Here is a 111,914-nt window from a genome sequence, read left to right as displayed (position 1 = left end):
ATCAGGACGACCCGGCCACGTGGGTCCGTGACGTGATGTACCTGTGCAAGCTCCTTTCCATGAGGGTGGAGATCTGAATGTCCCCGACCATCTCAGCGGCCGACGTCGTGCCCCGGCTCGGCCTGGCGGCACGCTTCCGCAGGTTCCCTGACAAGACGCTCATCGCCGTCGGGCCGAACGCCATGGAGCTGTCCGACTCCGCGGCCTTCATCCTGGCCTGCGTGGACGGGCAGCGCTCGGTGGCCGGCATCGGTGCCCTGCTCGCCGAGGAGTACGGCATCGACGTCGACGAGGCGGTCGCGGACACCGCGGACCTGGTCGGCCAGCTCGCCGACGTCAGGGTCCTGGACCTGCCGAACGCCTGACCCCTCCACCACCTTCACCAACGATTGGGAACCATGCGATGTGCGGGATTGTCGGGCTTTTCGTGGGGTGCTCCGCGCTGGCCTACTGCCCCCGCAAGGCACTCGCCCCGGCCGGCGCGCCGCCGGCCGCCGGTGCCGAACCCGTCGCCGGTGCCGGGCCGATCACCGGTGCCGGGCCCGCGTCCGGTTTCGCGCCCGGGGCCGGGACGGACGGGGAGCAGGCCGACGTCTCGTACAGCTCTCCCTTCGGCCGTTGGTCGGAGCGGGCGACCGTCCGCCGGTCGCCCCGGCGTGAGCTGAGCGCGCCGTCCTCCGACGCCTCCCGCTACTTCTCCCCGGAGCTGGTGCCGGTCGCGCGCCACCCGCTCATCGCCGAGCTGCGCCCCGAGCTGTTCGACACGGTGCTCGTCCAGCACCTCTACCGCTACCTGGACTTCACCGCCAAGCTGGAGACGCTGGTGGTCAACCGCACCGCGCTCGGCATCGCGCAGGGCAGCGTCGGCGTCGAACTCCCCGAGGAGATGCGCTTCGACGCCTACAAGATCTACTGCGACGAGGCCTACCACGCCCTGTTCTCGGTGGACTTGATGCGCCAGGTCCGCGACACCACCGGCATCGCCCCGGTGCTGCCGGAGCAGCCCTACTTCCTGCGGCGGCTGGAGGAGATCCAGCAGGAGCTGCCGCCGCACACCCGGGCCCTGGCCGAACTGCTCTTCGTGACCGTCTCGGAGACCCTGATATCGGCCAGCCTCGCCGAACTGCCGGTCGACGGTGAGATCGTGCCGGCCGTGCGGGAGACGATCCGCGACCACGCCGCGGACGAGGGACGCCACCACGTGTACTTCGCCGCCTTCCTGCGCTACCTGTGGGCCGCCCTGGACCCCGCGGCCCGGCGGGAGGCGGCACTGCTGGTGCCCCGGCTGATCGCGGCCTTCCTGCAGCCCGACACCGACGCCGTGCGCACCGAGCTGCTGGGCTACGGGCTCACGCGCGACGACGCCGAGCAGGTCCTCGCCGAGGTGTACGACGAGACGACCGTCGCCGCGCACACCCGGGCGACGGCCAAGCGGACGATCTCCTACTTCGTGGCGCTGGACGTGCTGGACGACCCGATGGTGGAGCACGAGTTCCGCGCGTACGGACTGCTCTGACCCCCGTACGGCCCTACGCGGCCCGGCGGTTGAGCCGTCCCGGCCTCCCGGTGCCTCGCGCCGCCACACGCGGGAGCGGGCCCCGGTGGTTCAGGCATCCAGGTCGCCGGTCATCAGCCGGGTGCCGAGCGTTCCCTCCAGCCGGCCCAGCAGTTCCTCGGCCCTGCCCACCGCGGCCCGGCGGTTCCCGGCGCGCAGGATGAAGCGGGCGACGGCCTGGCCGGGGGCGACCGTCTCGCCCGGTCCGGTCCGGTAGGCGTCGAACCCGATGACCTCCACGACGTCGGCCTGCCCGTCGAGCGGCGTGAGGCAGGCCGTCGCGGACAGCCGTCCGCCGTCCCGGGGGACGACCGCGAACACGGCGGTGCAGCCGATGATCCCGCCGGGGACGTCGACCGGCTCCCCGGTCATGAGCTGCAGCCACGAGGCGTAGATGTCCTGCCCGGTGGCGTGCCGGTAGGCGTGCGGCAGGCCGCCGCCCATGATCCGCGGGTTGAACTCGACCAGGACCGGCCCGCGTTCGGTCACCATCACCTCCAGGTGGAAGATCCCCTGGTCGGCTCCGATGGCCCGGCAGACCTCCTCGGCGTAGGCGACGCAGTCGGCGCTCTCCCGCGGCGTCAGCCCGGCGGGGACGCACGAGCCCAGTTCGACCACCTCGTTCTCCGGTGCGCGGAACCGGCCGGTGACGCAGAACGGGAAGAACTCGCCCCGCCGGGCGCCGATCTCCACCGAGACCAGCCTGCCCGTCAGCTTCTCCTCCACCAGGACGCCCCGCGCGAACTGGGTCCGCCAGTGCGCCGGGACCCCGTCGGTGCCGGTCAGCACGTTCCGGCAGGCGGCCGCCGCCTCCTGCGGGTCGTCGGCCACGTGCGAGAGCAGGCTGGCGCTGCCGGACGGCGGCTTGATCACGACGGGGTAGCCGATCCGCCCGGCCGCGGCCAGTGCCTCGTCCACGTCGAGCGCGAGCGCCCAGCGGGCGGACGCGAGCCCCGCTTCCTCGAGCGCCGCCCGGCAGCGGTCCTTGCGCCGGGCGGTGAACACCGCGTCGGGTGCCGTGCCGCACAGCCCGAGGCTCCGGCAGGCGGCGGCCACCGCCTCGGCGGCCAGCTCCTGGAACGTCACCGCCACGTCGATCGGCGACTCGGCGTGGCATTTCTCCAGCGCTGCGAGCACGGCGGCGGTGTCCGTCGTGTCGATCCCGTCGATCAGCCGGTCCACCGCCCGTACGGCCTTCAGGGTCTCGCCCGTGAGCGCGTACTGCGTCAGCGCGGGCTGCAGGAACGTCACCCGGTGGCCCGCCTCCTTGGCGAGCCGTACGGCCTGCACCGCGGGCGGATTGACGTCGACGATGGCGATGTGCACGAGCGGTGTCCCTACGGTCGGTCCCGGGCCGGGGCGGGAGGGGCGGGTGGCGAGGCGGACGGGGAGCGGGCGGCCGAGGCTCAGCGGTAGTGGACCTCGCCGGCGCGCACCCGGTACGGGTCGCGGTGGAAGACCTCGAAGGACACCGCCGGCCGGCCGCCGAACCGCGCTCCGGCGGCGGCGAGATTGCGGCCCAGGAACCCCCGGACGTAAGCCTCCGGCTCCTCGTCGGTCAGCGTCTGAAGGTAGGTGGCGTGCTCCAGCACCGCCCGGACGCCGCGCTCCACCGCCCAGGTGACGTCCACGGCGTGCGTGGGGTACGGGGATCCGGCCACCGCCTGCCAGCGCACCCCCTCCCAGGGCTCAAGACCCTCCTCGGGGAACAGATACCGGTTGGCGGCGTCGGCCGCCGCGTCGAGGGCGGCCCGGCCGACGTTGCGGTGGTCCGGGGTGTTCCACGAGACGCCGCGCCAGTGGTCGTGGTGATTGAGCGTGAAGACCAGCTCCGGGCGGTGCCGGCGCACCGCGTGCGTGAGGTCCCGGCGCAGCGCGGCGCCGTACTCGATCAGCCCGTCGGGGTGGTCGAGGAACTCCACCTGCTGCACGCCGGCGACCGCGGCGCTCGCGCGCTGCTCCCGCTCCCTGATCGGCGCCGCCTTCTCGGGGTCCAGGCCGTCGATCCCGCACTCGCCCCGGCTCGCCATCAGGTACACGACCTCCTTGCCCTCGTCGACCCAGGTCGCGACGGCGGCGGCGGCCGAGTACTCGACGTCGTCGGGGTGCGCGACGATGGCCAGGGCACGCGTCCAGTCGGTGGGAAACTCCTGGAGCTGTTCAGTCATGGGTCAGTTCCTCGTCGGTCGGTCGCGGTTCCGCAAGGCGGTCGGTGCCTTGGGGTGAGGGGTGGAAGAGCAGGGCGGGCAGCAGGGCGCCCGCGGCCAGGGCCAGCGCGCCCCCGGACAGGAACACCGCGGCGGTGCCGAACCACTGCGCGACGAGACCGCCGAGCAGCGCTCCGACGGGCGAGACGCCGAGGATGATCCACCGGTAGACGGAGTTGACCCGTGCGAACAGCGCGGTCGGGATGGTCGACTGCCGGTGGGACATGCTCATCACGTTCAGCTGCACCATCAGTCCTCCGCACACGGCCAGCGCGGCGAACGCGGCCGGCGGGGTCGGCAGGGCGATCGCTGCCAGGCACAACCCCACGGCGGGGGCGCAGAAGCCGAGCACCGCCCGCCCGCCGAAGCGGTTCAGCAGCCGCGCGGCCACCAGGCCCGCCAGCACGCCACCCACGGCGGGGGCGGCGGCGATGACGCCCATGGCCGAACCCGACAGTCCGAGCCGCCCCGGGGAGACCACCCACACCGGCAGCATGGTCATGGTGGCGGCGAACGCGATGTTGCCGGTGGCGGCGACGGCGGCGAGACCGATCAGGTCGTGGCGCCGTCTGAAGTAGGCGGCGCCCTCGCGCAGGTCCCGCCACATCGACGCGATCCCGCGGCCGGCGGGCCCGGGTTCCCGGGGCGCGGCCGGGAGGGCGTGCGCCCCGAACGGGCCCGGCCGGCGGTGCAGCAGGGCGAGGCCGATCAGCCCTCCCGCGTAGAGCACGGCCGCGACGGTGAAGCCCACGCCGTGCATCGAGGCGAGGACGCCGCCGAGGGCCGGACCCGCGAACTGCGCCGCGAGGGTCTGGCCGGACTGCAGATTGGCGTTGGCCCTGGGCAGCAGCTCCGGGGTGACCAGACGCGGCAGGAGTGACTGGGCGGCGAGGTCCACGAAGGTTCCCATCGCCGCGATCAGGAACGCGCCGGCCACCAGCGCCCACACCGGCAGCATCCCCGCCCAGGCGAGCAGGCCGAGCACGGCGACCAGCGGGAAGCGGCATTTCGACGCCCAGTTCATGACGGCCATCGGCGCGCAGCGGTCCACGACCACTCCCGCGGGCAGGATCAGCAGCAGCCACGGCGCGCGCAGGGCGACGCCCACGGCGCTGACCACCAGCGCCGAGCCGCTCAGGGAGAGGGCCAGCAGCGGCAGCGTGACCAGGTAGACGCCGTCCGCCAGGTTCGAGCCCAGGACGGACGCCTGGAAGATCCGGAACGGGGCGCCGAGTTTCCGGTCCGCCGGTGCGGACGCGGCGGACCGCTTCGGGAAGGCACGCACGGGCCGTCTCACGCCCCCACCAGCAGGACGCTGTTCATGACGGCGCCCGCGCCGGCGTTGAGCACGGGCCCCGCCGAGGGGGTGCCGTGCCGCACCAGCATCCCGGACGCGCGCAGTCCGTACAGGAAGGGGCCGAGGACGTAGGGGACCTCGGCGTGGGTGACCTCGCCGCTGGGGGTGTGGACGAAGCCGAGGCGCACCCGGTCCGGTTCGACGTGCTCCTGGAGGACGTGGCCGCCCTGGCGCGCCGCCCGCTCCACCTCGGCGTGCCAGGTGTCGTCGGACACCGCGGCCCCGACGACGACGCCGCGGCCCCCGAAGCCGTCCGCGGGCTTGAGGACGAGACGGGAGCGGCCGGTCAGGGCCTCGTGCGGGGCGGCTCCGCCCGCGGTCGGCTCCAGCCGGACCGTCCTCGGGATGTGCGCGGTGACGAACTCGCCCTCCCGAGACGGCAGTCGGTCCAGGTCCTCCCAGAGCCAGGCCAGGGTCTTCTTGTTGGTGAGCAGCATGGTGGCCTCCGGCGTGAACATCCCCACGGCGCCCGTGGACACGGCACGGGCCAGCGCCGTGAGGCCCGGGCTCGCGCCCTGGCCGTGGCTGACGAACGAGCGGAACACGCCGTCCACCGGGCGGCCACCGGCCCTGAGGCGGCCGTCCCGGTCGGTGGTGAGGTCCTCCAGCGGGTGGCTGAACAGCTCGATGCCGTGGCGCCGGGCGCTGCGGAAGACGGGTTCGAGCCATGCGGCGAACCGGGCGGGGTCCTCGGCCAGCCCCGGAAGGTTGCCCACCCGGTAGTGCGGGAGGAGGACGGCGGCGCCCGCGGGCAGCGCGAGGAAGGACCGCAGGGCCTCAGCCCGGGCCTCGACAGCCGACGGCGGCGCGGTGAGCGCGGGCCCGCCGGGCAGCGGTGCACGACGGTAGCGCCGCAGGAAGCGGTCCGGGACCAGGTCGGCCTGGAGCACGCCGCCCAGGGCGCTGTCGACGTTGAGTTCGACGAACCGGGGCGTGCCGCGCTCCATCAGGATGTCGGGGCGGATCGCGGCCAGCAGGTGTCCGCCGAGCGGGGCGTCGTGGTCGAGCAGGGGGAACGCCTCGGGCCGGGAGCCGAGCGCCGCCAGCAGCTCGCCGGCGGTACGGGCCCGGCGCAGGGCGGCGTCCAGTACCAGCCGGGCGGCGCGGGCGGACAGGTCCGCCGCCCTGTGGTAGTCGTCGGCGGGCAGCAGCAGGGGACGCACCGGCCGCCACGGGCCGTCGGCGCCGTGGATACCGTCGAACAGCGCGGCGGCCGCGCGGGCGTCCTCCGCGTCGCCGGCCGGCTCCGTTGCCAGGGCCTCGGCCTCGTCCGGGCCGGCCGTGTCCGTCCGGCAGGCCCTTCCCACGGCTCCCATCAGCCGCTCCGGTCGTCGAGCAGCGCACCGAGCCGGCCCAGGCCCTCGCGCAGCACGGACTCCTCGCGCGCGAAGGTGACCCTCAGGCCCTGTTCGCTGTCGAAGACCTCGGCGGGCATGAGCAGGACGCGGCCCCGGTGCAGGACGCGCCGGCACAGCGAGAGGGACGTCTCGCCGGTGTGCAGCGAGAGCCAGGCGAACGGCGTCCCCTCGGGTTCCATGACGCGCACCGCGCCCTCGTGCCCGGCCGCCCAGTCGCGCAGGGCCCGGTATCCGTCCGAGGTCAGCCTCCGGTACCGCTCCAGATAGTGCTCCCGGCGCTCCAGCACCTCGGCGGCCAGCCGCTCGGTGAGCACCGAGTTGGAGATGGTGGTGAGGTGCTTGAGGTCCATCGCGGCGCGCACCAGCTCCGGGGGACCGCACATCCAGCCCGTCCGCAGCCCGGGGAAGCCGTAGACCTTGGAGAGGCTGGAGACGGACACCGCCCGCTCGTAGCGGCCGAGCAGGGAGTCGGCGGCGAGGTCGGCCACGTACTCCTCGTCCAGCAGCAGGTGGCCGCCGTGTCGGCGCAGCGCGGCGAGCAGTGGTTCCGTCTCGTCTTCGGCGAGTCGTCGTCCGCTCGGATTGCAGGGCGAGTTGAGCACGACCGCCCTGGTCCGTGGTCCGATCAGCTCGGTGGCGGCGGCCACGTCGGGGCGTCCGCCGGCCGTCAGGCCCACGCACGAGACCTCGCACCCGAGCGCCTCCGGCACCGCGCGGGCCTGCTGCCAGCCCGGGGTGAAGACCACGACGTGGTCACCGGGCCGCAGCAGCGCCTGGTAGAGGAGATATAGGGCCTCCTGGGCCCCGTGGGTGATGGCCACGTGGTCGACGCCCCGGCCGTAGCCGTCCGCGACCAGCGAGCGGAGCCGGTCGCCGCCCGCGTCGGTGCCGTAGTCCAGGACCAGGTCGGCCGGCCACGGCAGGTCGCCGACCGTGGAGCAGTCCACGTGGCTGTCGCCGAGGTCGATGTCGTAGCGGCCCCTGGCATCCTCGAAGACCCAGCGGCGCATCGGGTACCCGGCGCCCGGGCGGGCCCGCCTCATGCGAGCGTCTTCTCGGCCAGCCGCTGTCCGATGCCCGCCGCCCAGCGGCCGCGCAGCACCGGGCGGACCACGCCGGTGAGGGTGACCGTGCCGTCCTCGCCGATGCCGACCTCGACCTCTCCCCCGGGCATGCGGACCGTGACCCGTGAGCCGGTGAGGCCCAGGGCGTGCGCGGCGACGGCGGCCGCACAGGCGCTGCTTCCGGAGGCGAGGGTGTACCCGGCGCCCCGCTCGAAGATCTCGATCCGGAGGGTCTCCCGGTCGATCACGTCGAGGAGTTCGACGTTGATCCGGTCCGGGAACATCGCGTGGTCGCGCACGGCCGCGCCGACCGTACGGGCCAGGGCCTCGTCGGCGTTCCGGTCGGGTACGGGGATCACGCAGTGCGGGCTGCCGAGCTGCACGCAGGTGACCTCCCACGGTTCACCGGCGGCGAGCAGGGGCTCGCGCAGCAGGGTGCGGGCGGGGCCGACCGCACCGACGGCGCGGCTGTCCAGCGAGGCCGTGCCGAGGTCGGCGCTCACCGTGCCGGAGTCGAGGTCGAGGACACGGACCGTGGCGGGACCGGCGGACGAGTGCAGCGTGAAGGTGTCCGCGTCCGTGTGCCCGGACTCGCGCAGGTACCGGGCGAAGATCCGCAGGCCGTTGCCGCTCTGCGGGCACTCGGAGCCGTCCGCGTTGAAGGTGAGCAGCCGGAAGCCCTCCTCGGCCGGCAACGGTCCGTACAGCAGACCGTCCCCGCCGAGGCCGTGGTGGCGGTCGCACGCCAGCCGGACGTGCTCGGGCAGCGGCACGAAGCCCGTGCCGCTCGGGTCGATGACGATGTAGTCGTTGCCCAGCGCCTCGTACTTGGCGAAGTCCGTGGCCGGAAAGGCTCCCCCGTTCACCGGCGCCCTCTCAGACGCCGGTCGGGACCGGGGCGTCGGCACGCATGCGTTCCAGCAGCGTGTCGAGGTAGTCCCGGGAGGTGTTGAGCCGGATCATCGCGCCGAGGGCGATGTCGCGTCCCGCTGCCGGGTCGGCGCCCACCAGCGGGCCGATCACGTTCTTGAACCAGCCGGCGGCGTGCCCGGCGTCCACCCCGATGTGCAGGTCGTGGTAGACGATGCCGACCTCGTCCAGGTCGTGGCGCCGCCAGGCGTCGACCACGCAGCGAAACCGGCGCGGCGCCAGGTACTCGGTGACGCCGAAGTAGCCGACGGCCTTGTGATAGTGGCGGCGGGAGAGGGCCAGGCAGGCCGAGATGTTGCCGGAGATCCCCGCTTCCAGCAGGAACTCACGGCGTATGTACTCGGGGTCGGCGCCGATCGCCTCCAGCGCCTGCGAGAAGAGGGTGGTGTGCACCCCGGCGGGCTCGCCGTTGCCCATCTCGTCCCAGTAGTTGGCGGCGATCTCCATCTTCTCGACGCCGTGCCGGCCGATCTGGAGGAGGGCCAGGATGTCGTCGAAGCGCGGGTCGAGGCTGGTCTCCTGTGCGAGCAGCAGGCGCAGGTCCTCCGTGCTGCCGTGCTCGGCGAGATGCCGGTGGTAGAGGGGGTGCCAGCCGGCCGGGTGGTCGCTGATCACCGCCTTCAGCCAGCGGACGTACTCCGGGCCCGACTCGGGGTAGCCGGTGACGCTCGACTCCGGGATCCGCCGGAGCTCGTGGCCGAGCACGGCTCGCTCCAGGACGGCCGCCACGTCCCGCAGGATCGGCTCGCGTTCCTGGTCCGACTCCTGGACGGGGCGGGCGGAGAACTCGTGGTCGTAGATCAGGGACAGCGCGCCGTGGACCTCCTCCAGGGCCGCCCGGTCACCGTCGTCGTAGGCGCGGCTCGTCAGCGCGCGGCACGCCGCGGCGAGGTCACTCCGGAAGCCGTAGTCGTCGGACATCCGGAGCAACTCGTCGGCGGAGCGGTGCTCCAGGTCGCGCAGGACCTCCGGCACCCTCCCGGCGAGCACGTCTTTTCCGTCGGTACAGCTGTGCGGGGAAGCCGTGTACATGTGGAATGCCGTCCGTCCTGTCAGTTCTCGTCCGGTCGTTTCTCGTCGTCCGAGAGCGCCGCGGCGTCGTGCTCGTCGCCGTACCACTTCTCGCTCCAGCGCGAGAAGGCGACGATGAAGATGTCGCGGTGGCCGGGCTGCTCCCCGGTGGCCACGATGTCGGTCACGTCGTGGGCGAGCCGCCGGTCGTCGAGGAGCACGGCCTGGCCGGGCTTCAACGTGCCGTTCCAGAGGGGCTTCTCGTCCCCGGGGTGCCACAGCCGCGTCTCGCCGCCCGTGACCCCTTCCCGGCGCAGGACGCCGATCATGACGAACTCGTGCCCGTCGTGGTGCACCCCCTCCGGCGTGAGCGGACCGGGCCGGCCCCGCTCCGCACGGCTGCGGTTCTGGTGCACGTTGATCTGCCAGTCCTCACTCCGGTCCAGCCCGATCTCCCGGGCGCCCACGGCGATGAGGGGGGTGAAGTCCGCGTCGAGGGACGGGTACGTGCGGCGCATGCCGCCGCCGACCGGGTTGAACTTCTTGAACGCGGTGTAGTCCCGGTGCGGCAGCAGCCCGAAGCTCCACCCTCCGTCGGCCGACGCCGTCAGCCGGTACTGCGAGAACTTCTTGTACCGCGTTCCGTGCCCCATGTAGGGGTCGACCGGCAGCTCGTCGTACGTCGCCAGCAACTCCGGCGTGGCCGACGGCAGTTCGATCAGGGAGAAACCTTCAGCGCCGAGCGGCATGACACTCCTTCGCGTCGTCGGGGAGGTGGGTCACTTCTGCCACCGCTCGGTCTCCGCGAAGAACCCGTCGATGCCCGTCGTACGGCCCGACTCCACCGCGTTGCGGTAGACGAAGGAGCCCACGGCCAGGTCGAGCACGCCGAGGCCGAAGGGGGAGAAGATGCGCGGCTTGCCGTCGCCCGGCCGGACCTTCCCCTCGATCACCTGTGCCAGGGTCCCGTCGACGAACCCGCGGTGTCCGCAGCTCTGTTCCGCCAGGTGCACGGAGGTGTTGGCGGTCAGGCAGTGGTCGATGTCGTCGACCACGTTGTGCGCGTCCAGGATGATCTCGGGCGCGATGTCGCGCAGGGAGATGTTCAGCACCACCTGGCCCGGCTCGAAGAGGTGCGGGTCGGTGATGTAGGGAGTGCCGGCCGTCGTCGCCAGCACCACGAGGTCGGCGCCCTTCACGGCGGACTCCAGGCTGTCCGTGCGCTCCGCCTCGGTGCCCAGCGTCTCGCGGGCGTACGACACCAGCGCGTCGGCGTAGCCGGGCACCTGGTCGTAGAGGGCGAACTGCCCGATGTCCCAGCCGTCCGCGACGAAGAAGTCGAGGATGTTGCGGGCGATGACGCCCGCCCCGACGACGGCGATCCGGGCCGCGCGGGAGGAGCCGTGCAGCTGTGCGGCTCCGAGCACGCAGGACGCCGCGGTGCGCGCGGCGCTGATCTGGGACGCCTCCAGGCAGGCGAAGGGGTATCCCGTGGCGTAGTCGTTCAGCAGCAGGACGGCGGACGCCCTGGGCACGTTGCGCTCGACGTTCTCGGGGAAACTCGCGATCCATTTGATGCCGGCGACGTCGTAGCCGCCACCGAGGTAGGCGGGCAGCGCGATGATGCGCGCCGAGGGCTTCTCGGGAAAGCGCAGGAAATAGCTGTTCGGGTTCACCGAGTCCCCGCCCTCATGGGCCAGATAGGCGTCCCGGACGATACCGATCAGTTCTTTCCGCGATTCGGAGATCACCTCGCGAGCGACCGTACCGCTGACTACATCGAATCCGAACATGAGGTTCCCCCACGGAGTTGACGGAGTTTCATCGGCCCATCACGGCCGGGAGCTGGGAAACGGGGTCGATGCCGAATCTCGCGGCGACCCAGTCGTCGTCGTACACGGTGCCGAGGTAGCGCTCACCCATGTCGGGCGCTATGGCCACCACCCGGGAACCGGCGGGGATGTCGAGGGCCCGGCTCTGGACCGCCGAGAACACCGATCCGCTGGAGCCGCCCACCAGCAGGCCGTGCCGCCGGGCGAGCATCCGGCAGGCCTTCACCGCCTCCGCCTCCTCCACCAGCATGACCTCGTCGATCAGGTCGGAGCGGCTGATCTCCGGTACGCGGCTGGTGCCGAGACCGGGCAGATGGCGCGGGCCGGGCCGGGTGCCGAAGGTGACCGAGCCGACGCTGTCGACGGCGATGATCCGGGTGCGGGGCGAGGCCTCACGGAAGTGGGAGGCGCATCCGGTCAGGGTGCCCGTCGTGCCGGCGCCGACGAACAGGTAGTCCACCCTGCCGAGTTCGGCGAGGATGGACACGGCCGTGTGCGTGGCGTGGACACGCGGGTTGGCGGGGTTGGCGTACTGGTTGAGCCACACCAGCGCCGGATCCTCGGCCAGCATCCGCCGGATCAGCGCGATGCGCGTCCCGAGGAAGCCGCCGTTGGCGTCCCGCTCGTCGACCAGGACGACGTTCGCGTGCAGGGCCCGCATCAGCGCGACGCTGTGCGGTGAGGCGTTGACATCGGTGACGCAGGTGAAGTCGTAGCCCTTCGCGGCGCAGACCACCGCCAGGGCGACGCCGAGGTTGCCCGAAGAGGACTCCACCACCTGTCCCCCGGCACCGAGCAGCCCGCGCCGCTCGGCGTCCTGGATCAGCCCGACCGCGGTCTTGAGCTTCACCGAGCCCGCCGGGTTCAGCCCTTCCAGCTTCAGGAACAGCTCGCTGCCGGGCAGGACGTCGGGGAACCGCAGGAACACGTCGTCGGTGACGACGTCGTACACGCAGTCCTTGATCATGCGCTGCCCCGGCGCGCGGTCGCCAGCGACTCGAGAACGGCCATGGCGCTGGTCAGCTTCATCTCCGCCTGCGTCCAGGCGAGGGTGTGCTCGCCCTCCAGCACGCCCCCGGAGATCTCGTCACCCCGGTGCGCCGGCAGGTCGTGCATGAGGACGGCCCCGGGCCGGCGGCTCATGAACGCCTCGTCGATGTAGTAGGGACGGAAGAGCTCCCGCCAGTCGGCGTCCGGCTTCAAGGTGCCCGTCGTCTGCCAGCGCGTCGTGTACACCACGTCGACGGCGTCCGGCGCCTCGTCCGGGGAGTGCGTCTGGCGCAGTACGGAGCCGTTGGCCTCGGCTCTGCTCCGGGCCGCGGCCAGCTCGTGCCCGGGCACGCCGTAGCCGGACGGGGTGAGCAGGGTCAGCTCCGTCCCCGGGTAGTGCGCCAGGCCGTGCGCGAGCGCCACGGCACTGTTGTTGCCCTCGCCGACGTACAGCACCTTGACACCCTCGACGGCGCCGAAGTGCAGGTTGATGGTGGCCAGGTCGCAGACGCCCTGGGTGGGGTGCTCCTCCTGCCCCATGGCGTTGACCACGGGGATCCCGCCGTACCGGGACAGGGTGCGCAGCTGCTCGACGGGGCCCGCGGTCCGCGCGACCAGCAGGTCCAGCATCCGCCCGAAGACCCGGCCGGTGTCCTCCAGGGACTCACCGGTCTCCAGCTGGAGGTCGTGCGGGCCGTAGCTGATGACCTGGGCGCCCAGCCGGAGCGCGGCGGTCGTGAAGGCGGTGCGGGTCCGGGTGGAGGTCTTGGTGAACAGGATGCCCGCGATGGTGTCCCGCAACGGGCGGTCGTGGTCGGCGCGGTCGGCGAAGAAGTCGCAGGACCGGCGCACCAGGGCGTCGATGTGTTTGCCGTCCAGTTCGGACAGCGAGAAGACGCCCGTCTCGGGGACGCTCTCGGGCGTTCCCAGGAGGGAACGGGTCTCTGCAGTCATTTCCTTCTCCCGTGTCCGTCGTCAGAGCAACCCGGCGGACATGAAGGAGTCCCGTGCACCCGGCACGTCCAACACGCCTACGGATTCGAACAGTTGAAAGGTGTGCCGGGCACTGGCCCGGATGCCGTCCCGGGTCTTGTCCGGGGCGTAGACGTCGGCGAGGACCTCGCTCACCGCCGCCTCGTCCAGTCCCGCCAGCCGGAGGGAGCCGCGCACCGGCACCAGGTCGGGCGTGAGGCTGCGGCTGACCAGTTCCGGCAGGCAGCGCGAGGCCCGCTCCCGCAGGGCGGGGCTCAGGTCGTGCCAGAGTTCCTTGAAGAACGCCGCGAAGTACGCGTGGTGGCGTCCTTCGTCCTGGGCATGGTCCCGCACGACCTCCCGCACGGTGCCGACCACCATCTGGTCCTTGGGGATGTCCTTCAGGATCGAGGTGACCAGCGTCTCGAAGACGACCACCTGGAGCAGTTGGACGAGGGTCGTCTCACCGGGCATGACCGAGGCCCCGAGGCCGTCGAGACGGTCGAGGAACGGGGCGAAGTCGTAGTCGGGCACCCCGACCCCGGTCGCATCGCTCACCTGACCCACCACGTCCAGACTGCACAGGGCGTGGTAGGCCTCGTCGCAGTAGATCTTGTACGCGTCCAGCCGCGTCGCCGCCGGCAGCGGCAGGCCCGACGTGCCGTTCGCGATGCGCTCGGCCGCCCGGTTCACCACACTCGTCTCGAAGTGCATCGTGAACTGCATGTACTGGTACAGATGCCGTGCGGTGATCCGGTACCGCTCCTCGGGCTCCAGGGCGGCCACGAGGGGGTGGTCCAGGTACGGGATGAGCGTGTGCGGGAAGAGGGCCTTACCCTCCTCCAGTTCCCGTGCCATGATCCGCCGCGGGTCGGTCCGCACCCCGGCCTTGTCGTACCAGCCGTCCAGCGGCGACTTCATCTCAACTCTCCTATGTCTGGATTCCCGTGACTGCGGAGACCATCAGCCACAGTCCGACGGCGACCAGGGCCGCCCCCGCGACCGTCTCCAGGACGCGGCGCCATCCGTCCTTGCGGAACACGTCTCCCATGCGGGCGACGATCGCCGCGTACGCGAGCAGCGAAAGGAAACTCAGGGCGACGTGAATCGCCGCCAGCAGCAGCGAGGAGGAAAGGGACGACCCGTCCGCCGGAATGAACTGCGGCAGCAGGGAGGTGTAGAAGACACCGACCTTCGGGTTTCCCAGACTGGTCAGGGCGCCTTGGCGCCAGTCCTTTCCGGAGCGCGCGGGCGCCTCTGCCCGCCCGGTCTGACGGACCGCGTCCGGTGTCCCGGTCCGGCGTGCCGCCACGAGCGCCTGCACGCCCAGATACACCAGATAGGCGGCCCCGGCGGCTCGGAGCAGGTTGAACAGTGTCGGCGACGCGGCCAGGGCGGTCGCGAGCCCGATGGACGACATCAGGGCCCAGGCGACCAGCCCCGCGCACACACCGACGGTGGTGCGGACCGCGCTCCTGAAGTCACCGCTCAGCGTGTTGCGCACCACGACGAGCGTGTCGGCTCCAGGAATGATCACCAAGAGACCTGCGACTGCCACGTACCCTGAAATGTCAATCAATGGAATCCACTGCCAGGTAGGCCGAGTTCAGCAGGCAGGCCGGGAGGGAAATCAGTCCCAACGAATGTCGGGCGCCTGCCCGCAACGCTCGAGAGAGAACATGTCACGAATGAGCGAGGACATTTTCGGTCTCCTGCTTTCTGGGATTGCCAGTTGGTACGGGATTTCCGGGTAGTACAGGCTCGGTGGCCCGGTTTCGAGCATCACCTATCACCGTTCAACAACTCCAGCCCCGCGGCCTTCATCTCCCTGCAGTGCAGGGAGATGAGCCGGACCTGCCGTGGACGGGCCGCCCGGCGGGCTCCCAGAGTGGAGCGAGTCATGTCGCAACCGCCGCGAACCTCTTCGGGGCCCGAGAGAACAGAGACGGAGTGCTCTTGTCCGCACCCACTCCGGCCGGCGCCACCCTGCCACCCCTGGCCCGTCGTTCGGCGGCCGGGCCGCTGCGCATCGGCGTCCTGGTCTCCGCCACCGGCGCCAATCTCACCACGCTGCTGGACCTGCAACGGACACGGCCCGAGGAGTTCCGGGTCTGTCTCGTCGCCTCGCACGCCGAGCGGGTCAAGGCCCTGGACGTGGCGCGGCAGGCCGGGGTCGAGGCGTGGCCGGGCGACTTCGACCGCGTCTGCGGAACGGCGTCGGCCGCCGTCGGCCGGGCGGGCCGCGAGGCCTACCGGGACCGGGCCCGGCAGTGGCACGACGCGCTGGACGGACGGATCGCCGACTGGGAGCGGGACAACGGCGAGCTGGACCTGGTCGTCCTCGCCTACCACCGCTGGATCGACGGCCGGCTGCTCGAACGCTACCGGGGACGCATGATCAACCAGCACCCGGCCGACCTGTCGGTCCTGGACGAAGCGGGCCACCGGCGGTTCACGGGCAAGGACCCCGTCCGACTCGCGATGGCGGCGGGCCGCAAGACGACCCGCACCTCCTGCTTCCTCGTGGACGGCACCCGGGACGGCGGCGCGATCCTCGCGATGGGGCCGGAAGTGCCCGTCGAAGGACGACGGCCCACCGTCGAGGACGCCCGGGCACAGGAGATGAAGCAGAAGAGCCTCAGCGACCGGCCGTGTCTGCGGTGGTCGGTGGAGGCCTTCGCGGCGGGGCGGCTCGCCCTGTCGGACCAGCGACACCGCGACGGCAGCCGGGTCGTGGTGGTGGACGGAGAGCCGACCGAACTCGGCGGACGGCGACTGACCGGGGAGCCCCTGACATGACCGACCTCGCCGACGAGCGCATCCCCTCCTTCGCCGGGGCGGGCAACCTGGTCTACCGCGAACCCGACGTCCCCCGGTTCGTCTCCGGTTCGGGCAGCTGGCTGACCGCCCACGACGGGCGCCGGTACCTCGACGCGGAGGCCGCCAACGGCACCGTCGCCTTCGGCTACGACGCCACCCTGCTGCAGGAGGCGATGCGGCGCTGCGAACAGCTGCCCGCCCTGCCCTCCTTCGCCGAGTCCGAGCTGCGGCTCAAGGTGCTCTCCCGGCTGGAACCGCTCGTGTCCGACGTGCTGGGCACGCCCGGCCGGGTGGAGCTGGACCTCGGCGGAGCGCAGGCCATGGAGACGGCCCTGCGCATCGCCTTCGCCGCGAACGGCCCGGGCACGATCGTCGTCTTCGAGGGCGCCTTCCACGGCCGCTCCGGCGTGACCAGCATGCTCAGTTCCAGCCCGCGCTACCGGGAGTTGCTCGCCGCGTGGGGGCTGGAGGTGGTCCGGCTTCCGAGCCCGGACTCGCAGCGGTGCCCGCACGCCGTGGCGGGAGCCGGCTGCGGGCCGGGCTGCCGTGAGGCGGTCACCCGGTGGGGTTCCGAGCTGAGCGGCGTCGGGGGGCGAGACTTCGGCCGGAAGGTGTCGGCTTTCGTCTTCGAGTCCGTTCAGAACGTGGGCGGCATGGTGGAACCCGACCACGAACTGCTTCGCGCCGCCGTGGATCACGCCCGGGAGCAGGGGGCGGTGGTCATCGCGGACGAGATCTTCACCGGCATGCACCGGGTGGGTCCGCGCTGGGGGTTCCAGCGCTCCGGGGTGACTCCGGACATCGTCGTCACCAGCAAGGGCCTGGCCAACGGCGGTGCGGCGCTGAGCATGGTGTGGTCCCGCGAGCCGCTCGGAAGCCCCGAGCGGTACCGGCCCGGCAGCCACTCCTCCACGTACATCGGCATTCCGAGCGCCCTCGCCGTCGTGGACACGGTGCTGGACCGCTGGGAGCGGTGGACCACGGTCGACAAGGACGTCCTGCGGCTGGAGGAGGCCATGCGCGACCGGCTCACCGAGGTCGCCGCACGGCATCCGGACCTCGTACGGGGTGTGGACGCGATGGGCGGCACCGCGCGCATCGTCCTCACCGGACCGCACGCCGGCCGGATGCGGCACCTGTTCCGGTCCGGGCACCCGGACGCCGGTGTCCTCGTCGCGACGACCGGTATGGCGCCGGACGTCATCAACGTGCACCCCCCGCTCGTCATCGGGGAACGCGAACTGGACTTCTTCGCCGAGGTCTTCGAGACGGCGCTGAAGGGCATCGCCTGATGGGGGTGGAGACGGAGCGGAAGTTCCTCGTCGGCCGCGGCTGGCGCGAGACGGTGGTGCGGACCCGGGAGGTCCGCCAGGGGTACATGTCCTCCGAACCCGAGCGCGCGGTGCGCGTGCGGATCACCGACGGCGCCGAGGCGGTCCTCACCGTCAAGGGCCCCCGCGACGGGGCGCGCAGGGCCGAGTTCGAGTACCCGGTGCCGCTGGCGGAGGCCGAGGAGATCCTCGCGCGGCTGTGTCCGCAGCCGTTGGTGCAGAAGAAGCGGCACCATCTGGGCGGGCGCTTCGACGGCTGGACCGTGGACGAGTTCTACGGCTCCAACGCCGGTCTGGTGCTGGCGGAGCTGGAGGCCGAGGACGCGGCGGACGTAGTCGACCTGCCCGAGTGGGTCACCGAGGAGGTCACCACCGACCCGCGGTTCGACAACGCCTCCCTGCACGGCCGTCCGTACCCCACCTGGGCGGCGGAGACGGCACCCGCGCCCCGACCGCTGCGGGACCCCGCCGACGCGGATCTGGTGATCTTCGACAACGACGGCGTGCTCGTCGACTCCGAACCGATCGCCAACCGCGTGCTGGCGGCGCTGCTCACGGAGGCGGAGTTCCCCACCTCGTACGAGGACAGCGTGCGCCGCTACATGGGCGGCACCCTGGACCGCGTCCGGGCCATGCTCAGGGCCGAGACCGGGCGGGAGCTGCCGACGGGGTTCGCCGAGCACTACCGGGCCCGGCTGATCGAGGCCTTCGAGCGGGACCTGCGCCCGGTCGCCGGCATGGCGGAGGTCCTGCGGGCCCTGTCCCGGCGCGGCACCCCCTTTTGCGTCGCGTCGAGTTCGCCCCGGGACCGGCTCGCCCTCGGCCTGCGCGTCACGGGACTGGCGTCCTTCTTCGAGGGCCGGGTGTACTGCGCGGACGACGTCACCCGGGGCAAGCCGGCGCCGGATCTCTTCCTGCACGCGGCGGTCCTGACGGGGGTCGATCCCGCCCACGCGGTGGTGGTCGAGGACAGCGTGCCCGGAGTCGACGCCGCGAAGGCCGCGGGCATGACCAGCATCGGCTACGCGGCCCTGACCCCGGCCGACCGCCTGTCCGCCGCGACCCGCGTGGTGCGCGACACCGCGGGCCTGGCAGTGGAGTTGGGGCTGAAGATCCACGAGTGAGGGCGCCCGCGCGGGCAACCCTCCGGTACGGTCCCGCCGTGGCGAAGACGACGGTGGGCCGGAAAGCCGTAGATCACCGACGCCATCGCCAGCAGGAGGAGAGGTCCGGAGACCTCCGGGAGGTCAGCCATCCGCATCGGCAGGCAGCGGTACGACACCAGGAGCGCGGCGAACAGCGTCGTGCCGTAGGCAACCAGCCGGAAGCCCGCCCGGTCCCAGCCACGGTCGTCCCAGCGTCGCGGCGAGCGTGACCACCAGCCAGAACGTGCCCGCGAACCGCAGGAGCCGGGACCCGGCGGGTGTGCACGAAGATCGCGACGGCCCACACCGTGCGCAGACTGGGCATGCAGTCCGCGCTCAGAAGCAAGCCTGCCGCCACCTGGCCGACCCTGACGAAGAGAATCCGGAAACCGTCAACCGGTCGCCCGGCGATACTTCCGGACCGCGAGCGTGCGGAACACCAGGACGATCACGACCGACCAGATCAGCGAGGCCCAGACGGGGTGCTGCATGGGCCAGGCGTCGGGTGTCTGGAAGCCCGGGGGAAGGTTGCCGAACAATTCGCGGCATGCCTGCACCGTGGCGCTGAACGGGTTCCACTCCGCGATGTGCCGCAGGAAGGTGGGCATCTGGTTCGCGTCCACGAAGGCGTTCGAGATGAACGTCAGCGGGAACAGCCAGATCAGGCCGCCCGAGGTCGCTGCTTCAGGAGTCCGCACGGACAGGCCGATGAGTGCGCCGATCCAGGAGAACGCGTAACCGAGGAGCAGGAGCAGCCCGAAGCCGACGAGCACCTTGCCGATGTTCTCGTGCGTGCGCCAGCCGACGATCAGGGCGACGACCGCCAGGACGACGAGGGTGAGTGCCGTCTGCACCAGGTCGGCGAAGGTGCGTCCGGTCAGCACCGCACCACGTGCCATCGGCAGGGAGCGGAAGCGATCGATGAGGCCCTTGTGCATGTCGTCGGCGATGCCCGCACCCGCACCCGCCGTAGCGAAGGTGACGGTTTGAGCGAAGATGCCGGCCATCAAGAACTCGCGGTAGGCCTGGGTGGAGGTGGACGAGCCGACCTGGATGGAGCCACCGAACACGTAGGTGAACAGCACCACGAACATGATCGGCTGGATCAGCCCGAAAATGAGCATCTCGGGAATCCGGCCCATGCGAATCAAGTTCCTGCGGGCGATGACCGCGGAATCGTTGATGGCGCTCACTTCACCTGCTCCTTCCATGCAATGGTGTCGGCGACGGCGCTCACTGTGCGGCCTCCTTGTCGTTCTCCTGGTCCTTGATCTCGGCCACGTGTCCCGTCAGGGACAGGAAGACGTCGTCGAGGGTGGGCCTGCGCAGGCCGATGTCGTCGATCTCGATGCCCCGCGTGTCCAGTTCACGGATGACCTCGGCCAGGAGCTTGGCGCCACCGGTCACGGGCGCGGTGAGCTTGCGCATGTGCTCTTCGACCTTGGTCTCGCCCTTGCCGAAGCCGGCGAGGACCTCGGCGGCGGCCTGGATGTGCTCGCGCTCGTGGACGACGACCTCGACGCGCTCGCCGCCGGTGCGGGCCTTGAGCTGGTCGGAGGTGCCCTGGGCGATGACCTTGCCGTGGTCGACCACCGCGATGTCGTGGGCCAGGTGGTCGGCCTCCTCCAGGTACTGCGTGGTGAGCAGCAGCGTGGTGCCGCCCGAGACCAGTTGCTTGATGACCTCCCACAACTGCTGGCGGTTGCGGGGGTCGAGGCCGGTCGTCGGCTCGTCCATGAACATCACGGGGGGTGAGACGACCAGGGCCGCGGCGAGGTCGAGGCGGCGGCGCATGCCGCCCGAGTAGGTCTTGGTGGGGCGGTCGGCGGCGTCCGCGAGGTGGAACTGCTCCAGCAGTTCGGCCGCGCGCTCCTTCGCCGCCTTCGCCCGCATCTGGTAGAGCCGGCCGACCATCTGGAGGTTCTCCCGGCCGGTGAGGTATTCGTCGACGGCCGCGAACTGGCCGGACAGGCCGATGGAGCGGCGGACCGCGTCGGGCTCTTTGAGCACGTCGATGCCCGCGACGACCGCGCGTCCGCTGTCGGGCCGCAGCAGGGTGGTCAGGCAGCGGACGGTCGTCGTCTTTCCCGCGCCGTTCGGCCCGAGCAGTCCGAGGACCGTGCCTTCGGGCACGTCGAGGTCGACGCCGTCCAAGGCCTTGACGTCACCGAAGGTCTTGACCAGCCCTTCGGCGTAGATGGCGCCTGGCATATGAGTCTCCACGTCTTCGTAGATGACCGGACCGACGTCCGGCTAGGCTTTCCACCGACACACCATAACGCGATGTATCGCGTCTCACAACGAGTTTCAGCGCGTTGCCCTGCGTGAGACGAAAGGATCTTCGGCCGGCTCGGGGGCGCTCAGCCGATGACCGTGTAGCCCGCCTCGCGCAGCGCCTGCCCCACCTCGGCACAGTGCGTCGGTCCCTTCGTCTCCAGGTGCAGCTCGACCTCCGCCTCCGTGAGCCCGAGCCGTGGGTCGGTCCGCACATGGCTCACGTCGAGGACGTTAGCGTCGACCACTGACAACACGCCCAGGAGAGTGGCGAGAGCCCCGGGCCGGTCCGTCAGCCGCAGCCGGACCGCGAGATAGCGGCCCTGCGCGGCCATGCCGTGCCGCAGCACCCGCTCCATGAGCACCGGGTCGACGTTGCCGCCGGACAGCACCGCCACGACCGGGCCCTCGAAGGTGCCGGGATCGCTCAGCAGCGCCGCGACCGGGCTCGCCCCGGCCGGCTCCACCACCAGCTTGGCCCGTTCCAGGCACAGCAGCAGCGCGGCGGACAGCTCGTCCTCGCTGACCGTGCGCACCTCGTCGACCAGCTCGCCGACGATCCCGAACGGCACGTCGCCGGGCCGCCCGACCTTGATGCCGTCGGCCATCGTCGCCGGGTTCTCGACCGTCACCGGCCGCCCCGCCGCCAGCGAGGGCGGGTAGGCCGCCGCGCCCGCCGCCTGCACACCCACGATCCGCACGTCCGGCCGTACGGCCTTCACCGCCACCGCGATCCCGGCGGCCAGCCCGCCGCCGCCGATCCCGACCAGGATCGTGCGTGCCTCGGGGCACTGCTCCAGGATCTCCAGGCCGACCGTGCCCTGGCCGGCGATGACGTCGGGATGGTCGAAGGGGTGGATGAACACCGCACCCGTCTCCGCCGCGTACTCCTGGGCGGCGGCCAGCGTCTCGTCGACCACCTGGCCGTGCAGCCGCACCTCGGCCCCGTAGTCCCGGGTGGCGCTGACCTTGGGCAGCGGGGCGCCGTTCGGCATGAACACCGTGGAGCGCACGCCGAGCAGGGAGGACGCCAGGGCGACGCCCTGCGCGTGGTTGCCGGCGCTCGCGGCCACGACACCGGCGGCGCGCTCCTCGGGCAGGAGACCGGCGATCCGGACGTACGCGCCGCGCAGTTTGAACGAGCCCGTCCGCTGGAGGTTCTCGCACTTGAGGTGCACCGGCGAACCGACCATCTGGGACAGGTGCCTGCTGCCCTCCATCGCCGTCACCCGTGCCACACCCGAGAGCATCTTCTGCGCGCCGCGCACGTCGTCGAGGGTGACGGGCCGAAAGGAGTCAGCCGTGCTGTAGCTCATGACTCCAGCATCGCAGTTCACAGGCGGCTACTACCGTTGTGACCAACCTCCGAGACCCGCTTTGCGCAGCGCCGGTACGGCCCGCCTTCCGGCCGCGTACCCTGTCCCCCAATCTGCCAGCCCTCCACGAAGTGAGCCCCCGGCCATGCCCACAACACCTGAAATGTCGATGGACATGACGACCGTCGGTGACACCGGTCTTCTCGACACGCTGCAGCACGAGGTGGCGCTGTTCGCCCGCCGTGCCGAACAGACCCGGCTCGGCGGCGTCGGGCAGGTGCGCAATTCCATGGACCGCGCCGCGTATCTGCTGCTCAACCGCCTCGACAAGGAAGGGCCGATGGGCGTCAAGGCGCTCGCCGCGAGCATGGGGATCGACTCGTCGACGGTCACCCGGCAGGTGGCTCCGCTCGTCGACACCGGTCTGGTCAAGCGCACCTCCCATCCCGAGGACGGGCGCGCGGTGGTGCTGCAGCTGTCCCCGCGCGGGCAGGCCCGCCTGGAGGAAGTGCGCTCCTCACGGAGGCAGTTGATGGCCGAGCTCACCCACGACTGGCAGCCGGAGGAGCGCGAGGCGTTCTGCGACCTCCTCACGCGCTTCAACACCGCGCTGTCCTCCCGGATGGCGGCGCAGGGGATGCCGGGCCCGGAGGCGCAGCCGGCGACCTGAGTACCGCACGGCACTCACTCCGTACGGCTTCGGCACGACGGCCGGGGCACCACGCGCGCGTGGCGCCGCCCGAGCCGTGCGCGGCTCTTGACCCCAGGGCCCTCCCTGGCCTGATATGAGACCGGGTCCCCGTTCCTGTGCGACCGGGGGGGTCCGCATGCTCAGGTCGCCGTCAGGCGGGAGGCGCGGTGCTGGAGCGGCATGCGTCCCGGGCCGCCCGTCGCGCCCGGGAGTTCGAGGCGTTCGTCGCGGGCGCGGCCGGGCGGCTGCTGCACGCCGCCACGCTGCTCACCGCGGAGTCCCCTGACGACAATCCCCGCGCGCGGCGCCTGCTGACGCTGTCACTGGCTCACACGTACGCGCGCTGGGACCGGCTGCGCGGCGAGGACCCCTACGACCGCACCCGCTCGCACCTGGTCACCCGCTTCGCGCGCGGCGCGTGGCGCCACGTCGGCGGAGTCGGCCGCTCCCGGCCGCATCCCGCGAGCCCGCTGGCGCCGCTGACCCCGCAGGAACGGCTGATCCTGGTGCTCAGGGTCTACGAGGGCGTCGCCGAGGAGCAGACGGCGGCCCTGCTCGGTCTGTCCCCGCAGCGCGTACGCGCCATCTGCCATCGGGCGGCCTCGACCCTGCTGCACCGGCAGCGGGGCCCGGCGCCCGCGGTGACGGCCGCGAAGGCGGTGCCGTCATGAGAACGGCCGGCGACCGGAGGGCGCGATGAGGGAGAACGACCGCGACGCGGCCGTACGGCGGCTGCTGGAGCAGGCGCCGCGGCCCCTGCCGCCGGAGATCCACCCGGAGGCGGTACGCCGGGGCGCCCGCATCCTGCGGCGCAGGACACTCGCCCGCCGCGTGCTGTGGCTGCTGCTCTTCGCGTCCGCGGTGGCGTTCACCGTGTGGGCGCTGACGGCCCGACCGTGGGTGGAGCCGCCGTCCGACACGACTCCACCCCTCACCGGCTGGTGATCCCGCCGGGGGCCTGCCGGGGCCTGTCGTCCGGATCATCCCGGCGTCACGGGGCTCGGGCCGACTGACAACGGCCGAGCCTCACAGCCGGTCCGGACAGCAGGTCCTAGCCCAGCGCCTGCTGGAGGTCCTCCAGCAGGTCGTCGGCGTTCTCGATGCCCACCGACAGACGCACCAGGTCGGCCGGGACCTCCAGCGCCGAACCGGCCACGGAGGCGTGCGTCATGCGGCCGGGGTGCTCGATCAGGGACTCGACGCCGCCCAGGGACTCGCCCAGCGTGAAGATCCTGGCCCGGTTGCAGACCTCGACAGCCGCTTCCTCGCCGCCCTCGACGCGGAAGGAGACCATGCCGCCGAACGACTTCATCTGCTTGGCGGCGACCTCGTGCCCCGGGTGCTCCGGCAGGCCCGGGTACAGCACGCTGCTCACGCGCGCGTGCCGGGTGAGCATGTCGGCGACCTTGACCGCGTTCTCGCTGTGCCGGTCCATGCGCACGGAGAGGGTCTTGGTGCCGCGCAGCACCAGCCAGGAGTCGAACGGCCCGGCGACCGCGCCCATCGCGTTCTGGTGGAAGGCCAGCTCCTCGCCCAGGGCGGCGTCGGCGGTGATCAGGGCGCCGCCGACGACGTCGGAGTGACCGCCCATGTACTTCGTCAGCGAGTGCACGACGATGTCCGCGCCCAGCGACAGCGGCTGCTGGAGGTAGGGGGTGGCGAAGGTGTTGTCGACGACGAGGCGGGCGCCCGCGTCCCGGGCGACCTGGGCGACGGCGGCGATGTCGGTGATGCCGAGCAGCGGGTTGGAGGGGGTCTCCACCCAGACGACCTTGGTCTTCGGGGTGAGGGCGGCCCGGACGGCGGCCGGGTCGCTGGTGTCGGCGACCGACCACTCCACGCCCCAGCGGGCGACGACCTTGGCGAACAGGCGGAACGTGCCGCCGTACGCGTCGTTCGGGATGACCACGTGATCGCCCGGGGTGAGCAGCGTACGGAGCAGGCAGTCCTCGGCCGCCAGCCCGGACGCGAACGCGAGACCGCGGCGGCCGCCCTCCAGGGCGGCGAGGTTCTCCTCCAGCGCGGTCCTGGTGGGATTGGCGCTGCGACTGTACTCGTAGCCGCCGCGCAGCCCGCCGACACCGTCCTGCTTGTAGGTGGAGACCTGGTAGATCGGCGGGACGACCGCGCCCGTCAGGGGGTCGGCGGTGTTGCCCGCGTGGATCGCGAGCGTCTCGAAGTGCTGACTGCTGTGCCTGTCGCTCATGAGCACCGAGGGTAGTGCGCCGACGCGACAAGCGCCGGGGGGACGGGGTGAGCCGGGGTTTTCCACAGGTTCGGGGAGCAGGTTGGCCAATTGTCGGCGCCGTCTGGTTCGCTTGTCGTATGGAGATTCTCTGGGTCCTGATCGCGCTGGTCATGCTGGGCTTCGTGCTGCTCCCCTTCCTGCGGCGCAGGCGCGGTGCGGTAGGGCTGGTCTCGCCCGACCATCCGGACGCGGCGGACCCGGCGAACTACGGCTTCGTCCTGGAAGAGGAGCTCGACATCCGCATGCCCGGCCCCGACCAGGACCTGCTGGACGTCCTGGACGTGGTGCAGCGCACGCAGGACTACCGAGCGGCACAGCAGCTTCTGGCGGGCACCGAGACGGAGGGCGAGCGGCGCTGGCAGCGTGTGCAGGCCTTCGCGGGTGCGGCCTCGCTGGAGCTCGCCCGGCGTCCCGGCGGGGTGGGCGAGGCGCCCGGCGGGCAGTGGCTGCGGGTGTGGCGGGCCGAGGCGCCCAAGGACGCGGGCGGTGCGGCGGTGCACGCCGAGTTCCTGGTGCAGCAGGCGTGGCGGACGGCGACCCCGGGGACGGACGAGTTCCGGATCATCATGGAGGAGGCGAGGACGGCGTGCGGCGAGGCGGCGCTGCTCGCCCCCGGTGACCCGATCCCGTACATCGTCGAGCTGTCGGTGGCCCGCGGTCTCGGCGACTCCCAGAAGGACTTCGAGCAGATCTGGCTGAAGATCCTGGACCGCGCCCCGGCCCACATGGGAGCGCACCTGGCCGCGCTGCACTACTGGTGCGAGAAGTGGCACGGCTCGCGCGCCGCGGCCTACGCGTTCGCCGAGGCCGCGGCGGCCCGGTCCCCCCGGGGCTCCCTCCTGTCGGCGATGCCCCTCTTCGCGGTGTTCGAGCACCTCCCCGAGGTGACCCTCGTGGCGAACTTCTGGCAGAGCGAGGTCGTCACGAAGGCGGTCCACGGCGCGCTGCACGCGGTGCACTCGGCCCGCCCCGACGACCCGATGCTCGCCCACGTGCGGCACATGCTGGTGTTCTTCCTGGTCCGCGGTGAGCGCTGGTCGGAGGCCATGAACCAGCTGATACACATCGACGGCCATGTGGGCGCCCTGCCCTGGACGCTGTCCGCCGACCCGGCGGCGGAGTTCGCCGTGTACCGGGCGCTTGCGGTGGCGGGCTACGAGGCGAACGGCGGCAGCCCGGCGAGCCTGCCGCACTGAGCTCCGTCCGCGCCGGGACCCCACCGGAATTCCGGGGCGTCCCGGCGCGTTGACAGGGCCGTCGCCCCGATTGGAGACCGCATGTTCCCGCACAGCCGTACGCCCCAGCTGCCGACTCCCGAGCAGGCGCTGCCCGGCCGCCCGGAGCCGGTGTTCACGGTCCCCGACCGCCATACCGTCCTCGGCAACCCGCTGCTCGGCCCCTATCCCGAGGGCCTGCACACCGCCGACTTCGGTCTGGGCTGCTTCTGGGGCGCCGAGCGCACCTTCTGGCAGCTCCCGGCAGGTGTCTGGACGACCCTCGTCGGCTACCAGGGCGGCCACACCGAGAACCCCACGTACGAGGAGGTCTGCTCGGGCCTGACCGGTCACACGGAGGTCGTGCGCGTGGTCTTCGATCCGGAGCAGATCTCGTACGAGCGCCTGCTGAAAACGTTCTGGGAGTCCCACGACCCCACACAGGGCTACCGCCAGGGCAACGACCGGGGCACGCAGTACCGCTCGGCGATCTACACCCACACCCCCGAGCAGGAGGCCGCCGCCAAGGCGTCCCGCGAGGCGTATCAGAAGGTCCTCACCTCGTCCGGCCACGGCGGCATCACCACGGAGATCGTCACGGCACAGGGCCGCCCCTTCTACCCGGCCGAGGGCTACCACCAGCAGTATCTTTCGGACACCAAAAACCCGAACGGGTACTGCGGGCTGGGCGGCACAGGGGTGTCCTGCCCGATCGGTGTGGCCAGGGCGGGTGGCTGAGCCCTCGGGGTCCGCCGCGAACCCGGACAGAGGCCGGCTCTTCGCGGAGCATCCGCGGCCGTTCTGCGAGTCGGTCGCCAAGTTCTCCGGCTACGACCGGTCCTGTACGTCTTCAGCGCGTACACGGTCCGCCGACGGGCTCGTTCTTCGGGGGCCGGGCTGCCCCGGGCGGGCTGTCAGCCCATAGGGTGCCTGCGTGACTGCGTCCCTGAGTACCGACAAGTCCCGTGCCGCGTTGCGGATAACCGCGCGGGTCTCCGTCCAGTTGCTGCTGGTGTTGGCCATGGCGGCCGTGACGTTGTGGCTGCTGGGCCGCATGTGGTCGGTGGTGTGGCCGCTCGTGGTCGGGCTGCTGCTGACCACCCTGACCTGGCCGGCGGCCCGGTTCCTGCGCCGGCGCGGATGGCCGGCCGCGCTGGCGGCGTCGGTCGTGACCGTGCTGTTCCTGCTGGTCGCCGCCGGTGTCGTGGCGCTGATCGCCGTGCCGGTGGCCTCCCAGTCCGAGGAGCTGACCGACGGTGTCGTGGAGGGCATCGAGCGGCTGCGCGAGTGGGCCGCCGGGCCGCCGTTGAACATCGGGGACGCGCAGATCGACAGGGCCTTCGACAGCGCGGTCTCCCGCGCCCAGGAGGGCTTCGGCAGCATGGTGGGTGCCGTCGTCACCGGGGTGAGCACCGTGGTGAACGGCGTCGTCACCGCCGTCCTCGCGCTCTTCCTGATGTTCTTCTTCCTCAAGGACGGTCCCCGGTTCCTGCCGTGGCTGTCCCGTCAGCTGCCCGGCCGGCTCGCCACCGACGTGCCGACGGTGTGCGGCCGCGGCTGGGACACCCTGAGCTCCTTCGTGCGGTGCCAGGCGGCCGTCGGCCTGCTCGACGCCGTCCTGATCGGTCTGGGGCTGTGGGTCCTGGGCGTGCCGCTGGTGCTTCCGCTGGCGGTGCTGACCTTTGTCTCGGCGTTCGTGCCGATCATCGGCGCCCTGTTCGCCGGATTCGTCGCGGTGCTCATCGCGCTCGTCTCCAACGGCCTGACGGACGCGCTGATCGTGCTGGCGATCATCGTCGTGGTGCAGCAGTTGGAGGGCAACGTCTTCCAGCCCATGATCCAGAGCCGTGGCCTCGGCCTGCACGCGGCGGTCGTGCTGCTGGCGGTGACCCTGGGCGGCAACCTGGCCGGCATCGTGGGCAGCCTGCTCGCCGTGCCCGTGGCCGCGCTGATCGCGGTGGTGTGGAACTACACGCGCGAGCAGCTCGCCGTTCCGGCGGGCGAACCGAGAACCGGCGGACCGGAGACCGACGAACCGGAGTCCGGCGGCTCCGTCCCGTCGTGATGGCCTCCGAAGGCGTCTGACAGGCGACGGCCCCGCCCCGGTCGCGGGGCCGAAGGCGTCTGACACGCGAACGGCCCCGCCCCGCTCGCGGGACTCCTCCTCGCCTGCGAGGCTGCGGGCGAGGAGGAAGCCGCCCATGAATCCTGTCGCCGCGTCACCCGTGCGCTTGGAGGCGTCCGTCGATCCCCGCCTGTCCCGGTGGATGTGGCTGGTGAAGTGGCTGCTCGCTCTTCCGCACTACATCGTGCTGGTGTTCCTGTGGATCGCGTTCGCCGTCGTGACCGTGATCGCCTTCTTCGCCATCCTGTTCACCGCCCGCTACCCGCGGGCGCTCTTCGACTTCAACGTCGGTGTACTGCGCTGGAACTGGCGGGTCGGCTACTACGCGCACACCGCGCTCGGCACCGACCGGTACCCGCCGTTCACCCTGGCCGACGTGCCCGACTACCCGGCGCACTTCGACGTCGCCTACCCCGAGCGGCTGTCCCGCGGACTGGTCCTGGTGAAGTGGTGGCTGCTGGCGATCCCGCAGTACATCGTCGTCGCGCTGTTCACCGGGGGCGGCTGGGACAGCCATGACGGCTGGCGGGGCGGGCTGCTGCCCTTCCTCTCCCTGGTCGCCGTCGTCGTCCTGCTCTTCACCGCCCGTTACCCGCGGCACCTCTTCGACTTCCTGATCGGCCTGGCCCGCTGGGCGGCCCGGGTGACGGCCTACGCGGCGCTGCTGACGGATCAGTACCCGCCGTTCCGGCTCGACCAGGGCGGGCAGGAACCCCCGACGGCGTCTCCACCGACACCACCGGCCTCCCCGATGACCAAGGGCTGACCCCGCAAAGGGCGCGATCCGCAGCGGAAGCGTTTCCTCCCGCTCTACGCTCCCCCACATGGTTCTCAGACGAGCGTTACAGCTGATCATGGTCGTCGCGCTGGCCCTCGCGGGAGCGGTCCAGGGCGGGGTGAGCACGGCACGGGCCGAGGGGAACGGAACGTCGACGGGGCGGCAACTGCTGTTCTACAACCACGCCTACGGAGTGCTCGACCGGGCGACCGCGGACGCCGTCGAGCACTCCTCCTATCTGCGTGACTTCGCCGACTTCCAGGTCCGCACCACCACCGGTTCCGGCGGGCAGACGTGGACCGGCCGCTATCTGATGGGACGCGAGACCTACTTCGAGTTGTTCGGGGTGGGCGACGTGCCCGGCAAGGACGGCACCCTCGGCGCCGCCGGCCTGGGCGTGTCCACCGAGCGCGCCGGTGACTTGCCCACGGTCATCGAGCGGCTGCGGAAGGCCGGGATCAGCGACCCGGTCGAGTTCCGGCAGACGCGCGACTTCGGCGACGGCGTCCCCGTGCCCTGGTTCGACGCGGTCTTCACCACCGACCAGTACGACCTCTTCGGCGCCTGGGGGATGGAGTACCGGCCGGAGTACTTCGCCGACCCGCGCGGCAACACCGAGCCCGCCTCCCACCCCGGTGACGTGGGCCGGGAGCGGTATCTGTCCGACGCCTACCGCGACCACCTGATGCGGGACGTGACCGGCGTCCGGCTCGCGGTGACCGCACGCGATCTCGCCGGTACGGTGCCGCTGCTGAAGGCCGGCGGGTTCGCCGTCCGGTCCCTGCCGGGCGGGGCCGTCGTCGCGAAGGGCGGCGGCACCACGATCCGGTTCGACGCCGTGCCCCTGGACCAGGTGGGCCTCAAGCGGGTCGAGATGTCGCTGAACCGGTCGGTGCCCGACCGGCACGTGGAGCGGATCGGTCACTCGGCCCTCGTGGTCGGCCCGGGAACCCACGCGGTATGGACCTTCGAGGACCAGGACCGGCCGGGCGGAGGGACCATGTCCGACCGAACCAGCGGGGCCGGCCAGGGCTCTCACACCCCCGACCAGGGCGGCGAGGTCGTGGACGGGTGGCCCGGTCATGTCCGGGACCGGGCCGGTATGACGCGCGGCGACGCGACGATGTGACGAGCGGGGGCGCGCGGGCTCAGCCGCCGCTGCCGTAGGGCCGCGTGATGATCTCCAGGCGGTGGCCATCGGGGTCGTTGAAGTAGGCTCCGCGGCCGCCGTCGTTGTGGTTGATCTCGCCGGGCCGGCTGTGGAACGGGTCCGCCCAGTAGGTCAGGCCGGCCTTCTGGACGCGGCCCAGGATTTCGTCGAACTCGTCCTCCGAGACGAGGAAGGCGTAGTGCTGCGGCGAGATGGCTTCGGAGCTGTCCATGAAGTCGAGGGTCACGCCGTTGGGGATCTCGACCGGGAGGAACGGGCCGTAGGGCGGACTCACCTCGAGGCCCAGGAGATCGGCGAGGAAGCGGGCGGAAGCGCGCTTGTCGTGTGCGACGACGATGGTGTGGTTCAGCTGCACGGCCATGGTGGGCCTCCCCTGACGTACCTGGCGAACCCCTCTGGTGCACTCCCCCACGTGTACCCCGCGTGCGCCCCGTCGTGCACCGGGAATGCCCTGAGCGCCCCGGCACGTGGCCGGGGCACTCAAGGCTGCCCCACGGGGAGCAGGGCGCGCCCCGGCACGTGGCCGGGGCACTCAAGGCTGCCCCACGGGGAGCAGGGCGCGCCCCGGCACGTGGCCGGGGCACTCAAGGCTGCCCCACGGGGAGCAGGGCGCGCCCCGGCACGTGGCCGGGGCACTCAAGGCTGCCCCACGGGGAGCAGGGCGCGCCCCGGCACGTGGCCGGGGCACTCAGGACTGCCTCACGGAGGCCGGGCGCGCCCCGGCACGTGGCCGGGGCACTCAAGGCTGCCCCACGGGGAGCAGGGCGTCAGATCGTCGCCGTGTCGATCACGAACCGGTAGCGCACGTCGCTGGCCTGGACCCGCTCGTACGCCTCGTTGATCCGGTCACCGCTGATGACCTCGATCTCGGCGCCGAGGCCGTGCTCGGCGCAGAAGTCCAGCATCTCCTGGGTCTCGGCGATGCCGCCGATCATGGAGCCGGCGAGAGTCTTGCCGCCGCCGATCACCGAGAAGAGGTTGAGGGAGACGGGCTCCTCGGGGGCGCCGACGTTCGCCAGCGTGCCCTCGGTCCTCAGCAGCGACAGGTAGGCGTTGAAGTCCAGCGGCGCGGACACCGTGGACACGATGAGGTCGAACGTGCCGGCCAGCTCCTCGAAGGTCTTCGGGTCGCTGGTGGCGTAGTAGTGGTCGGCGCCCAGCCGCAGGCCGTCCTCCTGCTTGCGCAGGGACTGCGACAGCACGGTCACCTCGGCGCCCAGCGCGTGGGCGATCTTCACGCCCATGTGGCCGAGGCCGCCCAGGCCGACGATCGCGACCTTCTTGCCGGGTCCGGCGCCGAAGCGCTTGAGCGGGGAGTAGAGGGTGATGCCGGCGCACAGCAACGGGGCCGCGACGTCGAGCGACAGGCCGTCGGGGATGCGGACGACGAAGTTCTCGTCGACGACGACCTTCTCGGAGTAGCCGCCGTAGGTGGGCTCACCGTCCTTGCCGATGCCGTTGTACGTCGGGATGTTGCCCTGGACGCAGTACTGCTCACGGCCGGCCTTGCAGTTCTCGCACTCGCGGCAGGAGTCGACCATGCAGCCCACGCCCACGCGGTCGCCGACGGCGAACTTCGTGACGCCCTCGCCGACCGCGGAGACGACACCGGCGATCTCGTGGCCGGGGACCATCGGGAAGATCGCCTCACCCCAGCCCTCCTGGGCCTGGTGGATGTCGGAGTGACAGATGCCGGCGAACTTGATGTCGATCAGGACGTCGAACTCGCCGACCTCGCGGCGCTCGATGGTGGTGCGCTCCAGCGGAGCCTTGGGAGCGGGAGCGGCGTACGCAGTAACAGTGGTCATGCCGGGGTTCTCCTAGCGGGGGTCGTGCGCCCGGCCGCCTTCTGGATCTTCTGACCGGGCACGATCACCAGCCTGCCCGATCCGCGGATACTCACCCAGACCACGCTCTTGCGTACGCACACGGTGCGTACCACTGGCGGGGTCAGGCTCGTGTGCGTACGACCGTGAATACTGGACGGCATGGACGAACAGCCCGAACCCGCACAGACGCCCGGCGGCGGCCTGGACCGGCGTGCCGAGCTCAGTGAGTTCCTGCGCACCCGGCGGGCCCGGCTGAAGCCCGAGGAGGTGGGCCTGGCCGACTTCGGGCGGCGGCGCGTGCCCGGACTGCGCCGGGAGGAGCTGGCGCAGCTGGCCGGAGTGTCCGTGGCGTACTACACACGGCTGGAACAGGGCAACGGCCGCAACGTCTCGGCGGAGGTGCTGGACTCGATCGCGCGCGCTCTGCGGCTGAGTGACGCCGAGCACGCGCACCTGACGCATCTGGCGAAGCCGAAGCAGCACAAGAAGAAGGCGGTGGCGCGCAGCCCGCAGGTGCGGCCGGCGCTGCGGCATCTGCTGGACTCGATCGACGGCGTCCCGGCGTACATCGTCGGTCGCCGCTCGGACATCCTGGCCTGGAACCGGATGGCGTCGGCCCTCTTCGGCGACTGGGCGCAGATGCCGGCGCAGGAGCGGAACTGGGCGCGGATGGTGTTCCTCCGGCCGGAGTACCGCGAGCTGTACCTGGAGTGGGAGCAGAAGGCGGCCGACATGGTCGGCTACCTGCGCATGGACGCGGGCCGCCACCCGGAGGACCCGCGGCTGTCGGCCCTGGTGGGCGAGCTCTCCGTGAAGAGCGAGGAGTTCCGCCGCCTGTGGGCCGCCCACGACGTCGAGGAGAAGAGCTACGGCGTCAAGCGCATGCGCCACCCCCTGGTCGGCGACCTGACGCTGTCCTTCGAGACGTTCCGCCTGATCGACGACGCCGAACAGTCCCTGATCACGTACCACGCGGAGCCGGGCACACCGTCGGCGGACGCCCTGCGCCTGCTGGCGAGCTGGGGGGCGGACGCGGCCCGGGCGGGGACCGAGAGCCCGGCCCCGTAGACGCGGAACGGCCCGCCGGAAGCCGAGGCTCCCGGCGGGCCGCTCACAGACAGGCCCTACGGCCTACTTGCCGTAGTACGCGTTGTAGATCGAGATCGTCGACTTGTTGCCCTTCTTGTCGGCGATCTTGGCGTGGAAGGAGATGGCCTTCCCCTTCGCCGGGTTCTTGAAGGAGACCTTGCCCTTCTTGACGGCGAGCTTCTTCCAGGTCTTGCCGTAGTCGTACGACACGTACACCGACAGCGACTTCAGGTTGCTGCCCTTGGCCGCGCCCTCGACCGTGACCGGAACGGTGACCTTCTTGCCCGCCGGGACCTTGCTGTCCAGGCCGGTGGCCGCGTGGAAGCGGGCCGTGGAGGCGGGCAGCTGCTTGAGGTCGGTGGTCTTCTTCGAGCGGAACGTCCAGCTGGCGTCGACGCGGGTGGAGGCCGCGGCGACCTTGACGCTGCGCTTGACCGACGTCGTCAGCTTGTACTCGGCGTCACCGGCCGGGACCTTGAACTGCTTGTCGCCGAACAGCGGGTCGTCGTTGCTGCCGACCTTGGTGCCGTTGCGGTACAGCGTCGTGTTGACCGACGAGAAGGTCGAGTAGCCCACGTTGCCCTTGCCGTCGGCGAACAGCGGCAGGGAGCCGAAGATCTCGTTGCCCTCGCGGAAGACGCCGAAGTCGGCGGTGAGCCGCGGCCCGAAGACGGCCGTGTTGACGGTCTCGGAGTAGCTCTTGCCGGCCGCGTACTTCTGCTGGCCCATCGAGTAGGCGGCCTCGTCGATCGGGAAGCCGTCCGGGTCCACCCCGCCGTACTGGGAGAACTCCAGCTGCCACTGCACACCGCCCTGGGCGGACAGGTGCAGCTTCCGGGTGCCGGGCAGGGACTGCTGGATGCCGATCGAGGAGGCGCTGGTGCTCCACGGCATCCAGCCGACCGCGTTGACCGCGCCCTTCTTGCCGGACGTCGGGGCGCCGAGGCCGACCTTCACCGTGGCCAGCTCACCGGCCTTGTAGTGCTTGGTGAAACCGGTGGCGAGCTGCTTGACCGGGCCGCCGGCGACGGTGTTGTACTCCTCGTTGGCGCCCTTGCTCCAGTGGCCGTCCCACTGCTGGGTCACCGAACCGTCGGTGATCTTCGGGCCGACGTGGGCGCTGCGGATCTCGGCGAAGGATTCCAGCCACCAGCCGAAGCCGTAGCTGGAGTCACCGGCCGTCACCGTGTAGTCGGCCGAGGCGAACTCCGACTTGGTGCCGGTGGCCGGGACGGTGATGTCCACCTTCTTGGCCTTGCGGGCGTCCAGCGTGACCGTCGTGTTCTTGGTGACGTTCAGCTTGGGCTGCGCGAGCCAGTCGACGCCCGCGAACTCCTCGGGGTCGTCGCCCACGTAGACGTTGCCGTTGAGGACGTAGGTGCCCTTGGGCAGCCGCGTGGTGACCGTGCCGTCCGCGTCGTAGGGCATGACCCACTTGCCCTTGCCCAGGCCCGCGATGCCGCTCAGGTCGGCGCTGTAGTTCTTCGCCGGCCGGCCGTCGCGGTTCAGCACCTTCAGCGTGACGTCGTACGACTCGACCTCGCGCTGCACCGCCGCCGCCGTGCGCACCGTCTGGCCGCCGCCCGTCGCCGTCACGTACGAGGAGTACGCGCCGTCGAGCGTGCCGCCCAGCTTGGTGTTGACGGTGAAGGGGACGGAGGCCTTGCCGCCCGCCGGGACTGTCACCGAGGTGGCGCCGAGCTTGAAGAAGCCGGCCGGGGCGGCCTGGCCCTTCGGGTTGGTGGCGGTCGACGCCAGCTTCAGCGTGACGTCCTTGGTACCGAGGTTGCGGTACGTCAGCTGCTTGGTGACCGGCTTGTCGTCGGTGTGCGGCCACTGCTGGATGCCGAAGCTCACCGACACCGGCTCGGCGATGACGGTCTGCTTGACGGCCTTGTCGACCTGGACCCGGCCCGAACCCTGCTGGAGCGGCGTGTACGTGCCGCCCTTGGTGGAGCCGGTGAGAGCGCCCTTGAGCTCGGAGTACTTCCACTCGGGGTGCTGCTGCTTCAGGATCGCCGCCGCGCCCGCGACGTGCGGGGTCGCCATCGACGTACCGGAGATGGTCATGTAGCCGGCCGGCTTCTCGCCGACGTCCTGGCCTATCAGGTTGCCCGGGGCGGAGGCCGCGGTGATGTCCACACCGGGCGCGGTCACGTCGGGCTTGAGGGCGCCGTCCATGCCGGGGCCGCGGCTGGAGAAGTCGGCCAGCTTGTCCTCGTCGTCGACCGCGCCGACGGTCAGGGCCGCGGCGGCGCTGCCGGGGGAGCCGACGGTCTGCTCGCCGAAGCCGCCCTCGTTGCCGGCGGCGATGGCGAACAGGACGCCCTTCTCCTCGGAGAGCTTGTTCACCGCCGCTTCCATCGGGTCGATGGCAGGCGTGTCCAGGCCGCCCAGGCTCATGTTGACGACGTCGGCACCCTGCGCGGCGGCCCACTCCATACCGGCGACGATCTCTGAGTCGTTGCCGAACCCGGCGTCGTCGAGCACCTTGCCGTTGAGGATCTTGGCGCCGGGCGCGACACCCTTGTACTTGCCGCCGGACTTCGCGCCGGTGCCGGCCGCGATGGCGGCGACGTGGGTGCCGTGGCCGACCTTGTCGGTGGTGTCGGGCGCGGCGGAGAAGTTCTTGGCGTCGATGACCTGGCCCTTGAGGTCGGCGTGCGTGCCGTCGACACCGGTGTCCAGGACGGCGATCTTGACGCCCTTGCCGTCGTAGCCGGCCGACCACGCCTTGGGCGCGCCGATCTGCGCGACGGACTTGTCGAGGTTGGCCTGGCGGACGCCGTCGAGCCAGACGTGCGCGATACCGGAGGCGGTTTCGTCGCCGTTGGTGACGGCGTCCCACAGCTCGGGGGTGTCCCCCTGCGGCGTCTGGACCGCGTCGGCGTTCAGGGTCTTCAGCGTGTGGCTCAGGGTCCCCGCGTCACGTACGTCGGCCTTGGTGTCCGCGGCGTTGCCCCGGTAGCCGACGATGACCTTCAGGCCCTTCTTCTGGGCCTTGCGGGTCGTGGACTTGTTGAGCTCGGTGACGTCGAAGAGACGCTGGTCGAGCTTGCCGGTGGCGACCAGACGGGCCGCGTCGGCCGGGATCACGAGGGTGTGACCGTCGATCTTGCGGACCTGGACGGGTATGTCCTCACGGCCCTTGGCCCGCTCCAGGCCGACCACGCGGCCCTTGGCGTCCAAAGAGACCCGGTCGCCGGTGATCAGCGTGATGTGGTGCTTGGCGGTGAGCGAGGCCGGCTTGGAGGCGGCGGCCGTCCGCTCGCCGTCGGCCGACGCCGGGCTGGTCATGCCCGCCGCGAGGGCCACGGCTGCCGCTGTGGCGACCGTGGCCGCGCACGCCCTTTTCACTTGTCTGCGCAAGTTTCCCCCTTGCAGAAGAACCGGGTGAATTCCCTGTTCACCCGGCCGGGGGTGGTCTCGTACGCATGCCCGTACGCCCCCCGGAATACGCAGTATGCCGAGGGGTGATCAGGTGCTCAATAGATGAGAAGAAGGTAAGAACTCCGTCGGCCGACTGTTACACAGCCGCCGGAACTCCGTTACAGGGCAGAGGAGTTGCGCACGCGTGTTCCCCTTGACGCGGATCCGGCCCTTGCGGATCGCCGCCGGGCTCGGGGCCCAGGACGGTCTCCTGAGAAGAGACGAAAGGCCGCCGCCCACCCCCCGGCGGGGGTGGGCGGCGGCCTTACGTCAGTGGAACCGGCGAGTGGTCAGACCGCCGAACCGGCCTTCCAGTCGGCCCAGTTCATGTTCCAGCCGTTGAGGCCGTTGTCCGGCGCGATCGTCTTGTCGCCGGTGTTCTCGACGACCACGACGTCACCGATGAGCGAGTTGTTGTAGAACCACGCGCCCGGCGTGTTCGGGTCGTCGGCGCCCTTGGCGTCCTGCAGGCCCACGCAGCCGTGGCTGGTGTTCGCGCTGCCGAAGATGGACTTCGCGCCCCAGTAGTTGCCGTGGATGAACGTGCCGGAGCTGGAGAGGCGGATGGCGTGCGGCACGTCCTTGATGTCGTACTCACCCTTGCCGTCGTCGTCCGTGAAGCCCACGGTCGCGCCGTTCATGCGCGTCTCCTTGAACTTCTCGGACATCACCATGACGCCCTCGTAGGTCTTGTTCTCGGGCGAGCCGGCGGAGATCGGGATCGTGCGGACGACCTTGCCGTCCTGCGTGACCTTCATCTGCTTGGTCTTCGCGTCGACGTACGAGACCTGGTTGCGGCCGATCTTGAAGGTGACCGTCTTCTGCTGGACGCCGAAGACGCCCTTGGCTCCCTCGACGCCGTCGAGCGCGAGCTTCAACGTGACGGTGGAGCCTTCCTTCCAGTAGTCCTCGGGCCGGCAGTCCATGCGGTTGGCGTTGAACCAGTGGCAGGCGACCTCCTGGCCGCCGCTCGTGCTGACCTCGATGCCCTTCTGGACGGCCGCCTTGTTGGTGATCGCCTTGTCGAAGTTGATCGAGACCGGCATGCCGACGCCCACGGTGGTGCCGTCGTCCGGCGTGAAGTTGCCGATGAAGCTGTTGGCCGGGGAGACCGTGGTGAACGAGGCGTTCTCGTGGGCGACGCGGCCCTCGGAGTCCTTCGCCTCGGCCGCCAGCTTGTAGGTGGTGGACCGCTCCAGCTGGGCGGTGGGCTTCCAGCTGGTCTTGTCGGCGGATATCTGGCCGCTGACCTCGGTGCCCTCCGACGTCGTCATCTTCACGTTCGTGAGCGTGCCCTTGCTCACGGTGACGGCGGCGGAGTTGTTGATGGAGGCGTTGTCGGAACCGTCCTCGGGCGTGATCTTGATCTGGGCCTCGGAGGTCTTCTTCGCCGCCGCCTCGTCGACCTTCGACTGGGAGCCGTTGCCTCCGTCGCTCCCGGCGCCGTCGTCGCCTCCGGAACAGGCCGAGAGCATCAGCACTCCGCCGAGCAGTGCGGACGCGACCGTCAGGCCCTTGCGCCGCTTACTGACCGTCATCACACGCTTCTCCATCGTTGCCCAATTCCCCAAAACCCCGAGTGCGCCCGCCGCACCTGAGCGCCCCCGCCCACTCTGAGTGCCCCCGTCGGAACCCATGAGTCCTTCGTCCGGAAGGTTCAACGCTACGACCGGTTCGTCCGGTTCCCCAGGTCGCGCAGGTGTGGGGATCACCACGTCCGTGACGGACGGTGCCGGTCGATACGGGTGCGGTCGATGCGCCGCTTGAGACGCGAAGACCCCCGGCGGCGGTTGCCGCCCGGGGTCACGAGTTTCCCGAACAGCTCAGCCGTCGTCGCCGTCGCCATCATCCTCGTCGAGGTCCCACTCCGGCGAATCGGGGTCGTAGTCGATCCGCTCGCTGCTCCAGGAGGCCTGCTGGAGCTCCACCCCCGGCACCTGGCTGACCAGGTCGAACGGGTCCACGAGGTACGCCAGGGCCTCCGCGGTGTCTTCCGTCACAGCGCCCTCGGCGTGGGTCCGTTCCGCCGCCGGCATCTCTGCGTCGTCCGCGATCCGGCGCAGCGCGGCCTTGGTGACCGCGTCCGCGTCGCCGACCTCGAGAACGACTTCGACCCGAACCCGTACAAAACGTGATGTCTCTGGAGTGCTCATGTCGCGAGCGTACGTCCAGGTCCTCCCGTGACTTTCCCGTGACCCGCGACTTTCACTAACATCGCCCCACACGGCCAATTCGCCAGCGCCACAAGGGGATCGATATTCCGTGTCATCCGCTCGCCGTCCGTTGCTGACCGCCACCGCCGCGGCGTCCCTGCTGGGCGCCCTGTGGTTCGTCCCGTCCGCGAACGCGACGTCGGACTCGCCGGTGAGAGACGCGGTCTCGACGAGCCCGTCGCCGCAGGTCACGGAACAGGCCCGGATCGCGGCCACGACCGCGGACGCCTCCGTCACCGGCACCCGTCTCGCCGACACCGGCAGCTTCGACAGCACGCCGTACGTGATCGGCGGGACCTTCTGCCTGACCCTGGGCGCCGGATTCGTCGTGTACTCGGTCCGCCGGGAACGGCTCGGTCTCTGACGGTCGTTGACGCGGGGCCCCGCCGACGACAGGGCCCCTGCCGCCCTACTGGAGCGGCCCGGTGACCTTCTCCACGGCGGCCAGCAGCCGCCCGTCCCGCACGAACGCGTCCGCCGCGGCGAGGTCGGGGGCGAGGAACCGGTCCGGCCCGGCGCCCTGGACTCCCGCCTCCCGTACGGCGTCGATGACCGCCCGCGTCGCGGGTGCCGGGGTCAGCCCCTCGCGCAGCTCGACGGCGCGCGTGGCGGCGTAGAGCTCGATGGCGATGACGCGGGTCAGGTTGTCGACGGCCGTGCGCAGCTTGCGCGCCGCCGACCAGCCCATCGAGACGTGGTCCTCCTGCATGGCGGAGGACGGGATCGAGTCGGCCGACGCGGGTACGGCGAGCCGCTTCAGTTCGCTCACCAGCGCGGCCTGTGTGTACTGGGCGATCATCAGGCCCGAGTCCACACCGGGGTCGTCGGCGAGGAACGGCGGCAGGCCGTGGCTGCGGTTCTTGTCGAGCAACCGGTCGGTGCGCCGCTCGGCGATGGAGCCGAGGTCGGCGGCGGCGATGGCGAGGAAGTCCAGCACGTAGGCGACGGGCGCCCCGTGGAAGTTGCCGTTGGACTCGACCCGGCCGTCGGGCAGGACCACGGGGTTGTCCACGGCGGACGCCAGCTCGCGGTCGGCGACCAGCCGGGCGTGGGTCATGGTGTCCCGCCCGGCGCCGGCGACCTGCGGGGCGCAGCGCACCGAGTAGGCGTCCTGGACGCGCGGGGCGTCGTCCTGGTGGTGCCCGGTCAGGCCCGACCCCTTCAGCACCGCCAGCATGTTGGCGGCGCTGGCGGCCTGCCCCGGGTGCGGGCGGATGGCGTGCAGTTCGGGGGCGAGGACCTTGTCGGTGCCGAGCAGGGCCTCCAGGGACAGGGCGGCGGTGACGTCGGCGGACCGGTAGAGCGTCTCCAGGTCGGCCAGGGCCATCACCAGCATGCCGAGCATGCCGTCGGTGCCGTTGAGAAGGGCCAGGCCCTCCTTCTCGCGCAGTTCGACCGGTTGGATGCCGTGAGCGGCGAGGAGTTCGGCGGCCGGGCGCACGACACCGTCGGGGCCCTCGGCGTCGCCCTCACCCATGAGCGCCAGCGCGCAGTGGGACAGCGGCGCGAGGTCGCCGGAGCAGCCGAGGGAGCCGTACTCGTGCACGACCGGGGTGATCCGGGCGTTGAGGAGGTCGGCCATGGTCTGCGCGACCTCGGGCCGGACGCCGGTGTGTCCAGAGCAGACGGTCTTGAGCCGCAGGAACATCAGGGCGCGGACGACTTCGCGCTCCACGGCCGGGCCCATCCCGGCGGCGTGCGAGCGGACGATGTTGCGCTGGAGCCGAGCGCGCAGCTCCGGGCTGATGTGCCGGGTCGCCAGGGCACCGAAGCCGGTGCTCACGCCGTACACGGGGTCCGGCTTGGCCGCCAGCGCGTCCACGATCTCGCGGGCCGCGGCGAGGGCGGCCACGGCCTCCTCGGAGAGCTCGACGCGGGCACCGCCGCGTGCCACGGCGAGCACGTCGGACGCGGTCACCCCGGAAGCCCGCCCGTCGCCCACCACCACCCTTTCAAGGCCGCGCTTCGCGCCTTCCCCGCTCACCACAGTGTGCATATCCATATTCAGGAGCGTACGCAGTGAATTCAATGGTGTCACCACTGGGGGCGGCGTTCACCCCTTACCGAATGCGTCACACCATCCGGTCACCGCATGCGTCACACCGTCCGGCCCGCCGGAGTCAGGGCGCGTGCCGGCCCCTGAACCTCCGGCGCTCACCGCCCGCCTCCTGGGACGGCTGGTCCGCCAGCCGCACCACGGGATCGTCCGGCCCGGCCCGCCCGGCCACGACCGGTCTGTTCGCCCGCTCGGCCTTGGCCCGGTACTGGGCGGCGTCGGCCAGACGGAAGAGCCGCCGGGCGGAGCGCACGGGCCCGATCGGATCCTCCGTGGACGCGACCCCGCAGGCCACGCCGTCCCCGAGCTCCAACTCGGCGGCCCGGCGGCACAGTTCGCCGGCCGCTTTCACGACCTGGTCGGCGGGCGGCCCGACCGCGAGCAGACAGAACTCGTCCCCGCCGAGCCGCGCCGCCAGCGCCCCGGGCAACATGGCCCCGCACAGCGACAGCACCGAGCCGAACCGCTCCAGGAGCCGGTCACCGGCGGCGTGCCCGTGGGTGTCGTTGACCCGCTTGAGCCCGTTCAGATCGCAGACGACGAGACTGACGACGGCCCCGTCACCGCGATGCCGCTCGATCGCCTGCTCCAGGCGCACGTCCACGGCACGCCGGTTGGCGAGTCCGGTGAGGGAGTCGGTGAAGGCGAGCCGCCGGACCTCCTCCAGCCGCTCGGTCTGGGCGATACCGGCGGCCACGACGGAGGCCAGGACGGTGGCGAAGTCGGCGTCACCCCGGCCGAAGACGGCTTCACCGGCCGGCCGGGCGACGTACAGCTCGCCCCAGGCCCGCCCGTGCAGCACGATGGGCGCGACCACGCAGCAGCCGCGGCCCCGGCGCCGCAGGGCGGCCACCCGTTGATGGCAGTACCCGGGCCGCCGCCCGGCCGCGGGCCCCTCGGCGGTCTCCACCCACGCGTCGGGCTCCCCGCCACCGGCCCACTGCTCGTGCAGGAACTCGGTGATCTCCGCGAACTGGTGCACCGGATAGGCCTCGTCCTCGGGGAACTCCTCCTCCCCCGCGGCCAGCTCGCCGACGTTCACGAGGACCCTCAGCCGCCCGAGCTCCCGCTCCCACACCGACAGCGCGGCGAAGCTCCCGCCCAGGGCCCGGCACGCCCCGGTGGCCGCCGCACGCCACGCCTCACGCGACCCGTGCGCGGCCGCCATCCCCTGAGCCAATGCGACGACGGCCGCCAGCCGTCTGTCCTCACCCATCACTCCAGGCTAGGGAGTTTCCAGCCAGACTGACCTGTTTACGACGCGAACGGGGACGACCTGTTCGGCCCGGTCCGAGGCTCCGGCTCCCTACTCCCCCGGCCACTGCGGCGTGCGCCGCTCGTTGAAGGCCGCGACGCCCTCCGCCCGGTCCCCCGAGAACGCCGTGGCCCGCCACGCCGCGTCCTCGACCTCGAGCCCGGCCCGCAGATCCAGCCCCTGCCCGAGCCGCAGCGCCCGCTTCGCCGCGCGGAGCCCCACCGGCGAGTTCCCGGCGATCCGGGCCGCCAGCGCCAGCGCCTCCTCGCGGTCCCGTCTCTCCTCGACCACCTGGTCGACCAGCCCCAGCTCCCCCGCCTCCTCGGCCTCCACCCGCCGCGCGGAGAAGATCAGCTCGGCCGCCCGGGCCGCCCCGACCCGTCGCGGCAGCAACTGCGTCCCCCCGCCCCCGGGGATCACCCCCACCGAGACCTCCGGCAGCCCCACCACGGCCGTCCGGTCCGCCACGATCACGTCACACGCCAGGGCCAGCTCGAATCCGCCGCCGAGCGCGAACCCGTGCACCGCCGCCACCGTCGGCACCGGCAGCTCCAGCACCCCGGTGTACGCCCCCCGCGTCACCGGCCGCTGCCGCAGCAGATCCGCGTCGCTGAACGAGTTCCGCTCCTTCAGGTCGGCCCCCACACAGAAGGCCCGCTCGTGCGTCGAGGTGAGCACGACCGCCCGGACGTCCCGGTCCTCCCCCAGGACCGCGCAGGCCCCGGCGATGGACCGCGCCATCTGGGTCGACACCGCGTTCATGGCCTTGGGCCGGTCGAGGACGAGCTCCGCGACATGCCCCTGCTCGTGCCGCCGCACCAGCACGAACTCCCCGAACCGTTCCTCACTCATGACACCCTCCGGTTAACGCGGGTTAACAAGGTCGACGCCCCGATCATCGCAGCCGCGCCCCACCCGCGAAAGGCCGGACCCATCCGGTTCCCCCTCCACCCCCGCCCACCCGTTCGAGTGACATCACCCCAACTCCGGCCCAACCGCCCATGGGAGCGCATAGCGTGCGTCCGCCACGGCGCACAGGGGGCGCGGGTGCGTCGGGGAGGGACCGTTTCGGGGAGGGGCCGTGATGACGACGAACACGCAGGCGAGGCCGCGAGGAGACATCGGGAGCACCACGGCCTTCCATCGGCGTGAGCCGCCCGTGCCCGTCGAGCCGGACCCGGCCGAGAACGGGCCCTTCACCCCGCGCGTCCGGGGCCGGCACCGCAAGCCCCGTCCCCGCAAGGTCCTGCTCGCCGCCGGCGGCCTCGCCCTCGCCACCGGCGCCCTGAGCCTCCTGCGCCTGGCCTCCGGTCCGGACGCCGACGCCGGTCCGGTCGGGGCCGGGCCCCGCCCGGACCCGGTGTCCACCGCCCCCGATGACGCCACCCACAGCGCCGCGACCTTCCCGGCCGCACCCGAGGCGAGCCCCTCGTCGCCCACGCCCCTGGGCGACCTGACCCCGCCCCCGGCCACCGAGGGGCCCCAGCCTCCTGCCTCCACCCCGACCGGCGCCTCCGTGGGCGCCGCGGTCACCGGCCCCGCACCGACGACCATTCCCGACACGCCGAACACCCGGGGCCCGGCCCCGGCGCCGACGGCGTCGCGGGGCGATGCCCCGCGCCCGGCAGCGACCCCGTCCGTACGGCCGAGCCGGACCGCGCCCGCCCCGGCACCGCCGCCCGAGGCGCCCGCGCAGCCGCGGGACCCGGGCCTGTGCGTGCCGGTCATCGGCCTCTGCGTGGACTCGCCCCTCGGCCACCGGTGACGCCCACGGGCAAGCGGCTACGGCGCGCCGTCCCGCCGGGTGAGCAGCCATGGCTCCACGACGCCCAGCCCACGCACGGGCCGCTGCCACATCGGCTGGAGCCCGAACCGGTACACGGGGGGCTCCTCGCCCTCCTTCTCCGCCGCCGCGGCCTCCTCGGCCGCCTCCGCCTCCGAGGTCGGGGCGTCCTGCGTACGGATCAGCTCCTCGGCGAAGGCGGTGTCGACGAGGACGGCGTCCTTGGGAGCTATCGAGGTGAGGCGGGAGGCCAGGTTCACGGTCGTACCGAACACATCACCCATTCGGGTGGTCACCGTGCCGAACGCCATGCCGACCCGCAGTTCCGGCATCGTCTCGTCGTGCGCCATGGTCTCGATCAGCCGCAGGGCGATCTCGGCGGCCGTGCCCGCGTCGTCGGCGGCGTACAGCACCTCGTCACCGAGGGTCTTGATCAGCCGTCCGCCATTGGCGGCCACGAGGTCGGCGGCCGTGGTCTCGAAGGCCTCGACCAGCTCGCCGAGCTCCTCCTCCTCCATGCGGCGGGTCAGCCGCGTGAATCCGACCAGGTCGGCGAAGCCGACGGCGAGGCGCCGGTCGACCATCTCCTCGTCGTCGGCGGCCTGCACGACCCGTCCGGCCGACGCGGCGAGCTGCCGACGCCAGACGTAGACCAGGAACTCCTCCAGCTCGGGCAGGAGCAGCTCGACGATCGGGTAGGTCACCTCGGTGCGGGTCATGCCGGGCTCGGGTGGCTCGGTCAGCCCCTCCAGGAAGGAGTCGATCTGCCACTCGGCGAGCCGCGCGGTGGTCTGCCCCGTGGACCGGGCCACCTGCACGGCCATCGCCTCGCTCAGCAGCCCCGCCTCGACGAGACCGGCCAGACGCCGCAGCGCGAGGACGTCCGCCTCGGTCAGGGCCTTGGCCTGGCCGATGTCGGCGAAGCCCATGGCCCGCCAGAAGCGGGAGGCCAGCTCCATGGAGACGCCGGCGCTGCGGGCCGCCTGGAACGGGGTGTAGCGGCGCTCGGCGCCCAGGATGAGCCCTTCGAGGCGCAGGGCGAGCGGATCCTCGCCGGAGTCGGCGCCCTGCGCGTCCTCGCCGGAACCCGAGTCGTCGACGGTCACGCGTGTTGCCCTTCCGATCTGTCACGGTCATGTATCGACCGGCCTCAACTCTACGGCAGGTGTGCGCCAGCTCACTCCGTGAGGGCCGCCGGGGGGTGAGGTACCCGGCGTTGCGGGCAACTCGCAGTCTGTGCCGCTGCCCCCAGGGGAATCCGCCCCCTGGACACCCGATCGGCCTGAACGGCCTCGTCCTCAATCGCCGGACGGGCCGGAAGCACCTGGCCCGCGCCCAGCTCGGGCACACTCCCGCTGAGCTGCGAGGGTGCAGGCCGGTGGGGGTGGCCTGGCGGGCGCGGCGGCACTCCGTCCCGCCGTCGCGGGCCCACCCGCCCTCAGCTCACGCCGGTCTCAGGTGCACGATGTCCCCGGCGCCGACCGGCTCCTGCACGCCCTCCGCGGTGGCGAGCACCAACCGCCCGTCCCCGTCCACGGCCACCGCTTCCCCCACGACCGCCCGATCCCCCGGCAGCTCCGCTCGCACCACGCGCCCGAGCGTCGCGCAGCCGGCCGCATAGGCCTCGTGCAACCCGCAGACCCCCGCGTCGCCGTCGGCGGCACGCCACTTGCCGTACCAGTCCTCCAGCGAGCGCAGCGCGCCCCGCAGCAGCGGGTCCCGGTCCGTGCTCACCGCCCCGGCCAGCCCCAGCGACCCCGCCGTCGGCACGGGCAGCTCGTCGTCCTTCAGCGAGACGTTGACGCCGACCCCGATGACCACCCCGCCGTCACCGGCCCGCTCGGCCAGGATCCCGCCGGCCTTGCGTTCGGCTCCCCCCACCGTGACCAGCAGATCGTTCGGCCACTTCAGGGCCGTGTCGACGCCCGCCGCCCGGGACAGCCCCGTCGCCACCGCGACCCCGGTCAGCAGCGGCAACCACCCCCAGCGCGCCACCGGCACCTCGCTCGGCGTGAGCAGGACGGAGAAGAAGAGGCCGGAGCGGGGCGGTGCCGTCCACTGCCGGTCGAGGCGGCCGCGGCCCGCCGTCTGCTCCTCGGCGACCAGCACCGCGCCCTCGGCCACCTCGCCCTTCGCCGCCCGGGCCACCAGATCGGAGTTGGTGGAGCCGGTGCGCTGCACCACGTCCACCTCCGACCACAGCCCTCCCTGGCGTACCAGACCCCGGCGCAGGGCGGTGATGTTGAGGGGCGGACGGTCCAGGTCCGACCACCGGCTTCCGTTCGGCTCTGATGCATCTCGCGGCGTCATGCAAGCCACCCTAGGTGTGGTAAACGCCGCACTGCCGATGCGGAGGCACCCCACTACTCTACGGATGAGTAACCGTCCCCCCTTTTGAGCAGGCAGGGAGCCGCATCCCGATGTCCGAGCCGGAAGAGCAGCAGCAGCCCGACATTCACACGACCGCGGGCAAGCTCGCGGATCTGCAGCGACGCATCGAGGAAGCGACACACGCCGGCTCCGCACGCGCCGTCGAGAAGCAGCACGCCAAGGGCAAGCTGACAGCCCGTGAGCGGATCGAGCTCCTGCTCGACGAGGGCTCGTTCGTCGAACTCGACGAGTTCGCCCGGCACCGCTCCACCAACTTCGGCCTCGACCAGAACCGCCCGTACGGCGACGGGGTCGTCACCGGGTACGGCACCGTCGACGGCCGCCCGGTCGCCGTGTTCTCCCAGGACTTCACCGTCTTCGGCGGTGCCCTCGGCGAGGTGTACGGCCAGAAGATCGTCAAGGTCATGGACTTCGCCCTGAAGACCGGCTGCCCGGTCATCGGCATCAACGACTCCGGGGGCGCCCGCATCCAGGAGGGTGTGGCCTCGCTGGGCGCCTACGGCGAGATCTTCCGCCGCAACACCCACGCCTCCGGCGTGATCCCGCAGATCAGCCTGGTCGTCGGGCCGTGCGCGGGCGGCGCGGTCTACTCCCCGGCCATCACCGACTTCACGGTCATGGTCGACCAGACCTCGCACATGTTCATCACCGGCCCCGACGTCATCAAGACCGTCACCGGCGAGGACGTCGGCTTCGAGGAACTGGGCGGCGCCAGGACCCACAACGCGACCTCCGGAGTCGCCCACCACATGGCGGGCGACGAGAAGGACGCCATCGAGTACATCAAGCAGCTGCTGTCGTACCTGCCGTCCAACAACCTCTCCGAGGCCCCGGTCTTCGCGGAGGAGGCGGACCTGGAGGTCGGCGACGAGGACCGCGAGCTGGACGTGATCGTCCCGGACAGCGCGAACCAGCCGTACGACATGCACACGGTGATCGAGCACGTCCTGGACGACGCCGAGTTCTTCGAGACGCAGCCGCTGTACGCGCCGAACATCGTCACCGGGTTCGGCCGGGTCGAGGGCCACCCGGTGGGCATCGTCGCCAACCAGCCGATGCAGTTCGCCGGCTGCCTGGACATCAAGGCCAGCGAGAAGGCCGCCCGCTTCGTACGGACCTGCGACGCCTTCAACGTCCCGGTGCTCACCTTCGTCGACGTCCCCGGCTTCCTGCCCGGCGTCGACCAGGAGCACGACGGCATCATCCGCCGCGGCGCCAAACTGATCTACGCCTACGCCGAGGCGACCGTCCCGCTCATCACGATCATCACCCGCAAGGCCTTCGGCGGCGCCTACGACGTCATGGGCTCCAAGCACCTGGGCGCCGACCTCAACCTCGCCTGGCCCACCGCGCAGATCGCCGTCATGGGCGCCCAGGGCGCGGTCAACATCCTGCACCGCCGCACCATCGCCGAGGCCGAGGCGGCCGGGGAGGACCTGGAGGCGGTCCGGGCGCGGCTCATCCAGGAGTACGAGGACGCGCTCCTCAACCCCTACGTCGCGGCCGAGCGCGGTTACATCGACGCCGTGATCCTGCCGTCCGAGACCCGCCGGCACGTCGTACGGGGGCTGCGTCAACTGCGGACGAAGCGGGAATCCCTGCCTCCGAAGAAGCACGGCAACATCCCCCTCTAGCCCGCAGCGAGCCCAGGAGGCCCACATGACGATCAAGGTCGTACGGGGCAACCCGACCCCGGAGGAGCTGGCCGCCGCCCTGGCGGTGGTCAGGGCCCGCGCCGCGGCGGCAGCGGCGACGCCGCCCGGCGCGCCGGCCACCCGCGACTCCTGGTCCGACCCGTCCCGCATCGCGGCCCACCGCCTGCCCCAGCCGGGGCCGGCGGCGTGGGGCCGCACCTACTGGCCAGGGTGAGACCGGCCGGGTGAAGCAACGCGGGGCGCCGATTTGAGTACCCCTACTCAGGCGCCCCGCCGGGCCAGGCCGCACGCTGGACTCATGCTGTGGTCCGACCCCGAGAACGAGCCGCCCGAGGAACTGCGCGACACGCAGGACATGCTGCGGCGGCTGAGCGTTCTCCTGGCCCTGGCCATGGTCCTGGCGATGATCGTGATCGGCGTGAGGTGAGACGCCCGGGGTGACGCCGATACGCTGAACGCATGACAGATCAGCCGCGTCGCCGACTCGTCCTCGCCTCCCAGTCCCCCGCCCGGCTCGGACTGCTCCGTCAGGCCGGCCTCGCCCCCGAGGTGATCGTGAGCGGCGTCGACGAGGACGCCGTCACCGCCCCCACCCCCGCCGAGCTCGCGCTGGCCCTGGCCGAGGCGAAGGCCTCCGTCGTGGCGGCCCGGCCGCAGACCAAGGGCGCGCTCGTGATCGGCTGCGACTCGGTGCTCGACCTGGACGGCCAGGCTCTCGGCAAGCCCGCGGACGCCGAGGAGGCCACCGCCCGCTGGAAGGCGATGCGCGGCCGGGCCGGCACCCTGCAGACCGGCCACTGCGTCTACGACACGCTCACCGGCCGCTACGTGTCCGCCACCGCCTCCACGGTCGTCCACTTCGGCGAGCCCACCGACGAGGAGATCGCCGCCTACGTCGCCTCCGGCGAACCCCTCTACGTCGCCGGGGCGTTCACCCTGGACGGCCGCTCGGCCCCGTTCATCGACGGCATCGACGGCGACCACGGCAACGTCATCGGCATCAGCCTGCCCCTGGTCCGGCGGCTGCTGGCCGAACTGGGCGTCGGCATCACGGAGTTGTGGGCGCCGGCGGAGAAGTGACCGGGGACCCGTCGCCGCTCTTGCCGCCCCCGGGCGCGGCGTCGGCGGGCTCGGCCGGGCGGTCGTACGTCATCAGCAGCAGCACGACCAGGGCGAGCACCAGCATCATGGACAAGAAGGCGGGCCAGCCGACGAGGCCCCAGGTGAACGCGCCCAGCACCCCGTGCACGACGGCCGCGCTGATCAGCAGCACCCGCCCGAAGCCCGCCGGGGGCCGGTCCCGCAGCGCCACCAGAAGGGCGACCAGGCCGCACACCGCGAAGTAGAGGCCGAAGACGATCCCGCCGATCTTCGACGACACCGACATCATGTGGGGGTCCAGCCCGGCCAGCGACATGTCCTGACGGTCGACGACGACCCCCAGGAACCAGTTGAGCACCGCGACGCCGATCGCCTCGCAGAACAGCATCGCCGCCACGACCCACGCCACCGGCCTGCGTATCACCGGGCCCACCCTCTTCCCTCTGAAGACATCGCGAACGCTACTAACCGGTAAACCGGGGGACAAGGGTCCGGCAGCGCGCAAAGAATCATTGGGCCATTCGTAGGGACTCGACAAAGAAACCGAGTGGCCCGCAGCACGTGATGACAGAGACCTTGACCACAGGAGACGGCTAGGGTTTCCCGCAGGAGTACTGCGTACCGCGGTGCGACAAGGGATTTCGCGGGTCGAGCGAGCCACGCATCACGCTCCGTGTGGGCAAGCTCACCACTGGGGACGGGTCGTAGTGCCGTGTCGGCAGTCCCTAAACTCGGCTTGTTTCAAGGAGGGAGCCTCAATCGTGCGCAAGGTGCTCATCGCCAACCGTGGCGAAATCGCTGTCCGCGTGGCCCGGGCCTGCCGGGATGCCGGTATCGCGAGCGTGGCCGTCTACGCCGACCCGGACCGGGACGCTCTGCATGTCCGCGCGGCGGATGAGGCGTTCGCCCTGGGCGGTGACACCCCGGGCACCAGCTACCTCGACATCGAGAAGGTGCTCAACGCCGCCCGCGAGTCGGGCGCGGACGCGATCCATCCCGGCTACGGCTTCCTCTCGGAGAACGCCGAGTTCGCGCAGGCGGTCCTGGACGCGGGCCTGATCTGGATCGGCCCGCCGCCGCAGGCGATCCGCGACCTCGGCGACAAGGTCGCCGCCCGGCACATCGCGCAGCGCGCCGGTGCCCCGCTGGTGGCCGGCACGCCCGACCCGGTGTCCGGCGCCGACGAGGTCGTCGCGTTCGCCGAGGAGCACGGCCTGCCGATCGCCATCAAGGCCGCCTTCGGCGGTGGCGGTCGTGGTCTGAAGGTCGCCCGCACCCTCGAAGAGGTACCGGAGCTGTACGACTCGGCGGTCCGCGAGGCCGTCGCCGCGTTCGGCCGGGGCGAGTGCTTCGTCGAGCGGTACCTGGACAAGCCGCGGCACGTGGAGACTCAGTGCCTGGCCGACCAGCACGGCAACGTGGTGGTCGTCTCCACCCGTGACTGCTCCCTCCAGCGCCGGCACCAGAAGCTGGTGGAGGAGGCCCCGGCGCCCTTCCTGTCCGACGCGCAGGTGGAGCAGTTGTACTCGGCCTCCAAGGCGATCCTGAAGGAGGCCGGCTACGTCGGCGCCGGCACGGTCGAGTTCCTCGTCGGCCTCGACGGCACGATCTCCTTCCTGGAGGTCAACACCCGTCTGCAGGTGGAGCACCCGGTCACCGAGGAGGTCGCCGGTATCGACCTCGTGCGCGAGATGTTCCGTATCGCCGACGGCGAGGAGCTCGGCTACGGCGACCCGGAGCTGCGCGGTCACTCCTTCGAGTTCCGCATCAACGGCGAGGACCCGGGCCGCAACTTCCTCCCGGCTCCCGGCACGGTCACGACGTTCGCCCCGCCGTCCGGCCCGGGTGTCCGCCTGGACGCGGGCGTGGAGTCCGGCTCGGTCATCGGCCCGGCGTGGGACTCCCTGCTGGCCAAGCTGATCGTCACCGGCCGCACCCGCAAGGAGGCCCTCCAGCGGGCCGCCCGCGCGCTGGAGGAGTTCCAGGTCGAGGGCATGGCGACGGCGATCCCGTTCCACCGTGCGGTGGTGAGGGACCCGGCGTTCGCGCCCGAGCTCACGGACTCGACCGACCCGTTCACGGTGCACACGCGCTGGATCGAGACGGAGTTCGTCAACGAGATCAAGCCGTTCACCGCACCGGCCGACGCGGAGGCGGACGAGGAGCCGGGCCGCGAGACGGTCGTCGTCGAGGTCGGCGGCAAGCGCCTGGAGGTCTCCCTGCCGTCGTCGCTGGGCATGTCCCTGGCCCGTACGGGTCTCGCGGCGGGCGCCAAGCCGAAGCGCCGCGCGGCGAAGAAGTCGGGCCCCGTGGCGTCCGGTGACACCCTCACCTCCCCGATGCAGGGCACCATCGTCAAGGTCGCCGTGGAGGAGGGCCAGGAGGTCAAGGAGGGCGACCTGATCGTCGTCCTGGAGGCCATGAAGATGGAGCAGCCCCTGAACGCGCACAGGTCGGGCACCATCAAGGGCCTGAGCGCGGAGATCGGCGCGTCGGTGACGTCGGGCGCGGCGATCTGCGAGATCAAGGACTGACGTTCCACCCCTGGCGCGGCGCCCACCCCTCGGGGTGGGTCGGGGCCGCGCCAGGGGGTGTCCGTCCTCGGAACGGCGCGATGGGGTCGGACGCCGACTGACTGTCCGTCGACGCGCCGACCGCTGCGGGCGGACACCCCCCGACACGGCCCCTCGCGTCGTCCGGCGGGTGCGGATCGCCCGGGCTGCGGGCCATCGTGCCGCCAAGGGCAGCCGGACGGGGCCCAGGCGGCACCCCGGTCCCCGCAGCCTGCGGGCATGCGTACCGCCTGGGGTGGCGCGGGCGGCATCCCGTTCCGCTGGGCTGCGGAACCACCCGGCCCAGCGGCAGCGCAGGGGCCTGAAAAAGCAACCCGCGGCTCAATCCACCGTCGGCGTCAACGCCGCCGCATGTCAGCCACCCGTGCCCGCTCCGCCCCGGGCCCCTGTTCACCCAGTATCGAGGCGGACCGCAGCTGGCCCCCGGCTCCCGGCACCTGCCGTCGAGGCCCGGGCAACGGCACGTCCCGGCGCTGCTGGCGCGCCGGGAGGGAATCACCCCCCGGGCCCCCCGCCCCCGCTCCGGCAGAGCCCCCTTGCCCCCCGGCGACGGTGATCTGCACGCCCTGGTCGGCGAGCGCCTGGAGTTCCGTGGCGGCACGGTCGTCATGCGCGGGCGGCTCGTCCGTGACGAGGCGGGTGATGAGATCCGTCGGCACGGTCTGGAACATGGTGTCGGTGCCGAGCTTCGTGTGGTCGGCGAGCACGACGACCTCCGCCGCGGCCTGCACCAGCGCCCGGTCGACGGACGCCGACAGCATGTTGGACGTGGACAGCCCGCGTTCGGCGGTCAGCCCGCTTCCGGACAGGAACGCCCGGGACACCCGCAGCCCGTGCAGGGACTGCTCCGCACCACTCCCGACCAGGGCGTAGTTCGAACCGCGGAGCGTACCGCCGGTCATCACGACCTCGACCCGGTTGGCATGGGCCAACGCCTGGGCGACGAGGAGGGAGTTGGTGACGACGGTGAGCCCGGGCACCCGGGCGAGCCGGCGGGCCAGCTCCTGGGTCGTCGTACCCGCCCCGACCACGATCGCCTCCCCCTCTTCCACGAGATTCGCGGCGAGGTCGGCGATGGCGGTCTTCTCGGCGGTCGCGAGATGAGACTTCTGCGGAAAGCCGGACTCTCGCGTGAAACCGCCCGGCAGTACCGCACCGCCGTGCCGGCGGTCGAGGAGTCCTTCTGCCTCCAGCGCGCGCACGTCCCGCCGTACGGTCACTTCGGAGGTCTGGACGACGCGGGCGAGCTCACGGAGCGACACGGCCCCGTTCGCTCGCACCATTTCGAGGATCAATTGGCGACGTTCTGCAGCGAACACGAAACTGACAGTAACGCCAGCGACCGTCTGCTTTCAGCAGTTTGCGCTGAATAGCAGAAGATGTTCGCACCGAGCAGCGGGGAGTGGTATAGAGCCTTAGTCCCGCCGCCTATGCCGTACGCATGGTCGAACACTCCCCGTGACCAGGGAGGAGCCGGTTTCGGCCTCAGCCCTCGCCGCTCTCCTTGCGGGTGTGCAACTGCCGGGCCACCTCGGCGATCGAGCCCGACAGGGAGGGGTAGACGGTGAAGGCCTTCGCGATCTGTTCGACTGTCAGATTGTTGTCGACCGCGATCGAGATGGGGTGGATCAGTTCCGAGGCACGCGGCGCCACGACGACACCGCCCACCACGATGCCCGTGCCGGGCCGGCAGAAGATCTTGACGAAGCCGTCGCGGATGCCCTGCATCTTCGCGCGCGGGTTGCGCAGCAGCGGCAGCTTCACGGACCGGGCGTCGATCTTCCCGCCGTCGACGTCGGCCTGGGTGTAGCCGACGGTGGCGATCTCCGGGTCGGTGAAGACGTTCGACGACACCGTCTTGAGGTTCAGCGGGGCCACGGCGTCGCCCAGGAAGTGGTACATGGCGATGCGGCCCTGCATGGCGGCCACGGAGGCGAGGGCGAACACGCCGGTCACGTCACCGGCCGCGTACACGCCCGGAGCGGTCGTGCGCGAGACCTTGTCGGTCCAGATGTGACCGGACTCGCGCAGCCGGACCCCGGCCTCCTCCAGCCCCATGCCCGCGGTGTTGGGCACCGCTCCGACGGCCATGAGGCAGTGCGACCCGGTGATGACCCGCCCGTCGGAGAGGGTCACCTCGACCCGGTCCCCCACCCGCTTGGCGGACTGCGCCCGGGTGCGCCCCATGACGTTCATGCCACGCCGCCGGAAGACGTCCTCCAGCACGGCGGCGGCGTCCGGGTCCTCGCCCGGCAGCACGCGGTCGCGCGACGACACCAGCGTCACCCTCGACCCCAGCGCCTGGTAGGCACCGGCGAACTCGGCACCCGTCACACCCGACCCGACCACGATCAGCTCCTCCGGGAGCTCGTCGAGGTCGTACACCTGGGTCCAGTTCAGGATCCGCTCACCGTCGGGCAGGGCGTCGGGCAGCTCACGGGGGTGTCCGCCGGTGGCGATGAGCACGGCGTCAGCCGTCAGCGTCTCCTCGCTCCCGTCGGCGGTGCGCACCACGACCTTGCGCGACCCGTCGAGCGCCTGCATGCCCTCCAACCGCCCGCGCCCGCGCATGACACGCGCCCCCGCACGGGTCACGGAGGCGGTGATGTCGTGCGACTGGGCGAGCGCCAGCCGCTTCACACGCCGGTTGACCTTGCCCAGGTCCACGCCCACCACCCGGGCGGCCTGCTCGATGTGCGGGGTGTCGTCGGCCACGATGATCCCCAGCTCCTCGTAGGAGGAGTCGAAGGTGGTCATCACCTCGGCCGTGGCGATCAGGGTCTTCGACGGCACGCAGTCGGTGAGCACCGACGCCCCGCCCAGACCGTCGCAGTCCACGACGGTCACCTCCGCGCCGAGTTGAGCGGCCACCAGGGCCGCTTCGTATCCGCCGGGTCCGCCACCGATGATCACGATCCGAGTCACGTACTCCATTGTCCCGCACCGCTCGCGGTGCCACCGCCCCGGGGCCCCGCCGCTGCGCCGGTTGTTACGACAGTGACGCCGGGGTCGCCTGCCGTACCCTTCCCCCATGTCGCTCTACGCCGCGTACGCCGGCAACCTCGACGCGCGGCTGATGTCCCGCCGCGCCCCGCACTCGCCACTGCGCGCCACCGGCTGGCTGAACGGATGGCGGCTGACCTTCGGCGGCGAGCACATGGGCTGGGAGGGCGCGCTGCCCACGATCGTGGAGGACCCGTTCTCCCAGGTCTTCGTCTCCCTGTACGACATCGCCCCGATGGACGAGGAGTCCCTCGACCGCTGGGAGGGCGTGGGCCTCGACATCTACCGCCGTACGCGCGTACGGGTCCACACCCTGGACGGTGAGGAATCGGCCTGGGCCTTCACCCTGAACGCCTACGAGGGCGGCCTGCCCTCCGCCCGCTACCTGGGCGAGATCGCCGACGCCGCCGAGTCGGCCGGCGCCCCGCACGACTACGTGATGGAGCTCCGCAAGCGCCCCTGCTGACGGCCGCCCGTCCACTCCCCTTCGTCGGAAACGACAAGACAACGATCGCCACCCCGTGAGCTCTGCCATCTACGCGCGTAGGCTTTCACCGGCTACCCTCTTCGGCGTGAACGCATCTCTTCTTCCGGACGACATCCAGGGCGACCCCCACGCCGCCGCCGACGCCGCCGCGGCCCGCCTGCGCGAACTGACGGGCGCCGAGACCCACGACGTCGCCCTCGTGATGGGCTCCGGCTGGGCCCCGGCCGTGGACGCGCTGGGCGCCCCCGAGGCCGAGTTCCAGGTCACCGAGCTCCCCGGTTTCCCGCCGCCGGCGGTGGAGGGCCACGGTGGCAAGATCCGCTCGTACCGGATCGGCGACAAGCGCGCCCTGGTCTTCCTGGGCCGTACGCACTACTACGAGGGCCGCGGGGTGGCAGCGGTCGCCCACGGCGTCCGTACCGCGGTCTCGGCCGGCTGCAAGACGGTCGTCCTCACCAACGGCTGCGGCGGCCTGCGCGAGGGCATGCGCCCCGGCCAGCCGGTCCTCATCAGTGACCACATCAACCTCACCGCCACCTCCCCCATCATCGGCGCGAACTTCGTCGACCTGACCGACCTGTACTCCCCGCGCCTGCGGGCCCTGTGCAAGGAGGTCGACGCCACCCTGGAGGAGGGCGTCTACGCCCAGTTCCCCGGCCCGCACTACGAGACCCCGGCCGAGATCCGCATGGCCCGCGTCATCGGTGCGGACCTGGTGGGCATGTCGACGGTCCTGGAGGCGATCGCCGCGCGCGAGGCGGGCGCCGAGGTCCTGGGCATCTCCCTGGTCACGAACCTCGCCGCGGGCATGACGGGCGAGCCCCTGAACCACGAAGAGGTCCTCCAGGCGGGCCGCGACTCCGCGACGCGGATGGGTTCCCTGCTGACGCAGGTCCTGGGCCGCCTGTAAGCACCGGGCATCGCTGCTCAGGCGGGGTGCCGCTGCGCCCACCCTCCCCAGCGGCACGCATGCCCAGCGGGGGGCAGCCCGCAACGGGACGGGCGCACGCCACAACGCTCCCGCACGCGCCGTCGTACGCGAGGGGCCGTGTCGGGGGGTGTCCGCCCGCAGCGGTTGGCGCGTCAACGGACGGTTGGTCGGTATCCGACCCCATCGCGCCGTTCCGAGGACGGACACCCCCCGGCGCGGCCCCGACCCACCGAACCCGGGCAGGCGGCCCCGCGCACCCCCACGGCCCCGCACAGGCCGCCGCAGGCACCCCGGCACCACCCACAACCGAGAGGCTGACACCGACCGTGCACGACGAACTCATCGCACAGGCCCAGGCGTGGCTCACCGAGGACCCCGACGCGGAGACCCGCACCGAGCTCGCCCGCCTCATCGACGCCGGAGACCGCACGGAACTCGCCGCGCGCTTCGGCGGCACCCTCCAGTTCGGCACCGCCGGCCTGCGCGGTGAACTCGGCGCCGGCCCCATGCGCATGAACCGCTCGGTCGTCATCCGCGCCGCCGCGGGCCTCGCCGCCTACCTCAAGAAGCAGGGGCACGACAGCGGCCTCGTCGTCATCGGCTACGACGCCCGCCACAAGTCGCACGACTTCGCCCAGGACACCGCCGCCGTCATGACCGGCGCCGGCCTGCGCGCGGCGATCCTCCCCCGCCCCCTGCCCACCCCCGTCCTCGCCTTCGCGATAAGGCACCTCGGCGCGGTCGCGGGCGTGGAGGTCACGGCCAGCCACAACCCGCCCCGCGACAACGGCTACAAGGTCTACCTCGGCGACGGTTCCCAGATCGTCCCCCCGGCGGACGTCGAGATCGCACAAGAGATCGCCGCCGTCCCGTCCCTCACCACCGTCCGGCGCCCCACCGAAGGCTGGGACATCCTCGACGACAGCGTCCTCGACGCCTACCTCGCCCGCACGGACGCCGTCCTGTCCGAGGACTCCCCCCGCACCGCCCGCACGGTGTACACGGCGATGCACGGCGTCGGCAAGGACGTCCTCCTGGCCGCCTTCGCCCGCGCCGGCTTCCCGGAACCGGTCCTCGTCACCGAGCAGGCCGAGCCCGACCCGGACTTCCCGACCGTCGCGTTCCCCAACCCGGAGGAGCCCGGCGCGATGGACCTGGCCTTCGCCACGGCACGCGCCGCCGCAACCGCCCCGGACCTGATCATCGCCAACGACCCGGACGCGGACCGCTGCGCCGTCGCCGTGCGGGACGGCACCGACTGGCGCATGCTGCGCGGCGACGAGGTCGGCGCCCTGCTCGCCGCCCACCTGGTCCGCCGCGGAGCGACCGGCACGTTCGCGGAGTCGATCGTCTCGTCGTCCCTCCTCGGCCGGATCGCCGAGAAGGCGGGACTCCCCCACGTCGAGACCCTCACCGGCTTCAAGTGGATCGCCCGCGCCGAGGGCCTGCGCTTCGGCTACGAGGAGGCCCTCGGCTACTGCGTCGACCCCGACGGCGTGCGCGACAAGGACGGCATCACGGCCGCGCTGCTGATCACGGAACTGGCCTCCCGGCTCAAGGAGGAGGGCCGTACGCTCCTCGACCTGCTGGACGACCTGGCGGTGGAGCACGGCCTGCACGCGACGGACCAGCTCTCGGCCCGCGTGGAGGATCTCTCCCTCATCGCCGCCGCGATGCGCCGCCTGCGCGAACAGCCCCCGACGGAACTGGCCGGCCTGCCGGTCACCCGCACCGACGACCTCACCCGGGGCACGGCCGATCTCCCGCCCACGGACGGTCTGCGGTACACCCTCGACGGCGCCCGGGTGATCGTCCGCCCGAGCGGCACGGAGCCGAAGCTGAAGTGCTACCTGGAGGTCGTGATCCCGGTCGGGTCCCACGAGGATCTTCCCGCGGCCCGCGCGAAGGCGACGGCGCTGCTGGAGTCGATCAAGCGCGACCTGTCGGCGGCGGCGGGCATCTGAGGCCGAGGCCCCGCACCACCGCCCCCTGCCGACGACTCAGGAACTCTTCCGGGCGGCTTCCCGCCGCTGCCGCTTGCCGAGAGGCGCCTGGGAGAGGTCCTCGGCGGCCGACCTGAGATTCTTGTAGCCGTACCCGCGCTGCTCCAGCCACGCCCGCGCCGACTCCTCGGCCCGCTCGGTGGCCTCCAGGATGTCCTCCTCGGCCTCCCCGGAGTCCAGGAACCGGAAGGTGAAGGCGGGCCGCACGGCAACGTCGTACGTGAGGGTCCCCTCCGGGGTGAAGGCGGCGCGCAACACGTCGTGCTCCGCGGCCCGCTCCAGCAACTCGGTCCGCTGCTCGGCGCTCAGCCCGTCGAAGACGCCCCGGACGGTGACACGAAAGGTACGGCTGCTCATCCCCCGAACCTAGGCGCGCGCCCCCTCGAACAGCCACCGGATTTTCCGCCCCGCCCCGAGAGGCCGGGACCCGCACCCCGGACCGAGAAGCTGCGGCCCACCCGGACCGAGAGGCCGCAGCCCGCACCCGGACCAGAAAGCCGGAGCCCCACCCCAGACCCAGAGGCCGAAGCCACGGCCCACGGCGTCGGACCCCGCCCCAGGGCCTCGGCGTCGGCCCCCGCCCACGGCGACGGGCCCCGACCCAAGGCCCCCACCCAAGGCCCCCACCCAAGGCCTCGGGCCACGGCGTCGGTCCCCGGCCCCGTCAGCCCGCCGCCCCGTCAGCCCGCCGCCACCAGGATCAGCACCAGCACAGCCCCCACGACCGTCGGCGCCAGCACCTCGTAGGCCCACCGCACGGTCACCTCGCCCCGCGCCGACTCCGCCTCGTGCCGCGCCTCGCGCAGCGCCCGCAGTTCGTCCATGATCCGGTCGGTCTCCGCCCGGACGGGCCCGTCCGAGATCGGCTCCCGGCTCAGGCCCTGCCCGAGCCCCGCGGTCATCCCGAGCGCGCTGCCGCGGCTCTCGTCCCGCCCCGTCTCACGCCCCATCTCCCGCCGCGCCTGCGCCGTCGCGCGCATCTCGCGCCGCGCGGCCTTCTTGCGCGCACGCAGCGAGACCGGCACGGCCCACAGCTGGTACTTCGCACCGGACTCGGTGAGGACCTCGTTCGAGTACGACGAGCGCAGCGAGGCGACCTGCCCCCAGGGCAGGACGACGACGCGGAAGGGGTTGCGGATCCGCAGTCGGTCGTCGCCCGCGTACACCGCGGGCCGCAGGGTGAAGGCGACGACCAGCGGCACGACGAGCAGCAGCACGGCGAGCGCCAGCCACGGTGTGCGCCCGTCCCCGGAGAGCACCGCGTCGATACCGAGCCACCCGGCGATGGCGAGCAGCATCACACCGCCCGCGATGGCCGGGACAGACCGGTACACCCGGTCCGGGGACTCGGGCTCCGGAGGCTGCGGCGCGGGCGACTGGGGCTCGGGGCTCGTCATGTCTCGATTCTGCCGGACCGGTCCCGCCGGTCCGTCATCCGCCCGGACAAACCGGAGGGCTGTACAGCCGCTACGCGCGTAGATATGCTCGTCTGGTGACCATGCCCAGTTCTGCACTCACCGCAGCTCACCCCCTCAAGGACGTCGCCGCGTCCGACAGCGCGCTGCGCCGCTTCCTCCACGGGCTCCCCGGCGTCGACGCGGTCGGGCTCGAAGGCCGTGCGGCCTCCCTCGGCACGCGTTCGATCAAGACGACCGCGAAGGCGTTCGCCATCGACCTGGCCATCTCGATGGTCGACCTGACGACGCTGGAAGGCGCGGACACCCCGGGCAAGGTCCGGGCGCTCGGCGCGAAGGCGGTCAAGCCCGACCCGACGGACCGTACGGCACCCGCCACCGCGGCGGTGTGCGTCTACCCCGACATGGTGGCCGTGGCCAAGGAGGCCGTCGCCGGCTCCGGCGTGAAGGTCGCCTCGGTGGCCACGGCGTTCCCGGCGGGCCGCGCCGCGCTCGACGTCAAGCTGGCCGACGTGCGCGACGCCGTCGCCGCCGGCGCGGACGAGATCGACATGGTCATCGACCGCGGGGCGTTCCTCTCGGGTCGATACCTGAAGGTGTACGACGAGATCACCGCCGTGAAGGAGGCCTGCGGGACCTCCGCGCGCCTGAAGGTCATCTTCGAGACGGGCGAGCTCTCGACGTACGACAACATCCGCCGCGCGAGCTGGCTCGGGATGCTGGCGGGCGCGGACTTCATCAAGACGTCCACCGGCAAGGTCGCCGTCAACGCGACCCCGGCGAACACCCTGCTCATGCTGGAGGCGGTGCGCGACTTCCGTGCGCAGACCGGCATCCAGGTCGGTGTGAAGCCGGCCGGCGGCATCCGGACCTCCAAGGACGCCATCAAGTTCCTCGTGCTGGTCAACGAGACCGCCGGCGAGGACTGGCTGGACAACCACTGGTTCCGCTTCGGCGCCTCCTCGCTGCTGAACGACCTGCTGATGCAGCGCCAGAAGCTGGCCACCGGCCGCTACTCCGGCCCCGACTACGTGACGGTGGACTGATCACCATGGCACCCGTATTCGCATACGCCCCGGCCCCCGAGTCGCGCGCGATCGCCGACATCGCGCCCTCGTACGGCCTGTTCATCGACGGCGAGTTCGTCGAAGCGGCGGACGGCAAGGTCTTCAAGACCGTCTCCCCGTCCACCGAGGAGGTCCTCTCCGAGATCGCCCAGGCCGGTTCCGAGGACGTCGACCGCGCGGTGAAGGCCGCGCGCCGGGCCTTCGAGAAGTGGTCGGCCCTCCCAGGCGCGGAGCGCGCGAAGTACCTCTTCCGGATCGCCCGCATCATCCAGGAGCGCTCCCGCGAGCTCGCCGTCCTCGAAACCCTGGACAACGGCAAGCCGATCAGGGAGACGCGCGACGCCGACCTGCCCCTGGTCGCCGCGCACTTCTTCTACTACGCGGGCTGGGCCGACAAGCTCGACCACGCCGGTTTCGGCGCGAACCCCAGGCCGCTCGGCGTCGCGGGCCAGGTCATCCCCTGGAACTTCCCGCTGCTGATGCTGGCGTGGAAGATCGCCCCGGCCCTGGCGACCGGCAACACGGTCGTCCTGAAGCCGGCCGAGACGACCCCGCTCTCGGCGCTGTTCTTCGCGGACATCTGCCGCCAGGCGGGCCTGCCCAAGGGCGTCGTCAACATCCTCCCCGGCTACGGCGACGCGGGCGCCGCGCTGATCGCGCACCCGGACGTGAACAAGGTCGCCTTCACCGGCTCCACGGCCGTCGGCAAGGAGATCGCCCGCACGGTCGCCGGGACGCGCAAGAAGGTCACGCTCGAACTGGGCGGCAAGGGCGCCAACATCGTCTTCGACGACGCCCCGATCGACCAGGCCGTCGAGGGCATCGTCAACGGCATCTTCTTCAACCAGGGCCAGGTCTGCTGCGCCGGCAGCCGCCTGCTGGTCCAGGAGTCGATCCAGGACGAGCTTCTCGACTCCCTCAAGCGCCGCCTGTCGACGCTCCGCCTCGGCGACCCGCTGGACAAGAACACCGACATCGGCGCGATCAACTCCGAGGAGCAGCTCACCCGCATCACCTCGCTCGTCGAGCAGGGTGAGGCGGAGGGCGCCGAACGTTGGTCGCCGGCGTGCGAACTGCCGGAGAGCGGTTACTGGTTCGCCCCGACCCTGTTCACGAACGTCACCCAGGCGCACCGCATCGCCCGGGACGAGATCTTCGGCCCGGTGCTGTCGGTGCTGACCTTCCGCACGCCGGACGAGGCGGTCGCCAAGGCCAACAACACGCCGTACGGCCTGTCCGCCGGCATCTGGACGGAGAAGGGCTCGCGCATCCTGGCGGTCGCCGGCAAGCTCCGCGCGGGTGTCGTCTGGTCCAACACGTTCAACAAGTTCGACCCGACGTCGCCGTTCGGCGGTTACAAGGAGTCGGGCTTCGGCCGCGAGGGCGGCCGCCACGGCCTGGAGGCGTACCTCGATGTCTGATCGGCTCAACGTCCTGAAGACCTACAAGCTGTACGTCGGCGGGAAGTTCCCGCGTTCCGAGAGCGGCCGGGTGTACGAGGTGACCGACGCAAAGGGCAACTGGCTGGCGAACGCGCCCCTGTCCTCCCGCAAGGACGCCCGTGACGCGGTCGTCGCGGCCCGCAAGGCGTTCGGCGGCTGGTCCGGGGCGACGGCGTACAACCGTGGCCAGGTCCTCTACCGCGTCGCCGAGATGCTGGAGGGCCGCCGCGACCAGTTCACCCGCGAGGTGGCCGACGCGGAGGGGCTGTCGAAGTCCAAGGCGGCGGCGGTCGTGGACGCCACGATCGACCGCTGGGTCTGGTACGCGGGCTGGACCGACAAGATCGCCCAGGTGGTCGGCGGCGGCAACCCGGTCGCGGGCCCGTTCTTCAACCTCTCCTCCCCCGAGCCGACGGGCGTGGTCGCGGTCCTCGCGCCGCAGGAGTCGTCCTTCCTGGGCCTGGTGTCGGTGCTGGCCCCGGTGATCGCGACGGGCAACACGGCGATCGTGGTGGCGAGCGAGAAGGCCCCGCTGCCCGCCCTGTCCCTGGCCGAGGTGCTGGCCACCTCGGACGTCCCCGGCGGCGTCGTCAACGTCCTGTCGGGCCGTACGGCGGAGATCGCCACCCCGCTCGCCGCCCACCAGGACGTCAACGCGATCGACCTCGCGGGCGCCGACGAGGCCCTGGCGAAGGAGCTGGAGATCGCGGCGGCCGACAACCTCAAGCGCGTCCTGCGTCCACAGCCTGTGGATTACACGGAGACCCCCGGCATCGACCGGCTGACGGCATTCCTGGAGACCAAAACGGTCTGGCACCCCACCGGCTCACTGGGCGCGTCGGGTTCCTCGTACTAGCCCGCAGCCCCCTCGATACGGAAGCCCCGGCCCTTCTCCGTCCAGGAGGCCCGGGGCTTCTCCCCGCCTCGGATCCCGAGCCGCCGACCGATGCCGTCGAGGACGCGGTGAGGCCGAACGCGAACTTCCAGGCCCGGTCGTCCTTGCGGAGTGCTGACCGAAGGGAAGCCGGCCCCTGCGCCGCCGCGGGAACGCCGCGCTACCGCGAGAGCAGCCCGGCCGCCTGCCCCACCACCGGGATGCTCCCGATCGACTGCGCCTGCGCCACCGGCCCGGTCAGCGCCTGGGACGTCATCGGCTTGAAGTCGGCGAGGTCGGTGCCGATGCCGTTGTCGAGCGGGTCGACTCCGGTTGCCGGCGAGCGGGTTGGGCTTGAGGCCGGCCACCGGGCCGGTGACGTAGCCGAGGGCGCCGGTCGCGGCCTGGAGGCCGGACTGGGGGTCGATCTTGCCGAGGGAGGTGGGCCGGGTGTTGACCACGCCCAGCATCGACCCGGTGTCCGCCGCGGCCGTCGCCGTGCCCGCCCCGAGCGCCACGCCCGCGGTCGCGAGAACGGCCAGGGCACGCTGGGCGGTCGGCTTCTGGGGAGAGTCGTGTCGGGCCATGGGTGCCACCGCCTGATGCACTGGGTGATCGAATCGGGACCGAGGGTAGTTGAGGTGTGATGCGCGCATCAAAGCCGACCCTCAGGGCGTACGGCCCCTGGTGGATGCCTCACACTGGTGTCCCGTGAGTTCTCCACTGCCCATACCGACGCGAGTCGTGCTGCTCTGCGGCCCCTCAGGCTCCGGCAAGTCCCTCCTCGCGGCCCGCTCCGGCCTGCCGGTGCTGCGGCTCGACGACTTCTACAAGGAGGGCGACGACCCGACGCTGCCCCTGGTGGCGGAGAGCTCCGACATCGACTGGGACCACCCGGACTCGTGGGACGCGGACACGGCCGTCGCCGCGATCATGCGGCTGTGCCGCACGGGCCGTACGGACGTCCCCCTCTACGACATCTCGCTCAGCGCCCGCACCGGCGAGGAGACCGTCGACATCGGACGGACCCCTCTGTTCATCGCGGAGGGCATCTTCGCCGCGGAGATCGTCACGCGCTGCCGTGAACTCGGCGTCCTCGCCGACGCGCTGTGCCTGAGCCGCGGCCCGGTGAAGACCTTCCGCCGCCGCTTCCTGCGGGATCTGCGGGAGGGCCGCAAGTCGGTGCCGTTCCTGCTGCGGCGCGGCTGGCGCCTGATGCGGCAGGAGCGCACGATCGTCGCCCGCCAGACGGCACTGGGCGCGTACGCCTGCGACCGGGACGAGGCGCTGGGCCGGCTGGCGGCAGCGGCGGCCGGCCGGCGCGCGAGCCTCGACACAGTGGCCTAGACGGCCGGGCACAGGAAAAAGCGGGACTGGACGGACCCCCCGGCCCTCCAGCCCCGCTTCTGTGCTCCCCCGTTGTCCTCCCCCGAGCCCCCACTCTCCTGTGGAGACGCCCCCCAGCGCCTCTACAGTTCCCCCGTGGGCCCCCTTTGTTTCCCCCGTGACCCCTTGCGGGGCTCCCCCCCCGTACCTTCAGGCGACGAGCTCGCCGAAGGCGTCCTCCTCGTCACGGCCGAAGCTGAGGACCTCGTCCTCGCGCAGCCGGCGGAGCGACCGCCAGATGCTGGACTTCACCGTGCCGACACTGATGTCGAGGATCTCCGCGATCTCCGGGTCCGTGCGGCCCTCGTAGTAGCGCAGGACCAGCATGGTGCGCTGGAGTTCCGGCAGCCGGGCCAGCGCCTGCCACAGGACCGCGCGCAGCTCGGTGCCGCGCATCGCGTCCGTGTCGCCGGGCGTCTCCGGCAGTTCCTCGGTCGGGTATTCGTTGAGCTTGCGGCGCCGCCAGGCGCTGATGTGCAGGTTGGTCATGGTGCGGCGGAGGTATCCGCCGACCGCCGCCTTGTCACTGATCCGGTCCCACGCCCGGTAGGTCGAGAACAGCGCGCTCTGCAGCAGGTCCTCGGCCTCGAAGCGGTCACCGGTGAGGTGGTAGGCGGTCGCGTACAGGGAGGCGCGGCGCTCCTGGACGTAGGCGGTGAACTCCGCCTCCGTCAGCGAACGGCGCTCCCCCGAGCCCTCCCCGTACGCTGCTCCCCCGTCGGCGCCCGTGGCGACTGCCGCCGCGGACCCCTTGTTGATCTCCCCCGTGGATGCGTCGACCACCGTCATGAACACGGTGTGCTGACGCCCGGTGCCGCGAGCGCACCCCCGTCCCCCGAGCTCTCGGCTCCGCTCGAGCAGGGAGGTGCCCCCCTCGCCACCGGACTTCTCGCAACCCCGGTTCACGCCGTGCAGACGCGTGACAACTGCGCTGGTGCTGATGCCGTGCAGCGTGTTCATCTCGCGCCCCCCGTCGTGGACTTCCGGTGTGCGGCCCGCCTGCCGGCCGGGCTTCCTTGCCTGTGCCGAAAAGCTTGCCGCCGCACTTTCATGGCCGTGTCCGCCGACTGTCACAGGCCTGTCACAGGGGTCGGCGACAGCTCGTTCACAGGTCCCGCACACGCGTCGGCGGTACCGGCCACAACGACTGGGCCCCACCGGTCGAACCCCGACCCCTCCATGGGCCAGAATGAGCGCGTGCCTTCCCTGTTGCTGATCGAGGACGACGACGCCATCCGGACGGCCCTGGAGCTCTCACTGACGCGCCAGGGTCACCGCGTGGCGACCGCTGCCAGCGGTGAGGACGGTCTGAAGCTCTTGCGCGAGCAGCGGCCGGATCTGATCGTGCTGGACGTGATGCTGCCCGGCATCGACGGGTTCGAGGTGTGCCGGCGCATCCGGCGCACGGACCAGTTGCCGATCATCCTGCTGACCGCGCGCAGCGATGACATCGACGTGGTGGTCGGGCTGGAGTCCGGCGCCGACGACTATGTCGTCAAACCGGTGCAGGGCCGGGTGCTCGACGCCCGGATCCGGGCCGTGCTGCGGCGCGGCGAGCGGGAGTCGAACGACGCGGCGAGCTTCGGCAGCCTCGTCATCGACCGCTCGGCGATGACCGTGACGAAGAACGGCGAGGACCTCCAGCTGACGCCGACCGAGCTGCGGCTGCTGCTGGAGCTGAGCCGGCGGCCGGGCCAGGCACTGTCCCGGCAGCAACTGCTGCGGCTGGTGTGGGAGCACGACTACCTGGGCGACTCGCGGCTCGTGGACGCGTGCGTCCAGCGGCTGCGCGCCAAGGTCGAGGACGTGCCCTCGTCCCCGACGCTGATCCGTACCGTGCGGGGTGTCGGCTACCGGCTGGACGCGCCTCAGTGACCCAGGCGCACCAAGGGGGGGCCCGCGGCTGGACCGGGGCGCGCAAGGGAGTTCTGTCGGGGCTGCGCTTCACCAGCCTGCGGCTGCGACTGGTCGTGGTGTTCGGCCTGGTGGCCCTGACGGCCGCCGTGTCCGCGTCCGGGATCGCGTACTGGCTCAACCGCGAGGCGGTGCTCACCCGCACCCAGGACGCCGTGCTGCGCGACTTCGAGCAGGAGATGCAGAACCGGGCGGGCGCGCTGCCCCCGCGGCCGACGCAGGACGAGCTGCAGCACACCGCGGGCCAGATGGCGGGCAGCGACCAGCGCTTCAGCGTGCTGCTGGTCGGCCGTGACACCGATGGCCGCACCGTCTACGGCAGCTCCGGCGGGCTCAGCGGCTTCTCGCTGGGCGACGTGCCGGCCTCGCTGCGCACGGCGGTGAACCGGACGCAGAAGGTCGACGGGGCCGACAAGCACCCGTACCACCTGTACTGGCAGCGCATCGTCGACCACGACACCCCGTACCTGGTGGCGGGCACGCGCGTGATCGGCGGTGGCCCGACCGGCTACATGCTCAAGTCTCTGGAGCCGGAGGCCAAGGACCTCAACTCGCTGGCGTGGTCGCTGGGCATCGCCACGGGGCTCGCGCTGATCGGCTCGGCGCTGCTCGCGCAGGCCGCGGCGACGACGGTGCTGAAGCCGGTGCAGCGGCTCGGGGCGGCTGCCCGGCGGCTCGGCGAGGGCAAGCTGGACACCCGGCTGCGGGTGTCCGGGACCGACGAACTCGCCGATCTGTCCCGGACGTTCAACAACGCGGCCGAGGCGCTGGAGAAACGGGTCGCCGACATGGCCGCCCGCGACGAGGCGTCCCGGCGGTTCGTGGCGGACATGAGCCATGAGCTGCGGACGCCGCTCACCGCGATCACCGCCGTGACGGAGGTGCTCGAGGAGGAGCTGGAGGCTGAGACCGGCAGCATGGACCCGATGATCGAGCCCGCCGTGCGGCTGGTGGTCAGCGAGACGCGGCGGCTGAACGACCTGGTCGAGAACCTGATGGAGGTCACCCGCTTCGACGCGGGCACCGCCCGGCTCGTCCTGGACGACGTCGACCTCGCGGACCAGATCACCGCCTGCATCGACGCCCGCGCCTGGCTGGACGCGGTGGACCTGGACGCCGAGCGCGGCCTGCACGCCCGCCTGGACCCGCGGCGCCTGGACGTCATCCTGGCCAACCTCATCGGCAACGCGCTCAAGCATGGCGGCTCCCCGGTCCGGGTGTCCGTGCGGGAGGCGGACGACTCCATCGTCATCGAGGTGCGGGACCACGGGCCCGGCATCCCGGAGGACGTCCTGCCGCACGTCTTCGACCGCTTCTACAAGGCCAGCGCATCCCGGCCGCGTTCCGAGGGCAGCGGTCTGGGCCTGTCCATCGCGCTGGAGAACGCCCACATCCACGGCGGTGAGATCACGGCGGCCAACTCGACCGACTCGGGGGCGGTGTTCACGCTGCGGCTCCCGCGCGGCACGTCCCCGGCGGAGGAGCAGCCGGCCGAGGACGAGCTGGAGCCCGGGAGCGACACCGACCGGCCCCAGGGCGCGGACTCGAAGGGGGACGCCTGATGACCGCGCGTTTCGCGGCCGTGCCTCGGCTGCTCGCCGTTCCGGCGCTCGCCGTGCTGCTGGCCGGCTGCGGGATCCGGCCCACGGAGGTGCCGACCAACTTCGGGCCCGCGCCGTCGCGGGTGCGGTGCTCGCTCTCCGAGCCGGACGTGTCGACGCAGGCCGCCCGGGGACTGCCGGTGCAGGTGTTCCTGCTGTGCGGGTCCTCACTGGTGACCGTCGACCGGACCGTGCGGGTGCCGGACGGCGCGGCCGACTCCGAGCGGCGCATGCTCGTCGCGCAGGGCCTGCTGGACCAGCTCGCCACACCCCCGTCGACCGCCGAGAAGGAGGCCGGTTACAGCACGGCCGTCCGCGGCGGCATCTCCGTGGGCGGGCCGCGCCCCGGCGACCCGAAGGAGACACTGCGGCTGAGCACGGCACCGGCCGGACTCACCTCGTACGCCCTCGCCCAGATCGTGTGCACCTTCTCCGACTCGGCGGCGGCCCGGGGGGACGGCTCGGTGGTCCTGGGCGGACCCGGCGCCGAGGCTCCGCGCCGCTACGAGTGCACCGAGGAGGTGCGGGCCCGGCCGGGCAGCACGGAACCGCCGTCGAGGGGCGTGGCAGCGGAGTGACCGCCCGGCCCCGTGGCGCATGCCGCCGCCGGGGCTGTGGCGCATGCCTCACCGGCCTTCCGGTGCCCCGTGCGGAACCGATCCGGCCGGAGGCCGCGTCTTGGGGGGCGTGCAGCGTCAAGGCTCCGTCGGCGGCAGCGCCGCGTCCCGCATCCGTGTGACAGGAGGTGTCCTCCTCGTCGCCCACCTCGCGTTCGTCGCCTGGGTCACGCTGCGGCCGCTGGACGTGCCCTGGGTGATGCCCGCCAACCTGCGGCCGTTCGCCGGTATCCGGGCCGATCTCGCCCTGGGCTGGCCCGAGGCGGCCCGCCGGATCGGTGAGGGGCTGGCCCTGCTCGCCCCGCTGGGTGTGCTGCTGCCCGTGGTGGGCGGCAGGCTGGTCGTCTCGCCGCTGGCGTCCCTGCTGCGCACCGTCGCGGTCGGCGCCCTGCTGTCGTGGGGCATCGAACTGCTGCAGACCGGCGTGCCCGGTCAGGTCGTCGACGTCGACTCGCTGTTCCTGAACACCGCGGGCGTGGCCCTCGCGCATCTGGCACTGGTCCCGGCGGGCCGCTCCTGGCTGCGCCGCCGCACCACGACCACCCGCCTGCTGCGTGCGCCCCTGCCTCCCGAGGAGCCGGCTCAGGGTCGGACCCCGACGATTCCCAGGGTCGGGATCGCCCCGTGGAGCGACGCTTTGCCCCCTTCGTCTCCGTAGCGTGGTGTGCGGATGGGGTACTCGCATGAGAGGCCTCACACACCCTCACGAAGGAGTCGCACATGTCCCGCCTCGCCCGCCCCACCCACGGCCGCATGATCGCCGGCGTGTGCGCCGCGCTGGCCCGGCGCTTCGGCACCTCCGCCACCACGATGCGGGTGATCTTCCTGGTCTCGTGCCTGCTGCCCGGTCCGCAGTTCCTCCTCTACATCGCCCTGTGGATCCTGCTGCCCTCCGAGGACAAGACACGCGGCAAGGCCCAGACCGCCTGGTGACACCCGTACGCGAGAACGCCGATGGGGCGCACCCGTACGGGTGCGCCCCATCGGCGTGTGTCCGCCTCGACGAGGGTCAGCCGACCGGCACGCCGTTGACCGGCAGGCCGTGCGTGGGCGAGCCCTGCACCGGGAGACCGCCCAGCAGCTTGGCGGCGGGGCCCGTCGGGCCGTTGGCGAGCACCTGCTCGGCGACCGGCTGGGCGGCGGCCGGACCGGCACCGGCCGCCGTCTGCCCCTGGCCCAGCGCCTCGCCCGAGCCCGGCAGCGTCTGAGAGAGCTGCTCCGCCGGGAGGGCCGCGGTGACGGTCTCCAGCGTCTGGGCGGTGTCCGGAAGGTCGGAGGCCGCGTTGGCGGCACCCGCACCGGCGGCGGCGAAGGCGGCACCGAGAGCGGCGACACCGAGGGTCTTGGCAGCAGACTGCTTCATGAAATGCGTCCTCGTAACGGGATGACGGGGTGTGAGCGGTTCAGCGACCGTAATCACGCGACTCCGCCCGCCGCAAACATCGAAATGCGGACGGATTGTGAACACCGCCCGCATTCGCTGTGCGCCGAATACCCCCGAATCAGCCCTCCGAGGCCGCAGAATCGCCGGTGGAGGCGGTCTGACGGAACAGCCATTCGGATTTCAGCTCGGCATATCCGGGCTTGATCACGTCATTGATCATGGCCAGTCGTTCATCGAAAGGAATGAACGCTGATTTCATCGCATTGACGGAGAACCACTGCATGTCGTCGAGCGTGTATCCGAACGCCTCGACGAGGTGCTCGAATTCCCGGCTCATACTGGTGTGCGACATGAGACGGTTGTCCGTATTCACGGTGGCGCGGAAATGCAGTCGGCGCAGCAGCCCGATGGGGTGCTCGGCGTACGAGGACGCGGCCCCCGTCTGGAGGTTGGAGCTCGGGCACAGCTCCAGCGGGATGCGCTTGTCCCGGACATAGGAGGCGAGCCGCCCGAGCTCGACGCGGCCGTCCTCGTGCACCTGGATGTCGTCGATGATCCGCACGCCGTGCCCGAGCCGGTCGGCGCCGCACCACTGGAGGGCCTGCCAGATGGAGGGCAGGCCGAAGGCCTCGCCGGCGTGGATGGTGAAGTGGTTGTTCTCGCGCTTGAGGTACTCGAAGGCGTCGAGGTGCCGGGTGGGCGGGTAGCCGGCCTCGGCACCCGCGATGTCGAAGCCGACGACACCCAGATCGCGGTAGCGGTTGGCGAGTTCGGCGATCTCCAGGGCGCGTGCCGCGTGCCGCATGGCGGTGAGCAGCGCGCCGACCCTGATGCGCCGGCCGTTCTCCCGGGCGCGCCGCTCCCCTTCCCGGAAGCCCTCGTTGACGGCCTCGACGACCTCTTCGAGGCTGAGGCCGCCCTCCAGGTGCTGCTCGGGGGCGTAGCGCACCTCGGCATAGACGACGCCGTCCGCGGCCAGGTCCTCGGCGCACTCTGCGGCGACCCGGACCAGGGCGTCACGGGTCTGCATGACGGCGACGGTGTGGGAGAAGGTCTCCAGGTACCGTTCCAGGGAACCGGAGTCGGCGGCCTCGCGGAACCAGACGCCGAGCTTCTCCGGGTCGGTGTCGGGGAGCTGGGAGTAGCCGCCCTCGCGGGCGAGTTCGACGATCGTGCCGGGGCGCAGACCGCCGTCGAGGTGGTCGTGCAGCAGAACCTTGGGCGCCCGGCGGATCTGGTCCGGTGTCGGGGTGTTCGCGATGGTCTGGCTCGTCATTTCCGCACTCTAACTCCTACGCGCGTAGACGGCGCGTTCCCCGCCGCTGTACGTTTTCGTCGATACGTAACGGTGACCGCGAGGACGGGTCGAGTACACCCGCGCTTCTGACACTGTTCTGTCATGGCACACCAAGCGACGCCGGTTCGCAGGGCCCGGCTGGGCAGGGCACTGGGGCCGGAGCCGACAGCGGTGAGCGGCGCGGTGCTGCTGCTCCCGGGCGGCGACGAGGTCTCCGGCCGCAGACCGTCCCCCGTACTGGCGACCGCCTCGATGCGCGGCGTCGGACGCCGCCTGGCCCGCGCGGGCCGGGACGAGGGTCTCGCCGCGCACGTGGTGCACTACCGCTGCCGCGGTTGGAACGGCAGCGAGGCCAACCTCGCACAGGACGCGACCTGGGCGGCCGACGAGATCGTACGGCGGTACGGAGACGTCCCGGTCTGCCTCGTCGGCATCGGGATGGGCGGCCGGGCGGGGCTGCGGGCCGCCGGGCACGAAGCCGTCAACTCCGTGCTCGCGCTCGCCCCGTGGCTGCCGCAGGAGGACGTCGCGGCACCACCCGAACCGGTGAAGCAGCTGGTCGGGCGCCAGGTGCTGATCGTGCACGGCACGAACGACGGGCGGACGGATCCGGAGCTGTCGTTCCGGCTGGCGGCACGGGCGAAGAAGGCGAACCGGGACGTGTGCCGGTTCGAAGTGCACGCGGACGGACACGGGTTGAGCCAGTACCGGGACGAAGTGCTGGCCCTGGCCGAGGACTTCGTGATGGGGGCGCTGTTCGGGCGGGCCATGTCACGACCGGTGCGCGACGCGTTCGCCGCGCCGCCCCCGCTGGGGTTGCGGATGCCGTTGGCCGCGGGGTTCAGCCCTTCGAGGCGGTAGCGCCGCCGAGGTGCTCGCCCATGAGCCCGTGCGGGCCGTTCGCAGCGTGCCGCGCAGGTCCCCGCGACCCTGGCTAGGCCGGCAACAAGCTGCCTCTCCTTGAGAGAAGGAACTTCTTGAAAGCCGCCACCGGGGGTGTGTCGGGGTGGCCCTCCAGCCAGGCGACGCCGATCTCGCGGGCCGCCCGCGGGGCCGTGACCGTCAGTTCCACCACTCCGGGGCGGGGGACGGCCGGTGGGGGCAGGAGCGCCACTCCCAGGCCCGCCGCCACCAGGCCCCGCAGGGTTTCCGCCTCCTCGCCCTCGAAGGCGATACGTGGCTTGAAGCCGGCCTCCTTGCAGAGGTCGTCGGTGATACGGCGCAGGCCGTAGCCGGGCTCCAGGGTGACGAAGGTGTCGTCGGCCGCCTCGGCGAGGCGGATACGGCGGCGGCCGGCGAGGGGGTGGTCGGCGGGGACGACCAGGCGCAGCTTCTGCTCGTCCAGGCGGCGGGCCACCAGGTCGGGCGCGTCCGGCACCGGGGACGTCAGGCACAGGTCGAGCTCGCCGGCGCGCAGGCGCTCCAGCATGGCCTCGCCGTAGTTCTGGACGAGGCTGAAACGGACGCGCGGATGGTCGGCGCGGAAGGCGTGCAGCAGGCCCGGGACGGTCTCGGCGCCCATGGTGTGCAGGAAGCCGAAGGCGACCTTGCCGGTGGCCGGGTCGGCGTCCGCGCGCACCTCATCGACGGCGCGCTCGACCTCGGCCAGGGCGCGTTCGACGGAGGTGAGGAAGGTACGGCCGGCCGGGGTGAGGGAGACCGTGCGGCCGTGCCGGGCGAACAGGTCGACGCCCAGGTCCTGCTCCAGGCGGGCCATGGACCGCGAGAGCGTCGACTGCGGGACGTTCATCTCCTGGGCGGCGCGGGTGACGTGCTCGGTGCGGGCGACACCCGCGAAGTACGCGAGGCGAGGAGCCAGCACTCTGGACATCTCCGCCCTGTCTTCTGTGTCACTGCTCGGTGACAGGCGACCCTGTGAGCTCGTTTGATGCACCATGGGAACGATTATGACCGTTCCATGCATTGGACGGATGAGTACGGCGTCCGTACGTTCGAAGCATGTCTCCCGCCAGTACCGGGGCGTCCACCGTCGTGGGCGCCGATGCCTCTGTCCCTGCCGCCGACTCGCGTGTCTCCCCGGGTGGCCCCGGCTACCGCCGGATGAGCTTCGCCCTCTTCCTCGCGGGTGTCGCGACCTTCGCGCTGCTGTACTCCACCCAGGCCCTCCTCCCGCTGATCTCCGGCGAGTTCGGGGTGGCGGCGAGCGACGCGAGCTGGACCGTGGCTGCGGCGACCGGCGGGCTGGCGCTGTTCGTCCTGCCGATGAGCGCCCTGTCGGAGCGCTTCGGACGCCGTGCGGTCATGACGGGCTCGCTGGCCGTGGCCGTGACACTCGGGCTGCTGGTACCGCTGGCCCCCTCCCTCGGTGTGCTGATCGCGCTGCGGGCGTTGCAGGGCGCCGCCCTGGCCGGGCTGCCGGCGTCGGCGACCGCGTACCTCGCCGAGGAGGTCAGCCCCAAGGCGCTGGTCACCGCGATCGGCCTGTTCGTCGCGGGCAACAGCGTCGGCGGGATGAGCGGCCGCGTCATCACCGGCTGGGTCGCGCAGGAGTGGGGCTGGCGGGTCGCCGTCGGTGTCATCGGCGTGATCGCGGTGGCGTGTGCGGTGGCCTTCCGGCTGCTGCTGCCCGCCCCGCAGCACTTCAAGGCCGGTTCGCTGCGGCCGCGCGTCCTGGCCCGGACGGTCCGCGACCACCTGTCCAACCCGCTGCTGTGCCGGCTGTACGCGATCGGCGCGCTGTTCATGACCGTGTTCGGCGGCGTGTACACGGTCATCGGCTACCGGCTGACCGAGGCCCCGTTCTCGCTGCCGCAGGGCATCATCGGTTCGATCTTCCTGGTGTACCTGGTCGGTACGGTGTCGGCGTCCACGGCGGGCCGGCTGGTCGGCCGCATGGGCCGCCGGGGCGCGCTGTACGCGGGCGGCGGTACGACGGCGGCGGGTCTGCTGCTGTCCCTGGCCGGCTCGCTCCCGCTGGTCCTGCTGGGCCTGGTCCTGATCACGGCGGGCTTCTTCGCGGGGCACGCGGTCGCCTCCTCGGCGGTCAGCAAGACGGCCGCCCACGGCCGCGCCCAGGCCTCGGCGCTGTACCAGTCGGCGTACTACATCGGCTCCAGCGCGGGCAGCACCGTCGGCGCGATCGCCTTCCACGCGGGCGGCTGGGCCGGGACGGTGGGGGTCGGGCTGCTGGCGGTCCTGGGCGTCGTGACGATCACCGTCTTCGGTACCCGCGCGGCCCGGCTGCAACGCCGGCGACTGGCCCCGGCCGCCTGAGCACCGGTTCCCTTACCCCTGGTCGGGGCCGGGTGTCAGTGGGCGCGGATACCGTCCGCGTCGACTGACCACCGGACCGAGCAGGGGGATTTTCCATGGAGTTCCGGACCGACCGTACTCAGTTCGCCGACGCCGTGGGCCGGGCGGCACGGGCGCTGCCCGGGCGGACGCCGGTACCGGTGCTGGGCGGACTGCTGCTGGAGGCGGACAGCGGTCGGCTGACGGTGACGGGGTTCGACTTCGAGGCGACGGTACGCGTGGAGGCCGACGCGCAGGTCACGGCGCCCGGGCGGGTGCTTGTCCCGGGGCGGCGGCTGCTGGACGTATGCCGGGTGCTGCCGGACGGGCCGGTGAGCTGTGCGCTGGAAGCCTCGCGGTTCACGGTGGAGGCGGACGGCACGCTGTTCGGGCTGTCGACACTGCCGCTCGCCGAGTACCCGTCCCCGCCCGCCCCGCCCGCGCCCTACGGCACCGTGGACGCCGCCGCCTTCTGGACCGCCGTCGCCCAGGTCGCGGTCGCCGCCGGGCGCGACGACTCTCTGCCCCTGCTGACGGGCGTCCAACTGCGCCTCGACGGCGGGGAGATGACCCTGGCGGCCTCGGACCGCTACCGGTATGCGGTGCGGCGGCTGGAGTGGCGGCCACAGACCACGGACACCGGCGACGACACGGCCGTGGAGACCCTGCTGCCCGCGCGGCGGCCGCTCGACGTGGCCCGGTCCCTGGGGCGTGGCGGGGAGGTGCGGATCGGCTGGGAACCGGGCGGGGGCGGCGGACTGGTCGGATTCGAGGGAGGCCGGACGCGGACCGCGCTGCGGCTGCTGGACGGGCGGCTGCCTGCCTTCAGATCACTGTTCGACATGGCGGGGGCCGCGGTCGCCGAGGTGGAACGCGAGACGCTGACGGAGGCGGTGCGGCGGGTCGCGGTGGTGGCGGAGGCGAACAGTCCGGTGCGCCTCGGCTTCACGGCCGAGGGCTCCGTGCTGCTGCGCGCCGGCTACGGGGACGATGTGGCGGCCCAGCGGATCCCGGCCACGCTGAGCGGCGCCGACGAGGTGCCGGTGGCGTTCAACCCCGTCTACCTGCTGGACGCGCTGGCCTCCTTCGAGAGCCCGCGGGTACGGCTGGAGCTGCTCGGAGCCGGGCAGCGGGCGCTGCTGCACGCCGTGCCGGGCGACGGGGCGGCGGAGGCGGGCGCGGAGGCCGGGGAGCACCGGCATCTGCTGATGTCGGTCAAGGAGCTCGCCTGAAGGACCGCCGGCTGGTCGCAGCCGGGCTGGATCACCGGCTGTGACCTGCGCTTTCGTGTGCTCGGGGGGCCGTTGTCAGTGGGCTGCGGTAGCTTCCGAGGTGCTGGGGCGCAATGGCGCGTGAACAGAACGTCCACAGGGGTGGGTGGAGATGGCGAACGGCACGGCGACATCGACGGACCTGGACACCAGGCTGGAGGCACACCGCACTGAGCTGACGGGGTACTGCTACCGGATGCTCGGCTCCTCCTTCGAGGCCGAGGACGCGGTGCAGGACACGATGGTCCGCGCCTGGCGCAGCTACGACAAGTTCGAGGGCCGCTCCAGCCTGCGCTCCTGGCTCTACCGCATCGCGACCAACGTGTGCCTGGACATGCTGACCGCGGGCAACAAGCGCGCCCGGCCCATGGACCTGACCGAGTCCACCCCGCTCGCCCGGGCCGCCCTCTCCCCCCGACCGGACAACACCTGGCTGGAGCCCATGCCGGACGCCCGTGTGCTGCCCACGCCCGACGATCCGGCGGAGGCGGCGGTCGCCAAGGAGTCCGTGCGGCTCGCCTTCATGGCCGCCCTCCAGCAGCTCCCGGCCAAGCAGCGGGCCGTACTGATCCTGCGCGAGGTCCTGGCCTGGAAGGCCAGTGAGGTCGCCGAGCTGCTCGACACCTCGGTGGCGTCGGTGAACAGCGCCCTCCAGCGGGCCCGCGCCACCCTGGCCGAGCGGCAGGAGCCGGGCGCCGACGCGGCCGTCTCCGACCCGCTGGACGAGGACCAGCAGAAGCTGCTGGACCGCTATGTGGCGGCCTTCGAGGGCTACGACATGGCGGCGCTGACGGCCCTGCTGCACGAGGACGCGGTCATGACGATGCCGCCGTTCGACCTGTGGCTCACCGGCACGCAGGACATCACCGGCTTCATGACCACCCTCGGCGCCCCCTGCGCGGGTTCCCGGCTGGTGCCCGTGCAGGTCAACGGCCTGCCGGGATTCGCCCAGTACAAGCCGGACCCGGAGAAGGGCGGCTTCACGCCCTGGGCGGTCCAGGTGCTGGAGATCTCAGACGGCCGCATCACCGGGTTCCACTGCTTCCTCGACACCCAGCGCTGGTTCCCGCTCTTCGACCTCCCCCTCCACCTCGAAGCGGAGACCGACCAGGTCGAGCAGGGCGCGTAGGGCGGGGTCGGGGTCACGCAGCCGGATCCGGCCCCCGGCCCGGCGGGCGGCCAGCTGGAGCCTCGCCAACAGGTCGACGGCCGCGAGCCCCGGCGGCCCCAGACCCGCGACATCACACACCACGACCCGGGCACCGCTGCCGTGCAGCAGCGCCCGCACATCGTCGCTGAGCCCTCTCACCTCGTCCCGGGTGACGGGGCCGGGCAGGACGAGTACGGGCGGTGTCATGGCGTCCACGATCGGTAGACCGGGCGGACGGCCGTAACTCATCGGGGCTGTCCGCCCCGTCGGTGCCGCGCAGATCGCTCGACGCCCTGCAGATCAACCGACGCCGTGCGGATCACTCGATGCCGCGCGGATCGTTGGACGCCGCGCGGATCGTTGGACGCCGCGCAGATCGTTGGACGCCGCGCAGATCGTTCGACGCCGCGCAGATCGTCCGACGCCGCGCGAACCACTCGGCGCAGCGCGGAGCGCTCCCGCCGCGCAGCGCGTTCCGCGCCGAAAGGATCACATTGACCGGGCAGCGCCGCCCCCGGAGGGTTGGCTGCATGCCCCAACCATCTGCCCCTCCCGCGCTGCCCGATGCCCGCTTCGCCGGTGAGGAGGTGCCGTGCAGGGGGTGCTGAGCGGGTTCGCGGTCATCGCCGTGGTCATCGGCGTCGGCTATCTGATCGGACGCCGGGGGTATCTGGGCGACGGCGGCCGGGAGGTCCTGACCAAGCTCGCCTTCCATGTGGCGTCACCGGCGCTGCTCTTCACCACCCTCGCGCGGGCGGACCTGTCGGTGATCTTCTCCGACCGGCTGCTGGTCACGGCGTTGAGCACGGCAGCGGCGGCGGGTGTCTTCGTGGCGGTGGGTGTGGCGCGCGGCTGGGGCGTGGGCCGGACGACGATCGGAGCGTTGTGCTCCAGCTATGTCAACTCCGGGAACCTGGGCATCCCGATCGCCGTGTACGTGCTGGGCGACGCGTCCCTGGTCGCGCCGGTGCTGCTGTTCCAGCTGGTCGGTGTCACACCGGTGGCGCTGACGGTCCTGGACCTGGTGAGCGGCGGGGAGAAGCGGCCGCTGTGGCAGCGGCTGCTCACACCGCTGCGGAATCCGATAGCCCTGGGCTCCCTGGCCGGCGTGGCGGTCTCGGCGTCGGGCCTCACGGTGCCGGGCCCACTGATGGACCCCCTGACCCTGATCGGCCACATGTCGGTGCCCGCCGTGCTCCTGGCCTTCGGTATCTCCCTGCGGGGCAGCACCCTCCCTCTGCGGGGCGCCGAGCGGGCCCCCGTGCTCCTGGCCGTGACCCTCAAGTGCGTCTTCCAGCCCCTGGCCGCCTGGTCCCTCGCGGCGGGCGTCTTCGGCCTTCACGGGGCGTCCCTGCTCGACGTGGTGGTGACATCGGCACTCCCGGCGGCCCAGAACCTCTTCACTTACGCGAGCAGCTACCGGGTGGGCGAGGTGCTGGCCAGGGAGGCGATCCTGCTGTCGACGGTGCTGGCGGTGCCGGTCCTGGTGGTGGTGGCGGCGGTGCTGGGGTGACGGTCGGTCGACGGGAGACTCACTGGTGTCGACCGCCACGCCGAAGCACCCGGGCGCCCAGCGATCGGCGAGGAGGTGGAGCGGAGTCCCGGCGGTGGCGCAGGCGGCGGCTTGCTGACGCGGTCATGGGCGGGCGTGTCACCGGTCCCGGCATGCCGAACGGGACCGGTGGGGGCCACCGGTCCCGTTCATGCGACAGGGAACCGCCTGGTCAGGCGATGCGTTCCAGCACCACCGGCGACGGCGTGAAGCCCGTGCCGGGGGCCGCCACGTCGTAGGAGCCCTCGATCGACTGGAGGGCATACTCGAAGCGCTCGGGGGTGTCCGTGTGGAGGGTCAGCAGGGGCTGGCCCTCGGTCACCGTGTCGCCCGGCTTGGCGTGCATCTCGACACCCGCGCCCGCCTGGACCGGGTCCTCCTTGCGGGCGCGGCCCGCGCCGAGGCGCCAGGCGGCGACGCCGATGTCGTAGGCGTCGAGGCGGGTCAGGACGCCCGAGGCCGGGGCCTTGATCACGTGCTGTTCGCGGGCGACCGGCAGCGCCGCGTCCGGGTCGCCGCCCTGGGCCGCGATCATGCGGCGCCAGACGTCCATCGCCGAGCCGTCGGCCAGGGCCTTGGCCGGGTCGGCGTCCGTCACGCCGGCCGCGTCCAGCATCTCGCGGGCCAGGGCGATCGTCAGCTCGACCACGTCCGCGGGACCGCCGCCCGCCAGGACCTCCACCGACTCGCGGACCTCCAGGGCGTTTCCGGCGGTCAGGCCGAGGGGCGTGGCCATGTCCGTGAGGAGCGCGACCGTCTTCACGCCGTGGTCGGTGCCCAGGCCCACCATCGTGGAGGCCAGTTCGCGGGCATCTTCGAGCGTCCGCATGAAGGCGCCGGTGCCGACCTTCACGTCCAGGACCAGCGAGCCCGTGCCCTCCGCGATCTTCTTCGACATGATCGAGGAGGCGATCAGCGGGATCGCCTCGACCGTGCCGGTGACGTCCCGCAGCGCGTACAGCTTCTTGTCGGCGGGGGCCAGGCCGTCGCCCGCCGCGCAGATCACCGCGCCGGTGCCGTCCAGCACCGACAGCATCTCCTCGTTCGAGAGCAGCGCCCGCCAGCCCGGGATCGACTCCAGCTTGTCGAGGGTGCCGCCGGTGTGGCCGAGGCCACGGCCCGAAAGCTGGGGGACGGCCGCGCCGCAGGCGGCGACCAAGGGAGCCAGCGGGAGTGTGATCTTGTCGCCGACGCCGCCCGTGGAGTGCTTGTCGGCCGTCGGGCGGGACAGGGACGAGAAGTCCATGCGCTCACCGGAGGCGATCATCGCGGCCGTCCAGCGGGCGATCTCGCGGCGGTTCATGCCGTTCAGCAGGATCGCCATGGCGAGAGCGGACATCTGCTCGTCGGCGACCTCCCCGCGGGTGTACGCGTCGATGACCCAGTCGATCTGCTCGTCGCTGAGTTCGCCGCGATCCCGCTTGGTGCGGATGACGGAGATGACGTCCATGGCCATGGCTTGGCTTCCTTCCGAGGGTTCCAGAAGCCGTGCGGCCCCTCTGAGCCGGTCGCGTGAGCAACTCAGAGGGGCCGCACGGAAGTTACTTGCTGAGGTGGTCCGGGCCGAAGGCCTGGGGCAGCATCTCCGACAGCGGCAGGATGCCCGCCGGGGTCTCCAGCAGGAGGTCCGGGCCGCCGAACTCGTAGAGCAGCTGGCGGCAGCGGCCGCACGGGACGAGCGGGTCGCCGTCGCGGTCGACGCAGGTGAAGTGCGTCAGCCGGCCACCGCCGGTGTTGTGCAGCTCGGACACCAGGCCGCACTCGGCGCACAGGCCGATTCCGTACGAGGCGTTCTCGACGTTGCAGCCGGAGACGATCCGGCCGTCGTCGACCAGGGCGGCGACGCCGACCGGGTAACCGGAGTAGGGGGCGTACGCCCGGGACATGGCGTCCCGGGCCACCGCGCGCAGCTTGTCCCAGTCGACGTCCGGGCCGGCGCCGGTCACTTGCCCTGCCCCTTCCGGTACGGCATGCCGTTCGCCCTCGGCATCCGCAGCCGCTGGGCGGACAGCGCGAGCACCACCAGGGTGATGACGTACGGCGTGGCGGAGACGACCTGGTTCGGGACCTCGTCGGTGGTCGCGTACCAGACGAACACCAGGGCGGCCACGACCGCGGTGATCACCGAGGGGACGTACTTCTTGCGCACGGCCAGCCAGATGGCGCCGATGATCAGCAGGAGCGCGCCGAGCAGCAGCAGGGCGTGCACGTTGGCGGAGCCGCCGCGCAGGTTGAGGCTGTCGGTGTAGCCGAACAGGCCCGCGCCGAGGGCGAGACCGCCCGGCATCCAGTTGCCGAAGATCATCGCCGCGAGGCCGATGAAGCCGCGGCCGCTGACCTGACCCTCCAGGTAGAAGGGGTTGGCCACGATGGACAGGAAGACACCGCCGAGGCCGGCCAGACCGCCGGAGATGACGACGGCGATGTACTTGTACTTGTAGACGTTGACACCGAGGGACTCGGCGGCCACCGGGTTCTCTCCGCAGGAGCGCAGGCGCAGGCCGAACGCGGTGCGCCACAGGATCCACCAGGTGGCGGGGATCAGCGCGATGGCGATCAGGGTCAGCCAGGACACGCTGGTGACCAGGCCGCCGAGCAGACCGGCGATGTCGGAGATGAAGAACCAGCCCTGGTTGTTCAGGTCCCGCAGCGCGTCGGACAGCCCCGGCACGGTGAAGTGGCCGAGGGATTCCACCGCCGGCGACTGCTTGGCGGAGCCGCCCGTGTGGCCCTCGAAGGCGAGGGGCGCGAGGTAGCGGGTGGCGCCGAGGGCGAGGATGTTGATGGCCACACCGGAGACGATGTGGTTGACGTTGAACGTGACGGTCACGAAGGCGTGCAGCAGACCACCGATCGCGCCGCCGAGGATGCCGACCAGGACACCCGTCCACGGACCCCACTGGAAGCCGGCCCAGGCGCCGAACCAGGTGCCGAGGATCATCATGCCCTCGAGGCCGATGTTGACCACGCCCGCGCGTTCGGCCCACAGGCCGCCGAGACCGGCGAGGCCGATCGGCACGGCGAGCTGGAGCGCGGTGGACATCTGGCTGACGTTGGTGATGCCGTCGGCGCCGGTGATGAGGCGGACGATCGAGGTGAGCGCCAGGCCTCCGGCGATGACGAGCAGCAGGACGGGCCACGACAGGCGGCGGCCGGTCGGCGCCGCGGGCTGCAGCGTGGGCTGGTTGGCGTCGGTCGCGGTGGTCATCGGCCGGCCACCTCCTTCGTGTTCTGAGCGCCGAGGACGTGTCCGGCGGCGAGTTCGGCGCCGACGCGACGCTGCTGGCGGCGCAGGCCCCATTCGCGGACGGCCTCGTAGGAGACGACGACCGAGAGCACGATCAGGCCCTGCATGATGACCGCGATCTCCTTGTCGTAGCCGTGGAAGTCCAGCTCGGGCGAGGCCTTGTCGAGCCAGGCCCACAGCAGGGCGGCGAAGGCGATGCCGACGGGGCTGTTGCGGCCGAGCAGGGCGATGCCGATGCCGAGGAATCCGATGCCGGTGGGGAAGTTCAGGTCGTACGTGTGGGTGTCGCCGAGCAGGATCGGCAGGCCGGCGAGGCCCGCGATGCCGCCGGAGATCAGCATGGCGCTGAGCACCATGCGCTTGGGGTCCACGCCACTGGCCGCCGCGGCGGTCTGCGACGCGCCGGAGGCGCGCAGGTCGAAGCCGAAGCGGGTGCGGTTGAGGACGACCCAGTAGCCGATGCCGAGCAGCACGGCGAGGAGCACCAGGCCGTAGATCTCGCCGGCCGCACCCATGGGGATGCCGGGGATCCACCCGGACTCGTACATCTCGCCGGTGGTGTTGTTGTTGCCGACCTTCACACCGAAGACGTTCGGCAGCCACAGGTAGGCGATCACGGAGGTGGCGATCGCGTTGAGCATGATCGTGGAGACGACCTCGCTGACGCCGCGGGTGACCTTGAGGACACCGGCGATGCCGGCCCAGAAGGCGCCGGTGAGGACGGCGGTCAGGAGCAGCAGCGGGACCTGCATGGCGGCCGGCAGGTTCGCATGAGCGCCGACGACGGCGGCCATCATGGCGCCGAGCTGGTACTGGCCGTCGACGCCGATGTTGAACAGGTTCATCCGGAAGCCGATGGCCACCGCGAGGGCCGCGATGTAGTACATCGAGGCCTGATTGATGATCAGCACCTGGATGTCCGAGAAGCCGATCTGCTCAAACATCAGGGCGAACGGCTCGAAGGGGCTCTTGCCCGAGGCGAGCAGCACGATCGCGCTCAGGACGAAGGCCACGGCCAGCGCGATGACCGGTCCGGCCACCGCGAGGAGCACGCGCTCCTTGTCGAACTTCTTCATCAGCGGGCCTCGTCTTCCGGAGACTCGGGGGCGTCGGCCTTCGAGATCTCGGGGGTGTCGTCGTGCTCGAGGTGCCCGGTGGCCGCGCCGGTCATGGCCGAGCCGAGCTCCTCGGGAGTGATGGTGGCCGGGTCGGCGTCCGCGACCAGCTTGCCGTTGTAGATCACGCGCAGCGTGTCGGACAGGCCGATCAGCTCGTCCAGGTCCGCGGAGATCAGCAGCACGGCCAGGCCTTCGCGGCGCGCCTCGCGGATGTGGTCCCAGATCGCGGCCTGGGCGCCGACGTCCACGCCCCGGGTGGGGTGCGCGGCGATGAGGAAGCGCGGCTTGTGGCTCATCTCGCGGCCGACGATCAGCTTCTGCTGGTTGCCGCCGGACAGGGAGGCGGCGGTGACGTCGATGCCGGGCGTGCGGACGTCGTATTCCGTCACGATCCGGCGGGTGTCCTCCTGGGCCGCCTTCGGGTCCAGCCAGACGCCCTTGGCGAGGGGCTTCTCCGTGACGTGGCCGAGGATGCGGTTCTCCCAGAGGGGTGCCTCCAGCAGGAGACCGTGGCGGTGGCGGTCCTCGGGGATGTAGCCGATGCCCTGCTCGCGGCGCCGGCGCGTGGGCCAGGCGGTGATCTCCTCGTCGGCGAGCCGGATGGTGCCGGAGTCGGCGTGCTTGAGGCCGATGAGGGCGTCGACCAGTTCGGTCTGGCCGTTGCCCTCGACTCCGGCGATGCCGAGGACCTCGCCCGCGTGGATGGTGAAGCTGATGTCGTCCAGCAGGGCCTTGCCGCCGGGGGCCGCCAGGCGCAGCTTGTCGACGCTGATGACCGGGCGGTCGGTGACCGTGGACTCGGCCGTCTCGGGCGTGGGCAGCTCGCTGCCGACCATCATCTCCGCGAGCTGGCGCGGGGTGGTCTCGCTGGGGACGGCCGTGCCGACGGTGGTGCCGCGGCGGATGACGGTGATCTCGTCGGCGACGGAGAGCACCTCGCCGAGCTTGTGCGAGATGAAGATGACCGACAGGCCCTCGGAACGCAGTTCGCGCAGGTTGGCGAAGAGGGCGTCGACCTCCTGCGGCACGAGCACGGCGGTCGGCTCGTCGAGGATGAGGGTGGTGGCGCCGCGGTAGAGGACCTTGAGGATCTCCACGCGCTGGCGGGCGGCGACGCCGAGCTCCTCGACGAGGAGGTCGGGCTTGACGTCGAGGCCGTAGCGCTCGGAGAGCTCCTTGATCTTGCGGCGGGCCTTGGCGCCGATGCCGTAGAGCTTCTCGCTGCCGAGGACCACGTTCTCCAGGACCGTGAGGTTGTCGGCGAGCATGAAGTGCTGGTGGACCATGCCGATGCCGCGGGCGATGGCGTCGGCCGGCGAGGAGAAGCCGACCTGCTGCCCGTCGACGGCGATGGTGCCCTCGTCCGGCTTCTGCATGCCGTAGAGGATCTTCATCAGCGTGGACTTGCCGGCGCCGTTCTCACCGACGAGGGCGTGCACGGTGCCCTTGCGGACGCTGAGGTGGATGTCGTGGTTGGCCACGACTCCGGGGAAACGCTTGGTGATCCCGGCGAGTTCGACGGCGGTCACCGATTCGTTGACCGCCGCTCCGGCCGGAGGGCTGCTGGACGCGTTGATGGCGCACTCTCCTGGGGACGGGGGCCGTCTACGCGCGTAGCGCCCCTACGGCATACAAAGGGGCCGACGCCCCGCGGCAACGGGGCACGAGGAGCAGCTCCCCGCACCCCGTCGAGCGGACGTAACCCCGGGGTTACCGCCTGCTACGAGGCAGTCGCTCGTCAGCTGCTCTTGACCTTGATCTCGCCGCTGATGATCTTCTCCTTGGCCGTCTTGATGGCTGCCTGGAGCTCGGCGTCGTCCGCGAACTTCGGATTGGAGTTCGACAGGCTCACCTCGCCGGTCTTCAGATCGCCACGAACGATACCGGTCTCGGGCTTGCCGTCCTCGACCGACTTCGCCAGGTTGTACACCGCCTTGGCGACGTCCTTCATCGCCGAGGTCAGGATGGAGTCCTTGTACTTGGCGAGGGCTTCCTGCTGGTACTGGTCCGAGTCGACACCGATGGCCCACACCTTGTTGACGGCGGCGGCCTCGATGACACCCTGACCGGACAGACCGGCGGCCGCGTAGACGACGTCGGCCTTCTTCTCGATCTGGCCCTCGGCGGCCGTCTTGCCCTTGTCGGGGCTGGAGAAACCGCCCTCCTCGGCCGTCTGCGTCAGGTACTGGGAGAGCACCTTGACCTTCGGGTCGGTGTCCTTGACACCCTGCGCGAAGCCCGCCTGGAACTTGTGGATCAGCGGGATGTCCACACCGCCGACGAAGCCGACGACCTTCGACTTGGAGGTCTTGGCGGCGGCGACACCGGCCAGATAGGAGGCCTGCTCCTCGTTGAAGACCAGGTCGGCCACGTTCTTGGTGTTGATCGTGGCGTCGTCGACGATGCCGAAGGTGGTGTCGGGGAACTTCTCCGCGGCACCCTTCACGGCCGCGGCGTACGCGTAGCCGACGCCGATGACCGGGTTGTAGCCCTGCTTGGCCAGGGAGGCCAGGCGCTGCTCCTTGTCGGCGTTCGTCTCACCCTCGGTGGGCTCCACGTCGGCGGTCTGGTACCCGAACTCCTTCTTCGCCTGCTCCAGGCCGGCGTAGGCGGCGTCGTTGAAGGACTGGTCACCCTTGCCGCCGACGTCGTAGGCGATGGCGAGCCCCTTGTCGCCCTTCGAGTCGGACGACCCGGAGGTCGAGGTGCTGCCGCAGGCGGAGAGGGCGAGGGCCAGGGAGGCGGTCGCTGCGCCTGCGACCGTGATCCGGGAAATCCGGCGCATGTGTGGGTGCTCCTGTCGTACAACCGAGGTCGCACAGCGCCGGGACGGTTCAGCTTCAGCGCTGGCTTCGCCGCAGATTAACGCGCGTAGACCTGCCTGAAAACCCCTTCTGTCCACCTTGTTATGCGCCCGTGGCCTAGCCCTCACCGGGCCTTGGGCCCGGTGTTGCCGACCGCAAACGGGGGGTGGCGCTGGGTGATCCGACTTCCGGACAGCGCGAAGCGGGCGGGCACCCCTGGGTGCCCGCCCGCTTCGACTGGTCAGACCGGTCGGTTCACTCGGTGTCGACCTTGATCTCGCCGTCGATGATCTTCTGCTTGGCCTCGTTCACGGCCTCCTCGAGACCCGGGACCTTCGCGTACTCCGGGTTGGACTCGGAGAGCCCGACGCCGTTGACCTTCAGGTCGAAGGTCTGGGTGCCGGTCAGCGGCTTGTCGTCGTGGACCGACTTGGACAGCGCGTAGACCGCGCCGCCGACGTCCTTGAGCGCGGAGGTCAGGATGTAGTCCTTGTACGGGGCCAGGGCGGCCTGCTTGTACTGGTCGGAGTCGACACCGATCGCCCAGACCTTCGCCTTGGCGGCGGCCTCGATCACACCCTGACCGGACAGACCGGCGGCCGCGTAGAGCACGTCGGCCTTCTTCTCGATCTGGCCCTCGGCGGCGGCCTTGCCCTTGTCGGGACTGGAGAAGCCACCCTCCTCGGCCGTCTGGGTCAGGTACTGCGACAGGACCTTCACCTTGGGGTTGGTGTCCGTGACGCCCTGCTTGTAGCCGGCCTCGAACTTGTGGATCAGCGGGATGTCCACGCCGCCCACGAAGCCGACGACGTTGCTCTTCGTGGCCTTGGCGGCGGCGACACCGGCGAGGTACGAGGCCTGCTCCTCGGCGAAGACGAGGGAGGCGACGTTCTTGCCCTCGACCACGGAGTCCACGATGCCGAAGGTGGTGTCCGGGTACTTGGGGGCCACCGCCTCGATCGCCGGGCCGTAGGCGAAGCCGACGCCGATGACCGGGTTGTGGCCCTGCTTGGCCAGCGACGCCAGACGCTGCTCCTTGTCGGCGTTCGTCTCGCCCTCGGTGGGCTCGATGTCGGCCGTCTTGTAGCCGAACTCGTCCTTGGCCTTGGTCAGGCCGGAGTAGGCGGCGTCGTTGAAGGACTGGTCACCCTTGCCGCCGACGTCGTAGGCGATGGCGACGCCGCGGTCGCTGCTGTCGCTGCCGCCGCTGTCACTGCTGGTGCCGCCACATGCCGTGGCGACGAGCCCCAGCGACGCGACCCCCACCGCGACGCGGGTCAGTTTTGAAATCCGACGCATCTGAAGTTCCCCATTCTCCGAAGCTCCGCAGTGGGTGCTCAGTTCGGCGCACATTAACGCGCGTAGACACTCCTGGGAACGGGTCGCCGCGGGGCCGTTATCCATTCGTGCCGATGGCCGGTTACGCCCTTGTGAACCGCGGGATCGAACGGGGTCGAACGGGGTCGAAAGGTGTAGTCGGGAACATGGCGTGTGCCTACCTCGTGTCGCGCACCAGGCTGCCGTGCGGTTTGCCCGCTCGCAACCGGAGGCTCCGCCGGGGTTGGGGGGGTGGGGGGGCCGGGGTGACGCTCCCGGGCCTCCGGGGGGTGGGGGTGCTGGGTAGTCGTCCTCGTGCGGCGCCGTCGTGGGTCTTCGCGCAGTTCCCCGCGCCCCTGAACAGCCGTGCGGCGCCGTCGTGGACCTCGCGCGGTTCCCCGCGCCCCCAAGGGCACGTGCCGCGCCGTCGTGGGTCTTCGCGCAGTTCCCCGCGCCCCTGAACAGCCGTGCGGCGCCGTCGTGGACCTCGCGCGGTTCCCCGCGCCCCCAAGGGCACGTGCCGCGCCGTCGTGGGTCTTCGCGCAGTTCCCCGCGCCCCTGAACAGCCGTGCGGCGCCGTCGTGGACCTCGCGCGGTTCCCCGCGCCCCCAAGGGCACGTGCCGCGCCGTCGTGGGTCTTCGCGCAGTTCCCCGCGCCCCTGAACAGCCGTGCGGCGCCGTCGTGGACCTCGCGCGGTTCCCCGCGCCCCCAAGGGCACGTGCCGCGCCGTCGTGGGTCTTCGCGCAGTTCCCCGCGCCCCTGAACAGCCGTGCGGCGCCGTCGTGGACCTCGCGCGGTTCCCCGCGCCCCCAAGGGCACGTGCCGCGCCGTCGTGGGTTCTCGCGCAGTTCCCCGCGCCCCTGAACAGCCGTGCGGCACCGTCGTGGACCTCGCGCGGTTCCCCGCGCCCCCAAGGGCACGTGCCGCGCCGTCGTGGGTTCTCGCGCAGTTCCCCGCGCCCCTGAACAGCCGTGCGGCACCGTCGTGGACCTCGCGCGGTTCCCCGCGCCCCCAAGGGCACGTGCCGCGCCGTCGTGGGTTCTCGCGCAGTTCCCCGCGCCCCCGAGGGCACGTGCGGCGATGTCGTGATGGTCGTGCGGTTTGCGCGGTGTCAGGGTTGGGGTGCTAGCGGAGGCCGTTGACCAGGGCCGCGGCCGTGAAGAGTTCCACTCCGACCGTGATGGCCGACTCGTCGACGTCGAAGTCGCCCTGGTGGAGGTCGCGGATCTGTCGCTCGCCGGGGGTGCGGACGCCCAGGCGGGCCATGGCGCCGGGGACGTGCTCCAGGTACCAGGAGAAGTCCTCGCCGCCGAGGCTCTGCTCGGTGCCCTCGACGGATTCGACGCCGCGCCGGGCGATCATGGCGTCGCGCAGCAGTTCGGTGACGCCGGGCTCGTTGACGACGGGCGGGACGCCGCGCACGTAGTTGATCTCCGACTTGGCGCGGTGCAGGTTGGCGATCTCGTCGATGGCGGCGACGACGACGTCGGGGGCCTGCCGCCACGCCTCGATGTCGAGGCAGCGCACGGTGCCGGAGAGCTCGGCGTGCTGGGGGATCACGTTCGGCGCGTGGCCCGACTCCACGCGGCCCCAGGTGATGGCGAGTCCGCTGCGGCTGTCGAAGCGCCGGGCGACCAGCGCCGGCACGTCGGTGACGACGCGGGCGGCGGCCGTGACCAGGTCGGTCGTGAGGTGGGGGCGTGCGGTGTGACCGCCCGGGCCGTCGAGGCCGATCTCCAGCCGGTCGCACGCCGAGGTGATGGGCCCCTCGCGGAGACCGATCCTCCCCGCGTCCACCCGGGGGTCGCAGTGCACGGCGATGATCGCGCCGACGCCTTCCAGCGCCCCGCCCTTGATGGCGTCGGCGGCACCGCCGGGCAGCACTTCCTCGGCGGGCTGGAAGATCAGCCGGACGGGACGGGGCAGCGCGCCCTGGCGGTGCAGCTCGGCGAGGACCAGGCCGGCGCCGAGGACGACGGTGGTGTGCACGTCGTGACCGCAGGCGTGGGCCCGGTCGGGCACGGTCGAGCGGTACGGGCACTCCATCTTGGTGTCCGGGATGGGCAGGCCGTCGATGTCGGCCCGCAGCGCGAGCATGCTGGGACCGCCGTCCCACTGCTCCCCCTCCACGCCGATGTCACAGAGGAGTCCGGTCCCTACGGGGAGGACGCGTGGCTTGAGGCCGGCCCGCTCGAGCCGCTCCTTGATCGCGGCGGTCGTGCGGAACTCCTGGTTGCCGAGCTCCGGGTGCATGTGCATGTCGCGTCGGAACGCGATGAGCTCGGCCCGCAGAGCGTCGGGCAGGGCACCGGGAAGTACGGCTCCTCCGGGAAGATCGACCTCGGACTCCAGTGACATCAGTGGCTTCACCCTTTGAAGGGTAGGGCGCCGAGGCGGTCGACCGACCCTGGATCAACAAAACTTCAACCTGATAGGGGAAGAAAATATGACCGCCGGGCGCATAGCTGTCTAGTGAGATGGGTAAACTCGCCTGCATTTTGGGCTCGGCCGGGCCACCCATCTCCCGGAGTATGACTTCCATCACATCAATGTCACGACTCCGGCATCCATCCATCTTCTCCACGGATACCACGCCTGGCGCGGTGAACACCGGCTCGTTCATCTGCCGGACGCTCACCCACACTAGTGTGCGCCCGTGCACGCTCCCGAGTTCTTACAGTCCACGCAGTCCTCGTACGACGCCATCGCCGAGGCCTATACCGCCGAGCACCCGGACAGCCTGGCCGGGAGACCGCTGGAGCAGGCGCTGCTCGCGGCCTTCGTGGATCTGGCCCGGGCCTCCGGTGGTGTCCGGCGGCCACCGGTAGCGGACATCGGCAGCGGCCCCGGGTACGTGACGGCGCGGCTGCACGAGGCCGGGCTGCCGGCGTTCGGCGTCGACTCCTCGCCCCGCATGGTCGCCCTGGCCCGCAAGGCCCACCCGGAGCTGCGGTTCCACGTCGGTTCGATGACGGCCCTGGACCTGCCGGACGAGACGCTCGGCGGCATCGTCGCGCTCTACTCGATCATCCACGTGCCGGATGATCACCTGCCGTCCGTCTTCGCCGGGTTCCACCGCGTCCTGCTGCCGGGCGCGCCCGTCCTGCTCGGCTTCCAGTCCGGAGGGGAGGACGGACACCGGCGCCTGACCGAACGCTTCGGCCGGGAGATCTCGCTCGACTACTACTGGCGCACTCCGGACACCGTCGCCGGGCACCTCACGCGGGCGGGTCTGCACCTGTACGCGCGCGTCCTGCGCGAGCCCGAGCCCGGGGAGAAGATGCCCCGCGCGTTCCTGCTGGCGCGCAGGCCGGTGGCGGCCGGGGAGGCTGCCGCGGGCTAGGCAGCCGGTTGTGTTCGACGGGCCGTGCGGACCCGGTGCGTGCGGAGTCCGCCGACGGGCCTCGGCGCCCGCGGGGGCTCACGCCGGGGCGTCGTACGCGTTGCAGCGGCACGGGTCGGCGGGCCGGTGCGGCAGCGGAGGGGGCTGTGTGCCGAGCCCGCCGGCACCGGGCGCCGGGGCCCGGCGACGCGCCCGGCGCGACCAGCCGGGCACCTCTCACGTCCGCGCAGCCGTCTGGTCCGCCGTCCGCCGCCGCGGCGGCGGACGGCGCCCGCAGGGCCCTGTGGCCCGGCCGCCGGACACGCCTCAGCCGGCCGCCACCGCCCCGGCGGCCCCAGGTGGGGCCGTGAAACTCGCCCTGCCCGCCGACTCCGTGGGATCGGACGGGGCCGTCAACCTCGCCGAACCCGCCGTCTCCGTGGGGTCGGGCGGATTCGGCGGGTCCGGCCGCAGCGGCGCTGTCGGGTCGGCCGGATGCGGCGGATTCGGCGGATTCGGGTCCGGCCGCAGCGATGCCGTCGGGTCGGGCGCGGGCGTCGGAGGCAGCCGGTGGACGTCGCGGGCCGTGCCGGTGACCCCGGACAGGAAGCCCTGGGCTCGCGGGGAGGCGTTCTCGGTCAGCCAGGCCGGGTCGATGTCGCAGACCGCGACGCGGACCTCCGTGCCGGACAGGGCGAGGGGGAGGGTGTGGACGACCGTGGAGGGGAAGCTGAGGATCGTCCGGCCGATGGGGCCGCGGCGGGCGATCAGTTCGAGGGGAAGCTCGGGGCGGACGATCTCCAGGCCCGTCTCGACCGCGAGGCGGTGGAGCTTGTCCGTGCTCTCGCGGCGGTGGGCGAAGTAGCGGGTCGCGCCGTGGGCCCTGGCCAGGGCGCGGACGGCCTCCAGGTAGCGGCCGTCGTCCACGACACCGGTCTCCACCAGGGACGTGCCGACCATGTCGGCGCCCTTGGTGACGCGGGGCGGGCCGAAGCGGGACCGGGTCCAGGCGAAGGTGTTGGCGCCGACCGTGACGCCCGCCGGGGCCTCCTCCATCGGCATGGAGGAGAAGATCGCGATGCGGCGGCGGTCGCCGGGGGTCAGCCGGCGCCGCGCCGAGGACGACACCGGCGCGAAGAGCACGTCCCGCGGGCCCGGGCGGCCGCCCTTGCGGTGCCAGCGCACCAGTCGCTCGCCCCGGGCCAGCTGCCCGACGAACTCCATCGTCGCCGTGCCGTCGTCGACGACGACCAGGTCACGGGCGCGGGTGATCGTCAGCAGTAGTTGGACGTAGCGGGAGAAGGGGTCCCCCAGCACGACCCGGTCCGCTCTGCGGAGCAGGCCGCTCAGGCCGCCGATGGTCTGGAAGGGCGCCACGGGCCCGCCGCGTGCTTCCTCCCAGCGGACCTGGTGCCCCTCGTCGCGGGCCAGGTCGGACATCCGCCGCAACTGGCCGCGTGTCATCGGGTCGACGGGCGACAGCACCACGAGGGTGAGCCCCACGCCGGGGGCGTGCGCGTGCGCCCACTCCAGCACGTTCAGCAGCTGTACCGGACTCTCGACGAAGGCGAGAGTGTGGGGGCCGGCGTTCCCGGCGCGGGGGCTCATCGACGTACGACCGTCCCGTCGTAAGGGGGGTGGTGTGGGTGGTGCGTTCAGACGCCGACCGGCTCGCCCGCGGCCGTGGCGATCTCCGCCTCGGCGACCACACCGCTGACGCGGCGCAGCTTCTTCATCGGGCCCAGCTCGGACTCGTAGACCTTCTTGACGCCGTCGCCGAGGGAGGCCTCGATGGTGCGGATGTCGCGGACGAGGCGCGTGAGGCCCTGCGGCTCCACGGACGCGGCCTGGTCCGAGCCCCACATGGCGCGGTCGAGGGTGATGTGACGCTCGACGAAGGTGGCGCCCAGGGCGACCGCGGCGAGGGTGGTCTGCAGGCCGGTCTCGTGGCCGGAGTAGCCGATCGGGACGTTCGGGAACTCCTTCTCCAGCGTGTTGATCACACGGAGGTTGAGCTCCTCGGCCTTGGCCGGGTAGGTCGACGTGGCGTGGCACATCAGGATGTTGTCGGAGCCGAGGACCTCGACCGCGTGGCGGATCTGCTTCGGCGTCGACATGCCGGTGGAGAGGATCACCGCGCGGCCGGTGGCGCGCAGGGCGCGCAGCAGCTCGTCGTCCGTGAGAGAGGCGGAGGCGACCTTGTGGGCGGGGACGTCGAACTTCTCCAGGAAGGCGACGGCCTCGGTGTCCCACGGGGAGGCGAACCAGTCGATGCTCTTCGACTTGCAGTAGTCGTCGATCGCGCGGTACTCGTCCTCGCCGAACTCCACGCGGTGGCGGTAGTCGATGTAGGTCATCCGGCCCCAGGGGGTGTCGCGCTCGATGTCCCACTGGTCGCGCGGGGTGCAGATCTCCGGGGTGCGCTTCTGGAACTTGACGGCGTCGCAGCCGGCCTCGGCGGCGGCGTCGATCAGCTTGAAGGCGTTCTCGAGCTCGCCGTTGTGGTTGATGCCGATCTCACCACAGACGTAGACCGGGCGGCCCGGGCCGACCTCGCGCGAACCGAACCGGCGGATACGGGAGTTGGTGCTCATGGCAGAGATGTCCTTACTTGTTGGACTTGGCGGGGACTTCGAGAGAGGGACCGAGGATCCAGCCGGCGATCTCTCGGATCGCGCCGTCGCCACCGGGGACGGTGGTGACCGCGCGTGCGGCGCCGCGCACGACGTCGTGGGCGCTCGCGACCGCCACGGGCCAGCCCACGAAGGCGAAGCACGGGAGGTCATTGACGTCGTTGCCGACGTAGAGCACGCGCTCCGGCGCGATGCCCTGCTCCTCGCACCACTGCTTCAGCGCGAGGTCCTTGCGGTCGATGCCGTGCAGCACCGGGAGCTTGAGCTTCCGGGCCCGGGCGGCGACCACAGGGTTCTGTTCCGTGGACAGGATCAGCATCTTCAGGCCGCTCCTGCGGAGGGCCCCGATGCCGAGTCCGTCCCCGCGGTGCACGGAGACGAACTCCCGTCCGTCGGAGTCGATCAGCACCCGGTCGTCGGTCTGGGTGCCGTCGAAGTCGAGGACGACCGCGTCGATGTCGTCGGCGGTCGGGAGCGCGCCGGGCCGGTCCGCGTCGAAGAGCGGGGCGAGGGCCCGGGCGCGGGCGAGGTCGTGCGGGTCGTCGATCTCCAGCACGCGCGCGGGGTCCGTGCGGACCAGTTCGGTGCGGCCGAAGAAGCGGTGCTGGTGCTTGCGGAAGCCGGACGCCTCCATGGCGTAGGCGGCGCCGGTCTCCAGCAGGTCCTGGGGACGGTCCTGGCGGCGGGGCCGGAAGGACTTGTCGTGGTTGACGCCGTAACCGCCGCCGACCTCGGCGTCGGTCTCCGCGACGGTGCCGGCCGCGGCCTCGTCGTCGGCGTCCCGCCAGATGAACCCGTGGAAGGGCGCCACGGTCACCGCGGTGTCGGCGCCGTTCTCGGCGATCGCGCCCGCCACCCCGTCGATGTCCTCGCGGACGATGAAGGGGCTGGTGCACTGCACGAGCAGGACCACGTCCACCGGCGCGCCGTGCAGGGCCTCGTGGGCGTCCATGGCGTGCAGGACGGCGGCCTCGGAGGTGGCCGTGTCGCCGGCGATGGCGGCGGGACGCAGCACGACCTCGGCACCGGCCTGGCGGGCGGCGGCCGCGATGGCCTGGTCGTCGGTGGAGACCACGACGTCCGTCACGAGCCGCGCGGCCCGGCACTCGCGCACCGCCCGTGCCACCAGCGGGACGCCGCCGACGGGGAGGAGGTTCTTGGCGGGCACGCCCTTGGAGCCGCCGCGCGCGGGGATCACCGCGAGCACGCGGCGCACCGAGGCGCCTGGGCCCGCTTCCGGGTGGGACATGGGGTCTACTCCTTGGGCAGGGGTCTCGGGGCGGCTCACAGCTCGCCCATCCGCCGGATGACGGGCGCCACGCGCTGCACGCCGTGCCGGTAGGCGCCGCGCGCCGCCCGGCGCACGATCTGCCGGACCGGTCCGGGCTCCTTGTCGGCGGCGGGCGCGCCGGGCAGCGGGGTGCCGTCCGGGCCGAGGTGGTGGCGGGCGAGGATCCCGGGCAGGTAGCCGGGCGCGGTGACGGGGGTGTAGTACGGGGTCAGCGGGGGCATGCCGCCGGGCCGGTCGAGGAGCTTGGCGATGCGTTCGCGGGCCGTGTCGAAGGCCGAGTCGTAGCCACCGTCCGCGGCGACGCCCTGCCGGGCGACCCACTCCTCGTCGGGTACCGGACGGTGCCCGGCGTCGAGCTGGTCCCAGGAGGCGAGGCAGCCGGAGCCCACGAAGTGGTGGTTGCCGAGGGACTCGCGGATGCCGAGGTCGGTCAGTACGACGGTCGGGATGCGGCGGTGCAGCGACTCCAGGGCGGCCGTGGAGCTGACCGTCACCAGCAGGTCGGTGCGGTCGAGGACCTCGCCCATGTTGCCGTAGACGAGCCGGAAGTTGGCCGGCGGATCGAGGCGCTGCACCAGCTTCTGGTACGGCAGTTCCTCGATGTGGGTGGTGTGTTCGCCCGGCTTGGAGCGCAGCTTCAGCAGCACCTCGCGCTCGGGGTGCCTGCGGGCGTGCTGGACCAGCCGGTGCAGCAGGTACGTGCGGTCCTTGCGGCTGTCCGGGACGGAGGGCTGGGCGGCGAAGACGACCGTGTAGGGGTCGTGCTCCCCCGCGTAGGGCGCGCCGCCGAGGAACGGCAGGGCCACCTCGGTCACCGCGGCGGCGTCGGCGCCCACTCCTTCGTAGACCGCGCGGAAACGGTCCGCGTCCTGGCGGGAGTTGGCGAGGACCAGGTCCGCTCCGTGCCGCAGCAGGAGGCCGTCGGCGAGCTTCTCGTAGACGACGCCGACGTAGCCGGTGACGACGACGGGCCGCTCGGTGCGGTCCTCCCACACCCGCGCCAGGCCGTGCAGCATCGCCTGCACACCGCCGCCGACCAGGGAGAGGACCAGGACGTCGTAGGACCCCTCGGCCATGGCGCGCAGGAACTCGACGGCGGTGACCTCCCGCAGCGAGTCGGCGCGCACGCCCACTTCTTCCAACTGGCGCGGGGTGGGCGTGGCCCGGCCGCGCAGCAGGAATCCGTCGAGGAGGGGGCCGGCTTGCGCGCCCTCGCGCGGTGCGGCTTCCATGGACGGTCGCGGGGCGATGCGGTCCGCGGTCAGCGCACCCCATTTCCATCGGGTGTCGGAGTCCGCCAGGACCGCGATTCGCGGGCGCTTCGGTGTACTTACTGGCACACCGAGGACGCTAGGAAGCGAATGCTAGGTATGGCAGAACCGCGACTCAACGAAAAGTTAACAACAGCCCACCGAGAGCCGAACTGGCCTGCTGGAAGGCGGAAAGTACACGCGGTGCACCGTTCTGACACATTGAGTTCACCCGGTGTACCTTCACCGTCAATTTCCGCTGCCGGGCCGCCTCCTAACGTTTTGCGGGTGCCTAAGCTTTCCGTGATCGTGCCGTTCTACAACGTGCAGCAATATGCCCCGGACACCCTCAGAAGCCTGCGGTTGAACGCCGACCGCGATTTCGAGTTCATCCTGGTCGACGACCATTCGAAGGACGGAACTCCGGCCATTCTCGAACGAGCGGCCGAGGAGCTTTCGGATGTCGCCCGGGTGCGGTACATCCGCCACGAGCAGAACGGCGGGCTCGCCACCGCGCGCAACACCGGCCTGGACGCCGCGCAGGGCGAGTACCTGACGTTCCTGGACGGTGACGACTGGCTGGCCCCCGGCTACCTCACCGAACTGGTGTCCGCGATGGACGACTTGGGGTGCGACTTCGTGCGCACCGACCATGTGCAGGCCACCGCGCGCGCCCGTTCCGTGCACCGGGTCCCGGTCGGCCGCCGCTGGGAGACGTTCGACCCGCGGGAGGCGATCCTCCCCGCCCACCGCTCCACCTCCGTCGACTACGCCTACGCCTGGGCCGGCGCCTACCACCGGCGCCTCGTCGACAAGGGCGTGCTCCACTTCACCGACGGGCTGCGCACGGCCGAGGACCGGCCGTGGATCTGGAAGCTGCACCGTGAGGCGGAGTCGTTCGCCGTGGTGAGCCTGCTGGGCGTGTTCTACCGGCGCGGGGTCGCCTCGTCCCTGACGCAGATCGGCGATGTCCGCCAGCTCGACTTCATCCGTGCCTTCGACCAGGTGATCGAGGAGACGGCCGCGGACCGCGACGCCGACCGGCTGCTGCCCAAGGCGGTGCGCACCTACTGCGCCATCATCGCCCACCACCTCTCCAACGAAGACCGGTTCGAACCGGCCGTGGCCAGGCAGCTGCGGTCGATGAGCGCGGCGGCCATCAAGCGCATGCCGCAGGACGCACTCGCCGACGCACTGGAGGCCATGGACATGGACCGCTCGTCCAAGCTGCGGCGGCTGCGGCGCCGGGTGACCACGACGGGAGCGGCCGCCTGATGCCCGGGACCACTCAGATCTTCTGCGCCTCGACGCTGTACGGCGTCGCCACCCTGGCCGCCGCGATCGACTCCGACTTCTTCGAGGAGCCGGACCGCCGGGTGCTGCTGGTGTTCAACAACACCACCACCCCGGAGACGGCTCCGGCCCTCGACGAGATGCCGGGCTTCGCGCCGCTGCGCGAGCACTTCGACGAGGTGCTGTCCTGGAACGAGGCCATCCGCCCCTTCCACCCCGGGGCGTGGGCGCCGCGCGCCGACGACATCCCCCTCTTCGAGCGCTATCTGCGGCTGCTGTGGGGCCTCGGCGACGACCGGGTGAGCCTGGTGCTGGAGTCCCTCCAGGTGGCGCCGGCCCTGACGGTGGCGCAGTTGTTCACCGACGCGCCCATCGACGTCTACGCCGACGGGCTGATGAGCTACGGCCCCACCCGCAACAAGCTCGACCCGCTGGTGGGCACGCGCGTGCGGCGGCTGCTGCACCTCGACCTGGTGCCGGGGCTCACGCCGATGCTGCTGACCGAGTTCGGCGTGCCGGCACACCTGGTGCCGACGCCCGCCTTCCTGAAGGTACTCGGCGAGATCACCGAGACCGTGTCCGAGCTGCCCACCCTGCCCGGCGATACGGCGCTGCTGCTCGGCCAGTACCTGTCCGCGCTGAACATCCTCTCCCCCGAGGAGGAGGAGGACCTGCATGTGCGGATGATGCGGGGCGCCGTCGCCCGCGGCCACCGCACGGTCGTCTTCAAACCGCACCCGACCGCACCGGCCCGCTACAGCCGCGCCCTGGAGGCCGAGGCCGAGCAGCTCGGTGTGGACCTCACGGTCCTGGACACGCCGGTGCTCGCCGAGGCGCTGTTCGACCGGGCCCGGCCCGCACTGGTCGTCGGCTGCTTCTCGACCGCGCTGTTCACGGCGTCCGTGTTCTACGGCCTGCCGGTCGCCCGCATCGGCACCGAGTTGCTGCTGGAGCGGCTGACGCCGTACCAGAACAGCAACCGGGTGCCGACCATTCTGGCGGACGCGTTGCTGCCCGGCCTGGAGGACGGCGAGCAGGAGGACGCACTGCCGGCCGAGCGGCTGTCCGGGCTCCTCAGCGCCCTCGGGTTCGCCATGCAGCCGCAGATCTACCCGGATCTGCGCCCGCAGGCCGAGCAGTTCCTCGCCCGGCATCTCGGCCCGCGCACCCGGCGCTACTTCAAGAAGCGCCGTCTCACCGCGCTCGGGCTGCCCGGCGGCATTCCGCAGCGGCTGGCGTTCCTGCCGCGCAACTCCACGGCACGCCGGGTGGTCCGGCGGGCGCGGGCGCTGCGCAAGGCGGTACGCCGCTGAGCCGGTCCCGCCCGCCGGCGCCCCCGGCGACATCCAGATGAACCCATGGAGTCCGGCGGGCGAAGCCTGTCGCCATCGAACGAAATTGCGTCAACTCTCGTCCTAGGGTGGCAGGCGCCCGCCCACGGGCGGCGCAGCGAAGGACATACGAACCACACAGAGGTTTTCAGCGTGACCGAGACGGTCGTCAGCACCCGCAAGCCCCGGCCCGGCGTCGCCGTGCTGGTCGAACCACCGGGCGCCACGACCGTCCCACGGCGCGAAAAGGACTCCGGCGGGCGGCTGCGCGCCCTCGACGGGCTGCGGCTGCTGGCCGCGCTGATGGTGGCGCTGTACCACTACGGCGGGCGCGGCGGTGAGGTCGCCCAGGCCTGGGGCAGCTCGCCGAGGGACCAGTTCCCGACCCTGCACTCGCTGTTCGCCTACGGCTGCCTCGGCGTCCAGGTCTTCTTCGTGATCAGCGGGTTCGTGATCTGCATGAGCGGCTGGGGCCGGCCCCTGAAGTCGTTCTTCGCCTCCCGCGCCTCCCGGCTGCTGCCCGCCTACTGGGCGGCGGTGCTCATCGTCACGGCGGTGTTCGCGCTGCCGGTGGTGGCCTACAAGGCGGTCTCGCCCAGCGACGCCCTGGTCAACCTGACCATGCTGCAGATGCCGCTCGGCGTGGACCGGGTGCTCGGCGTGTGCTGGACCCTGTGGGCCGAGGTCCGCTTCTACGCCCTGTTCGCGCTGTGCGTGGTGCTGCCCGGGGCGAACCGCCGCCGGGTGATCACGTTCTGCGCGGGGTGGACGCTGGCGGCGGTGATCGCCGAGAACGCGAACATGCCGCTGCTCGACATCGTCCTGATGCCCGAGTACGCGCCCTTCTTCATCGGCGGCGTCGGCCTCTACCTCGTGCACCGCGACCGGCGGGACGTCTACGGGTGGGGCATCGTGGCCGTCAGCTGGCTGATCGGCCAGCACTACGCGGTGCAGGACCTCTGGCACGCCCCCGACCCGGAGGCCTTCTCCTACCGCTCCGCGTTCGGGATCATCGCCGTCGTGACGTTCGGCTTCGTGGCGGTCGCCGCGATCGCGCTGGGGCTGCTCAACCGGGTGAACTGGCGGTGGCTGACGGTCGCGGGGGCGCTGACGTACCCCTTCTACCTCGTCCACGAGCACCTCGGCTGGGTGGTGATCCACGCCCTGCACCGCGGTCTGGGACTGGCGTCCGGGGGGACGTTCGCGCTGACCGTGGCGTCAATGCTGCTGCTGGCGTGGTTGCTGAACAAATATGTGGAAAAGCCGCTGACGCCCCGGCTGCGGGCGGCGCTGGCGAAGGCCCGCTGATCCGTTCAGAGGACGTTCAACCGGTCGTCTGTTCGGGCAACGCTCACAGAGAGGGCTCGTCTCGTGACCAACGCACAAGCGACCGACAGGCACCCGGGTGAACTCGCCGACGTCCCCGGCTGGTTCCCGGCGCTGGACCAGCTGCTGTTCACCTGGTTCCTGGACCGGCAGAAGACGGCCGGGACGAAGGGGGACCTGCTGGAACTCGGCGTCTACATGGGCAAGAGCGCGATCCTCCTCGGCCACCACCTCGCGGACGGCGAGCGGTTCACCGTCTGCGACCTCTTCGAGGGCGACGCCCCGGACGGGGCCAACCAGGCGGAGGCGGCCAAGTCGTACGCCTCGCTGACCCAGCAGGCGTTCGAGCGGAACTACCTCTCCTTCCACGACACCCTGCCGACGGTGATCACCGGCCCCAGTTCCCTGGTGTCCGAGAGGGTGGCCCCCGGCACCTGCCGCTTCGTCCACATCGACGCCTCGCACCTGTACGAGCACGTGTACGGAGACATCGGCGCGGCCCACGACCTCCTGCTGCCCGAGGGCATCGTCGTCCTCGACGACTTCCGTTCCGAGCACACCCCGGGTGTCTCGGTCGCCGCCTGGGAGGCCGTCCTCAACCGCGGTCTGCGCCCGATCTGCCTCAGCACGCAGAAGATGTACGCCACCTGGGGTGATCCCGGGCCGCTCCAGGAGGAGCTGCTGGAGATGCTGCGGCAGCGCACGGACGTCGGGCTGAGCGTGCAGGAGGCGGCCGGGCACCGGCTGGTCCGGGTCCGTTCCCGGAAGATGGAGCCACCGTCCTTCCCTCGCTCACGGCACTACGTGGAGCCCGTGCCCGTGCAGGCCCGTCCCGAGGTCAGCGAGTCCCGTGCGGCACGCCCGGCCCGTCCCGCCCCGTCCCGGGCCCGTCGGCTCGCCAAAGACCTGCTGCCGCCCCTGGTGACCCGGGCCGTACGGCGGGCTCGCGCGAAACGGGCCTGACGCGCCGGACGGCGTCACCTACCCGACCCGCTTCGGCCGGTGCCGGCACGACTGCCCTACGAACTCGCCAGGGACAGCTTCACCGCGAAGCCCAGGAACAGCGCGCCCGCCGCCGAGGTCGCCCCCGCCGACAGGCGCCTGCGGCGGCGGAAGACCGCGGCCAGCCGGGTGCCGCCGAAGATCAGCGCGCTCAGGTAGAGCACGCTGGCGAACTGGGCGAGGACGCCGAGGACGACGAAGGACAGGGCCGGGTAGGCGTACGCCGGGTCCACGAACTGCACGAAGAAGGCGACGAAGAACAGGATCGCCTTGGGGTTGAACAGGCTGACGACGAAGGCGCGGCGGAAGGGCCGCTCCTCGGCGGGCGCGGGAGTCTCACCGTCGGCGGTCCGCTCGGCCCGCGTCCGCCACATGCCCCACGCGGCCCGCAGCATGCCGATGGCCAGCCACGTCAGATATCCGGCCCCCGCGTACTGCACCACGGCGAACAGCACGGCGTTCGCCTGCAGCAGCGAGGCGACCCCGGCCGCGGACAGCGTCATCAGCACCGCGTCACCGCACCAGACGCCGGCGGAGGCGGTGTACCCGGCACGCACGCCGCGCCGGGCGGCCACGGACAGCACGTACAGCGAGTTGGGGCCGGGCAGCAGAATGATCAGGACGAGGCCCGCCAGATAGGTGGGCAGATCGACGACACCGAGCATGCGAAGGAGTGTCGCACGCGGGTCCGACAGCCGGGTAGGACGTGCGGGACGCTCCCCGCCGGTCAGAAGGCGTCCGACGGGACGTGCTTCCCCCACACCTGGCGCAGGGCGTCGCAGACCTCGCCGACGGTGGCCCGGGCGCGCAGGGCCTCCTTCATCGGGTAGAGGACGTTGTCGTCGCCTTCGGCGGCCTTCTTCATCGCGGCCAGTGCGGTGTCGACGGCCGGCTGGTCGCGCTGCGCGCGCAGTGCCGCCAGGCGTTCGGCCTGGCGGGCCTCGATGGCGGGGGCGACGCGCAGGGGTTCGTAGGGTTCTTCCTCGTCGAGGCGGAAGCGGTTGACGCCGACCACGACCCGTTCGCCCGAGTCGGTCTGCTGGGCGATGCGGTAGGCGTTGCGTTCGATCTCGTTCTTCTGGAAGCCCCGCTCGATGGCCTCGACGGCGCCGCCCAGTTCCTCGACCTTGGTCATCAGCTCCACGGCGGCGGCCTCGACGTCGTCGGTCATCCTCTCGACGGCGTAGGACCCGGCGAACGGGTCGACGGTGGCGGTGACGTCGGTTTCGTGGGCGAGGACCTGCTGGGTGCGCAACGCCAGCCGCGCGGACTTGTCGGTGGGCAGGGCGAGGGCCTCGTCGAAGGAGTTGGTGTGCAGTGACTGTGTGCCGCCCAGCACCGCCGCCAGCCCCTGCACCGCCACCCGGACCAGGTTCACCGCCGGCTGCTGGGCCGTCAGCTGCACCCCGGCCGTCTGCGTGTGGAAACGCAGCATCAGCGACTTCGGGTTCGTCGCGCCGAACTCCTCGCGCATCACCCGCGACCAGATCCGCCGCGCGGCACGGAACTTGGCGACCTCCTCCAGGATCGTGGTGCGGGCCACGAAGAAGAACGACAGCCGCGGCGCGAAGTCGTCGACGTCCATACCGGCCGCGACCGCCGTGCGCACGTACTCGATGCCGTCGGCCAGGGTGAAGGCGATCTCCTGCGCGGGCGAAGCCCCCGCCTCGGCCATGTGGTAGCCGGAGATCGAGATGGTGTTCCACCTCGGGATCTCGGCCCGGCAGTACTGGAAGATGTCCGCGACCAGCCGCAGCGACGGCTTGGGCGGGAAGATGTACGTCCCGCGCGCGATGTACTCCTTCAGCACGTCGTTCTGGATCGTCCCGGTCAGCCGATCCGCGCTGACGCCCTGCTCCTCGGCGACGAGCTGGTACATCAGCAGCAGCAGAGCCGCCGGGGCGTTGATCGTCATCGACGTCGACACCTGATCCAGCGGAATCCCGCCGAACAGCACCCGCATGTCCTCGACCGAGTCGACCGCCACCCCCACCCTGCCGACCTCCCCGTGCGCGATCGCCGCGTCGGAGTCGTGGCCCATCTGCGTGGGCAGGTCGAACGCCACCGACAGACCCGTCGTCCCGTGCGCGATCAGCTGCCGGTAGCGGGCGTTGGACTCCGCCGCCGTACCGAACCCCGCGTACTGGCGCATCGTCCACGGACGGCCCGTGTACATCGACGGATACACCCCCCGCGTGTACGGGTACGCCCCCGGCTCCCCCAGCCTCTCCGCCGGATCCCAGCCCTCCAGGGCCCCCGGCCCGTAGACCGGTTCGATGGGCAGTCCGGACTCCGACTCACGCGCCATGGTGGGTTGCCTCCCGCAGAGCAGTGACCTCGCTCACCACGATGCCCCCTGGTTCGCGGCGGGTCACGCCCGGGGAAGCATCTGGAGGTGACAACCGGGCGGACCGGTGAGACGAGTGGGGGGCCGTGTGCGTAGGACGGGCATGGAGAGAGCGTGCGCAGCGGGACTCGCCGTGGCGGCCGTGCTGACCGGCTGCACGGTGCAGGCCCCCGACGGCGAGGACAAGGGCCGCTCGCCGGTGCACATCGAGCTGCCCGGCACCCCGTCCCCGGGCCGCACGGCGGCCGGTGGCGACCGTGACGGCGGCGGGCCGAGCGCCGCGCCACCGTCCGGCGACGACAAGCCCGGTGCCGCCCCGGCCCCGCCCCGCGTGCTGTGGTCCCGCGGTGACACCGGCCGGGACGTCCGGGAACTCCAGGCCAGGCTGCGGCAGGTCGCCTGGCTGTTCGAGGGGCCGACCGGGACGTACGACGAGCCGACGGAGCGGGCGGTCAGCGGCTTCCAGGGCAAGCGCGGGCTGCCGCGCACCGGGAAGGCCGACGCCGTCACCTGGCGGCGGCTGCTGCGCATGACGCGGGAGCCGGGCCGCTGGGATCTGTATCTGATGGGCGGCCAGCCGGCCGACCCGCCGGACCCGCGCTGCCGAACGGGCCGGGTGCTGTGCATCGACAAGACCAGCCGGACGTTGCGCTGGATGGTCGACGGGCGAACGGTGTCGACGATGGCGGTCCGCTTCGGCGCGCAGTACACGCCGACCCGGGAGGGCGTCTTCTCCGTCTACTGGAAGTCCCGCGACCACGTCTCGACGCTCTACGACTCGCCCATGCCCTACGCGATGTTCTTCAGCGGCGGCCAGGCCGTGCACTTCTCGGCGGACTTCGCCGCCCGGGGCTACGCGGGCGCCTCGCACGGCTGCGTCAACGTACGGGACGAGGCGGCGATCGCCGAGCTGTTCGCGCGGGTCCGCGACGGCGACAGAGTCGTCGTGTCCTGGTGACGGCGGAAGAGGGGAGTCAGGGGCGCGGGCGGGACCGGGGGAACGTGTCCCGCCCGCGCTCAGGTGCACGAGCCGTAGGTACGGGGGGAACCCCGGCTCTGTGCGACGGCCGATGACCAGTCGGCTCACTCATTACTGCGCCGGGGCGGCCGAAAACGTCACACCTTCGGCCAGAAGTTTTCCGCAGCGTGCGAAACCGCAGGTCGCAGGGGTGCGAGGGAGTGCCCGGTGCGGCTGTGGCCGGCGTCGGTCCTCTTCGCCCCGTCCTGTCGACCGGCCTGCCGGTCGGCCTTCCGCTCGGCTTTCCGCTCGGCCTTGCGCTCGGCCTTCCGCTCGGCCTTGTCCGCCTCGCGGTCCTGGCCGCGGTCCCGCTCCCCGTCCCGGCCCTTGCCGTGGCCCTTCCCCTGCCTCTGCCCCTGCCCCGTGCCCTTCTCGTCCGGCTCGCCGGAGCGGGGATCGGCCATGAACAGGACGCCCTTGCAGTACTTCCACACGCGCGTGCCGCCCGCCGCGTCCCGCAGGGCGCGCCTGCGGTCGTCGTCCAGGCGCTTGCCGTCGCGCAGGTCGCGGCAGGCCTGGGCGATCGCCTCGCGGCTGTCGGGGCGGTCCTCCCGGGCGTCGGCGCCGCCTTTGCCGGTGGTGTCCTCGCGGGTCCCGTTCCGCCCGGGGTCACCGGCGCCGCCCGTCGCGGCGCTGTTCGGGGCATCGTCGCCGGGAGCCGCCTCGCCCTGCCCGGAGTCGGTCGGCGAGGGTGAGACCAGGGGGCGCTCGGGAGGAGTGGTGGCGGCCGAGACGGAGGCACCGGGGTCGGTCTCGTCGCCGCCGAACGGTGCTCCCAGGACTCCGGTTCCGGCCACGACGGCGACTCCGCCGACCGTGCCGACGGCCAGTGAGGCGGCCAGCGCCAGGCCGGCCGGACGGACCCCGCGGGAGCGCCGGACGCCACCCGGACCGCCGACGCGCGCGGTTCCGATCCGGACCAGCCCGGCGTCGGCGGTCCTGGCGGGGGCCTGTTCACGAGTGGCGGTGGAGGCGGTCACGGCGTCGGCGCGGGCCTTGCGGAAAGCGGCTACCGCGGCTGCCTCACCGGGGAGTTCCTCGCTGGTCGGCGGGTGTGGCACGGACAGCGCGCCGAGTGTCCTGGCGAGCCGTTCGGCCTCGCCGCGGTGGGCGCCGTCGACAGCTTCCGGTGGCTCTCCGCTCAGCAAACGCTCCGCCGTTTCGCGGTCCAGCCACCTGTACTGCTCGTCGGCCATCACACATCCTTCTGCGTCCGCGTCACGCTACGCGTCACACCTGCGGACGTCACGGCACCGCCGCGCGGTTCTCTCTGGGGCGGCAGGGCATCGAGCACCCCGGCCGATTCCGGATCCGCCTGCGGATCGTCGCCGAGCAGTTCGGCGAGCCGCTTCAGGCCCCGGTGCGCCGCCGTACGGACCGCGCCCGGGCGCTTGCCGAGCGTCTCGGCGGCGGTCTTCGCGTCGAGCCCCACCACCACGCGCAGCACGACCGCCTCGGCCTGGTCCTGGGGCAGTCGGGAGATCAGGGAGAACGCGCCGTCGGTGGCGAGCGCCTCGATGGCCTCGCCGGCGGTGTCGGACTCGGCCGGCCGGCCGGTCAGTTCGGTCTCGTCCCCGCCGATCGCGGGCCTTCGCCCGCGCATGCGTATGTGGTCCAGCGCGCGGTTGCGGGCGATCCGGGCGGCCCAGCCGCGGAACCGGTCCGCGTCGCCGGTGAACCGCTCCAGATCGCGGGCTATCTGCAGCCACGCCTCGGACGTCACGTCCTCGGCGTCAGGGTCGCCGACCAACGTCCGTACGTACCCGAGCAGCCGCGGATGCACGGTGCGGTACACAGTCCGGAACGCGTCTTCCTCTCCGTCCTGTGCCGCGCGCACCGCTGCGGTCAGCTCCGCGTCGTCCCCCAGCACCGCGCGCCCTTCTGCGCCTCGACCGGCGCCGCTCGCGCGGACCGGGTTCTCGCCGTCGTGGTTGCCCAATAGGTGGTTGCGGTTACAAGACCGCAGGTGGCTGCGGTGGTCTTGCCGCCTTCGCCGTTGGCGCGAATGGCACGTTACGACCTGAAACCACTCCCCGTCCATGTCCGCCCGGGATGCAACTAAGCCGTGACGCGGCGGGGTGTGACAGAAAACGCACCCCGCGCGCTGTAGGGGATACGGGCCGCCGCGCGGCCCGTGCCGCGCGACGGCCGGGGCCTCTCCTGTGGGGGGTGGCGGCTCCGGCCGTTGCCATGGCGGGTACCGCCGGGTCCGCAGCACCGCTGAGCGGTGCCGACCGGCGCTCGCGGAAATCTCCTACCGGTGACGGCCCTTGGGCTGGGAGCGCTCGGAGTCGCTCCGGTTCTTGCCCGTTCCGTTGCCCGGCTCACCGCTCCCGGCGTTGTCCGGCCGGTTCGCCCCGCCCTTGTCCGCGGTGGAAGAGCCGCCGCGGCCGGGGTCGCCGTTCCCGGAGCCACCGCTCCCGCTCTTGGGCTCGGCCAGTTGTCCGGCGCAGTACGCCGTGACGTTCCTCTCACCGCCCGCGGCGGTCGCCAGACGCTGCCAGGCCGTCGCTTCCATGGCCTCGCCGCGCCCCCCGGCCCGCTCATAGGCGCGGCAGTGGGCCTCGGTGTCCTGCGCGGGGGACGGCCGGCCGGGGTGGGCCGGGGCCGAGCCGCTGCCGGTGCCGGGGCTGTGACCGCCGGGGGGAGGCTTCCCGGCCGGGTCGTGCGGGGCGCTGCTCGGGGCGGGCTTGCGGTCGGGGGCGTCCGTGGTGCCCTCCTCCGGCGACCCCGCCACGCCGATCGCCGCCACGGCGACACCGCCCAGCGTGAGACTGGCGACCAGGACGGAGAGCGTGGTCTTCAGGGACCGGCCCAGGTGCCGCCGCTCCCCGGCCCGCCAGTCGTCCCGGCGGTGGCCGCGGGTGCGCAGGCCCTCGGCGTCCCGGGCGGCCCGGAAGGCGGCCACGGCCCGCTGCTCGGCCTCGGCGTCGACACCGTCCCTGACGAGGGAGGCGATGAGCAGCGCCTCGACGTCGGAGTCCAGGAGGGCGTGACGGGAACCACGGCCGGACAGCCCGCCGCCGCTCTGCCGTTCACCCATGTCCGTATCCGTCCCTGCTCGATTCGATCGATCCGTCCGCCCCGGTGGGGCCGCCCGGGCCGCCGGGTCCCACCAGTACGTCCCGCCGGTCGGCCCTGTTCAGGGCGCCAAGTCCGCGCGACCCGCCCGGACCGTGAGCGAAACCGCCGGTTCCGCTCATGTCGACTCACCCAGCGTCCGGGGGGCTTCATCCGTCACACTCTCCGCGCCCAGCTGCCCGGCGAGGCGTTTCAGGCCCCGGTGGGCGGCCGTACGGACCGCGCCCGGCCGCTTGCCCAGGACCCGCGCGGCGGCCGGGCCGTCGAGGCCGACCACGACACGCAGCAGCACGGCCTCGGCCTGGTCGCGCGGCAGCCCACGGACCAGCTCCAGGGCGCGCTCGGTGGACAGGGCCTCCAGCGCCTGGTCGTGCGTGCTCTGCGGCCCGGGCAGTTCCAGGACGTCCTGCTCCAGCGCGGACGACCGGGGCCGTACCCGCTGCCGGCGCAGGTGGTCCAGCGCCCGGTGCCGGGCGATGGTCGCCGTCCAGCCCCGGAAGCCGGCCCCGTCGCCCCGGAACCGGCCGAGGTCCCGGGCGATCTCCAGCCAGGCGTCGGACGCCACGTCCTCCGCGTCGTCCCCGACCAGACCGCGCAGATAGCCGAGCAGACCGGGCTGCACGAACCGGTAGGCGACCGCGAAGGCCGCCTCGTCACCCTGCTGGGCCCGCGCGACGGCCGCGCCCAGTTCCCCGTCGTACGCCTGCCCGCGCCGGGGTTCCGCTCCCTGACCCAAGTACCGTCCTCGTCCGTGCCGAGTGCGCGCCCTCCCACGGTGATCAGCGCCGGTCCGCGCGGAAGTGTCACAGCGCGCCGGATGCGGGGGGCCCACGACCGTTCGGGTCAACCCGGCCCGCCGTCCTCGGGAGCCCGGCGCCGCGGAGGTTTCGGCCGAGTTCGCCACCGGGGAGCTCTGCTCGCGATGCAACCGCCCACGAAAGGCGAGTGCCGTATGACACCCCGCCTCCTGCGCACCGCCGTCGCCACCGTCCTGGCCCTCGGTGCCCTCGGCCTGAACCAGCCCGCCCGGGCCTCCTCCTCGGACGGTGTGCACACGCTCCGCGTGCCGGACGGCGACCCGCACGAGCAGTCCCTCGCCCCGCGCACCACCGAGCCGTTCAGCCTGCTCGGCATCACCTGGGACGACCCGCACGAGGCCCTGGACGGCACCGCCTACGTGCGCACCCGCACGCGCGAGAGCGGCGCCTGGAGCACGTGGCGCCCCCTGGAGACCGACGTCCGGACGCCCGAGGCCGGCCCCGACCGTGACCGGGCCGGGGTGCGCGGCAGCACCCAGCCGCTGTGGACCGGGCCCTCGGACGGCGTCCAGGTGCGGGTCTCGGGCTCGCGCCTGCCGGCGGGGCTGCGCGTCGAACTGGTCGACCCCGAGGCCGGGTCGGGCACCGTGCACACCTCGGTCGTCGGGCCGGAGGAGGTCGGGCCGGCCGCCGGGCCGCTCGCCGCCGAGCGGCCCGTCGTGACCTCGCGCTCCTCCTGGGGCGCCGACGAGTCCCTGGTCAAGGACCCGCCCACCTACACCGGTGACACCCAGGCGATGTTCGTCCACCACACGGCGGGCACCAACGACTACACGTGCTCCGAGTCGGCGTCGATCGTGCGCGGCGTCTTCCTCTACCACGTGATGAGCAACGGCTGGAACGACATCGGCTACCACTTCCTCGTCGACAAGTGCGGCACCGTGTTCGAGGGCCGTGCGGGCGGCATCGACAAGCCCGTCCTCGGCGCGCACACCTTCGGGTTCAACACCGCCACCAGCAGCGTCTCGGTGCTCGGCGAATACTCCACGGCCGTCACCGGCGCCGTCGTGCGCGAGTCGGTCGCGAAGGTCGCGGCCTGGAAACTCGGCCTCTACGGCCACGACCCGGCCGGGACGGTCGTGCTGACCTCCGGTGCCGACAACGGTAAGTACAAACTGGGGCAGAAAGTAACGTTCTCCCGCATCTCCGGCCACCGCGACGGCTACCCGACCGCGTGCCCCGGGCAGTACCTCTACGACGACCTGCCCGAGATCCGCACCCTGGCCGCGAACGCCGCCAAGCCCGCCGAGACCGCCCCGGAGCCACCGGGACTCCGGGACGAGGGCGTGGACGAAGACGAGGACGAGGACGAGGACGAGGACGAGGACGAGGACGTGCTCGCGCACTGACGCTAACGCCGGGGCGCGGCCCTCCCCGCGTCCCGGCACAGCAGCCGGAGCGATCCATGGCCCGCGTAGCAGCGGCGGGCCTCCTCGATGGGGTCCCACAGGCGCCCGTCGGGGGTGCGGATCCAGTGGTCTCCGCCGGTCGCCCACCACTCGGCGCCCGTCTGACGCGCCATCACCTCACCGGCGTAGGCCCCGAAGCCGCGCAGCACCTCCTGGACGGCGGCGTCGGGCGCTCCTTCCCGCCGTATCCCCTCGATCATCCGGTCGATGCTCCACAGGCTCTGCTCCGAGTAGTCGAGGCGCAGCCGTGCTCCCCCGCGCATCGTCGCCACCGTGTCCGCCGCCCACCGCCGCGGCTTGGCAGCCGCCGACGGCCTGGTCTCCGCTTGAGTCGTCACATCCCGGAAAGCGCTGCGGCGAAGCGTTTCGTCACCCGGAACCGGCGGCTCCCCCGAAGCGGCGCAGGACCGCCCCACCTTGCTCAAGGGACAGTCACAGGACTCTTCCAGGAAGCGGGTTTAGGCCGGTGGGGACCGCCAGCCCCGCCGGCGGCTCCGGCGGGACACCACCGCGCGCAGCACCCGGCGCCCCTCGACCGACACCTCCAGCGCCCGACGCAGACCGGCCGGACCGTGTCCGGCCAGGACCTCCAGCACGGTGATCTGGCGGCGCAGCTCGGCGGCGACGAGGGGCGACATGCCCTCCGTCCGGCCCTCGCGGCGGGAGTCGACGGATGAGGCCTCGTCCTCGGCGGTGTCCAGGAGCCGGTGGATCTGCAGGGCGGCGACGGAGCAGGCGTCGGCCCACACACGCACCGCGGCTGCGGACCGCTCGGCGGGAGCGGCCCGCAGCATCCGGTGGGCGAGCACGACCGCCTCGTCCCCGTCGCCGACGGCGTCCAGCTTCGCCCGCACCTGCTCCAGCCGCTCACCCCACTCACCGGGGTCCGCGCCGTCACCGAGGCTCGCCCACACCGGCCGCAGGATCTCGTCGTCGCCGCCCAGCAGGGGCACGCACCGGTCCAAACAAGCCAGCCCGCTCGCGGCCAGCCCGCGTTCGTCGGCCTGAGCGATCAACTCCACCAGGCTCATCCACGTCTCCCTCCGCGGGCCGACCCGGGGGCCCGATCAGGCCGCTACCGGCCTTCACCCCTCACGGAACCCGCACTTCCCCTTACTGCGTGCAACGGCCCCGGAGTGTCACAGGGGCACCACACCCAGCCTGTCGAGGAAGCGGAACAGCAGGTTTTCGGCCTGGGGGTCCCCCCGCTCGAGCGAAGCCGAGAGTGGGGAAGGATCGGGGTCTGTCGTGAGTACGTCCAGCAGCGACTCGGCGTTCACCTCACACCCCGCCTCGGCGGCCCAGCGCACGGCACGCTCGGCGGCGTCGCCGGGTTCCAGGAAGTAGTCCTCCAGCATGAGGCCCTCGCGGTCCGCCCCCAGGTACCCGGCCATGGCGGAGCGCGCGAGGCAGGTGGTCCACGTCCCGCTCTCGGGAGCCGCGGCCTCCAGCACCACGCACTCGCTGTTCATGACGTACCCGAAGAGCGCGGGCGCCCCGGTCTCCCGGGCGAGGGCGTTCATGTTCCCGATGTCGCCGTCGCCGCTCGGGTACTCCCACACCTGCCAGCCGCCCGGCGCCGAGGTGTGCCGTACGAGCCCCTCCGCGGCCCCCGCCAGCGCGTCCAGCTCCGGCAGCGGCCGCTCCCCCCGGCCCACGACGAAGTATCCCCAGTAGCCCATGTTCCGGTTCCCCCCGGCATATTCGATTCCTGCTGCGGTCAGAACACCACCACAGTCGTACGGGAGTTCGCAGCCGTATGGGGCAATTCGTGCCGGGTCAGCCGAGCCTGTCCGCCAGCGTCCGGAACTCCGCCCAGGACAGTTCGGGTTTGTCCGGGTCCCACAGCTTCTGGACGGTCGCCCGCAGCGGCATCCGGATCCCGGCCGCCACCTGCTCCTGCGTCTGGGAGTCGGCGAGGTCGCACCACACCGCGAAGGACCCGCCGAGGATCTGGCCGTCGTAACGCGCCGGCACGGCCGCGGTGCCGCGCAGCACCCGCGGCGTCCACTGCTCGTAGATCCGCTGCCCCGTCGGATAGACGAAGGTCTGCGGCTCACCGAGCACGTAGTACAGGAACTCGTCGTTGTAGTTGATCACCTCGCGGCCCGCCTGGAGGTACTCCAGGGGCGCCCGGGCGCCGATCTCCTTGCCGGTCCAGTACGCGACCCGGATGTCCTCGGCGGCCTGGACGGAGGTGCCGCGGAAGAAGCCGTCGTTCCACGCGCGCGGGACGCGCTGATGCGCCCGGACGGTGTCGGCCCGGTCGTTCAGCCAGCCGGTGGCGAGGTCGGCGACCGTCGCGCCGGAGCCGTACCTCTCCCGGGCCGCGGCGGCCAGCTGCGGGAACGAGGCCTCCGGGTTCGACCGGGTCAGCGCCTGGTACTCGTCGCCGCCGAGGTGCCAGGGCCCGCCGGGGAAGAGGTCCGCGTACTCGTTCAGCAGGTCGTCGACGAGGTCGGCGCTCTCGGCCTTGGAGATGTCGATGGCGCCCCGCACCGGCGACCCCTGCGCGCTGCGCAGTTGCAGGTCGGGGTGGGCGTCGAGGACCGCGCCGAGGTGTCCGGGCGAGTCGATCTCGGGCACGATCGTGATGTGGCGGCTCTGCGCGAGGTCGATGATCTTCCGTACCTGCGCCTTGGTCAGGTGCTGCTGCGACACGATCTCGGGGTGCGAGGTGGACTCGATCCGGAACCCCTGGTCGTCGGAGAAGTGCAGTCCCAGCTGGTTGAACTTCAGGTCGCCCAGTTCCCGGATCCGGTCCTCGATCCAGCCGGCCGTGAAGTACTTGCGCGCGATGTCCAGCATGAACCCGCGCTGAGCCTTGGCCGGCTCGTCCTTCACGACGCCCTCGGGGGCCGTGCCGTCGTCGCGCGTCTCCTGCTTGAGCGTGCGGG

Annotated in this window: 105 protein-coding genes and 3 pseudogenes (2 of these 108 running past the window's edge); 46 read left to right on the top strand and 62 right to left on the bottom strand. The window is 71.9% G+C overall.

Annotated features, from left to right (window positions below; translation table 11 throughout):
• The 3 genes in view from QNO09_RS08310 to QNO09_RS08300 are tightly spaced (at most 38 nt apart) and all read left to right on the top strand, a layout consistent with a single transcriptional unit that may run on beyond the window.
• A protein-coding gene (locus tag QNO09_RS08310; RefSeq protein WP_283969409.1) for a hypothetical protein crosses the window boundary here: on the top strand, positions 1 to 77 show its 3' portion. It extends 703 nt beyond the left edge of the window; only the last 77 of its 780 coding nucleotides appear in the window; its start codon lies off the left edge, out of view; the stop codon is at positions 75 to 77.
• Positions 78 to 365, top strand: a complete 288-nt coding sequence (locus tag QNO09_RS08305) for a PqqD family protein (RefSeq protein ID WP_283969408.1) — start codon at positions 78 to 80, stop codon at positions 363 to 365.
• Between the two features lie 38 nt (positions 366 to 403).
• Entirely contained in the window at positions 404 to 1,516 is a 1,113-nt protein-coding gene (locus QNO09_RS08300) for a diiron oxygenase (protein ID WP_283969407.1), read from the top strand.
• Positions 1,517 to 1,606: 90 nt separating this feature from the next.
• Here the strand turns inward: QNO09_RS08300 and QNO09_RS08295 are convergent, their stop codons facing one another.
• The 13 genes from QNO09_RS08295 to QNO09_RS08235 all read right to left on the bottom strand — a co-directional run bounded on the left by QNO09_RS08295 (position 1,607) and on the right by QNO09_RS08235 (position 14,813).
• Positions 1,607 to 2,881 carry an ATP-grasp domain-containing protein gene (locus tag QNO09_RS08295; RefSeq protein ID WP_283969406.1) on the bottom strand — a complete coding sequence of 425 codons (1,275 nt, stop codon included), beginning with the start codon at positions 2,879 to 2,881 and terminating at the stop codon, positions 1,607 to 1,609.
• Positions 2,882 to 2,961: 80 nt separating this feature from the next.
• Positions 2,962 to 3,723 (bottom strand): PIG-L deacetylase family protein, encoded by a 762-nt coding sequence (locus QNO09_RS08290; RefSeq protein WP_283969405.1) that lies wholly within the window; start codon positions 3,721 to 3,723, stop codon positions 2,962 to 2,964.
• Positions 3,716 to 5,059, bottom strand: coding sequence for an MFS transporter (locus QNO09_RS08285; protein WP_283969404.1), 1,344 nt, complete (start codon positions 5,057 to 5,059; stop codon positions 3,716 to 3,718). Before QNO09_RS08285 ends, QNO09_RS08290 begins: the two co-directional genes overlap by 8 nt.
• Positions 5,056 to 6,435, bottom strand: a complete 1,380-nt coding sequence (locus tag QNO09_RS08280; RefSeq protein ID WP_283969403.1) for a hypothetical protein — start codon at positions 6,433 to 6,435, stop codon at positions 5,056 to 5,058. The genes QNO09_RS08285 and QNO09_RS08280 overlap by 4 nt, the downstream gene beginning before the upstream one ends.
• Entirely contained in the window at positions 6,435 to 7,520 is a 1,086-nt protein-coding gene (locus QNO09_RS08275; protein ID WP_283969402.1) for an aminotransferase class I/II-fold pyridoxal phosphate-dependent enzyme, read from the bottom strand. Before QNO09_RS08275 ends, QNO09_RS08280 begins: the two co-directional genes overlap by 1 nt.
• Positions 7,517 to 8,407 carry a diaminopimelate epimerase gene (dapF, locus tag QNO09_RS08270; protein ID WP_283969401.1) on the bottom strand — a complete coding sequence of 297 codons (891 nt, stop codon included), beginning with the start codon at positions 8,405 to 8,407 and terminating at the stop codon, positions 7,517 to 7,519. Before dapF ends, QNO09_RS08275 begins: the two co-directional genes overlap by 4 nt.
• A 10-nt stretch (positions 8,408 to 8,417) precedes the next feature.
• Positions 8,418 to 9,461 carry an iron-containing redox enzyme family protein gene (locus tag QNO09_RS08265; protein WP_283969400.1) on the bottom strand — a complete coding sequence of 348 codons (1,044 nt, stop codon included), beginning with the start codon at positions 9,459 to 9,461 and terminating at the stop codon, positions 8,418 to 8,420.
• 62 nt (positions 9,462 to 9,523) lie between these two features.
• Complete coding sequence (locus QNO09_RS08260) at positions 9,524 to 10,231, bottom strand: 2OG-Fe dioxygenase family protein (protein WP_283969399.1); 708 nt, start codon at positions 10,229 to 10,231, stop codon at positions 9,524 to 9,526.
• Between the two features lie 30 nt (positions 10,232 to 10,261).
• Positions 10,262 to 11,275, bottom strand: coding sequence for a 2,3-diaminopropionate biosynthesis protein SbnB (gene sbnB / locus QNO09_RS08255; RefSeq protein ID WP_283969398.1), 1,014 nt, complete (start codon positions 11,273 to 11,275; stop codon positions 10,262 to 10,264).
• 28 nt (positions 11,276 to 11,303) lie between these two features.
• A complete protein-coding gene (gene sbnA, locus QNO09_RS08250; RefSeq protein ID WP_283969397.1) occupies positions 11,304 to 12,281 on the bottom strand; it encodes a 2,3-diaminopropionate biosynthesis protein SbnA in 978 nt (325 codons plus the stop codon).
• Complete coding sequence (locus tag QNO09_RS08245) at positions 12,278 to 13,258, bottom strand: ornithine carbamoyltransferase (protein ID WP_283969396.1); 981 nt, start codon at positions 13,256 to 13,258, stop codon at positions 12,278 to 12,280. The genes sbnA and QNO09_RS08245 overlap by 4 nt, the downstream gene beginning before the upstream one ends.
• 21 nt (positions 13,259 to 13,279) lie before the next feature.
• Positions 13,280 to 14,197 carry a diiron oxygenase gene (locus QNO09_RS08240; protein WP_283969395.1) on the bottom strand — a complete coding sequence of 306 codons (918 nt, stop codon included), beginning with the start codon at positions 14,195 to 14,197 and terminating at the stop codon, positions 13,280 to 13,282.
• A 10-nt stretch (positions 14,198 to 14,207) separates the two neighbouring features.
• The gene (locus tag QNO09_RS08235; RefSeq protein ID WP_283969394.1) at positions 14,208 to 14,813 is read right to left on the bottom strand and encodes a LysE family translocator; all 606 of its coding nucleotides are present in this window, start codon (positions 14,811 to 14,813) and stop codon (positions 14,208 to 14,210) included.
• Positions 14,814 to 15,232: 419 nt separating this feature from the next.
• On the opposite strand from QNO09_RS08235, the gene QNO09_RS08230 reads away from it, so the two are divergent.
• The 3 genes from QNO09_RS08230 to QNO09_RS39675 are packed head-to-tail and all read left to right on the top strand — an operon-like array spanning position 15,233 to position 18,551.
• Positions 15,233 to 16,075, top strand: coding sequence for a formyltransferase family protein (locus QNO09_RS08230; protein ID WP_283969393.1), 843 nt, complete (start codon positions 15,233 to 15,235; stop codon positions 16,073 to 16,075).
• Entirely contained in the window at positions 16,072 to 17,388 is a 1,317-nt protein-coding gene (locus QNO09_RS08225; RefSeq protein ID WP_283969392.1) for an aminotransferase class III-fold pyridoxal phosphate-dependent enzyme, read from the top strand. The genes QNO09_RS08230 and QNO09_RS08225 overlap by 4 nt, the downstream gene beginning before the upstream one ends.
• A complete protein-coding gene (locus tag QNO09_RS39675) occupies positions 17,388 to 18,551 on the top strand; it encodes an HAD-IA family hydrolase (protein ID WP_349636952.1) in 1,164 nt (387 codons plus the stop codon). The genes QNO09_RS08225 and QNO09_RS39675 overlap by 1 nt, the downstream gene beginning before the upstream one ends.
• Here the strand turns inward: QNO09_RS39675 and QNO09_RS39880 are convergent.
• From QNO09_RS39880 to ilvA, 4 genes and pseudogenes are all read right to left on the bottom strand, one after another.
• Positions 18,449 to 18,903 (bottom strand): annotated as a pseudogene (locus QNO09_RS39880) (hypothetical protein); the annotation flags it as partial. The gene QNO09_RS39675 and the pseudogene QNO09_RS39880 overlap by 103 nt on opposite strands.
• A gap of 61 nt (positions 18,904 to 18,964) precedes the next feature.
• A complete protein-coding gene (locus QNO09_RS08205) occupies positions 18,965 to 19,783 on the bottom strand; it encodes an ABC transporter permease (protein WP_283969391.1) in 819 nt (272 codons plus the stop codon).
• 22 nt (positions 19,784 to 19,805) lie between these two features.
• A complete protein-coding gene (locus QNO09_RS08200) occupies positions 19,806 to 20,783 on the bottom strand; it encodes an ATP-binding cassette domain-containing protein (RefSeq protein WP_283969390.1) in 978 nt (325 codons plus the stop codon).
• Positions 20,784 to 20,932: 149 nt separating this feature from the next.
• The gene (gene ilvA, locus QNO09_RS08195) at positions 20,933 to 22,162 is read right to left on the bottom strand and encodes a threonine ammonia-lyase (RefSeq protein WP_283969389.1); all 1,230 of its coding nucleotides are present in this window, start codon (positions 22,160 to 22,162) and stop codon (positions 20,933 to 20,935) included.
• A gap of 163 nt (positions 22,163 to 22,325) precedes the next feature.
• Here ilvA and QNO09_RS08190 point away from each other — a divergent pair, with 163 nt between their 5' ends.
• The 3 genes from QNO09_RS08190 to QNO09_RS08180 all read left to right on the top strand — a co-directional run bounded on the left by QNO09_RS08190 (position 22,326) and on the right by QNO09_RS08180 (position 23,798).
• A complete protein-coding gene (locus QNO09_RS08190; RefSeq protein WP_283969388.1) occupies positions 22,326 to 22,832 on the top strand; it encodes a MarR family winged helix-turn-helix transcriptional regulator in 507 nt (168 codons plus the stop codon).
• 188 nt (positions 22,833 to 23,020) lie between these two features.
• Positions 23,021 to 23,524 carry a sigma factor-like helix-turn-helix DNA-binding protein gene (locus QNO09_RS08185; protein ID WP_283969387.1) on the top strand — a complete coding sequence of 168 codons (504 nt, stop codon included), beginning with the start codon at positions 23,021 to 23,023 and terminating at the stop codon, positions 23,522 to 23,524.
• A 25-nt stretch (positions 23,525 to 23,549) separates the two neighbouring features.
• The gene (locus QNO09_RS08180; RefSeq protein ID WP_283969386.1) at positions 23,550 to 23,798 is read left to right on the top strand and encodes a hypothetical protein; all 249 of its coding nucleotides are present in this window, start codon (positions 23,550 to 23,552) and stop codon (positions 23,796 to 23,798) included.
• A 106-nt stretch (positions 23,799 to 23,904) separates the two neighbouring features.
• Here QNO09_RS08180 and QNO09_RS08175 read toward each other — a convergent pair whose 3' ends face one another.
• The gene (locus QNO09_RS08175; RefSeq protein WP_283969385.1) at positions 23,905 to 25,059 is read right to left on the bottom strand and encodes a cystathionine gamma-synthase; all 1,155 of its coding nucleotides are present in this window, start codon (positions 25,057 to 25,059) and stop codon (positions 23,905 to 23,907) included.
• 119 nt (positions 25,060 to 25,178) lie between these two features.
• Between QNO09_RS08175 and QNO09_RS08170 the strand changes: the two genes are divergently transcribed.
• The 5 genes and pseudogenes from QNO09_RS08170 to QNO09_RS08150 all read left to right on the top strand — a co-directional run.
• A complete protein-coding gene (locus tag QNO09_RS08170; protein WP_283969384.1) occupies positions 25,179 to 26,297 on the top strand; it encodes a hypothetical protein in 1,119 nt (372 codons plus the stop codon).
• An 81-nt stretch (positions 26,298 to 26,378) separates the two neighbouring features.
• A complete protein-coding gene (gene msrA, locus QNO09_RS08165) occupies positions 26,379 to 27,053 on the top strand; it encodes a peptide-methionine (S)-S-oxide reductase MsrA (RefSeq protein ID WP_283969383.1) in 675 nt (224 codons plus the stop codon).
• A 196-nt stretch (positions 27,054 to 27,249) separates the two neighbouring features.
• Positions 27,250 to 28,380, top strand: a complete 1,131-nt coding sequence (locus QNO09_RS08160) for an AI-2E family transporter (protein WP_283969382.1) — start codon at positions 27,250 to 27,252, stop codon at positions 28,378 to 28,380.
• 136 nt (positions 28,381 to 28,516) lie between these two features.
• Positions 28,517 to 29,206 carry a DUF4389 domain-containing protein gene (locus QNO09_RS08155; protein ID WP_283969381.1) on the top strand — a complete coding sequence of 230 codons (690 nt, stop codon included), beginning with the start codon at positions 28,517 to 28,519 and terminating at the stop codon, positions 29,204 to 29,206.
• Between the two features lie 82 nt (positions 29,207 to 29,288).
• Positions 29,289 to 30,191, top strand: a pseudogene (locus tag QNO09_RS08150) (DUF5829 family protein); the annotation flags it as partial.
• A gap of 175 nt (positions 30,192 to 30,366) precedes the next feature.
• Here the strand turns inward: QNO09_RS08150 and QNO09_RS08145 are convergent.
• A complete protein-coding gene (locus QNO09_RS08145) occupies positions 30,367 to 30,750 on the bottom strand; it encodes a VOC family protein (protein ID WP_283969380.1) in 384 nt (127 codons plus the stop codon).
• 406 nt (positions 30,751 to 31,156) lie between these two features.
• A complete protein-coding gene (locus QNO09_RS08140) occupies positions 31,157 to 32,197 on the bottom strand; it encodes an NAD(P)-dependent alcohol dehydrogenase (RefSeq protein ID WP_283969379.1) in 1,041 nt (346 codons plus the stop codon).
• 180 nt (positions 32,198 to 32,377) lie between these two features.
• On the opposite strand from QNO09_RS08140, the gene QNO09_RS08135 reads away from it, so the two are divergent.
• Complete coding sequence (locus tag QNO09_RS08135; protein WP_283969378.1) at positions 32,378 to 33,286, top strand: helix-turn-helix domain-containing protein; 909 nt, start codon at positions 32,378 to 32,380, stop codon at positions 33,284 to 33,286.
• 63 nt (positions 33,287 to 33,349) lie between these two features.
• On the opposite strand, the gene QNO09_RS08130 is transcribed toward QNO09_RS08135, so the two are convergent.
• The 3 genes from QNO09_RS08130 to QNO09_RS08120 form a co-directional block, all read right to left on the bottom strand.
• Positions 33,350 to 36,664, bottom strand: coding sequence for a S8 family peptidase (locus QNO09_RS08130; RefSeq protein ID WP_283969510.1), 3,315 nt, complete (start codon positions 36,662 to 36,664; stop codon positions 33,350 to 33,352).
• Positions 36,665 to 37,026: 362 nt separating this feature from the next.
• Positions 37,027 to 38,274, bottom strand: coding sequence for a L,D-transpeptidase (locus QNO09_RS08125; protein ID WP_283969377.1), 1,248 nt, complete (start codon positions 38,272 to 38,274; stop codon positions 37,027 to 37,029).
• 285 nt (positions 38,275 to 38,559) lie between these two features.
• Positions 38,560 to 38,889: a hypothetical protein gene (locus tag QNO09_RS08120; RefSeq protein ID WP_283969376.1), complete on the bottom strand. Its 330-nt coding sequence runs from the start codon at positions 38,887 to 38,889 to the stop codon at positions 38,560 to 38,562.
• Between the two features lie 109 nt (positions 38,890 to 38,998).
• On the opposite strand from QNO09_RS08120, the gene QNO09_RS08115 reads away from it, so the two are divergent.
• Complete coding sequence (locus QNO09_RS08115; protein WP_283969375.1) at positions 38,999 to 39,313, top strand: hypothetical protein; 315 nt, start codon at positions 38,999 to 39,001, stop codon at positions 39,311 to 39,313.
• 45 nt (positions 39,314 to 39,358) lie between these two features.
• On the opposite strand, the gene hutH is transcribed toward QNO09_RS08115, so the two are convergent.
• The 3 genes from hutH to QNO09_RS08100 form a co-directional block, all read right to left on the bottom strand.
• Positions 39,359 to 40,951: a histidine ammonia-lyase gene (gene hutH / locus QNO09_RS08110; protein ID WP_502962262.1), complete on the bottom strand. Its 1,593-nt coding sequence runs from the start codon at positions 40,949 to 40,951 to the stop codon at positions 39,359 to 39,361.
• Positions 40,952 to 41,069: 118 nt separating this feature from the next.
• Positions 41,070 to 42,221 (bottom strand): GGDEF domain-containing protein, encoded by a 1,152-nt coding sequence (locus QNO09_RS08105; protein ID WP_283969374.1) that lies wholly within the window; start codon positions 42,219 to 42,221, stop codon positions 41,070 to 41,072.
• Positions 42,222 to 42,311: 90 nt separating this feature from the next.
• On the bottom strand, positions 42,312 to 43,112 hold the full coding sequence (locus QNO09_RS08100; protein ID WP_283969373.1) for an enoyl-CoA hydratase/isomerase family protein: 801 nt from the start codon (positions 43,110 to 43,112) through the stop codon (positions 42,312 to 42,314).
• A 232-nt stretch (positions 43,113 to 43,344) separates the two neighbouring features.
• Here QNO09_RS08100 and QNO09_RS08095 point away from each other — a divergent pair, with 232 nt between their 5' ends.
• Positions 43,345 to 44,025: a hypothetical protein gene (locus tag QNO09_RS08095; protein ID WP_283969372.1), complete on the top strand. Its 681-nt coding sequence runs from the start codon at positions 43,345 to 43,347 to the stop codon at positions 44,023 to 44,025.
• A gap of 17 nt (positions 44,026 to 44,042) precedes the next feature.
• Here QNO09_RS08095 and QNO09_RS08090 read toward each other — a convergent pair whose 3' ends face one another.
• The gene (locus QNO09_RS08090; protein WP_283969371.1) at positions 44,043 to 45,149 is read right to left on the bottom strand and encodes an adenylate/guanylate cyclase domain-containing protein; all 1,107 of its coding nucleotides are present in this window, start codon (positions 45,147 to 45,149) and stop codon (positions 44,043 to 44,045) included.
• Positions 45,150 to 45,486: 337 nt separating this feature from the next.
• A complete protein-coding gene (locus QNO09_RS08085; protein WP_283969370.1) occupies positions 45,487 to 46,353 on the bottom strand; it encodes a biotin--[acetyl-CoA-carboxylase] ligase in 867 nt (288 codons plus the stop codon).
• Between the two features lie 110 nt (positions 46,354 to 46,463).
• Here QNO09_RS08085 and QNO09_RS08080 point away from each other — a divergent pair, with 110 nt between their 5' ends.
• From QNO09_RS08080 to QNO09_RS08065, 4 genes are all read left to right on the top strand, one after another.
• On the top strand, positions 46,464 to 48,068 hold the full coding sequence (locus QNO09_RS08080; protein WP_283969369.1) for an acyl-CoA carboxylase subunit beta: 1,605 nt from the start codon (positions 46,464 to 46,466) through the stop codon (positions 48,066 to 48,068).
• 25 nt (positions 48,069 to 48,093) lie between these two features.
• Entirely contained in the window at positions 48,094 to 48,303 is a 210-nt protein-coding gene (locus QNO09_RS08075; RefSeq protein WP_031132777.1) for an acyl-CoA carboxylase epsilon subunit, read from the top strand.
• 84 nt (positions 48,304 to 48,387) lie between these two features.
• A complete protein-coding gene (gene mmpB / locus QNO09_RS08070; protein WP_107062905.1) occupies positions 48,388 to 48,516 on the top strand; it encodes a morphogenic membrane protein MmpB in 129 nt (42 codons plus the stop codon).
• 32 nt (positions 48,517 to 48,548) lie between these two features.
• A complete protein-coding gene (locus QNO09_RS08065) occupies positions 48,549 to 49,169 on the top strand; it encodes a Maf family protein (protein WP_283969368.1) in 621 nt (206 codons plus the stop codon).
• Here QNO09_RS08065 and QNO09_RS08060 read toward each other — a convergent pair.
• Positions 49,138 to 49,578 carry a hypothetical protein gene (locus QNO09_RS08060; RefSeq protein ID WP_283969508.1) on the bottom strand — a complete coding sequence of 147 codons (441 nt, stop codon included), beginning with the start codon at positions 49,576 to 49,578 and terminating at the stop codon, positions 49,138 to 49,140. The two genes, QNO09_RS08065 and QNO09_RS08060, sit on opposite strands and share 32 nt — an antisense overlap.
• Positions 49,579 to 49,951: 373 nt before the next feature.
• Here QNO09_RS08060 and QNO09_RS08055 point away from each other — a divergent pair, with 373 nt between their 5' ends.
• Entirely contained in the window at positions 49,952 to 51,724 is a 1,773-nt protein-coding gene (locus tag QNO09_RS08055) for an acetyl/propionyl/methylcrotonyl-CoA carboxylase subunit alpha (protein WP_283969367.1), read from the top strand.
• Between the two features lie 377 nt (positions 51,725 to 52,101).
• On the opposite strand, the gene QNO09_RS08050 is transcribed toward QNO09_RS08055, so the two are convergent.
• The gene (locus QNO09_RS08050) at positions 52,102 to 53,082 is read right to left on the bottom strand and encodes a DeoR/GlpR family DNA-binding transcription regulator (RefSeq protein ID WP_283969366.1); all 981 of its coding nucleotides are present in this window, start codon (positions 53,080 to 53,082) and stop codon (positions 52,102 to 52,104) included.
• 166 nt (positions 53,083 to 53,248) lie between these two features.
• The gene (locus QNO09_RS08045; protein WP_283969365.1) at positions 53,249 to 54,697 is read right to left on the bottom strand and encodes an NAD(P)H-quinone dehydrogenase; all 1,449 of its coding nucleotides are present in this window, start codon (positions 54,695 to 54,697) and stop codon (positions 53,249 to 53,251) included.
• A 97-nt stretch (positions 54,698 to 54,794) separates the two neighbouring features.
• Here QNO09_RS08045 and QNO09_RS08040 point away from each other — a divergent pair, with 97 nt between their 5' ends.
• The 3 genes from QNO09_RS08040 (at position 54,795) to QNO09_RS08030 (ending at position 58,148) form a co-directional block, all read left to right on the top strand.
• The gene (locus tag QNO09_RS08040) at positions 54,795 to 55,232 is read left to right on the top strand and encodes a gamma-glutamylcyclotransferase family protein (protein ID WP_283969364.1); all 438 of its coding nucleotides are present in this window, start codon (positions 54,795 to 54,797) and stop codon (positions 55,230 to 55,232) included.
• Between the two features lie 106 nt (positions 55,233 to 55,338).
• A complete protein-coding gene (locus QNO09_RS08035) occupies positions 55,339 to 56,163 on the top strand; it encodes a purine-nucleoside phosphorylase (protein WP_102913636.1) in 825 nt (274 codons plus the stop codon).
• 347 nt (positions 56,164 to 56,510) lie between these two features.
• Positions 56,511 to 58,148, top strand: coding sequence for a phospho-sugar mutase (locus QNO09_RS08030; protein ID WP_283969363.1), 1,638 nt, complete (start codon positions 56,511 to 56,513; stop codon positions 58,146 to 58,148).
• Between the two features lie 36 nt (positions 58,149 to 58,184).
• Here QNO09_RS08030 and QNO09_RS08025 read toward each other — a convergent pair whose 3' ends face one another.
• Positions 58,185 to 58,544, bottom strand: coding sequence for a DUF6204 family protein (locus QNO09_RS08025; RefSeq protein WP_283969362.1), 360 nt, complete (start codon positions 58,542 to 58,544; stop codon positions 58,185 to 58,187).
• A gap of 323 nt (positions 58,545 to 58,867) precedes the next feature.
• On the bottom strand, positions 58,868 to 59,584 hold the full coding sequence (locus QNO09_RS08020) for a PH domain-containing protein (RefSeq protein ID WP_283969361.1): 717 nt from the start codon (positions 59,582 to 59,584) through the stop codon (positions 58,868 to 58,870).
• 101 nt (positions 59,585 to 59,685) lie between these two features.
• Between QNO09_RS08020 and deoC the strand changes: the two genes are divergently transcribed.
• From deoC to QNO09_RS08005, 3 genes are read left to right on the top strand one after another with little or no spacing between them, the layout of a single operon-like run.
• Positions 59,686 to 60,648, top strand: a complete 963-nt coding sequence (gene deoC / locus QNO09_RS08015; protein ID WP_283969360.1) for a deoxyribose-phosphate aldolase — start codon at positions 59,686 to 59,688, stop codon at positions 60,646 to 60,648.
• A 5-nt stretch (positions 60,649 to 60,653) separates the two neighbouring features.
• Positions 60,654 to 62,090 carry an aldehyde dehydrogenase family protein gene (locus QNO09_RS08010; protein WP_283969359.1) on the top strand — a complete coding sequence of 479 codons (1,437 nt, stop codon included), beginning with the start codon at positions 60,654 to 60,656 and terminating at the stop codon, positions 62,088 to 62,090.
• Positions 62,083 to 62,967 (top strand): aldehyde dehydrogenase family protein, encoded by an 885-nt coding sequence (locus QNO09_RS08005; protein WP_283969358.1) that lies wholly within the window; start codon positions 62,083 to 62,085, stop codon positions 62,965 to 62,967. The genes QNO09_RS08010 and QNO09_RS08005 overlap by 8 nt, the downstream gene beginning before the upstream one ends.
• Before the next feature lie 199 nt (positions 62,968 to 63,166).
• Here QNO09_RS08005 and QNO09_RS08000 read toward each other — a convergent pair.
• Positions 63,167 to 63,572: pseudogene (locus tag QNO09_RS08000) on the bottom strand (hypothetical protein).
• Between the two features lie 124 nt (positions 63,573 to 63,696).
• On the opposite strand from QNO09_RS08000, the gene QNO09_RS07995 reads away from it, so the two are divergent.
• Positions 63,697 to 64,332 (top strand): uridine kinase family protein, encoded by a 636-nt coding sequence (locus QNO09_RS07995; RefSeq protein WP_283969357.1) that lies wholly within the window; start codon positions 63,697 to 63,699, stop codon positions 64,330 to 64,332.
• Positions 64,333 to 64,521: 189 nt separating this feature from the next.
• On the opposite strand, the gene QNO09_RS07990 is transcribed toward QNO09_RS07995, so the two are convergent.
• Positions 64,522 to 65,331, bottom strand: a complete 810-nt coding sequence (locus QNO09_RS07990) for a SigE family RNA polymerase sigma factor (protein ID WP_283969356.1) — start codon at positions 65,329 to 65,331, stop codon at positions 64,522 to 64,524.
• A 237-nt stretch (positions 65,332 to 65,568) separates the two neighbouring features.
• Here QNO09_RS07990 and afsQ1 point away from each other — a divergent pair, with 237 nt between their 5' ends.
• The 5 genes from afsQ1 to QNO09_RS07965 all read left to right on the top strand — a co-directional run bounded on the left by afsQ1 (position 65,569) and on the right by QNO09_RS07965 (position 69,436).
• Complete coding sequence (afsQ1, locus tag QNO09_RS07985) at positions 65,569 to 66,246, top strand: two-component system response regulator AfsQ1 (protein ID WP_053675520.1); 678 nt, start codon at positions 65,569 to 65,571, stop codon at positions 66,244 to 66,246.
• Entirely contained in the window at positions 66,243 to 67,847 is a 1,605-nt protein-coding gene (locus tag QNO09_RS07980; RefSeq protein WP_283969355.1) for an ATP-binding protein, read from the top strand. Before afsQ1 ends, QNO09_RS07980 begins: the two co-directional genes overlap by 4 nt.
• Entirely contained in the window at positions 67,847 to 68,464 is a 618-nt protein-coding gene (locus QNO09_RS07975) for a hypothetical protein (protein WP_283969354.1), read from the top strand. Before QNO09_RS07980 ends, QNO09_RS07975 begins: the two co-directional genes overlap by 1 nt.
• Before the next feature lie 109 nt (positions 68,465 to 68,573).
• Positions 68,574 to 69,161 carry a VanZ family protein gene (locus QNO09_RS07970; RefSeq protein WP_283969353.1) on the top strand — a complete coding sequence of 196 codons (588 nt, stop codon included), beginning with the start codon at positions 68,574 to 68,576 and terminating at the stop codon, positions 69,159 to 69,161.
• 62 nt (positions 69,162 to 69,223) lie between these two features.
• A complete protein-coding gene (locus tag QNO09_RS07965) occupies positions 69,224 to 69,436 on the top strand; it encodes a PspC domain-containing protein (protein ID WP_283969352.1) in 213 nt (70 codons plus the stop codon).
• A 76-nt stretch (positions 69,437 to 69,512) separates the two neighbouring features.
• Here the strand turns inward: QNO09_RS07965 and QNO09_RS07960 are convergent, their stop codons facing one another.
• Positions 69,513 to 69,866 (bottom strand): ATP-binding protein, encoded by a 354-nt coding sequence (locus tag QNO09_RS07960; RefSeq protein ID WP_283969351.1) that lies wholly within the window; start codon positions 69,864 to 69,866, stop codon positions 69,513 to 69,515.
• 139 nt (positions 69,867 to 70,005) lie between these two features.
• The gene (locus QNO09_RS07955) at positions 70,006 to 71,163 is read right to left on the bottom strand and encodes an adenosine deaminase (protein ID WP_283969350.1); all 1,158 of its coding nucleotides are present in this window, start codon (positions 71,161 to 71,163) and stop codon (positions 70,006 to 70,008) included.
• A 123-nt stretch (positions 71,164 to 71,286) separates the two neighbouring features.
• On the opposite strand from QNO09_RS07955, the gene QNO09_RS07950 reads away from it, so the two are divergent.
• The gene (locus QNO09_RS07950) at positions 71,287 to 72,045 is read left to right on the top strand and encodes an alpha/beta hydrolase (protein ID WP_283969349.1); all 759 of its coding nucleotides are present in this window, start codon (positions 71,287 to 71,289) and stop codon (positions 72,043 to 72,045) included.
• Positions 72,046 to 72,118: 73 nt separating this feature from the next.
• On the opposite strand, the gene QNO09_RS07945 is transcribed toward QNO09_RS07950, so the two are convergent.
• Positions 72,119 to 73,081 (bottom strand): LysR family transcriptional regulator, encoded by a 963-nt coding sequence (locus QNO09_RS07945; RefSeq protein WP_283969348.1) that lies wholly within the window; start codon positions 73,079 to 73,081, stop codon positions 72,119 to 72,121.
• Between the two features lie 62 nt (positions 73,082 to 73,143).
• Between QNO09_RS07945 and QNO09_RS07940 the strand changes: the two genes are divergently transcribed.
• The 3 genes from QNO09_RS07940 (at position 73,144) to QNO09_RS07930 (ending at position 76,836) form a co-directional block, all read left to right on the top strand.
• Positions 73,144 to 74,418: an MFS transporter gene (locus QNO09_RS07940; RefSeq protein WP_283969347.1), complete on the top strand. Its 1,275-nt coding sequence runs from the start codon at positions 73,144 to 73,146 to the stop codon at positions 74,416 to 74,418.
• Positions 74,419 to 74,513: 95 nt separating this feature from the next.
• Complete coding sequence (dnaN, locus tag QNO09_RS07935; protein ID WP_283969346.1) at positions 74,514 to 75,668, top strand: DNA polymerase III subunit beta; 1,155 nt, start codon at positions 74,514 to 74,516, stop codon at positions 75,666 to 75,668.
• A gap of 151 nt (positions 75,669 to 75,819) precedes the next feature.
• Positions 75,820 to 76,836 (top strand): sigma-70 family RNA polymerase sigma factor, encoded by a 1,017-nt coding sequence (locus QNO09_RS07930; RefSeq protein WP_283969345.1) that lies wholly within the window; start codon positions 75,820 to 75,822, stop codon positions 76,834 to 76,836.
• Here the strand turns inward: QNO09_RS07930 and QNO09_RS07925 are convergent.
• A complete protein-coding gene (locus tag QNO09_RS07925) occupies positions 76,720 to 77,106 on the bottom strand; it encodes an STAS domain-containing protein (RefSeq protein ID WP_502962261.1) in 387 nt (128 codons plus the stop codon). The genes QNO09_RS07930 and QNO09_RS07925 overlap by 117 nt on opposite strands.
• A 70-nt stretch (positions 77,107 to 77,176) precedes the next feature.
• On the bottom strand, positions 77,177 to 77,389 hold the full coding sequence (locus QNO09_RS07920) for a hypothetical protein (RefSeq protein WP_283969344.1): 213 nt from the start codon (positions 77,387 to 77,389) through the stop codon (positions 77,177 to 77,179).
• Between the two features lie 60 nt (positions 77,390 to 77,449).
• Here QNO09_RS07920 and QNO09_RS07915 point away from each other — a divergent pair, with 60 nt between their 5' ends.
• Positions 77,450 to 78,370 carry an AEC family transporter gene (locus QNO09_RS07915; protein WP_283969343.1) on the top strand — a complete coding sequence of 307 codons (921 nt, stop codon included), beginning with the start codon at positions 77,450 to 77,452 and terminating at the stop codon, positions 78,368 to 78,370.
• Positions 78,371 to 78,581: 211 nt separating this feature from the next.
• On the opposite strand, the gene QNO09_RS07910 is transcribed toward QNO09_RS07915, so the two are convergent.
• The 8 genes from QNO09_RS07910 to QNO09_RS07875 all read right to left on the bottom strand — a co-directional run bounded on the left by QNO09_RS07910 (position 78,582) and on the right by QNO09_RS07875 (position 89,254).
• The gene (locus QNO09_RS07910) at positions 78,582 to 79,865 is read right to left on the bottom strand and encodes a thymidine phosphorylase (RefSeq protein WP_283969342.1); all 1,284 of its coding nucleotides are present in this window, start codon (positions 79,863 to 79,865) and stop codon (positions 78,582 to 78,584) included.
• Between the two features lie 85 nt (positions 79,866 to 79,950).
• On the bottom strand, positions 79,951 to 80,355 hold the full coding sequence (locus QNO09_RS07905; protein WP_283969341.1) for a cytidine deaminase: 405 nt from the start codon (positions 80,353 to 80,355) through the stop codon (positions 79,951 to 79,953).
• Positions 80,352 to 81,617 carry an ABC transporter permease gene (locus tag QNO09_RS07900; RefSeq protein WP_283969340.1) on the bottom strand — a complete coding sequence of 422 codons (1,266 nt, stop codon included), beginning with the start codon at positions 81,615 to 81,617 and terminating at the stop codon, positions 80,352 to 80,354. Before QNO09_RS07900 ends, QNO09_RS07905 begins: the two co-directional genes overlap by 4 nt.
• The gene (locus QNO09_RS07895) at positions 81,614 to 82,732 is read right to left on the bottom strand and encodes an ABC transporter permease (RefSeq protein WP_283969339.1); all 1,119 of its coding nucleotides are present in this window, start codon (positions 82,730 to 82,732) and stop codon (positions 81,614 to 81,616) included. The genes QNO09_RS07900 and QNO09_RS07895 overlap by 4 nt, the downstream gene beginning before the upstream one ends.
• On the bottom strand, positions 82,732 to 84,303 hold the full coding sequence (locus tag QNO09_RS07890) for an ABC transporter ATP-binding protein (RefSeq protein ID WP_283969338.1): 1,572 nt from the start codon (positions 84,301 to 84,303) through the stop codon (positions 82,732 to 82,734). The genes QNO09_RS07895 and QNO09_RS07890 overlap by 1 nt, the downstream gene beginning before the upstream one ends.
• Positions 84,304 to 84,512: 209 nt before the next feature.
• Positions 84,513 to 85,559, bottom strand: coding sequence for a BMP family lipoprotein (locus QNO09_RS07885; protein WP_283969337.1), 1,047 nt, complete (start codon positions 85,557 to 85,559; stop codon positions 84,513 to 84,515).
• A 274-nt stretch (positions 85,560 to 85,833) separates the two neighbouring features.
• Entirely contained in the window at positions 85,834 to 86,877 is a 1,044-nt protein-coding gene (locus tag QNO09_RS07880; RefSeq protein ID WP_283969336.1) for a BMP family lipoprotein, read from the bottom strand.
• A gap of 1,144 nt (positions 86,878 to 88,021) precedes the next feature.
• Positions 88,022 to 89,254 (bottom strand): M20 family metallopeptidase, encoded by a 1,233-nt coding sequence (locus tag QNO09_RS07875; protein ID WP_283969507.1) that lies wholly within the window; start codon positions 89,252 to 89,254, stop codon positions 88,022 to 88,024.
• Between the two features lie 298 nt (positions 89,255 to 89,552).
• Between QNO09_RS07875 and QNO09_RS07870 the strand changes: the two genes are divergently transcribed.
• Positions 89,553 to 90,239 carry a class I SAM-dependent DNA methyltransferase gene (locus tag QNO09_RS07870; protein ID WP_283969335.1) on the top strand — a complete coding sequence of 229 codons (687 nt, stop codon included), beginning with the start codon at positions 89,553 to 89,555 and terminating at the stop codon, positions 90,237 to 90,239.
• 306 nt (positions 90,240 to 90,545) lie between these two features.
• Here QNO09_RS07870 and QNO09_RS07865 read toward each other — a convergent pair whose 3' ends face one another.
• The 4 genes from QNO09_RS07865 to QNO09_RS07850 are packed head-to-tail and all read right to left on the bottom strand — an operon-like array spanning position 90,546 to position 95,482.
• Positions 90,546 to 91,826: a hypothetical protein gene (locus tag QNO09_RS07865; protein WP_283969334.1), complete on the bottom strand. Its 1,281-nt coding sequence runs from the start codon at positions 91,824 to 91,826 to the stop codon at positions 90,546 to 90,548.
• 47 nt (positions 91,827 to 91,873) lie between these two features.
• The gene (locus tag QNO09_RS07860) at positions 91,874 to 92,812 is read right to left on the bottom strand and encodes an N-acetylneuraminate synthase family protein (RefSeq protein WP_283969333.1); all 939 of its coding nucleotides are present in this window, start codon (positions 92,810 to 92,812) and stop codon (positions 91,874 to 91,876) included.
• Positions 92,813 to 92,825: 13 nt separating this feature from the next.
• Entirely contained in the window at positions 92,826 to 94,100 is a 1,275-nt protein-coding gene (locus tag QNO09_RS07855) for a cytidylyltransferase domain-containing protein (protein ID WP_283969332.1), read from the bottom strand.
• Between the two features lie 35 nt (positions 94,101 to 94,135).
• Complete coding sequence (locus QNO09_RS07850) at positions 94,136 to 95,482, bottom strand: DUF6716 putative glycosyltransferase (protein WP_283969331.1); 1,347 nt, start codon at positions 95,480 to 95,482, stop codon at positions 94,136 to 94,138.
• A 198-nt stretch (positions 95,483 to 95,680) separates the two neighbouring features.
• Between QNO09_RS07850 and QNO09_RS07845 the strand changes: the two genes are divergently transcribed.
• From QNO09_RS07845 to QNO09_RS07830, 4 genes are all read left to right on the top strand, one after another.
• The gene (locus QNO09_RS07845) at positions 95,681 to 96,667 is read left to right on the top strand and encodes a glycosyltransferase family 2 protein (protein WP_283969330.1); all 987 of its coding nucleotides are present in this window, start codon (positions 95,681 to 95,683) and stop codon (positions 96,665 to 96,667) included.
• Positions 96,667 to 97,998, top strand: coding sequence for an alpha-2,8-polysialyltransferase family protein (locus tag QNO09_RS07840; RefSeq protein ID WP_283969329.1), 1,332 nt, complete (start codon positions 96,667 to 96,669; stop codon positions 97,996 to 97,998). Before QNO09_RS07845 ends, QNO09_RS07840 begins: the two co-directional genes overlap by 1 nt.
• 171 nt (positions 97,999 to 98,169) lie before the next feature.
• The gene (locus QNO09_RS07835; RefSeq protein WP_502962260.1) at positions 98,170 to 99,324 is read left to right on the top strand and encodes an acyltransferase family protein; all 1,155 of its coding nucleotides are present in this window, start codon (positions 98,170 to 98,172) and stop codon (positions 99,322 to 99,324) included.
• Between the two features lie 63 nt (positions 99,325 to 99,387).
• The gene (locus tag QNO09_RS07830) at positions 99,388 to 100,305 is read left to right on the top strand and encodes a class I SAM-dependent methyltransferase (protein ID WP_283969328.1); all 918 of its coding nucleotides are present in this window, start codon (positions 99,388 to 99,390) and stop codon (positions 100,303 to 100,305) included.
• A 56-nt stretch (positions 100,306 to 100,361) separates the two neighbouring features.
• Here the strand turns inward: QNO09_RS07830 and leuE are convergent, their stop codons facing one another.
• The gene (gene leuE, locus QNO09_RS07825) at positions 100,362 to 101,009 is read right to left on the bottom strand and encodes a leucine efflux protein LeuE (RefSeq protein WP_283969327.1); all 648 of its coding nucleotides are present in this window, start codon (positions 101,007 to 101,009) and stop codon (positions 100,362 to 100,364) included.
• 62 nt (positions 101,010 to 101,071) lie between these two features.
• Positions 101,072 to 102,652, bottom strand: a complete 1,581-nt coding sequence (locus QNO09_RS07820; protein ID WP_283969326.1) for an acyl-CoA mutase large subunit family protein — start codon at positions 102,650 to 102,652, stop codon at positions 101,072 to 101,074.
• 142 nt (positions 102,653 to 102,794) lie between these two features.
• Between QNO09_RS07820 and QNO09_RS07815 the strand changes: the two genes are divergently transcribed.
• On the top strand, positions 102,795 to 103,649 hold the full coding sequence (locus QNO09_RS07815) for a L,D-transpeptidase family protein (RefSeq protein WP_283969325.1): 855 nt from the start codon (positions 102,795 to 102,797) through the stop codon (positions 103,647 to 103,649).
• 158 nt (positions 103,650 to 103,807) lie between these two features.
• On the opposite strand, the gene QNO09_RS07810 is transcribed toward QNO09_RS07815, so the two are convergent.
• The 4 genes from QNO09_RS07810 to QNO09_RS07795 form a co-directional block, all read right to left on the bottom strand.
• Complete coding sequence (locus tag QNO09_RS07810; RefSeq protein ID WP_283969324.1) at positions 103,808 to 104,905, bottom strand: hypothetical protein; 1,098 nt, start codon at positions 104,903 to 104,905, stop codon at positions 103,808 to 103,810.
• The gene (locus QNO09_RS07805) at positions 104,905 to 105,579 is read right to left on the bottom strand and encodes an RNA polymerase sigma factor (protein WP_283969323.1); all 675 of its coding nucleotides are present in this window, start codon (positions 105,577 to 105,579) and stop codon (positions 104,905 to 104,907) included. The genes QNO09_RS07810 and QNO09_RS07805 overlap by 1 nt, the downstream gene beginning before the upstream one ends.
• A gap of 384 nt (positions 105,580 to 105,963) precedes the next feature.
• Positions 105,964 to 106,752 carry a hypothetical protein gene (locus QNO09_RS07800; RefSeq protein ID WP_283969322.1) on the bottom strand — a complete coding sequence of 263 codons (789 nt, stop codon included), beginning with the start codon at positions 106,750 to 106,752 and terminating at the stop codon, positions 105,964 to 105,966.
• Between the two features lie 156 nt (positions 106,753 to 106,908).
• A complete protein-coding gene (locus QNO09_RS07795) occupies positions 106,909 to 107,526 on the bottom strand; it encodes an RNA polymerase sigma factor (protein ID WP_283969321.1) in 618 nt (205 codons plus the stop codon).
• A gap of 216 nt (positions 107,527 to 107,742) precedes the next feature.
• On the opposite strand from QNO09_RS07795, the gene QNO09_RS07790 reads away from it, so the two are divergent.
• A complete protein-coding gene (locus QNO09_RS07790; protein ID WP_283969320.1) occupies positions 107,743 to 108,957 on the top strand; it encodes an N-acetylmuramoyl-L-alanine amidase in 1,215 nt (404 codons plus the stop codon).
• A gap of 2 nt (positions 108,958 to 108,959) precedes the next feature.
• On the opposite strand, the gene QNO09_RS07785 is transcribed toward QNO09_RS07790, so the two are convergent.
• The 4 genes from QNO09_RS07785 to QNO09_RS07770 all read right to left on the bottom strand — a co-directional run.
• A complete protein-coding gene (locus tag QNO09_RS07785) occupies positions 108,960 to 109,355 on the bottom strand; it encodes a hypothetical protein (protein WP_283969319.1) in 396 nt (131 codons plus the stop codon).
• A gap of 120 nt (positions 109,356 to 109,475) precedes the next feature.
• Positions 109,476 to 110,048: a hypothetical protein gene (locus QNO09_RS07780; RefSeq protein ID WP_283969318.1), complete on the bottom strand. Its 573-nt coding sequence runs from the start codon at positions 110,046 to 110,048 to the stop codon at positions 109,476 to 109,478.
• A gap of 108 nt (positions 110,049 to 110,156) precedes the next feature.
• Positions 110,157 to 110,699 (bottom strand): hypothetical protein, encoded by a 543-nt coding sequence (locus QNO09_RS07775; protein ID WP_283969317.1) that lies wholly within the window; start codon positions 110,697 to 110,699, stop codon positions 110,157 to 110,159.
• Between the two features lie 97 nt (positions 110,700 to 110,796).
• Positions 110,797 to 111,914: the 3' portion of a beta-N-acetylhexosaminidase gene (locus QNO09_RS07770; protein ID WP_283969505.1), read on the bottom strand. It continues 484 nt past the right edge of the window; 1,118 of the gene's 1,602 nt are visible here — the last part of the coding sequence; the start codon falls outside the window, past its right edge; the stop codon is at positions 110,797 to 110,799.

It is taken from the genome of Streptomyces sp. 378 (genome assembly GCF_030124145.1).
In the GTDB taxonomy this organism is placed as follows: domain Bacteria; phylum Actinomycetota; class Actinomycetes; order Streptomycetales; family Streptomycetaceae; genus Streptomyces.
This window is presented reverse-complemented; position numbering and strand designations above follow the sequence as displayed.

Excerpts from the sequence above, each read along its gene's own strand:
- QNO09_RS08225 (WP_283969392.1), top strand. The coding sequence starts at position 16,072 with ATGACCGACCTCGCCGACGAGCGCATCCCCTCCTTCGCCGGGGCGGGC.
- QNO09_RS07895 (WP_283969339.1), bottom strand. The coding sequence starts at position 82,732 with ATGAAGAAGTTCGACAAGGAGCGCGTGCTCCTCGCGGTGGCCGGACCG.
- sbnB (WP_283969398.1), bottom strand. The coding sequence starts at position 11,275 with ATGTTCGGATTCGATGTAGTCAGCGGTACGGTCGCTCGCGAGGTGATC.
- QNO09_RS08120 (WP_283969376.1), bottom strand. The coding sequence starts at position 38,889 with ATGAGCACTCCAGAGACATCACGTTTTGTACGGGTTCGGGTCGAAGTC.
- QNO09_RS07955 (WP_283969350.1), bottom strand. The coding sequence starts at position 71,163 with ATGACGAGCCAGACCATCGCGAACACCCCGACACCGGACCAGATCCGC.
- QNO09_RS08100 (WP_283969373.1), bottom strand. The coding sequence starts at position 43,112 with ATGAGTGAGGAACGGTTCGGGGAGTTCGTGCTGGTGCGGCGGCACGAG.
- QNO09_RS08155 (WP_283969381.1), top strand. The coding sequence starts at position 28,517 with ATGAATCCTGTCGCCGCGTCACCCGTGCGCTTGGAGGCGTCCGTCGAT.
- QNO09_RS08170 (WP_283969384.1), top strand. The coding sequence starts at position 25,179 with ATGGAGATTCTCTGGGTCCTGATCGCGCTGGTCATGCTGGGCTTCGTG.
- QNO09_RS08020 (WP_283969361.1), bottom strand. The coding sequence starts at position 59,584 with ATGACGAGCCCCGAGCCCCAGTCGCCCGCGCCGCAGCCTCCGGAGCCC.
- QNO09_RS07840 (WP_283969329.1), top strand. The coding sequence starts at position 96,667 with ATGCCCGGGACCACTCAGATCTTCTGCGCCTCGACGCTGTACGGCGTC.
- QNO09_RS08135 (WP_283969378.1), top strand. The coding sequence starts at position 32,378 with ATGGACGAACAGCCCGAACCCGCACAGACGCCCGGCGGCGGCCTGGAC.
- QNO09_RS08125 (WP_283969377.1), bottom strand. The coding sequence starts at position 38,274 with ATGACGGTCAGTAAGCGGCGCAAGGGCCTGACGGTCGCGTCCGCACTG.
- leuE (WP_283969327.1), bottom strand. The coding sequence starts at position 101,009 with ATGCTCGGTGTCGTCGATCTGCCCACCTATCTGGCGGGCCTCGTCCTG.
- QNO09_RS08140 (WP_283969379.1), bottom strand. The coding sequence starts at position 32,197 with ATGACCACTGTTACTGCGTACGCCGCTCCCGCTCCCAAGGCTCCGCTG.
- QNO09_RS08040 (WP_283969364.1), top strand. The coding sequence starts at position 54,795 with ATGTCGCTCTACGCCGCGTACGCCGGCAACCTCGACGCGCGGCTGATG.
- QNO09_RS08275 (WP_283969402.1), bottom strand. The coding sequence starts at position 7,520 with ATGAGGCGGGCCCGCCCGGGCGCCGGGTACCCGATGCGCCGCTGGGTC.
- QNO09_RS07930 (WP_283969345.1), top strand. The coding sequence starts at position 75,820 with ATGGCGAACGGCACGGCGACATCGACGGACCTGGACACCAGGCTGGAG.
- QNO09_RS08290 (WP_283969405.1), bottom strand. The coding sequence starts at position 3,723 with ATGACTGAACAGCTCCAGGAGTTTCCCACCGACTGGACGCGTGCCCTG.
- QNO09_RS07885 (WP_283969337.1), bottom strand. The coding sequence starts at position 85,559 with ATGCGCCGGATTTCCCGGATCACGGTCGCAGGCGCAGCGACCGCCTCC.
- QNO09_RS07945 (WP_283969348.1), bottom strand. The coding sequence starts at position 73,081 with ATGGTGCATCAAACGAGCTCACAGGGTCGCCTGTCACCGAGCAGTGAC.
- msrA (WP_283969383.1), top strand. The coding sequence starts at position 26,379 with ATGTTCCCGCACAGCCGTACGCCCCAGCTGCCGACTCCCGAGCAGGCG.
- QNO09_RS08240 (WP_283969395.1), bottom strand. The coding sequence starts at position 14,197 with ATGAAGTCGCCGCTGGACGGCTGGTACGACAAGGCCGGGGTGCGGACC.
- QNO09_RS08260 (WP_283969399.1), bottom strand. The coding sequence starts at position 10,231 with ATGCCGCTCGGCGCTGAAGGTTTCTCCCTGATCGAACTGCCGTCGGCC.
- QNO09_RS08205 (WP_283969391.1), bottom strand. The coding sequence starts at position 19,783 with ATGGAAGGAGCAGGTGAAGTGAGCGCCATCAACGATTCCGCGGTCATC.
- QNO09_RS07775 (WP_283969317.1), bottom strand. The coding sequence starts at position 110,699 with ATGGGCTACTGGGGATACTTCGTCGTGGGCCGGGGGGAGCGGCCGCTG.
- QNO09_RS07960 (WP_283969351.1), bottom strand. The coding sequence starts at position 69,866 with ATGAAGCAGTCTGCTGCCAAGACCCTCGGTGTCGCCGCTCTCGGTGCC.
- dnaN (WP_283969346.1), top strand. The coding sequence starts at position 74,514 with ATGGAGTTCCGGACCGACCGTACTCAGTTCGCCGACGCCGTGGGCCGG.
- QNO09_RS08025 (WP_283969362.1), bottom strand. The coding sequence starts at position 58,544 with ATGAGCAGCCGTACCTTTCGTGTCACCGTCCGGGGCGTCTTCGACGGG.
- QNO09_RS08095 (WP_283969372.1), top strand. The coding sequence starts at position 43,345 with ATGACGACGAACACGCAGGCGAGGCCGCGAGGAGACATCGGGAGCACC.
- QNO09_RS08060 (WP_283969508.1), bottom strand. The coding sequence starts at position 49,578 with ATGCTGTTCTGCGAGGCGATCGGCGTCGCGGTGCTCAACTGGTTCCTG.
- QNO09_RS07790 (WP_283969320.1), top strand. The coding sequence starts at position 107,743 with ATGACACCCCGCCTCCTGCGCACCGCCGTCGCCACCGTCCTGGCCCTC.
- QNO09_RS07950 (WP_283969349.1), top strand. The coding sequence starts at position 71,287 with ATGGCACACCAAGCGACGCCGGTTCGCAGGGCCCGGCTGGGCAGGGCA.
- QNO09_RS08065 (WP_283969368.1), top strand. The coding sequence starts at position 48,549 with ATGACAGATCAGCCGCGTCGCCGACTCGTCCTCGCCTCCCAGTCCCCC.
- QNO09_RS07900 (WP_283969340.1), bottom strand. The coding sequence starts at position 81,617 with ATGACCACCGCGACCGACGCCAACCAGCCCACGCTGCAGCCCGCGGCG.
- QNO09_RS07920 (WP_283969344.1), bottom strand. The coding sequence starts at position 77,389 with ATGCAGCCAACCCTCCGGGGGCGGCGCTGCCCGGTCAATGTGATCCTT.
- QNO09_RS07990 (WP_283969356.1), bottom strand. The coding sequence starts at position 65,331 with ATGAACACGCTGCACGGCATCAGCACCAGCGCAGTTGTCACGCGTCTG.
- QNO09_RS07815 (WP_283969325.1), top strand. The coding sequence starts at position 102,795 with ATGGAGAGAGCGTGCGCAGCGGGACTCGCCGTGGCGGCCGTGCTGACC.
- QNO09_RS07965 (WP_283969352.1), top strand. The coding sequence starts at position 69,224 with ATGTCCCGCCTCGCCCGCCCCACCCACGGCCGCATGATCGCCGGCGTG.
- QNO09_RS07910 (WP_283969342.1), bottom strand. The coding sequence starts at position 79,865 with ATGGCCATGGACGTCATCTCCGTCATCCGCACCAAGCGGGATCGCGGC.
- QNO09_RS07860 (WP_283969333.1), bottom strand. The coding sequence starts at position 92,812 with ATGAGCACCAACTCCCGTATCCGCCGGTTCGGTTCGCGCGAGGTCGGC.
- QNO09_RS08200 (WP_283969390.1), bottom strand. The coding sequence starts at position 20,783 with ATGCCAGGCGCCATCTACGCCGAAGGGCTGGTCAAGACCTTCGGTGAC.
- QNO09_RS08080 (WP_283969369.1), top strand. The coding sequence starts at position 46,464 with ATGTCCGAGCCGGAAGAGCAGCAGCAGCCCGACATTCACACGACCGCG.
- QNO09_RS08305 (WP_283969408.1), top strand. The coding sequence starts at position 78 with ATGTCCCCGACCATCTCAGCGGCCGACGTCGTGCCCCGGCTCGGCCTG.
- QNO09_RS07880 (WP_283969336.1), bottom strand. The coding sequence starts at position 86,877 with ATGCGTCGGATTTCAAAACTGACCCGCGTCGCGGTGGGGGTCGCGTCG.
- QNO09_RS39675 (WP_349636952.1), top strand. The coding sequence starts at position 17,388 with ATGGGGGTGGAGACGGAGCGGAAGTTCCTCGTCGGCCGCGGCTGGCGC.
- QNO09_RS08190 (WP_283969388.1), top strand. The coding sequence starts at position 22,326 with ATGTCGATGGACATGACGACCGTCGGTGACACCGGTCTTCTCGACACG.
- QNO09_RS08300 (WP_283969407.1), top strand. The coding sequence starts at position 404 with ATGTGCGGGATTGTCGGGCTTTTCGTGGGGTGCTCCGCGCTGGCCTAC.
- QNO09_RS08145 (WP_283969380.1), bottom strand. The coding sequence starts at position 30,750 with ATGGCCGTGCAGCTGAACCACACCATCGTCGTCGCACACGACAAGCGC.
- QNO09_RS08005 (WP_283969358.1), top strand. The coding sequence starts at position 62,083 with ATGTCTGATCGGCTCAACGTCCTGAAGACCTACAAGCTGTACGTCGGC.
- QNO09_RS07800 (WP_283969322.1), bottom strand. The coding sequence starts at position 106,752 with ATGGGTGAACGGCAGAGCGGCGGCGGGCTGTCCGGCCGTGGTTCCCGT.
- QNO09_RS08280 (WP_283969403.1), bottom strand. The coding sequence starts at position 6,435 with ATGGGAGCCGTGGGAAGGGCCTGCCGGACGGACACGGCCGGCCCGGAC.
- QNO09_RS08105 (WP_283969374.1), bottom strand. The coding sequence starts at position 42,221 with ATGGGTGAGGACAGACGGCTGGCGGCCGTCGTCGCATTGGCTCAGGGG.
- QNO09_RS07780 (WP_283969318.1), bottom strand. The coding sequence starts at position 110,048 with ATGAGCCTGGTGGAGTTGATCGCTCAGGCCGACGAACGCGGGCTGGCC.
- QNO09_RS07865 (WP_283969334.1), bottom strand. The coding sequence starts at position 91,826 with ATGAGCCCCCGCGCCGGGAACGCCGGCCCCCACACTCTCGCCTTCGTC.
- QNO09_RS08075 (WP_031132777.1), top strand. The coding sequence starts at position 48,094 with ATGACGATCAAGGTCGTACGGGGCAACCCGACCCCGGAGGAGCTGGCC.
- QNO09_RS07855 (WP_283969332.1), bottom strand. The coding sequence starts at position 94,100 with ATGTCCCACCCGGAAGCGGGCCCAGGCGCCTCGGTGCGCCGCGTGCTC.
- QNO09_RS08180 (WP_283969386.1), top strand. The coding sequence starts at position 23,550 with ATGAGGGAGAACGACCGCGACGCGGCCGTACGGCGGCTGCTGGAGCAG.
- QNO09_RS08245 (WP_283969396.1), bottom strand. The coding sequence starts at position 13,258 with ATGACTGCAGAGACCCGTTCCCTCCTGGGAACGCCCGAGAGCGTCCCC.
- QNO09_RS07925 (WP_502962261.1), bottom strand. The coding sequence starts at position 77,106 with ATGAGTTACGGCCGTCCGCCCGGTCTACCGATCGTGGACGCCATGACA.
- QNO09_RS07820 (WP_283969326.1), bottom strand. The coding sequence starts at position 102,652 with ATGGCGCGTGAGTCGGAGTCCGGACTGCCCATCGAACCGGTCTACGGG.
- deoC (WP_283969360.1), top strand. The coding sequence starts at position 59,686 with ATGCCCAGTTCTGCACTCACCGCAGCTCACCCCCTCAAGGACGTCGCC.
- QNO09_RS07875 (WP_283969507.1), bottom strand. The coding sequence starts at position 89,254 with ATGTCACTGGAGTCCGAGGTCGATCTTCCCGGAGGAGCCGTACTTCCC.
- hutH (WP_502962262.1), bottom strand. The coding sequence starts at position 40,951 with ATGGATATGCACACTGTGGTGAGCGGGGAAGGCGCGAAGCGCGGCCTT.
- QNO09_RS08010 (WP_283969359.1), top strand. The coding sequence starts at position 60,654 with ATGGCACCCGTATTCGCATACGCCCCGGCCCCCGAGTCGCGCGCGATC.
- ilvA (WP_283969389.1), bottom strand. The coding sequence starts at position 22,162 with ATGAGCTACAGCACGGCTGACTCCTTTCGGCCCGTCACCCTCGACGAC.
- QNO09_RS08085 (WP_283969370.1), bottom strand. The coding sequence starts at position 46,353 with ATGACGCCGCGAGATGCATCAGAGCCGAACGGAAGCCGGTGGTCGGAC.
- QNO09_RS07940 (WP_283969347.1), top strand. The coding sequence starts at position 73,144 with ATGTCTCCCGCCAGTACCGGGGCGTCCACCGTCGTGGGCGCCGATGCC.
- QNO09_RS08045 (WP_283969365.1), bottom strand. The coding sequence starts at position 54,697 with ATGGAGTACGTGACTCGGATCGTGATCATCGGTGGCGGACCCGGCGGA.
- QNO09_RS07975 (WP_283969354.1), top strand. The coding sequence starts at position 67,847 with ATGACCGCGCGTTTCGCGGCCGTGCCTCGGCTGCTCGCCGTTCCGGCG.
- QNO09_RS07810 (WP_283969324.1), bottom strand. The coding sequence starts at position 104,905 with ATGGCCGACGAGCAGTACAGGTGGCTGGACCGCGAAACGGCGGAGCGT.
- sbnA (WP_283969397.1), bottom strand. The coding sequence starts at position 12,281 with ATGATCAAGGACTGCGTGTACGACGTCGTCACCGACGACGTGTTCCTG.
- mmpB (WP_107062905.1), top strand. The coding sequence starts at position 48,388 with ATGCTGTGGTCCGACCCCGAGAACGAGCCGCCCGAGGAACTGCGCGAC.
- QNO09_RS08175 (WP_283969385.1), bottom strand. The coding sequence starts at position 25,059 with ATGAGCGACAGGCACAGCAGTCAGCACTTCGAGACGCTCGCGATCCAC.